Annotated in this window: 81 protein-coding genes; 37 read left to right on the top strand and 44 right to left on the bottom strand. The window is 48.2% G+C overall.

Annotation, left to right across the window (positions count from 1 at the left end; translation table 11 throughout):
* Window positions 1-371 precede the first annotated feature (371 nt).
* Window positions 372-734: a hypothetical protein gene (locus ACYVGO_RS19890; protein WP_142773292.1), complete on the top strand. Its 363-nt coding sequence runs from the start codon at window positions 372-374 to the stop codon at window positions 732-734.
* Window positions 735-940: 206 nt separating this feature from the next.
* On the opposite strand, the gene ACYVGO_RS19885 is transcribed toward ACYVGO_RS19890, so the two are convergent.
* Together ACYVGO_RS19885 and ACYVGO_RS19880 are read right to left on the bottom strand one after the other, a co-directional pair.
* Window positions 941-1324, bottom strand: coding sequence for a hypothetical protein (locus ACYVGO_RS19885; protein ID WP_460970726.1), 384 nt, complete (start codon window positions 1322-1324; stop codon window positions 941-943).
* A 157-nt stretch (window positions 1325-1481) separates the two neighbouring features.
* The gene (locus ACYVGO_RS19880) at window positions 1482-1985 is read right to left on the bottom strand and encodes a DinB family protein (RefSeq protein WP_460970725.1); all 504 of its coding nucleotides are present in this window, start codon (window positions 1983-1985) and stop codon (window positions 1482-1484) included.
* A gap of 121 nt (window positions 1986-2106) precedes the next feature.
* Here ACYVGO_RS19880 and ACYVGO_RS19875 point away from each other — a divergent pair, with 121 nt between their 5' ends.
* The 3 genes from ACYVGO_RS19875 (at window position 2107) to ACYVGO_RS19865 (ending at window position 4151) form a co-directional block, all read left to right on the top strand.
* Window positions 2107-3072 (top strand): NAD(P)H-quinone oxidoreductase, encoded by a 966-nt coding sequence (locus ACYVGO_RS19875; RefSeq protein ID WP_460970724.1) that lies wholly within the window; start codon window positions 2107-2109, stop codon window positions 3070-3072.
* A gap of 14 nt (window positions 3073-3086) precedes the next feature.
* A complete protein-coding gene (locus tag ACYVGO_RS19870) occupies window positions 3087-3824 on the top strand; it encodes a YqjF family protein (protein WP_460970723.1) in 738 nt (245 codons plus the stop codon).
* Window positions 3825-3899: 75 nt separating this feature from the next.
* Entirely contained in the window at window positions 3900-4151 is a 252-nt protein-coding gene (locus ACYVGO_RS19865) for a hypothetical protein (protein ID WP_460970722.1), read from the top strand.
* A gap of 192 nt (window positions 4152-4343) precedes the next feature.
* Here the strand turns inward: ACYVGO_RS19865 and ACYVGO_RS19860 are convergent, their stop codons facing one another.
* Complete coding sequence (locus ACYVGO_RS19860; protein WP_460970721.1) at window positions 4344-6425, bottom strand: CehA/McbA family metallohydrolase domain-containing protein; 2082 nt, start codon at window positions 6423-6425, stop codon at window positions 4344-4346.
* Between the two features lie 329 nt (window positions 6426-6754).
* On the opposite strand from ACYVGO_RS19860, the gene ACYVGO_RS19855 reads away from it, so the two are divergent.
* Window positions 6755-8401, top strand: a complete 1647-nt coding sequence (locus tag ACYVGO_RS19855) for a two-component regulator propeller domain-containing protein (RefSeq protein ID WP_460970720.1) — start codon at window positions 6755-6757, stop codon at window positions 8399-8401.
* A 174-nt stretch (window positions 8402-8575) separates the two neighbouring features.
* On the opposite strand, the gene ACYVGO_RS19850 is transcribed toward ACYVGO_RS19855, so the two are convergent.
* The 9 genes from ACYVGO_RS19850 to ACYVGO_RS19810 all read right to left on the bottom strand — a co-directional run bounded on the left by ACYVGO_RS19850 (window position 8576) and on the right by ACYVGO_RS19810 (window position 17209).
* A complete protein-coding gene (locus ACYVGO_RS19850) occupies window positions 8576-9085 on the bottom strand; it encodes an RICIN domain-containing protein (RefSeq protein ID WP_460970719.1) in 510 nt (169 codons plus the stop codon).
* Between the two features lie 288 nt (window positions 9086-9373).
* Window positions 9374-9802 carry an EVE domain-containing protein gene (locus ACYVGO_RS19845; RefSeq protein WP_460970718.1) on the bottom strand — a complete coding sequence of 143 codons (429 nt, stop codon included), beginning with the start codon at window positions 9800-9802 and terminating at the stop codon, window positions 9374-9376.
* A gap of 19 nt (window positions 9803-9821) precedes the next feature.
* Window positions 9822-10067: a nuclear transport factor 2 family protein gene (locus ACYVGO_RS19840; RefSeq protein WP_460970717.1), complete on the bottom strand. Its 246-nt coding sequence runs from the start codon at window positions 10065-10067 to the stop codon at window positions 9822-9824.
* Window positions 10039-10182, bottom strand: a complete 144-nt coding sequence (locus ACYVGO_RS19835) for a hypothetical protein (RefSeq protein WP_168207812.1) — start codon at window positions 10180-10182, stop codon at window positions 10039-10041. The genes ACYVGO_RS19840 and ACYVGO_RS19835 overlap by 29 nt, the downstream gene beginning before the upstream one ends.
* Before the next feature lie 702 nt (window positions 10183-10884).
* Window positions 10885-11346: a VOC family protein gene (locus ACYVGO_RS19830; RefSeq protein ID WP_460970716.1), complete on the bottom strand. Its 462-nt coding sequence runs from the start codon at window positions 11344-11346 to the stop codon at window positions 10885-10887.
* A 139-nt stretch (window positions 11347-11485) separates the two neighbouring features.
* Window positions 11486-12607: an Ig-like domain-containing domain gene (locus tag ACYVGO_RS19825; RefSeq protein WP_142773305.1), complete on the bottom strand. Its 1122-nt coding sequence runs from the start codon at window positions 12605-12607 to the stop codon at window positions 11486-11488.
* The gene (locus ACYVGO_RS19820) at window positions 12591-13703 is read right to left on the bottom strand and encodes a hypothetical protein (protein WP_142773306.1); all 1113 of its coding nucleotides are present in this window, start codon (window positions 13701-13703) and stop codon (window positions 12591-12593) included. Before ACYVGO_RS19820 ends, ACYVGO_RS19825 begins: the two co-directional genes overlap by 17 nt.
* Before the next feature lie 158 nt (window positions 13704-13861).
* Window positions 13862-14458 (bottom strand): YceI family protein, encoded by a 597-nt coding sequence (locus tag ACYVGO_RS19815; protein ID WP_142773307.1) that lies wholly within the window; start codon window positions 14456-14458, stop codon window positions 13862-13864.
* Between the two features lie 123 nt (window positions 14459-14581).
* Window positions 14582-17209, bottom strand: coding sequence for a TonB-dependent receptor (locus ACYVGO_RS19810; protein ID WP_460970715.1), 2628 nt, complete (start codon window positions 17207-17209; stop codon window positions 14582-14584).
* A 255-nt stretch (window positions 17210-17464) separates the two neighbouring features.
* On the opposite strand from ACYVGO_RS19810, the gene ACYVGO_RS19805 reads away from it, so the two are divergent.
* The 4 genes from ACYVGO_RS19805 to ACYVGO_RS19790 all read left to right on the top strand — a co-directional run bounded on the left by ACYVGO_RS19805 (window position 17465) and on the right by ACYVGO_RS19790 (window position 21438).
* A complete protein-coding gene (locus ACYVGO_RS19805) occupies window positions 17465-18532 on the top strand; it encodes a sensor histidine kinase (protein WP_460970714.1) in 1068 nt (355 codons plus the stop codon).
* Window positions 18529-19293, top strand: a complete 765-nt coding sequence (locus ACYVGO_RS19800) for a LytR/AlgR family response regulator transcription factor (protein WP_460970713.1) — start codon at window positions 18529-18531, stop codon at window positions 19291-19293. Before ACYVGO_RS19805 ends, ACYVGO_RS19800 begins: the two co-directional genes overlap by 4 nt.
* A gap of 232 nt (window positions 19294-19525) precedes the next feature.
* Complete coding sequence (locus ACYVGO_RS19795; protein WP_460970712.1) at window positions 19526-20629, top strand: zinc-binding dehydrogenase; 1104 nt, start codon at window positions 19526-19528, stop codon at window positions 20627-20629.
* Window positions 20629-21438 carry an alpha/beta hydrolase gene (locus ACYVGO_RS19790; RefSeq protein WP_460970711.1) on the top strand — a complete coding sequence of 270 codons (810 nt, stop codon included), beginning with the start codon at window positions 20629-20631 and terminating at the stop codon, window positions 21436-21438. Before ACYVGO_RS19795 ends, ACYVGO_RS19790 begins: the two co-directional genes overlap by 1 nt.
* A gap of 68 nt (window positions 21439-21506) precedes the next feature.
* Here ACYVGO_RS19790 and ACYVGO_RS19785 read toward each other — a convergent pair whose 3' ends face one another.
* Window positions 21507-23270 (bottom strand): gliding motility-associated C-terminal domain-containing protein, encoded by a 1764-nt coding sequence (locus ACYVGO_RS19785; protein WP_460970710.1) that lies wholly within the window; start codon window positions 23268-23270, stop codon window positions 21507-21509.
* 221 nt (window positions 23271-23491) lie between these two features.
* Complete coding sequence (locus ACYVGO_RS19780; RefSeq protein WP_460970709.1) at window positions 23492-24250, bottom strand: DUF5602 domain-containing protein; 759 nt, start codon at window positions 24248-24250, stop codon at window positions 23492-23494.
* Between the two features lie 382 nt (window positions 24251-24632).
* On the opposite strand from ACYVGO_RS19780, the gene ACYVGO_RS19775 reads away from it, so the two are divergent.
* From ACYVGO_RS19775 to ACYVGO_RS19760, 4 genes are all read left to right on the top strand, one after another.
* Window positions 24633-26996, top strand: coding sequence for a TonB-dependent receptor (locus ACYVGO_RS19775; RefSeq protein WP_460970708.1), 2364 nt, complete (start codon window positions 24633-24635; stop codon window positions 26994-26996).
* 12 nt (window positions 26997-27008) lie between these two features.
* Window positions 27009-28205 carry a sialidase family protein gene (locus ACYVGO_RS19770; RefSeq protein WP_460970707.1) on the top strand — a complete coding sequence of 399 codons (1197 nt, stop codon included), beginning with the start codon at window positions 27009-27011 and terminating at the stop codon, window positions 28203-28205.
* A gap of 13 nt (window positions 28206-28218) precedes the next feature.
* Window positions 28219-28962 (top strand): DUF5602 domain-containing protein, encoded by a 744-nt coding sequence (locus ACYVGO_RS19765; protein WP_460970706.1) that lies wholly within the window; start codon window positions 28219-28221, stop codon window positions 28960-28962.
* 305 nt (window positions 28963-29267) lie between these two features.
* Window positions 29268-30602, top strand: coding sequence for a sensor histidine kinase (locus ACYVGO_RS19760; protein WP_460970705.1), 1335 nt, complete (start codon window positions 29268-29270; stop codon window positions 30600-30602).
* Between the two features lie 90 nt (window positions 30603-30692).
* Here the strand turns inward: ACYVGO_RS19760 and ACYVGO_RS19755 are convergent, their stop codons facing one another.
* The 4 genes from ACYVGO_RS19755 to ACYVGO_RS19740 all read right to left on the bottom strand — a co-directional run bounded on the left by ACYVGO_RS19755 (window position 30693) and on the right by ACYVGO_RS19740 (window position 37391).
* A complete protein-coding gene (locus tag ACYVGO_RS19755) occupies window positions 30693-31469 on the bottom strand; it encodes an MBL fold metallo-hydrolase (RefSeq protein WP_460970703.1) in 777 nt (258 codons plus the stop codon).
* Between the two features lie 175 nt (window positions 31470-31644).
* Window positions 31645-34815, bottom strand: a complete 3171-nt coding sequence (locus ACYVGO_RS19750; protein WP_460970702.1) for an efflux RND transporter permease subunit — start codon at window positions 34813-34815, stop codon at window positions 31645-31647.
* Between the two features lie 84 nt (window positions 34816-34899).
* Window positions 34900-36015 carry an efflux RND transporter periplasmic adaptor subunit gene (locus tag ACYVGO_RS19745; protein ID WP_460970701.1) on the bottom strand — a complete coding sequence of 372 codons (1116 nt, stop codon included), beginning with the start codon at window positions 36013-36015 and terminating at the stop codon, window positions 34900-34902.
* A gap of 35 nt (window positions 36016-36050) precedes the next feature.
* The gene (locus tag ACYVGO_RS19740; protein ID WP_460970700.1) at window positions 36051-37391 is read right to left on the bottom strand and encodes a TolC family protein; all 1341 of its coding nucleotides are present in this window, start codon (window positions 37389-37391) and stop codon (window positions 36051-36053) included.
* A gap of 448 nt (window positions 37392-37839) precedes the next feature.
* Here ACYVGO_RS19740 and ACYVGO_RS19735 point away from each other — a divergent pair, with 448 nt between their 5' ends.
* The 7 genes from ACYVGO_RS19735 to ACYVGO_RS19705 all read left to right on the top strand — a co-directional run bounded on the left by ACYVGO_RS19735 (window position 37840) and on the right by ACYVGO_RS19705 (window position 44833).
* The gene (locus ACYVGO_RS19735) at window positions 37840-39582 is read left to right on the top strand and encodes a glutamine--tRNA ligase/YqeY domain fusion protein (RefSeq protein ID WP_460970699.1); all 1743 of its coding nucleotides are present in this window, start codon (window positions 37840-37842) and stop codon (window positions 39580-39582) included.
* Window positions 39583-39677: 95 nt separating this feature from the next.
* Window positions 39678-41375 (top strand): DUF262 domain-containing protein, encoded by a 1698-nt coding sequence (locus tag ACYVGO_RS19730; protein ID WP_460970697.1) that lies wholly within the window; start codon window positions 39678-39680, stop codon window positions 41373-41375.
* A 5-nt stretch (window positions 41376-41380) separates the two neighbouring features.
* A complete protein-coding gene (locus tag ACYVGO_RS19725) occupies window positions 41381-41617 on the top strand; it encodes a hypothetical protein (RefSeq protein ID WP_460970696.1) in 237 nt (78 codons plus the stop codon).
* Window positions 41618-42046: 429 nt separating this feature from the next.
* On the top strand, window positions 42047-42310 hold the full coding sequence (locus ACYVGO_RS19720) for a hypothetical protein (RefSeq protein ID WP_460970695.1): 264 nt from the start codon (window positions 42047-42049) through the stop codon (window positions 42308-42310).
* Between the two features lie 64 nt (window positions 42311-42374).
* Window positions 42375-43400 (top strand): Kelch repeat-containing protein, encoded by a 1026-nt coding sequence (locus tag ACYVGO_RS19715; protein ID WP_460970694.1) that lies wholly within the window; start codon window positions 42375-42377, stop codon window positions 43398-43400.
* Window positions 43401-43559: 159 nt separating this feature from the next.
* Entirely contained in the window at window positions 43560-43841 is a 282-nt protein-coding gene (locus ACYVGO_RS19710; RefSeq protein WP_142773326.1) for a hypothetical protein, read from the top strand.
* Between the two features lie 104 nt (window positions 43842-43945).
* Window positions 43946-44833 carry a dienelactone hydrolase family protein gene (locus ACYVGO_RS19705; RefSeq protein WP_142773327.1) on the top strand — a complete coding sequence of 296 codons (888 nt, stop codon included), beginning with the start codon at window positions 43946-43948 and terminating at the stop codon, window positions 44831-44833.
* An 11-nt stretch (window positions 44834-44844) separates the two neighbouring features.
* On the opposite strand, the gene ACYVGO_RS19700 is transcribed toward ACYVGO_RS19705, so the two are convergent.
* The 3 genes from ACYVGO_RS19700 to ACYVGO_RS19690 all read right to left on the bottom strand — a co-directional run bounded on the left by ACYVGO_RS19700 (window position 44845) and on the right by ACYVGO_RS19690 (window position 48930).
* The gene (locus ACYVGO_RS19700; protein WP_142773328.1) at window positions 44845-45345 is read right to left on the bottom strand and encodes a YybH family protein; all 501 of its coding nucleotides are present in this window, start codon (window positions 45343-45345) and stop codon (window positions 44845-44847) included.
* Window positions 45346-45513: 168 nt separating this feature from the next.
* The gene (locus ACYVGO_RS19695) at window positions 45514-47229 is read right to left on the bottom strand and encodes a M14 family metallopeptidase (RefSeq protein WP_460970693.1); all 1716 of its coding nucleotides are present in this window, start codon (window positions 47227-47229) and stop codon (window positions 45514-45516) included.
* Between the two features lie 123 nt (window positions 47230-47352).
* Window positions 47353-48930 carry an amidase family protein gene (locus tag ACYVGO_RS19690; protein WP_460970692.1) on the bottom strand — a complete coding sequence of 526 codons (1578 nt, stop codon included), beginning with the start codon at window positions 48928-48930 and terminating at the stop codon, window positions 47353-47355.
* A gap of 254 nt (window positions 48931-49184) precedes the next feature.
* On the opposite strand from ACYVGO_RS19690, the gene ACYVGO_RS19685 reads away from it, so the two are divergent.
* The gene (locus ACYVGO_RS19685; protein ID WP_460970691.1) at window positions 49185-50777 is read left to right on the top strand and encodes a serine hydrolase domain-containing protein; all 1593 of its coding nucleotides are present in this window, start codon (window positions 49185-49187) and stop codon (window positions 50775-50777) included.
* A gap of 86 nt (window positions 50778-50863) precedes the next feature.
* On the opposite strand, the gene ACYVGO_RS19680 is transcribed toward ACYVGO_RS19685, so the two are convergent.
* The 3 genes from ACYVGO_RS19680 to ACYVGO_RS19670 are packed head-to-tail and all read right to left on the bottom strand — an operon-like array spanning window position 50864 to window position 54653.
* The gene (locus ACYVGO_RS19680; RefSeq protein WP_460970690.1) at window positions 50864-53110 is read right to left on the bottom strand and encodes a xanthine dehydrogenase family protein molybdopterin-binding subunit; all 2247 of its coding nucleotides are present in this window, start codon (window positions 53108-53110) and stop codon (window positions 50864-50866) included.
* The gene (locus ACYVGO_RS19675; RefSeq protein ID WP_142773333.1) at window positions 53107-54117 is read right to left on the bottom strand and encodes an FAD binding domain-containing protein; all 1011 of its coding nucleotides are present in this window, start codon (window positions 54115-54117) and stop codon (window positions 53107-53109) included. Before ACYVGO_RS19675 ends, ACYVGO_RS19680 begins: the two co-directional genes overlap by 4 nt.
* Complete coding sequence (locus ACYVGO_RS19670) at window positions 54114-54653, bottom strand: (2Fe-2S)-binding protein (protein ID WP_460970689.1); 540 nt, start codon at window positions 54651-54653, stop codon at window positions 54114-54116. The genes ACYVGO_RS19675 and ACYVGO_RS19670 overlap by 4 nt, the downstream gene beginning before the upstream one ends.
* Window positions 54654-54751: 98 nt before the next feature.
* On the opposite strand from ACYVGO_RS19670, the gene ACYVGO_RS19665 reads away from it, so the two are divergent.
* From ACYVGO_RS19665 to ACYVGO_RS19650, 4 genes are all read left to right on the top strand, one after another.
* A complete protein-coding gene (locus ACYVGO_RS19665) occupies window positions 54752-54880 on the top strand; it encodes a hypothetical protein (protein ID WP_460970688.1) in 129 nt (42 codons plus the stop codon).
* A 45-nt stretch (window positions 54881-54925) separates the two neighbouring features.
* Window positions 54926-55804, top strand: a complete 879-nt coding sequence (locus ACYVGO_RS19660; RefSeq protein ID WP_460970687.1) for an SDR family oxidoreductase — start codon at window positions 54926-54928, stop codon at window positions 55802-55804.
* Window positions 55805-55992: 188 nt separating this feature from the next.
* Complete coding sequence (locus ACYVGO_RS19655) at window positions 55993-56499, top strand: hypothetical protein (RefSeq protein WP_460970686.1); 507 nt, start codon at window positions 55993-55995, stop codon at window positions 56497-56499.
* Window positions 56500-56532: 33 nt separating this feature from the next.
* A complete protein-coding gene (locus tag ACYVGO_RS19650) occupies window positions 56533-57456 on the top strand; it encodes a hypothetical protein (RefSeq protein ID WP_460970685.1) in 924 nt (307 codons plus the stop codon).
* Window positions 57457-57542: 86 nt separating this feature from the next.
* Here the strand turns inward: ACYVGO_RS19650 and rhaM are convergent, their stop codons facing one another.
* The 5 genes from rhaM to ACYVGO_RS19625 form a co-directional block, all read right to left on the bottom strand.
* Complete coding sequence (rhaM, locus tag ACYVGO_RS19645; RefSeq protein WP_460970684.1) at window positions 57543-57857, bottom strand: L-rhamnose mutarotase; 315 nt, start codon at window positions 57855-57857, stop codon at window positions 57543-57545.
* Window positions 57858-57950: 93 nt separating this feature from the next.
* Complete coding sequence (locus ACYVGO_RS19640) at window positions 57951-59099, bottom strand: glycoside hydrolase family 88/105 protein (RefSeq protein WP_460970683.1); 1149 nt, start codon at window positions 59097-59099, stop codon at window positions 57951-57953.
* 41 nt (window positions 59100-59140) lie between these two features.
* Entirely contained in the window at window positions 59141-60535 is a 1395-nt protein-coding gene (locus tag ACYVGO_RS19635; protein WP_460970732.1) for an FGGY-family carbohydrate kinase, read from the bottom strand.
* Window positions 60536-60630: 95 nt separating this feature from the next.
* Window positions 60631-61905, bottom strand: a complete 1275-nt coding sequence (locus tag ACYVGO_RS19630; protein WP_142773341.1) for a TIM barrel protein — start codon at window positions 61903-61905, stop codon at window positions 60631-60633.
* A gap of 109 nt (window positions 61906-62014) precedes the next feature.
* A complete protein-coding gene (locus ACYVGO_RS19625; protein ID WP_142773342.1) occupies window positions 62015-64120 on the bottom strand; it encodes a bifunctional aldolase/short-chain dehydrogenase in 2106 nt (701 codons plus the stop codon).
* A gap of 286 nt (window positions 64121-64406) precedes the next feature.
* Here ACYVGO_RS19625 and rhaT point away from each other — a divergent pair, with 286 nt between their 5' ends.
* On the top strand, window positions 64407-65444 hold the full coding sequence (gene rhaT / locus ACYVGO_RS19620; protein WP_142773343.1) for an L-rhamnose/proton symporter RhaT: 1038 nt from the start codon (window positions 64407-64409) through the stop codon (window positions 65442-65444).
* Window positions 65445-65709: 265 nt separating this feature from the next.
* Window positions 65710-66336 carry a carbonic anhydrase gene (locus ACYVGO_RS19615; protein ID WP_460970682.1) on the top strand — a complete coding sequence of 209 codons (627 nt, stop codon included), beginning with the start codon at window positions 65710-65712 and terminating at the stop codon, window positions 66334-66336.
* 75 nt (window positions 66337-66411) lie between these two features.
* On the opposite strand, the gene metF is transcribed toward ACYVGO_RS19615, so the two are convergent.
* From metF to hisG, 14 genes are all read right to left on the bottom strand, one after another.
* A complete protein-coding gene (metF, locus tag ACYVGO_RS19610; protein ID WP_460970681.1) occupies window positions 66412-67371 on the bottom strand; it encodes a methylenetetrahydrofolate reductase [NAD(P)H] in 960 nt (319 codons plus the stop codon).
* Window positions 67372-67559: 188 nt separating this feature from the next.
* On the bottom strand, window positions 67560-68429 hold the full coding sequence (locus ACYVGO_RS19605; RefSeq protein WP_460970680.1) for a phosphatase PAP2 family protein: 870 nt from the start codon (window positions 68427-68429) through the stop codon (window positions 67560-67562).
* Between the two features lie 30 nt (window positions 68430-68459).
* Window positions 68460-71789, bottom strand: coding sequence for a UvrD-helicase domain-containing protein (locus ACYVGO_RS19600; RefSeq protein WP_460970679.1), 3330 nt, complete (start codon window positions 71787-71789; stop codon window positions 68460-68462).
* Between the two features lie 85 nt (window positions 71790-71874).
* A complete protein-coding gene (locus ACYVGO_RS19595; protein WP_210422476.1) occupies window positions 71875-72405 on the bottom strand; it encodes a hypothetical protein in 531 nt (176 codons plus the stop codon).
* A 75-nt stretch (window positions 72406-72480) separates the two neighbouring features.
* Complete coding sequence (gene hisC / locus ACYVGO_RS19590) at window positions 72481-73614, bottom strand: histidinol-phosphate transaminase (protein ID WP_460970678.1); 1134 nt, start codon at window positions 73612-73614, stop codon at window positions 72481-72483.
* Window positions 73614-74069: an RES family NAD+ phosphorylase gene (locus ACYVGO_RS19585; RefSeq protein ID WP_460970677.1), complete on the bottom strand. Its 456-nt coding sequence runs from the start codon at window positions 74067-74069 to the stop codon at window positions 73614-73616. Before ACYVGO_RS19585 ends, hisC begins: the two co-directional genes overlap by 1 nt.
* Complete coding sequence (locus ACYVGO_RS19580) at window positions 74069-74497, bottom strand: antitoxin Xre/MbcA/ParS toxin-binding domain-containing protein (protein ID WP_142773349.1); 429 nt, start codon at window positions 74495-74497, stop codon at window positions 74069-74071. The genes ACYVGO_RS19585 and ACYVGO_RS19580 overlap by 1 nt, the downstream gene beginning before the upstream one ends.
* 80 nt (window positions 74498-74577) lie before the next feature.
* Window positions 74578-75078, bottom strand: coding sequence for a peptide deformylase (locus tag ACYVGO_RS19575; protein WP_460970676.1), 501 nt, complete (start codon window positions 75076-75078; stop codon window positions 74578-74580).
* Window positions 75079-75089: 11 nt separating this feature from the next.
* Window positions 75090-75992 (bottom strand): LolA family protein, encoded by a 903-nt coding sequence (locus tag ACYVGO_RS19570; protein ID WP_460970675.1) that lies wholly within the window; start codon window positions 75990-75992, stop codon window positions 75090-75092.
* Window positions 75989-77173: an aminotransferase class V-fold PLP-dependent enzyme gene (locus ACYVGO_RS19565; protein WP_460970674.1), complete on the bottom strand. Its 1185-nt coding sequence runs from the start codon at window positions 77171-77173 to the stop codon at window positions 75989-75991. The genes ACYVGO_RS19570 and ACYVGO_RS19565 overlap by 4 nt, the downstream gene beginning before the upstream one ends.
* A gap of 12 nt (window positions 77174-77185) precedes the next feature.
* Complete coding sequence (locus tag ACYVGO_RS19560; protein WP_460970673.1) at window positions 77186-77512, bottom strand: PIN domain-containing protein; 327 nt, start codon at window positions 77510-77512, stop codon at window positions 77186-77188.
* A 44-nt stretch (window positions 77513-77556) separates the two neighbouring features.
* Window positions 77557-77796 carry a hypothetical protein gene (locus tag ACYVGO_RS19555; RefSeq protein WP_460970672.1) on the bottom strand — a complete coding sequence of 80 codons (240 nt, stop codon included), beginning with the start codon at window positions 77794-77796 and terminating at the stop codon, window positions 77557-77559.
* Between the two features lie 35 nt (window positions 77797-77831).
* Entirely contained in the window at window positions 77832-79121 is a 1290-nt protein-coding gene (gene hisD / locus ACYVGO_RS19550) for a histidinol dehydrogenase (RefSeq protein WP_460970671.1), read from the bottom strand.
* A gap of 101 nt (window positions 79122-79222) precedes the next feature.
* Window positions 79223-80083 (bottom strand): ATP phosphoribosyltransferase, encoded by an 861-nt coding sequence (gene hisG / locus ACYVGO_RS19545; RefSeq protein WP_460970670.1) that lies wholly within the window; start codon window positions 80081-80083, stop codon window positions 79223-79225.
* A gap of 328 nt (window positions 80084-80411) precedes the next feature.
* Here hisG and ACYVGO_RS19540 point away from each other — a divergent pair, with 328 nt between their 5' ends.
* The 7 genes from ACYVGO_RS19540 (at window position 80412) to ACYVGO_RS19510 (ending at window position 86899) form a co-directional block, all read left to right on the top strand.
* Window positions 80412-81056, top strand: coding sequence for a 7-carboxy-7-deazaguanine synthase QueE (locus ACYVGO_RS19540; RefSeq protein WP_460970669.1), 645 nt, complete (start codon window positions 80412-80414; stop codon window positions 81054-81056).
* Window positions 81011-83005 carry an OmpA family protein gene (locus ACYVGO_RS19535; RefSeq protein WP_460970668.1) on the top strand — a complete coding sequence of 665 codons (1995 nt, stop codon included), beginning with the start codon at window positions 81011-81013 and terminating at the stop codon, window positions 83003-83005. The genes ACYVGO_RS19540 and ACYVGO_RS19535 overlap by 46 nt, the downstream gene beginning before the upstream one ends.
* Before the next feature lie 197 nt (window positions 83006-83202).
* Window positions 83203-84174 carry a thioredoxin-disulfide reductase gene (trxB, locus tag ACYVGO_RS19530; protein ID WP_460970667.1) on the top strand — a complete coding sequence of 324 codons (972 nt, stop codon included), beginning with the start codon at window positions 83203-83205 and terminating at the stop codon, window positions 84172-84174.
* 115 nt (window positions 84175-84289) lie between these two features.
* Complete coding sequence (locus tag ACYVGO_RS19525) at window positions 84290-85357, top strand: peptidoglycan DD-metalloendopeptidase family protein (RefSeq protein WP_142773359.1); 1068 nt, start codon at window positions 84290-84292, stop codon at window positions 85355-85357.
* 68 nt (window positions 85358-85425) lie between these two features.
* Window positions 85426-85743 (top strand): 50S ribosomal protein L21, encoded by a 318-nt coding sequence (gene rplU / locus ACYVGO_RS19520; protein WP_460970666.1) that lies wholly within the window; start codon window positions 85426-85428, stop codon window positions 85741-85743.
* A gap of 79 nt (window positions 85744-85822) precedes the next feature.
* Window positions 85823-86125: a 50S ribosomal protein L27 gene (rpmA, locus tag ACYVGO_RS19515; protein ID WP_460970665.1), complete on the top strand. Its 303-nt coding sequence runs from the start codon at window positions 85823-85825 to the stop codon at window positions 86123-86125.
* A 171-nt stretch (window positions 86126-86296) separates the two neighbouring features.
* Window positions 86297-86899 (top strand): NifU family protein, encoded by a 603-nt coding sequence (locus tag ACYVGO_RS19510; RefSeq protein WP_460970664.1) that lies wholly within the window; start codon window positions 86297-86299, stop codon window positions 86897-86899.
* A gap of 73 nt (window positions 86900-86972) precedes the next feature.
* Here ACYVGO_RS19510 and ACYVGO_RS19505 read toward each other — a convergent pair whose 3' ends face one another.
* The gene (locus tag ACYVGO_RS19505) at window positions 86973-87911 is read right to left on the bottom strand and encodes a hypothetical protein (protein ID WP_460970663.1); all 939 of its coding nucleotides are present in this window, start codon (window positions 87909-87911) and stop codon (window positions 86973-86975) included.
* A gap of 375 nt (window positions 87912-88286) precedes the next feature.
* Between ACYVGO_RS19505 and ACYVGO_RS19500 the strand changes: the two genes are divergently transcribed.
* From ACYVGO_RS19500 to ACYVGO_RS19490, 3 genes are all read left to right on the top strand, one after another.
* Window positions 88287-89711 carry a DUF5723 family protein gene (locus ACYVGO_RS19500; protein ID WP_460970662.1) on the top strand — a complete coding sequence of 475 codons (1425 nt, stop codon included), beginning with the start codon at window positions 88287-88289 and terminating at the stop codon, window positions 89709-89711.
* Between the two features lie 197 nt (window positions 89712-89908).
* On the top strand, window positions 89909-92017 hold the full coding sequence (recG, locus tag ACYVGO_RS19495) for an ATP-dependent DNA helicase RecG (RefSeq protein WP_142773365.1): 2109 nt from the start codon (window positions 89909-89911) through the stop codon (window positions 92015-92017).
* A 164-nt stretch (window positions 92018-92181) separates the two neighbouring features.
* Window positions 92182-95201 (top strand): SusC/RagA family TonB-linked outer membrane protein (locus tag ACYVGO_RS19490; RefSeq protein ID WP_460970661.1); only part of this gene is annotated, 3020 nt, incomplete at its 3' end.

The following is a 95201-nucleotide window of genomic DNA, read 5'->3' as shown; positions in this document are numbered from 1 at the left end:
ATATCGGCTCACTCAGTTATATGCTTAATCCAAGTTGATCCACAACTTTTGACCTTGATCCCAAATCTGACTGTTCTGGCAAATTGATTACCTGTCATTCAGCTTCTCTTACCCGAGTTTATTCCTAAGAGGTTCAACTTGATCTCTATCGATCGACAATCGGCAGGATGGTGGAGTTCGAAATTTTTCCATCTGAGACCATACAGTTTTTCTTTCAATTTAATACTCTCCCCTTATAATACAAACAAAATATATCAATTCACGAAATTGTGACTAACAATAGGCCTCTCTATATCATTTAAGGACTAAACTCTGGAAACAATTAGAGCTACATACAGTTTATAATACAAATAAAACATAAACTCAACACTATGAAAATCGAAGTAGAGAAAGGTCAGGACAAAACACTATTGACAGATGGCCAGCAGCAAGTAACTGTTACGGACATTGAGGAAGGCACCAGTGAATACAAAGGCATTCCATTTTTTGCCGTTCGCTTCGAAAATGATGAGGGGTATATATCCCAGCGTTTTTACCAGTCTCAGGCAGGAATGCCCGCTATTATAGGTTTGTTTGAAATGGCTGGAGTTCCCGTTGAAGCAGGAAAAGAACTGGACACAAAACAACTAATGGGTAAGGAAATGATAATTGAAGTAGGCGAACGATCCTATACCGATCCTGAAAGCCATAATGAACGGACGTTGAAGCAAGCCGTGAATTTTTTAGTAAGCTAACTGGGATTTCGTCAGTGGTTGCTTAACAGGCATCCAAAAAATCAGCGACAAAGCTTTAGTAAATAGGTTTGTATTAAAAACAGGCAGCTCGTCAATTGACGAGCTGCCTGTTTTTAATATAGTTGCTGGTAGCTGAATTTCCTGTTGATTGATAATCGTTAGTTTTTGAAAACGCGCGTCCAATCTAAATTCCAGCTATATGCCTGTTAAGATTCCTGAACCTGCTCCTGAGGCTCATTAACAAGTTGCTCCTCAACAGGCTGCTCAACAATAGGTCGTATGCTAACCGTGTTGGTTCCGCTTATTTTTACCCGATATTCCCAGTCTCTTTGGGCTTTGTTGCCAAAGTATTCTTTAAGCGAAGGATGAGAAAAACTGGCTCCATGCTTCGACGTTTTCTTCCGCTCAATTGGGCAATGAATTCGCTGATCATTTGGAAGGGTTACTACGACAATTTTACCGTGTTCCCCAAAATATGAATCAACACCGGCTGGCACATTTACAATACCTTGTTTGTGACTGGCTAACTGTGCGGTGATCGTAAATGCGGGTTGACTCGGTAGATTACTCGGTGGATTGCCTGTAGACATGAGACTTGCTTATTGTGAAGCACAAAGGTATATAATAATAAAATCAGTAATTTACTATGTTGCCTAGAATTTAGAGTATAGCTTAGCTTAATTTAAGCTGAGTGTACGCTAAATTCTATTTATTTGTTCATAAGTTGACTTTATTGCCTCCTCAGGCTTATTTCTGCCACGCATCCAATAACCGACGGATCATAATAATTTCCCCCACATGATACGCCGTATGATCAGCGGTGAGCATAGCCTCGCGAAGTAAGTTTTGCCCATCCCCATGGGCAAATGGTGTGTACAGGTCGGACTGAGGGTCATTCAATAGGCCAACGAAGGCATCGCGATCCTCCCGAACCTGATCGATTGCCTGTTGCCAGACGGCCTCATTTTCAGGAGCCTCTGCTTTCGTCCAGTACCCTGTTGGCCAGGGAGGGGATTGATGATCCGCATTCCGGGAAAATTCGAGAATATCCCATTGCACCGTTCGGATGTGGTCTACTAGCTGCCAAATACTATACGGAAGCTTGTCTGGCTTTATTCCCCGTAGCTCACCCGGTAACTCGCTTACGGCATTATCGAATGACTGATGGGCATTACTACCGGTTAATAAGCTAATTAGTTGCTGGCGGACGGCTACGTCCTGATCGGCAATAACTTGATTGGGTTGGGCCATGATGATTGACGTCGGTTCTGTTAAAGACTACCTGTAATGATCGCTGATTGTTATGTTTTTTATGATTTTACGAACCGTAACATAAACGATACGTCTTTGTTAATGATCCCAACGATCAATTATGAAAGCAATCATCATTACCCAACCCGGCAACACTGCCGTACTCCAATTTCAGGAACGGCCTGTTCCACAACCCGAACATGGTCAAGTCCTGATTCGGGTACGGGCGGCTGGCGTCAATAGAAGTGATATTCTTCTGAGACAAGGTGGCTATGGCATGAATCCGGCAGGGCAGATTCCAGGTCTTGAAGTAGCGGGAACTGTTGAGGCATGCGGCCCCACTAGCAGCCGCTGGCAGATTGGCGACCAACTTTGCGCGCTCATCAGCGGGGGTGGTTATGCTGAATATGTAGCCGTTGATGAACGCCATTGCCTGCCTATTCCACCAAATCTATCCTTTGTTGAAGCAGCTTCACTCCCTGAAACTGTTCTGACAGTCTGGTCAACGGTTTTTCAGTGGGCGCACCTGACATCGGGAGAAAATTTTCTGGTGCATGGTGGTAGCAGTGGCATTGGTGTTACCGCCATTCAGTTAGCAAAAGCGTTCGGTGCCCATGCCTATGCAACCGCAGGCAGCGATGAAAAATGTACGGCCTGCGAGCAGCTTGGTGCAGTAAAATGTATCAACTATAAACTGGAAGATTTTGAGCAGGCGCTGCAGGAAGTACAATTAAACGTCGTTCTGGATATGATTGGCGGTGATTACACGCCTAAAAACCTCCGCCTACTGGCTACCGACGGACGACTGATGTTTATCAATGCCATGCAGGGTGCCGATAGTCAGATCCACATTCCAACGCTGATGCAGAAGCGTATAACGATCAGCGGCAGTATGCTCAAACCACGAGATGCCAATTTCAAAGCAGCGCTAACGACCGAAGTTGAACAGCAGGTTTGGCCATTGGTAGCAGATGGGCGATTAAAACCGATTGTCTACCGTACCTTTCCCCTTTCAGAAGCCGCACAGGCTCAAGAACTCATGACTGGCAGTGACCATATCGGCAAAATCATCCTTGAAATTCAATAAACAGCTCCCCCATTATGGCCACTACGTTTCTGACTGCTGAATGGCGAAACTTAATCTTTGCGAATTACGCCCTCGACCGTCAGGTGCTTGAACCTCTCCTTCCCTATGGAACCGAGCTGGACGAGTTCAATGGCGTTTACTACGGAAGCCTCGTAGGCTTTTATTTTCAACATGTGAAACTGTTCGGGCGGGTTTCTGTGCCTTTTCATCGGCAATTTGAAGAATTCAATCTCCGATTTTATGTTCGACGAAAATCTCCAACGGGCTGGAAGCGAGGGGTTGTATTCGTTAAAGAGCTCGTTCCAAAACTTGCCATTACGCTGGTGGCGAACACGCTATATGGTGAACCCTACGAAACGCATCCTATGCGCCACCGCTGGGACATTCAGGAGAAAACCCAGCAGATCGACTATGAGTGGAAAGTCGGTTCTGCGTGGAATCATATCCGGGTAAGCGCCGACCGTACCGGCCACCCCCTAACCCCTGAAAGCGAAGAAGCGTTCATCACTGAACACTACTGGGGCTATACGAGACGTGGAGACGGTCGACGTCATGGACCCGGACGTACCTCGGAATACGAAGTTGTTCACCCACCCTGGAACATTTATCCCGTAACGGATTTTAGTGTTCTGTGCGATGTAGAAAAACTTTACGGCGCTAGGTTCGCGCCTTTTTTTGAGCGCCCTCCAGCATCCGTTTTTCTGGCCGACGGATCGGCGGTGAGTATACAATCAGGCTCGGAAATTCGGTGAAAAATGGAGAAAAATACTTGTTTAAACGTAGAAAAATGACTATCTTTCGTATAGATAATCAGACAGTTAAACAACATGACTACTCAACAAACACCTGCTGTAAACCCCTCATTTCCAAGCCCGGAGAATTTCCTGAATGACATTGAAAATTGCCTCAGCCTATACACTCTCAATGTGCTAAAAGACCGGTTGGTTAGTCAATATCGGATCAATCCAACGATCGACACAGAGGCCTATGATTCTATCTGGAAAGCCATGCACCGGAAGTCATGGAAACTTAAAGGCAAGTGGAATAAATACAGCCATCGCTTCCTGTCTGTAGCCTAGCCACTCGGCTAACACATGCGCTCAGGTTCTCGCTTGGCTACGCCGACCAGGCTGGCGTACCAGTGAATTCTATTCCTTCAAGGGCCTCTGGCCCGTTTTTGACGTAATCTGCTTTTCTCCGGCCAGAGGCCGTTAAAACAATAGCCCTTACTCGGCATAGCCAAGCGAGAACATGCGAATGGCCGACTTTCCCTACTTGACAAGCCAGACCTGTTGCGTGAAGCCACCATTGATCGCAGCATCCCACACCTCAACCCGCACCCAGGTTCTATTTTTGAGATTAGTGGTCAACGTGAGTGTCTGCTTGCCAAACGGAAGCGTGCTCATCAGGTCAATACGTTCGCGATAGACCTGGTTGCCATCTCCCGATATGATTTCGGCAAACGTTAACGGGAATGTCCAGTTTACGGTTAACGAAATGGTCGCTTTTCCATCCGCAGAGAGCTTTAGCGTTTCTCCTGCCCCTTTTCCATTGACCGAGAACGTGGGGAGCATGACCTCACCCGTTGTTACGAAGAATTTACCCTGTTTCATCACGTCCAGAATTGGCTGCCAGCCCTGACTGTAGTCTGGCAATTTATCCAACTGGAGATAGTTGACATTCAGGTGGGCGTAGGTTTCATTCTCCGGCTCCATCGAAAAAATGTCGGATTCCGCAATCACGTGCTTTTTTAATCCCCAGTTAGCCATATCGTCCATCAGATCCAGTACGCGCCGACTTAACCGCGGCTCCGACAGATCCGCAGGAATATTTTTCCAGGCAGCTCCAAAAAAGTGGTCGGATTTATAAAAATCTTCGTCTTTGTATTGATCCGGAAATCCAGTCGAACCCTTCGTGCGGGCATGCGCTGTCCAGGCCAAACCATTCTCGGCCTCAAGAAGCTTCAACATGTCGTTTTTATCAGCAATTCGATACACTTTTCCGTAGGTCGGGTCGTCCGTAACGAACGGCATCTCGGGTTTACGGGACATGATCCAGTACACTGGCTTCGGGAAAAAGTCCAGCCAGTGCCCCCCGAAAAAGTTATTCGGCTCTTCGCCCGGAAGTAATAGAAAGTTGTTGTCTGATAGTCGTTTACATTCACTGAACAAAGTTTTTAGTTCCAGCAGGCGTTGATCATCGGGCCCTTTGGGATGGCCGGGGCCATGAAACTCTGCCAGGTGCACAATATTGACGCCCGCGTTCTTGAACACGTTCACGAAGTTTGGCACCTTCGGTACGGGCTTTCCGGCCAGCACCGTGTTCATAACGTGTTCATTATGAAAGTGGCTCGACATAGTTTTGTAGCCAGGCAGCACGGAGTACTTATCGCTATGCGTAAAGCGTTTTACCTCGTCTAGTACTTGGGCTGGTTTATTGGTGCTGAGCAGGCAAAAGAAGTTTAACCGCTGCTGGGTTTTAGGGGGTGCATTCACCCAGGGAACCCAGCGCCTGTCGCCCATCAGGTCCTGCCGAATACCGATGCCAAACGCAGGTACCAAACTCCGGTAGTTAGTACCATACCAGGTAAAATCCAGATTATAGGCTTCATCCAGCGGGTAAAAATATTGATGGGGGGCAGGAAATACCGCCAGACTACCCTGGTTATTGGCCCCGATAATTGTCCGGTATTTCACCGCCTGAGCTTTGTTGGGTTGGTTCAGGTCGGCCGTTACGCTTTGCATCTGGTTATCAGTATCCGACCAGGCAATGTTCGTCCAAACCGGCTGTTTAGTCACCAGACCGGCATCATAGAGAATGGCCGTAGAATCCACCTCTGTGGCCATCACCGCGGCCACATTAAACAGGGGACTTCCATTATAAACCGTAATTTCAAGCGCACCTTTGAAGGTAGCGGCTTCCACCTCCGAGAGTCTGACTACGGTTCGGGAGCCAATGGTTTTGACACTGGCAGTCCGTTTGGACAATTCAACGGCGTACGATTTGTGGGGTAGTTTGTTCGTTTTATCGAAGAAGATATTCCAGCCATTTTGGGAAATTAAATCCCGTTTACCAATCGTCAGCACGAAGGCGGGGTCGAGCGCGCTGGCTATCTCACTAAATTTTCCCTGGTGAGATAGTTGAATGCTACTGAACAAAGGCTTTTCGGCATCAAGATTAAGGATCAATTTAGCCGTCTCTTTTCCATTGGCGGGCCAGCTAACAAGCAGGTTATTTCCCTGAGTGGTTACATTGGTGCCGTTTTTTTTCTGATAACCCGATAAATCCACGGGCACCTGCGCGTAAACGCCTGAGCAAATCAGCACCAGTAAGGCTACTAATTGATTCTTCATAAACCCTCTTCGTTATGAACCTCATAAGTGGGTTGCTCGGAGAATCTAATGCCGTGGAGCTGTAGAAATAGGGTATTAGGAGGTTAGTTGGTTAGTAGGCAACCTATTTATTCAATATGGCCACCTGCTTAGGGGCAAAATCTACCACAGTCAGTAAAATCGGACGGCACAGGCCGCCCTGCGCCAAAGCGGCAACTTTTACGTTTCGTTAACATTCTTTTACTAGCCTGCCAACACATCTCAGCACAAAGACTGGTAGGTTTACGGTCTGCCGTTGCGGCCGTCCGCGACTGCGGTTGACATTCGTTGGTATCAAAAAAGGAAAAAGGATGAACTACTCCCGCGTATATGCATTGTTTTGGATGGTTGTTTTTTGCACTTCCTGTGGACAAAACCAAACAAACTCACCAATAAATACTATCAAGTCCGAAATTAAAGACATCGGGCCTAACATAATGGTTCGCAATATAAAAAAAGGCAGAAATGGCACCATTTTGATTGCTGGCCCGAACAACTCATCATTTGGTGATGTTTTTCGATACGACCCTTCCAGGGCCGGGGAAAAATCGTTTACTAATCTGACAAGTAGACTAGGCCAGCACATATTCTGGGATGTGCTGGAAGATCGACAAGGAAATCTTTGGTTCGCTTCTACTGATTCAGGCGTTTATTATGACAACGGGAAATCCATTCAACATTTCACTACCACGGAAGGACTTGCCAATAATCGAGTTACGTCTGTTTATGAAGATAAAGCCGGCATTATTTGGTTCGGCACTGGAGGTGGAGTAAGCCGTTACGATGGGAAATCGTTTCGAAATTTCACTTCTCCGAACACTCCGCTTTTTTTTAAAGAAGGGCATTGGAATGATGATATTCATACAATCCTTGAAGATAAAACAGGGAAATTGTGGGTTGGCACAAGGGGCGACGCCTTTGTTTATGACGGAAAAAAATTTACCACGTTAACCCATAAAGGTGAACCCTTTCTCGACGTTTGGGCTATACTGGAAGATAGCAAAGGGGCTATTTGGCTCAGCGGTTACAATGGCTTTAAAGGAGGCCATCGACCCGGTGGGCTCTATCGCTATGACGGCAGTACCTTTACTAAGGTATCGGAGAGAGGTGCTTATGCTATAATCCAGGATAAAAAAGGAAACATCTGGACTACGGGTCCTGTAAATCCAGCTAATTGGACGGTCCAGGCACTTTCCCGTTATGATGCAACGTCCTTGTATAGTACTAAGCCCACGGTAACCGAAATAATTTCAGGAAAGGCTTTTCTGGGACTTTTGGAAGCTAATGATGGAAGTATTTGGTTTGGCGATGCGACCGGAGTGTATCGTTATGATGGAAAGACCATCACGGACTTTTATAATAAAGAGGGTCAGAAAAAATATATCATCGATACGAAGCAAAGTGCTATAATCTGGAAAGGTTCCAGGTTACTTGGTGGATGGGAAGGTCCTACGTTAGATAGTGATGGTTCCAGTACAGGAGACGTCGATATAGTAAAAGGAGAATTGTTGATCGAAAACCGTCAGCTGCAGGGTGGTGCAGTTGAAGTCGACATGAATACCATTGAACAAAAGTTTGATGATCAACGTCCACACAATAAATTACCTGCATTTTTTGATGTCAAAAAATTCCCTGTTTCAACCTTTGTCATTACGAAGGTTGAAACAGGGAATGATGGACATACAAAAGTTCCAACTGATGGAAGTATAAGAGTTAATGAAGGAAATATAAAAGTTACAGGGAACCTGACCCTTGAAGGTATTACGAAGGCAGTTACGTTTCCAGCCAAAATGCAATTTAAGGACGGAATGGACGGAACTGTCGAGGTGAATGGTACGCTGATCCTTGATCGAACAGATTGGGGTATCGATTATGGATCAGAAAAGTACTTTTATCAGTCTGGTGATGCAATTTTGGACGACGTTAAACTCTATATGAAAATGGTAGCCAAAAAATAACATCTGAATCCATTAGACTTCAACATGATCAGATCATGTCATTCCGTTGCAAGAGCTTTTGGTTTTTTGAAATTCTTAAAAAATTAAGCAGAAAAAGGGGTTCTGCGTGCAGCCACGCAAATGAGCATACAGACGGTTCCGAAAAGAAAGTAATACCCGGCTGATTTCATTGGCTTAAATTTCAGGATCCTGTGGGTAAATGGTCCATACCTGATTGGCACCAGCTGTTTTCTTCGCCAGAATTACTTTCGCATTCACGGTTCCGGCGTCGGATGGGGTTAAATACAGATCGCTCCCTTTGAGCTTGATTCGATAGGTATCTTTCCCCGTACGAAGAAATTCGTATTCCTGATTTGCCTGCAACGAAACCAACGGTTGTTGTTCTAAACTAATGCCCTCCGTTGGAGTGGCTGCGATGGGTTGCAGCGTTTTGTTCGTGAATAAATTGCGTAGCTGATACGTTTCGCCTTCTACGTGATTAAAATCCCAGGTTACGCATTTCCAGTTAACAGGCGAATAGGAAACAATGGGCGTTCCGTTTGCTTTTCTAGCATCCTGCACCCGAAGCACCAAGCCCGTCTGCGTGTTTTTGATCGCATAGGTTCCGCTAATCACCTGAGCAAAACCCGCTTTAGTCAACACGGTTAAGCCAATGACTATCAACCCAATCAATTTTGTTTTCATCGTTGCATGAGGGAATTAGTTGAACAAAAAACAAAGTAAGCAAGAAGGACGAAACGCTACGGTATCCAGCCCTCAAAAGTCCAGTTCACGATATGAGAATGCCCAGTATTTTAAGGATACTGTCATGAATGTAGCGCGCCCATCAACCTATCTGTTTGCTCAGAAAGTAATATTCTGTCGAGAAAGGTTCCAACAGTCAGTAGCCCACTGTACACCAATCCGATTACGAAAAAAGGAATTATCAGACTAGCAATTTTTAATAGCCGGGGCGGAAATTCCTTGAACTGGCTACTTGTTGAGCATGCCGTTACTGATTAACTCAAAATCATGTTTGTCGATCTCAAAAAAGCCGATACGAAAGGGGTAACCCCATGATTTTTTGTTCGAGATAAAATCAAGTTCATCAATGAGTGGCAAGATCGACACATCACTGGAGGCATGAAACGTTACCTTTCGCCGGAAGGGAGAAAAATTCTCCGAAACGGTTACCTGATAAATGGTGTCGTCGATTAGTTGCCCAATGGCTGTAAACGCCTGACATTTCTGGTCACCTTCCAGCACTTGTTTCGGCGAATAGAAGATCACCCAGTCACCGGGTTTCATTCGTTTCAATGGCGCTTGTTTTCCGTGATTGGCCTGCATAAATCCGCCGGAAACCCCTCGAAGTACGTGGTCTTTTGAGGCTACAACGATCCAGTATTGCGGTGATTGGCTCATAATACGACACGAATTGCGTTTAGTCCAGGGATACGTTGCCTTCGGTGAATTTCAGGTTGTATTTTAATTGGTTCAACCGCCAGCCGTTCGTTGTGCGCTCGACCTTCAAGTCATAGCTGCCGGTAAACGTCCGTGTCTTACCTTTCGTAAAGTGGGTAGCTACTGCATAGCCGTATAGGTCCGCCTGGGTGCCTTTTAGAGTTATCAGATAATGTCCACCCTGGTGGTGTACCTGATCAAGGTGTTGAAACCCTAAACACCTCATTTACTAACCCTTCCCAATTCCGGGAATCGGTGTACATGAACAGACGATTTGCCAGCTCGGCAAGTTGCTGCCTGTCCTGTAGCTCGGTAAAAGCAGTTCCGCGTTCGTTATTCATGAAAAATGACGGTCTGTGTTACTACTATTTACAGAAAACAACCTCTCTAATTTCGAATTTGTTTGCTAAATGGCTATGCCATCACACATAGTGAGCATTCCTCTACAGAATCACTCGTTTCTTCATATTCCTTCTTTCGCCAGCAAGTCGGTGGCTTCCCTGTCCTTATATTCCAGAATTAGTTTCTCCAGTTTCATTTTAACTGGGCAATGACCACTTGATTCTGAGGAAAATAGTTTTACTATTTTTACACTGGAGTATAACAATAGTAAAACTTTACTCTTTTTGCTCTAGCAATTACTGTAATGCCTTTTTACCCTCTTCATTACCAGGCCAGAGCACAATGGATTTCCGGTACATAGCAATGGCTTCCTGTTATTTTCCATCTTTAGCCAGGGCAATGGCATAGCTATCCTAGGTGCATGCTGTCGTCTTTTAATTCATTGAATCGGCGAATCGCACAATCGGGTCCTTTGCTGACCATCCTCTCTCCATATACCCTTGCATCATCACCTATAGCGGATTTGTATCGATATTGCCATAAAAAATGTTGGTTTGCTTTTTGGTCAGGTTTCGGTGCAGAAAGGTAGTTAGGCCAACAATATGCCCGTCAAGAAACATGAACCGGTTGACGAAACAAACGGAAATCGGGCAGAAAACACCTACTAAGGTCTCCTGCCCGATTTAAACATAGTTTGCTTCTTATGCTTCTTCTAATGCCTTGATATCAATTTTCGACATCTTCATCATGGCTTCCATGGCCCGTTTTGCTTTCTTCGGGTCTTTATCACCCAGCAGTCTGCCCAATGCAGAGGGCACAATTTGCCACGACACCCCAAATTTATCTTTCAGCCAGCCACATGGCCCTGGCTCGCCACCTTCAGTAAGCTTCTCCCAAAAGTAGTCTACTTCTTCCTGCGTTTCGCAGTTTACGAAGAGCGAAATACCCTGGGCAAAGGTAAAATGCGGGCCACCATTCAAGGCAAAAAACTCCTGCCCATCGAGTTGAAACGTAACCGACATGACCGTACCTGCGGGTACCGGAGCTCCCTCCCCATATCGGCTCACACGCCCAATAGTTGAATTTTTAAAGATGGAAGTGTACAGGTTTGCTGCCTCTTCGGCCTGGTTGTTGAAAGTCAGGAATGTCGTGATCTTTTGCATGTTGTTTACCGTTTTGATTACTACCGAAGCAAAGGTACAATAGCTCAAAACAACATCAGGTGGGTAAAAACGACATTATCAGGGTCGATTCCGACAAGGGATTTTTGTACTTATTGTTTCTGTGGATTCTGTAGAATCACTATCGAATCTTGAACAGAACCTCAACGAACGGGTCATTCGTCACGGCACGATCTTTCCGCGTTATATCGCGATCAAAGGGGCGGTTGAGGTTATTACCAGCCAGATCTTCCTGTCGCCCTTCAATTCGAAGTCGATACGTTCCAGCCTGCCAGGCCTCATTGGGTTTGAAGGAACTTTGTTTTTCTTCGTTGCCCGGTTGCCATTTACCCGAAACCGGTTTGCCGGATTCGGTCAGGACGTGCAACGTTTCAGTTAGCAGGTTATAATCGAGGGGCTCTCCGAATGCCACTTCCAGTGGGCTTACGCTTCCCGATTGCGGCTGGGATAATGTCCATTTTGCCGGAACGGGAGATAAACTATCGCGCGGCACTGTCACAAATGGTTTTATAGTTTTCTTCATGAGCCTGGCACCCTGCTGATCAGGCCAGGCAGCCGAAACAACCAGTTCATAGTGAACACCTGCCAGTAAAGGTGCGCCTAAACGTTTGTTCGGTTGTAAATCACGTTTGATACGGCCGGGGTCGAGCCAAAGGGTTAGCATCGTCCGATCGGCATTCCAAAGTTCAGGCTGTAGGTTGAGAAAAACACCGGGTAGCGTATCGGTATAATTTCTAACTAAGGAGACGTAGTTCTGCGATTGCCCTTCCCGCATGGGGCGGGAAAAATGCAGGTAAATTTTCAGCAAATTATCCGGCAATGAATCCTGGGTCGGATAGATGGCCAGTAAGGTTGGGGTATCGCCGGGGGCCAGGTCAGGAATGGTCATTTCGCCCAGTTGATTGTCTTTCAACCAGACACCATAGGTGAGCCCACGGGTAAACGGAATCAGCGGTTCAAAAACAATGGATTTACCAATTGATTGATAGTTACCTGCAATGGCAGTCTCTTTACCCGCTAATCGTACCGCCAGAAACTGACCCAGCGAATCGGAAGATACGGACTGGAGTAACTGTTTTGGGATGGAAATACCCGTTGCCCGTTTATCAGTCCACCGGATCGAGATCTCGGCCTTTTTTGAGGGATGACAAGCCCAAACGAGTCCGAACGTAAAAAAAATCAGGCTGTACACGGCGTACAACCTGATTTCGGCATGCCTATTTCTTTTATAGATAACGATCATTAGCGGTCCAAAGATCAAGATTACCGTTTGACCGGCGCTGGAGCAAAATCATCTGATTATCGCCCAGTTTGTCTAATTGAATCACATTGGTTAATGGCAACGATACAAAATTTACGCCAGCCGTAGCAAAGTTTTCCTCAACGGGTGTGGTCAGTGAGCCTTGATACTCTTCAATGTTTTTGTAGCGTACTTTAAAAACCGGGCGGCTTGAGTTAGCCATGATCAGGAAGGATTCGTTTCCTTTTTTCAGCGTGATGATATCCAGCGGTTGGTTACCACTACCCATCTCAGCAACCGTCCGGCCTTTTACATGCTTCCCGGCTTTCAACTCATCCATTGGAAAAAGCACCAGCGGGGTGCAGGTATAGCTGGCCAGCAGGTATTTTTTGCCCTTGATCTCCGTTGTCGTAAAGGTTTTGATAGGCGCCATTGTTTCGTACTTACCATGGGCGGCATGGTAGATTTCGAGCGAAGCCTGATCCTGCACGTTTGTAAACGGAAACGGAATGCTACGGAATGTAGACCCAAACTCCTGGTTCGATAAGCCACTCACCAGTACCTTGCCATCGGCAAAATCCATATCCGAAATTGCCGCAATACGCAGCGATTCGCCCCGTTGGCCTTTAGCATCTTCAGCGGGAACATTCGCTAGTGCCTGCATGGAGAAGGGAACGTTGCTTAGTGAAACCGGGGTTAATTTGTCGCCTTCTACTTTGAGTAATACCGGTGTCCCATCGCTGTGTTGTACAGCACAATACACGCTTTTTGATGTTGGGTTGACAGCAATATCCTGAATCGTGATGTTTTTGGCGTCCGTTCCTAATAAAGCAGCAATCTTCTGATCAATGTTTTTGACATCAACTGGGCTGGGCTTTTCAACAAGGCTGGCATCTTTCGTGTCGATGGCGAATACCGTTGCGCTTTTTCCATCCCCAATAAACAATACCCCATTCGGGCCAAACGAGAGCGCATTGATTGATTTGATAGCGGGTGTTCCCGTCACAAACCCATACTGATTTTTAATCGGGCGAGTGGTTGTTGCCAGCAGCACAAGTCCGGCACAGCCAATGGCCAGTAAGGAATACATTTTCTTCATGCTTGTAAAGGTTAATTTATTGTGAATAAACGGATTAGCGAACGAATATAAACATTATCAACCAGGTTTAAAGGTATTCCTATTGAGTGGTTTTAACGACAAACACCCTGACTTGTTTTCGCTAAGTCAGGGTGTTTGCCCTCAAATCAGGGAAGTAATTATTTCTTTTCGGCCATGGCAGGATCCTGCTTGACGAATTCACCCATTGCCTTGATTTCAACTTCTTCGCTCACAACAGCAGTCGACGAGGAGCCCACTCCAAAATCCGAACGCTTCAGCGTACCGCTAATTTTCAGACCTGCTTTTTCCTGCTTACCCCGAGGGTTTTCCATAGTAACAGGGCCAGTCAGAACCGCAACGAACGTAACAGGTTTGGTTACACCGTGCATGGTCAGGTCACCCGTTACATTGTACTTCTTACCATCGGCTTTCTTGAACGATGTGCTTTTGAACGTCAGGGTTGGAAATTTTGCAGCATCAAAAAAGTCGGGGCTTTTTAAGTGCGTGTCGCGACGATCGTTCTCGGTATTGATGCTGTTAACATCAGCAGTTAACTCAATGACAGCATCCGAAAGATCAGGCTTAGACGATGTAATTTTAGCGTCAAACGTTTTGAAGTTACCGTCTACTTCCGATAACATTAAGTGGGTTACAGAAAACCCTACTTTGGAGTGGGCTTTATCAACTGCCCAGGTTTGCGCAAAGGCGGTCGAAAGGGATAGTAGCGCGGCAACGGTGAATGCGATTGATTTCATGCGTGATTGGAATTGGATTGGTGAAAAATTGAATTTAAGCAAATTTAAATTAAATGTAGCAACACAGAAAATAAACATACGTACTTCATTTGGGTACCCTCTGTATTTACGTTACTAATCTGATTATCTGGGACGTCCGCCTGCTGGCGCTGCCTGTTGTGGCTGAGCATCGCCACCGCCGTCACCTTTTACATCGTCATTACTGACCGACTTCGACTTCCGACGTTGTTCTTCAAACGTCATTTTACCGATACGGTAGGTAAACGTGATTTTCAGGTTTGAATTGTAGAGGTGAGTCACATTCACCTGCGACAGCAGTGGAGAATTCAGCGTGGTTCGCATGGTAACTCCGTTTCCAACGAAGTTCTCAGCCGCCAATCCGATGCTTCCACGCTTGTTGGCAACATCTTTTCTAATCCCCAGTGAGTACATGTAAAAACTACCCTGCGTGCCCTGCAACTGTGGACTTGGCCCCCGGAAGAAGCTAAATACCTGCGCGCTCCAGCCTTTGTTCAATTGCAACTGGCTCATTAATCGACCGCCAAGGCTTATGCCAGAATTATCGATTGTTACTGACTTCCCATCGGCCCCGGCGGTTGTGCCCTGCATATACATGTAGTACGTATCCAGTCCGCCGTTCAGGCTCCATTTTGAGGTCAGGCTCGTATTGAAGAAAACGTTAGCCCCGATGGTACGCTGCACGCCAATGTTCTGAAACGTTGTGATAATGGCCCCTGGCAGATAGCCCAACGACGTATCGGCAGGAATACGAACCTGGGATATAGCATTGTTGGTTAATCGGCCAAATACAGCGGCATTCAGATATGTTTTCTTAATGGTTGAACTCAGGCTTAATTCAACGTTATCGGTCAGTTCTGGACTCAGGGTTGGGTTACCCTTCATGATCATCTGCGGGTTAGCTGCATTTACGTTCGGGTTCAACTGTTGCAGGCCCGGCCGTTGAATCCGTCGGTTATAGGCGGCTTTCAGGGTGCTCCCTTTCAAACTTTTCGATACGTTGATACTCGGCACCAGGTTGCTGTAATTGGGAATATTCAGCGGTACATTTTCATTGGCCGTAGCCGATATGCCCGTGTGCTCATAGCGTGTTCCAACTTTAAACGTGTATTTGCTGGGCGTTACGTAGGTATACGAGATATAACCCGCCCCAATATTCTGACTGTATTTCAGTGAGCCGGATGGGTTCGTTGGATCGATGTTCAACTCGCCCGTGCTACCTCCTACCAGATACTGAAAACGACTGTCCACCTGACGCATGATGGCCTTACCGCCGAACTCCAGCAACTGGTTTTTCCGAATCGGCGTCTGGTAATCTGTCTGGAAGGTTAATTCCTGATTGGTATTGTTGTTCAGGTTTTGCTGACGACCCGTCAACATACCTGTATTATTATTCAGCAAATCAGCGAAAAAGTTATTGGTCAATCCGGTACGGCTGTATTGGGTAGAAATACTCCACTCCTGCTGAGGTTTAAACGTGCGGATGTAATCCAGATTCATATCGACCGAGTTGGACAGATCTTTCCGGTTTACATCGCGGTTGGTCATGCTCTGGAGCACGTCATTCGCAAAGGTGCTGGTGAGCTGACTCTGCTGCTGAATAAAATTACGGGTACCAAACCGGACGTTAGCCGACAAGGACTGGTTTTTTGCCAGATCGTAATCGAAACCAAGCGTATACTGACCGAATACGGGTTTATCGAAAGCCGTACCATTCTGAAGCGTGTGCAGCGATTGCGTACCTACTTTCGTTGTCTGGTCTAATGTAGAGGAAGCCCGGTTATACATAGCCCGGCCAAAACCACCCAGCGTAATACCCAGTTTACCTTGCCGATACGATCCATTCAAACCCAGGTTCGACGCCCGCAAGCCTGCTCCGGCATCTACGTTCAAGGTTAATCCATGCAGGGTATTCTTTTTCGTAACGATGTTAATAATCCCGGCGGCACCTTCGGCATCGTACTTGGCCGATGGGCTCGTAATCACCTCCACCGATTTAATCATGTCGGCAGGGAGTTGTTTCAGCGCATCGGCTACATTAGCAGCTACAATGGTGGAAGGCTTGTTATTGATCAGAACGCGAATATTCTGGCTACCCCGTAAGCTCACGTTGCCATCCAGATCCACCGACAGCATCGGAACCCGTTTTAACACATCAGAGGCATCGCCCCCTTTAGCCGTGATATCTTTATCGGCGTTGAAAACCAACCGGTCAACTTTTTCTTCGATCAGCGCAGCCTGCCCAGTCACAACTACTTCGCCCAGCATACGTACGTCGGCAGGGAGTTTTATCGAACCCAGATTCATGTCGGTGCCTTTGGCAATGGTAAACGACTGAGAGTCGCGGGTTTTATAGCCAATGAAGGAGTACTGAAGCCGATATTCACCAGGAGCCAATTTACTTAGAGAGAAAAGCCCTTTTGCATCGGACGTTGTCCCATCAATAGGCTTATTCGTTTTAACATTCATCAGGGCGATGGTTGCAAATTCAACGGGTTTCCCGGACGTCGAATCGACAAGGATACCTGCTATTTTGCCATTGCCTTTTGGCGTATCTTCGGCAACGCCCGTAAATTCGGCTTTTTTACGTCCGTTATCCTGGCCAAATCCGCCTGGACCACCGGGTCCACCACCTGGAGGGCCGCCACCAAATTGAGCGTATGTTATTTGGATACCTGACAGACCAGTCCAGAATCCAAGGGTGAGTAGTAGAAGTAAGAATTGCTTACGCATTTGTACCTATAATTTCAGATTGATGGGTCAAAACAACAACCGTTCGATCAATCCAGAAAACGCAATAGACTGAAGGGTTGAAAACATCGGCAGATCACCCTTTTTAGCCGATGAATGACTATGGGATTTCGTGCTTTCAATAATCGGGCCATTCGTCGGTTAAACTAAGCCAGCTATCGGCAAAGTCGGGGGAACCAGCGATTGACTGACGCAGAATCAGGTATTTACTGTAAACTTGTAGCTTTCCTACTGATCATGGCTGTCACCCTGTTTTCACGGCGTTACGTTCCACTGCTGATTCATGTACTGGGTTGGATCTTGCTGGGCTACCTGCTTTTTTTCAATCAGTCGCTTAATTCGGAGCTAAAATTTCCGCCCTTATTCTGGATCAGGCAGGTCATCTTTTTTGCTCTGATGGTGGGCGTATTTTACGTAAACTCCCAGCGGCTGGTTCCCAGATTGCTTTTGCAGGGTCAAACCAGCCAATACATATTGACCTTGCTAGGCCTGATTTTACTCGTCCTTATCGTACTAGGAGGTATTGAGTTTGGATTTGATCTACCCACAAAAGTCCATCGGGTATTTCATCCGGATGGTTTTGGAAAACCGAAGTATTACGGTTGGATTCAGCCTACGCTGTTTACCATTTTTCTTGTGTTAGCCATCAGTACCAGCATTGCCATGCTGCTGAAATGGCAGGATGATGCGAATCTCCGAACCGCCCTTGAGCAGGCCAAGACAACCTCCGAGCTCTCGTTTTTAAAGGCTCAGATCAATCCGCACTTTTTCTTCAATACCCTTAATAACATTTACGCGCTCACCCTCATCGACGTTGAAACCGCCCGGGAAGCCCTGCACCGACTCTCCCGGATGATGCGCTATGTGCTCTACGATACTCAGTCTGGTACTACACTGCTAAGCAAGGAACTCTCGTTCGTCAGCGATTACATGCAACTCATGCAGCTCCGGTTAACGGATAAAGTAACCGTAACCCTCGATACACCAAGTCCACTGCATGACCAACCAATTGCCCCCATGCTTCTGCTCCCGTTTGTTGAAAATGCCTTTAAACATGGTGTCAGTGCTCTGCACCCAAGCCGAATTCAAATCGCCATCCAGCAACAGCAGAATACATTAGTACTGGATGTGCATAACACGGTGTTTGTTGAAAAAGCGCCCTCGCTCGAAGCGGGGAATGGCATTGGCCTGACCAACACCCGACGCCGACTCGATCTGCTGTATCCAGGCCAGTACGACCTTCGGATCAATGAGCACACCATGGCTGGCGAATACCACGTGCACTTAACCCTCTCTCTGGCATGACACTCTCCTGCATTGCGGTTGATGATGAACCACTGGCGCTGGGCCTGGTCTGTGCCTTTATCGAGAAAACCCCCTTCCTGAAACTGGCAGGACGGTATAGTAGTGCTGTTGAAGCCTTACAGGGCCTGATGTCAACGCCGGTCGATGTTCTATTTCTCGATATTCAGATGCCTGATCTGACAGGGTTGGAGCTGGCACGTGTACTCGAACGGAGCAACCGGGGTACTAACACGACCCGAATCATCTTTACAACGGCCTTCGATCAATTTGCCCTCGACGGGTTCCGGGTCGATGCGCTGGATTATCTACTAAAACCCTTTAACTACGAGGAGTTTCTGCGGGCGGCCAGTAAAGCCCGGAATTATTTTGAGCTCGTGCATCGCCCCATTGAACAAACCACAGTAGCTATTACCACGTCAACTCCGATTGAGGTTGTCGATGATTACCTGTTCCTGAAGGTTGAGTATCAGCTCGTCCGTATTGCCTACAATGACATTCTGTATATCGAAGGACTTAAAGACTACGTAAAAGTCTACCGACTCAGTGATCCCACAAAACCGCTACTCTCTTTAACGAGCTTAAAAACGCTGGAAGAGAAACTCCCCATCCGGCAGTTCATGCGGGTCCACCGGTCGTTTATTGTCGCCCTTGATCGTATTAACGCCGTTACCCGCAACTCTGTCCAGATTGGATCGGCAGTGATTCCAGTGAGTGACCAGTATAAAGAGGTATTTGGGCAATTCATCAGCCGCTGGCTGTAAGTAGTACCGCTCCGGCGGCCGTCCCGTCCCGGTCGGGTGTGTGTGACGTCAGCTACTTATAGCTGACGCAATAGGTTTCTCAAAACCTATTTTTCGCACCGTCAGGTTTTGAGAAACCTACGGTGTCGGTTATAAGTAACCGACACCACGCAGAACATCGTAAGTCGTAACTCGAAATCCCAATAAGTAGGAAGCAATTTGGCCCTTCTTTCAGGTACTTAAAGCTAGTAATATGCGAGTTGAAGCGGCCATTGCTACCGGTTCCGGAAGTTTTCAAATTGATTTTATCGAAGTTGGTGACCCCCAGGGCGACGAAGTCCTGGTTGAGATTAAAGCTGCGGGTATCTGTCATACCGACTACGATTCTCTCTCCTGGGGAAAACCCATCGTCATGGGGCATGAAGGCGCGGGTGTCGTGCTACGTGTTGGCCCCCTTGTCCGAAAAGTCCAGCCGGGCGATTCCGTTATTCTTAACTGGGCCATTCCCTGCGGCTACTGCTTCCAGTGCCTGGAAGGAAATCAGCATATCTGTGAGGTAAACTCGCCGGTCACGTCGGGAAATAAAGCCAGCGGAGGACATGCCGCACTAGAACGGACAACGTACAACGGTCAACCGATTGAGCGGTCGTTTAGTCTGGGCACTATGTCGGGAGCTACGGTGGTTCGGGAGGCTGCCGTTGTAAAAACGAACGTACCTATTCCGTTTCCATCAGCCGCTATTGTAGGGTGTGGGGTTATGACAGGCGTTGGTTCCGTTGTCAATGCCGCTCAGGTAAAACCAGGTCGTTCCGTAGTGGTAGTCGGTACCGGAGGTGTCGGGTTGAATGTAATTCAGGGAGCCCGAATTTCCGGAGCCGGGATGATCATCGCTGTGGATGTCAACCCTAATCGACTGGAGATGGCCGTCCGCTACGGAGCCACGCATACCATTCTGGCGGATCGGGCAGATAAAGGACTTAGCCAGGCGGTTAGTCAGGTGAAACAGTTAACCGGGGGACGGGGAGCCGATTATGCTTTTGAATGTACAGCCATTCCTGAGCTGGGTGCCGTACCACTGGCCATGGTCCGAAACGCGGGTGTCGCCTGTCAGGTAAGCGGCATTGAACAGGAAATCAGTATCGACATGAACCTGTTTGAATGGGACAAAATCTATATGAACCCCTTGTATGGAAAATGTCGCCCGGAAATTGACATCCCTATTTTGCTAAATCTATACCAGAAAGGCGACTTAATTCTGGACGATCTGGTTACCCGAACCTATTCCCTTCATCAGCTCGACACCGCTTTCGACGATATGCTTAAGGGACGCAATGCCAAAGGCGTACTGGTTTTCTAATGGACACTCCTTTCCGAACCATCGAAATTTCCGATCCGGCTTACGAGCGGGATGGACTTCGGTTGATCACCGTCAAGACACCAAATCTGGCAGGTCGTGGCGATATAACGGTCTGGATACCCGGCCCTGATTTGATTGGCGACGAACCCCTTCCGCTGGTGATTCTGCTGCATGGCGTTTATGGCAGTCACTGGGCCTGGTCACTAAAAGGTGGAGCCCATCGAACAGCCGAACGCTTACTCCAGGAAGGTCGGTTTCGTCCGATGATCCTGGCTATGCCGTCGGATGGACTCTGGGGGGATGGTAGTGGCTATCTGCCCCACAATACCCGAAATTTTGATCGGTGGATTGTCGAGGATGTGTCTGAAGCCGTACGAGCGGCTTTACCAGTTCACCCGCTATTTCCTAACCGCACGTTCATTGCGGGCCTGTCGATGGGTGGTTTCGGGGCTTTACGATTAGCCGCAAAGTATCCTGAACGATTCCAGGGAGCATACGGGCTTTCATCGATTACACACCTCAATCAGCTCTCCCTATTTGTAGAAGAACCCCTCAGCCACTATATACAGGCTGACCCTGTCGATGAATCGGTTCTGGACTTGCTAGTCCGAAATCGGGCGAAGCTGCCACCTATTCAGTTTGATTGCGGCACAGATGATCTGTTGATCGAGTACAACCGCTCCTTACATCATTCATTGACCGAACAGGACATACCCCACCAATATAGAGAACATCCCGGCGGGCACGAATGGCCGTACTGGCAGGAACACCTGGTCGATGCGTTGATATTTTTCACCTCGTTAGGTTAGCCACAGAACGACCCATCGATGCGGCACAGCTAGTTTATCTCAATAGTTTAAACGTCGGTTTGGCCAAATTAACGAACAACGGTTAACGCCCCCGAATGCTTACTAACTTTTCCGGGAGCGGATTCAAACGTAAGCTGATAGCCATATACACCAGAAGGAACCCGCTCCCCCCGATAGGTACCATCCCAGGTCAAGACCTGATCAGTGGTCGAATCAAGTTCACCATGAAAAACAACCTGTCCCCATCGATTATAAATTGTCAGTTGCCGAAGCCGCCCCAGACACGGATTGACCATGGCTCGGAAGATGTCATTCACCCCATCGCCATTAGGCGTAAAACTAGTGGGAATCGCGACTAAACAGGGAATAAACACAACGTTCACACCATCACTGGCTTCACAATCAGAATTAGCCATATTCACCCGAACCTGATAGCGCGTTGTTTGGGTTGGTTTGGCCCAGGTTGTGGCGCAGGTTGGACACGACAAACCGGCCTGGGGCGACCAGCTATAGCTGTACTCGGGTCCAATTGGACCAGTAGCTATTAATTGAACACTATCACCCTGAACCACAACCGTATCGTGCAGGGGAGCAATAGCAACCTGTTGAATGACCAGGTGGGTTATTACCAGGCTATCGCACAGGGGAGCCATTCGGGCAATACGAGTTTGATAGGTACCCGCAGTGGAATATATACTATCCCCAACGACCAGATGGCTTCCCTGACAAAGAGTTACACGTTGAGTAGACTGTGGTGTAGGACGCATACTCACTTCGGTAATGAGAACACTATCGCAGCCTGTTGAATTTTGAAATACATGCCGATATGTGCCTGGGTGGGCATAGATCGAATCGCCTACCGAATACACCTCACCCGCGCATAAGCTCACTTGTTGACTCGTTGGAAGTAGAAGCTCTTCAACTTGATAAGTCTGTCGCATCGCGGTTCGACAACTGGGATTCAGGAACGATCTCGATTCCATATCCACCCAATACGAGTCGTGTAGATGAGGGCTAATTTGGATTGTTGCGGTCGTGTCGCCGGTACTCCAGCGGTATCCATCAAAACCAGTTGGGGCTGTTAAACGCATCAGACTACCTGTACAGGATGATATGGACGTAGCTGTAATGCTCATTGCCAGGCACTGGGCATCGAAATATACATACCCAAAATGCCCCCCCTCGGTACAGTCGTGGGCAGTCACTTCCAATTGGAGCGTTTGCCCCACATAAGCGCGCAGATCCAGTACATTCGTCGTCCAGTTGCGGTAAATAAGCCGCTCGAATTGGTTGTTCTGTTCCTGATAGCTGAAACCGGGCGTTTGCCTGGTGGCTACTGCTTCATAATAGCCACAATTGATTGTATCGCCAGCCAGGGTCCGAATCAGCAAACTAAAGCCGGGCTGCTGATAAACCTGATGATTAGGATTTTGCAGCACTACGGCAAACTGATAACGCAGTAAAGGTTTGTCGACGGGTACGTTGAACGTCGTTCGTATCTGATCTGCATAGCCCCCCGCTTCCAAATCGCCAATGCGAATTGAATGCTGGCTACCCGGCGCTACGACTGGAATCGGCTCTATAACGTTGGGATCATAGCCATCACTCCGACTGGTGATGGTATGCCCATATTGATTAATCCGTTTGTGTAGGCTCCCCGGTTCCAGTTTATAGGGTAAGGGGAAACTATACGGAGACATCTCCCCTGTCAATCGCTCCCATCCCCGAAAAGAGCCTTCCTCAAAGCCTAGATTGCTGCAATCAACTGACTGTCCATAGCCAGGCAGCCCCAAGCATAGGTATCCCAAAGTAAGCCAAAGCAACCTGATCATAACATTGATTTTTCAGAAAACGCCCGATCTAAAAAATCAGTATATCGTATTGATTTATAGGAGTCAACTCAACCAGGCAAGGTCATAACAGGGCTTAATTGGCGTCAGAAGTCATAATTTTCTGCGTCGAGTCCCTGTTGTGCTTTTTAGTTTGAAAGCACAACAGGGACTCGACGCAGATTAAGAAGCTGTTTGCGGTATATAAAGGTCGACTTTCTCCCCTAGAGTTGCTTTGCCATTTTATCCAGCACAATTTCGTACTCTTTGGTATTCATATTGTAACGGATGATGTACTCGCCTGGATAGTAGCCAGTTGGTGCTATTTTCTGTGGCTGCTTGATCGCTAGATGTTGCATGGTCGTTTTCTTGAGGTAATCCACCGTGATCATCGGTTCGTAGAAGATGATCTCACCCTTGTTGCTCCCATACAGGAAGGTGGTCGTAAAGCCTTTACCGGCTAATTCCGGGCTGGTGGCATCAACCCAGTGATTCCCCATCATGGGCACAGGCCCCGCCGTGACGTAATCGGTAGGCAGGTAACCTGCATCCGGTACTTTACTCATTTCGGCCTCCTTACCGGGCGTCATGGTCAATCGTTCCGCATTGGTAATTTTGTAAAAATGAAAATCAAAATGCGGTACCGTATACACTCCATCGGGCTCATGTCCATGCGGCATGTAGGTTACATACGCATGTTTAAAGGGTGTTTTAGCCCCTTCGGTCGGCAACTCCATCACCAGTTCCGCCATATCGGCAGGTAAGCTGTTCAGAGCCGCTTCTGATACCGCGATTCCAACTTCATCGGGGTTACCGCTGGCATCCAATTTCACAAACGTGCGGGCGGTTCCGTTTCCCAGCGTTACCGATTGCCCATAATGAGGATCAGTTGGGTTAGGCGTGTCGTTGTTGTCTTTTTTGCAACTGCTGAGTTGCAGCGTAGCGGCCAGTAAAGGCAACGCTAACAGATAAGATGGTTTCATAAAAAAGAGGATTATAATTGATTATTGGCCCAAAACTAGAGCCAGAGCCAACCGGGCCCAGATGCCGATCAAGCGAAGTGAGAAATCCGTTCATTGAAGCGTCTAAAAGGCGATATGGAACGCAGATGGCGCGGATCGGGCATGTTTTCTCGGATAAAAACGGTTAAAATCTGCTAACCCGCCTGTGAGGCAATCTGCCGTTCATTCCTTTGAGTAGTACGGATTGACGGTTTATGAGCGTGTACGGATAGCTCATATTCTCGATACTACAGTTCATCAGCCCAAATTTCCGGTTCACTCACTTGCCAACTGGCGATTGGCCAGACACCACCCAACTTTGAGCCAGCAAACAACAAATACGAGGCTAAACACGCCAATCGTCATGAAAACAGTTACCACTTTTTTCCTCTTTTTCTGCATCAATACCTTGCTGCGGGCTCAGAGCGTCTCGTTTCAGGGAACCGTTCTTGACGGGCAAACTCAGGAACCCATACCGGGCGCTACGGTTCGGCTCATCGGCACTACGATCGGGTCCATTACCGATGCACAGGGACGGTTTTCAGTAGCGGGTCAGCAGGCAACCGACAGCCTGATCATTAGCAGTATCGGTTATCAGGAACGTCGGGTTGCCTCCTCCGGCAAACTGAGTATTAAGTTAATGCCCCGAATTGAGGACCTTCAACCGGTAGTGGTAACGGCCAGTCGGGAAGCTCAGGCTCGTTCGGAAGCGCCCATGGCTATTAGTCGTCTGTCATCGGGACTTTTGCAGGAAACTAAACCCGTTAATCTCTACGAAGTCATTAACAAAACGCCCGGTGTGGTTATGCCAAACCTCGGCAACGAGCAACACATGATGGGTATCCGCCAGCCCTTCAGCACCAACGCCTATTATTTGTACCTGGAAGATGGGGTGCCAGTACGCCCAATGGGGATTTTCAATCATAACGCCCTGATCGAATTGAACTCCTTTTCGATCAGTTCTGTCGAGGTGGTGAAAGGACCGGTTTCCTCGCTGTATGGTCCCGAGGCCGTTGGGGGTGCCATTAATTTCCTGACGCATCGACCAACTGCCGTACCTGTAGTGCGGGTAGGCGTCATGGGCGATGGCTGGGGATACAGACGCGTTCAGGCGGGGGCGGGTGGCATGCTCACCAACCGACTTGGCCTGTTTGGGGGCGTATCTTTAGCCCGGCAGCGGAATAGCTGGCAGACCCAAAGCGACTTCGATAAAGTGTCGCTCAATGCTCGTGCCGAATACGCGTTCTCCAACCAGACACGCCTGACGGGGACAGTTTCCTACAACCAGTATTATTCGCAAACGGGCGGCAGTGTAGATAGCCTGGCGTATTACAGCCGTCAATACGTGAGCACAACTGATTTCACGTATCGAGATGTTCGGTCGCTCCGGTCGCGGTTGACACTGGAACACCGCTGGGCCGCCCACAGTGAAACATCGGTAACCGCCTTTTATCGGGACAACAGCCTGAAACAGAATCCAAATTACAGTATCCGCTGGAAATCGGGGGCCACCACAGCCACGGGTGAAATCAATGAAAATGCGTTTCATAGCATCGGCCTGATGGCCCAACACAGCCAGCGGTTTGCCTGGATGGACAGCCGATTACTCGTGGGTATAGTATATGATAACTCACCGACGACCTATTACGCGTACCAGACCGAGTTGCAAGCCAGCTTACGGCCCGACAAACGGTCGGTGGAACGGTATGTTCAGGTACGCGAGCTGCCCGATCAGTTCCTGAGCCGGTATGCCGCCACGATTCATAATCTGGCCGCCTATGCGCAGTACGACTTTGCACCGATGCCGAATCTGCGTCTGTCAGCAGGACTCCGCTACGACCGAATGGCATTCGATTACGAGAATTTCCTGGATAAAACGACTGGCACAAAAAACTACAATCAACTAACGCCTAAACTGGGGCTAACCTACGATCTTGGCCACGGTGCAGGCCTGTATGCAAACGTTAGTCGAGGGTTTTCACCACCGGGGTTAACAGCCGTGTTTCGTAAAAACCCGAATACCGCTGCCGGACAGCCCCCCTTCTATTATAACCTTCAGTCAGCCCAGTTTAGCAATCTGGAAGTAGGTGGCTGGGCGTCCTTTCTGAACAAAAAAGTCAACATCGACTGGGCTTTGTATCAGATGAATGGTATCAACGAACTGCTCAGCATTCGTCAGCCAGACAACTCAACCGACTATCAGAGTGCGGGCCGAACCCTCCACCGGGGTCTGGAATACAGCCTGACGTATAAACCCTCCGGTCAGTGGTTTTTCCGCTTCGGTGGCACCAATTCCATCCACCGCTTCGAGGACTTTGCCCTAAGCAACCTGCCATCCGATGTGGTAAAAAATCTGGCTCATTACGATATGCCACAGGCTCCCCGTTGGGTGGCCAATACAGAACTGACCTATAAGCCCCGCTGGGCGAAAGGCGTGCGGATGGCGATGGAGTGGCAGCGGATCGGTCCCTGGTATCAGAACCAGACCAATACGGTTCGGTACAACGATCGGGGAGCGTTTGGTGCGCGGGGTGTCAGCGTACTGAACCTGCGAACGGGCTACGTGTATAAGGCGATGGAAGTCTATGTAAACGTACTGAACCTGACAAATGAACTGTATGCCAACAACGCAACGCGGGGTAATGTCATTACCGACCGCACAACATTCACCCCAGCCGCACCCCGCACGTTTGTGATCGGTCTCCAATACAATTTCACCGGAAACTAATGCCCATCATTCATGAAAACACTACTCTTTTTTAGCGCCCTGTTAATCAATACACTAACTACACTTGCGAATCCGGGCGATTCGCTCCTGAAAATTCCCAACGCATCGTTTCCACGCCTGCAAACGGACCATCAGGGCAATCCGGTACTGACCTGGATCGAGCGGACGAAAACAGGTATCTCGCTCATGCACTGCATATCCACCAATGGAGGGAAAACATTTGGTGCACCAACACGTATCAGCCTGCCCGCTACGACCGCAGCCCACGGCGAAGATGTACCAAAACTTATATTTAAGGGCGATGGCACACAACTGGTGGTGTTCAGCCTGCCGAAGCCCACACCCGATGTACTCCGTGCCGGAAACCTGCTGTACAAAGTGTCAACAGATCAGGGAAAAACCTGGAGCTTAGAACAACCTATACACCGAGATACAACAGCGGGTAAAAGCCACTCCTACGCCGAACTAACCCGCCTGCCAATGGGCGAAATTGGACTGATCTGGCTGGATGAGAAACTACCCGGTCACGAAGGTCGCTCAGTTCGGTTTACCCAGACCCTGGCCACCGGGGGATTCGGGCCGGAAATTGTAGTTGATTCCAACGCCTGTCAATGCTGCCGCCCCGGTATTGTTTCTGATACTCAGGGACGCATTTACCTGACCTACCGCGACTGGTTACCCACTGAAAACGGCCCGGGTGCACGAGATATTAGCTATGTCGTATCGACGGACAATGGTCTGTCTTTTAGTCCGCCCAACGTGCTGGTACATGACGACTGGCAGATCAATGCCTGTCCACATTCGGGGCCACAGTTGTTTGTTCGCGACGAAGTGGTCTATGCCACCTGGTATTCTGGCGCCAGTGAACATGAAGGTATCCGGCTGGCCAGAGTCGATAAGCCACAAGCTACCGAGTTCATTGCCGGAGCCCAACGGACACACCCGCAGGTAACGGGCTGGGCCGACGGGCGATTAGCGATGGTCTTTGAGGAGTTGGTGGGCGAAGCTCCCGATGCGTACCGTCAAACACTGGTGCGGACGTACATGGCCAATGGCGAATCCCGGACAATGGCTCTAACGGCACCCGGTGAGTTAACCTCCTTGCCCGTGCTGCTCCCAACACCTGATGGCCTGCTGGTTGCCTACCAGAGCTGGCAGGGGCAGAGTACCAGTGTTATAGTAAAGCGAGTTCCTTTTTTTCAACCATAAACAATCAAATCCAATGAATCTGTTTGCACTGGCTATTGTAGCCACCGCGACCCTAATGGGGTCCAATGACACGCCTACGGGCGAAAAGAAACCAGCCACTATTCAGTATGGCGAATCGGTAAAAGCCGGAAACGGCACCCTCCGTTCGTTTGTGCGGCTCGACGCCAAGGGCAACCCCGCACAACTGGGCGTGGCTATCTCCGAAGCTACGCTAAAAAGCCTGCCCGCTGAAGATGCGTACTGGGTGCTAACGATGCCCAAAGGAAGCGACAAGGCGCAAATTCAGCATGTATCGTTCAACTGGATGCCCCACGGCCACGAGCCAGATGGTGTGTACAATGTACCGCATTTCGACTGCCACTTTTACTATACATCCAACGAAGATCGGCTTGGCATTGTTGAAAATGATCCTCGTTTTGGTAAAGACCCTGAAGGCGCTTATCTGCCGAAGGGATACGTAAAAGGCCCTGCGCTACCCCAAATGGGTGCCCACTGGATCGACCCGACCAGCCCTGAATTGAACGGCAAACCCTTTACAACAACGTTTATCTATGGCGCACTCGATGGCAAGGTTACCTTCCTGGAACCGATGTTTACGCTTGATTTTCTGAAGAACGTAAAGGACGAACAGCTACTCGTAAAACAAGCCGAAAAGGTGGAAAAAGCAGGCTTCTACCCCGCTGCTTACCGATTTGTATACAATGCTGCGGAGAAACAATATGAGGTAATTCTGGAGGATCTTCAGAACCGCAAGTAAGTTAAAATTGCCTATTACATACAGAGACATGGAGAGCACAGAACCGTAAACTACTGATTTTTAGTATTTAATCCGCACTGGCGGCCCGTTCTGTTTTCTCTGTGGCTCCGCTTCCGCAGTCCGATGTGTTTAATAAAGTAAATTTATTAAACACATCGGATTAATTTTTGCGCCAGTACGCTTCAGTCCCCAGATGTGACGCTTCACTGGGGGCTTTTTCCGTTTTACAAATCTTCTGGTTGGGGTAAACGCCTAAATTTGCCGACTTTTAGGGCATTTTTCTTAACCAATCGAAAGTTATTTTCATGACGTTTGCGACCTGGAATCTGTTGTTTACAGGCATGGTTAGCTCCATTTTGCTACTGAACGTAGTGCAATGGGGCATCTACCGGGAGCGCATTTATGGTCTGTACACCCTATACATGCTGGCCTGGCTGGTTTATTTCAGTCTACGAGTAGACGAGATCAACAAGTATGTATCAGCCAATCTTTGGTATTTTGTTCGGGCTAGTGCCCCCATGCTGGCGTATTTTGTCTATTTCGACTTTGCCGACGCGCTGATTCAGCTCCAGGCCCGGCTACCGGGTCTGTTTCGGCTGTTCCGTCTGGCCAAAGCAGTAATTGTGAGTTACCTGGTGCTCATGGGCGTGTTATGCTTTGGTATAACAGACTGGTATGGAGCGCTCTACGACACAGCCCACACGATCATGCGGTTACTCATGGTTGGGCTGGCAACCTACGGAATTGTACAAATCAGACAGCTAAGAGGGGTAGTGCCACGGTACATCGCGTTGGGGTCAAGTTATTTACTGGCCGGGGGTGTTGTGTCAATGATCATGACAATGGTGCATCGTTCATTAGGGGAACCCTTGTTAGTTATGTTTGCGCCTTTAACGTACCTGGAGTTTGGGATCCTGGCCGAGTTGATCTGCTTTACCCTGGTGCTGGGGTATCGGCAGCGTCGGGGGGCCATTAAGAGTGCTATTGTGGAACAACGGCTTGCCCGGGAACGCGAACGGCACCAACGTGAACAGGTGGAAGCCGAACTGGTTACCGAGAAACTTCAACAACAGATGTCGGCGATGCAGATGATGGCACTTCAGACGCAGTTGAATCCGCACTTTTTATTCAATAGTCTTAATTCGCTTTCCTCACTGATTGCCGATGAGCCGGGGAAAGCGATCCGATTCGTCGACGAAATGTCGAGTGTTTACCGCTACCTGTTGCGCACCAATAATCTGGCGCTAACGACATTACAAACCGAATTAACGTTTATCGACTCCTATTATCACCTACTTAAAACCCGCTACGGAGCGGGAATTGAGTTGATTAAAACGGTTGACGAGTCATCTCTAACGTGCAAGCTCCCTCCTCTTACACTACAATTATTGCTTGAAAACGCGGTAAAGCACAACATCGTCTCTGCCGAGACCCCCCTGGTGATTCGATTCGATACCAGCCCCGACGGCTGGTTGACGGTGAGCAACACACTCCAGCGAAAGACGGTTAACCGGGCAAATTCCACGCAGAAGGGGCTTCTTAATATTCTCTCCAAATACCAGCTATTGGGCCAGCCCACACCTAAAGTAGAGGAAACAGCCGATGCGTTTATCGTATCCTTACCACTGATCGACGATTAGATTGAACGTATTTTTAACCACAGAGGCACAGAGAACACAGAGAAAAATATGTCATAAAAACTCTGTGTTCTCTGTGCCTCTGTGGTTAATCTAATTTTGTCTACTAGAGATCGTGTACACCGGCGTTTCCTGAAAGCGGGAGGCTACAATCAGTTCCGTACTTCCCAAATGCGGCTTAAATAAATCGCTGGCAACCTGCGGGCAATTGTTGTCTTTAGATAAGTGCGACAACAACACATGGCTCATAAAATCAGGCTTGTGCGTTCTGAAAATTTCCAACGCCTGCTGGTTAGATAAGTGTCCCTTACCACCCCGGATTCGCTGTTTAAGAAAATAGGGGTACCGGCCATTGGCCAGCAGGTCATCATCGTAATTGGCTTCCAGAAAAGCCGCATGGCATTGGCTAAAGTGATGGATGAGGTGTTCGCAGGGAGCGCCAATATCAGTAAAGACGCCCACTCGCGTGTTCTGATACGAAATCAGGAAACTATGCGGATCGCTGGCATCATGATGTTTCGGAAAAGCGGTAACACAGAGTTCACCAATCCAGACGGGTTCATACCCTCGCAACGCCCGGAGTGGAAACGTCTTTACAGGAAAGCCACAGTGTTGAAGCGTACCGGGCGTAATGAACACTGGTAACTGATATTTTTTGGCAAGTTGAGGAACACCCCGGATATGGTCTGAATGTTCGTGGGAAATAAAAATAGCCCGTACTTTATCCAGCGATAACCCGAGCCGCTCCATACGCCGTTCCGTTTCCCGGCAGGAGATGCCAGCATCGACTAATACCGCATCCTGATCGTTCCCAACGTAATAACAATTCCCGTTACTGCCCGAATTTAACGAGGTAATAAATAAGTTCATGATGATCTGACAAGCTACGCAATCGCCATACGAAGGTACGGCTTTGTCAGAGATTGACAGGTAGGGTTATTTTTTTTCTTTGACAGGATTAAAATGTAGTGCCGACCGTCCCGGTCGGGCGGGGAACACTTAGCTACACACCCGACCGGGACGGTCGGCACTACAACTATACCGCTTAGGCCTCTTTGGGTTCATCCTTCTTGGCGTTCTCTTTCAACGCTGCCAGACCTTTTTTCCCGTAGGCGAGTCGGGTAATACCGACATATAAAACTGGGACGACGAAAATGGCCAGCGAGGTAGCCGCTATCATTCCACCCAATACCGTACGACCAATCGTAGCACGGGCAACGCCCCCTGCCCCACTCGCCAGTGCCAGCGGAAATACCCCCAGAATGAAGGCTAGGGAAGTCATCAGAATCGGGCGTAGTCGCAGCCGAACCGCTTCAATGGTCGACTCCAGCAAATCCTCGCCTTTATCGACGCGCTCTTTCGCAAACTCCACAATCAGAATAGCGTTTTTGGCAGCCAACCCAATCAGCGTGATTAACCCGATCTGAGCGTACACGTTATTCGTAAGATACGGAAACAGGATAAGCGCAACGATAGCCCCCAGCGCACCGATGGGCACCGACAGCAGTACGGAAAATGGTACGGACCAGCTTTCGTATAAAGCAGCCAGGAACAAAAACACGAACCCAACCGATAGCATGAAAATGTAAATTGAGCTATTACCGGCGTTGATTTCTTCGCGGCTCAGTCCACCGAAATCGTAGGCGTAACCGGCAGGGAGTACCTTGGCGGCTACCTCTCGTAGCGCATCATTGGCCTGACTACTACTATAACCCGGCTTGGCTCCACCATTCAATTCGACGGAACGGAACAGGTTGAAATGCGAAATCAGCGGAGCGTTTTCAATGACCGTCGTTTTAATAACCGCACTAATCGGCACCAACTGGCCACCCTGGTTACGAACGTAATACTGACCCAGATTTGTCACATCCGTTCGGTACATCGTATCTGCCTGCGCTACCACCCGAAACTTACGTCCGTAAATAATGAAGTCGTTGACGTACTGGCTACCGAGGTACGTTTGCATCGTCCGGTACACATTACTCACCGAAATACCCAGTTTCTTGCATTTGTCGCGATCCACATCGACCCGGTACGCGGGGGCTTTGGCGGTGAAGTACGAAAACGCCCGACCAATTTCAGGCCGTTTGTTCGCTTCGGCCAGGAAGTTCTGTACCACACCGTCAAAGGCCTTCACGTCATCATTGGTTTCACGCTGCTGAATCTCAAACGTAAATCCTGAACTCTGTCCTAAACCCGGGATAGCCGGTGGCTGAATAACCTGAGGCCGAGCGTCGTTCAGTGTTGACAGAGCCCGTTGTAGTTTAACCACGAGCGAGTCGGCCTGCATACCCCGCTCAGTGCGTTCCTCCCAGGGTTTTAGCTGAATAAAGACCGTACCGCTGTTCGATTTTGAGGCAAAGGTGATGGCATTCAAACCGCCAAGGGCTGAAAAGTGCGCTACGTAAGGCTGCTTTTTCAGAATATCCATCACCTTGTTGAGCACAACCAAACTCCTTGATGTCGAAGCAGCTTCCGGGATTTCATAGGTCACGATCAGACGTCCTTCGTCTTCCGTCGGGATAAAGCCGGTAGGTTTGGCGCGGAACAGCAGCGCCGTTCCAATATACACCACCACCAGCCCGACAATTACCAAGGGGGTCAGCTTAATCAGCCGCTTCACACCGTTGGAGTAGGCATTCGTAACCCGCTCGAACCATTGATTGAACTTGTAGAAGAACTTATTCAGTCCGGTCGCTTTTTCGTCGATGTGCATTGGCTGCAACAGCAATGTACAAAGCGCAGGTGTAAGCGACAGCGCAACAAAGGCCGAAATCAACACCGAAACGGCAATCGTAATGGCAAACTGCTGGTAGAGTCGCCCGACAATGCCCGGGATAAAGCCTACCGGTACAAACACAGCCGCCAGAATCAGGGCAATGGCAATTACCGGAGCGGATATCTCCCGCATGGCTTCCCGAGTCGCGTCTTTGGGCGTCATACCCTTATCGAGGTTCACTTGCACGGCTTCAACCACCACAATCGCATCATCTACTACAATCCCGATGGCTAGTACAAAGGCAAAGAGTGTCAGCGTGTTAATGGTAAACCCAAGCGGTACGAACAGGGCAAATGTACCCACAATTGAAACCGGGATGGCCAGCAAGGTAATGAGCGTTGCCCGCCAGCTTTGCAGGAACAAAAACACGACCAGCACCACCAGCACGAGGGCTTCGCCCAGGGTTTTCACCACCTCGCCAATCGATACCTGAATTACCGACACTGATTCGAAAGGCACCACATAATTGATATCTTTCGGGAACGTCTTTTTCAGGTTGTCCATGGCCTCATACACACCCTTGGCCGTTGCCAGCGCATTACTGCCCGGCAATTGATACACCAGCAAATAAGCCGCCCGATTGCCATCAACGAAGGAGTTACTGGCATAGGAGAATTTACCCAACTGCACCCGTGCTACATCTTTCAGATAGACCAATGAACCCTTTGCCGGATCGCTCCGTACAATGATATTCCGGAAGTCCTCTTCCTTACTGAGTCGGCTGTTGGTAAATACGCTATACTCAAATGCCTGAGTAGAAGGTTGTGGGGACGCTCCTACCGAGCCACCCGCCACCTGTAGGTTTTGCTCCTGTAAGGCTGCCACTACATCGTCGGAGGTTAGGCCGAGTTGAGCAAGGCGGTCGGGTTTGAGCCAGATCCGCATACTAAAATCATCCGCCCGGCTGAAAATATCCCCTACGCCCGGCACCCGTAACAGGGCATCCCTAATATAAATATTGGCGTAGTTATCCAGGAATGAGACATTATGGGTCTTGTTGGGCGAGTAAATCGCAACCAGCATAAACAGGGATGGGTTTCGTTTCCGAACCACAACCCCCAGGCGGGTAACCTCTTCCGGCAGCTGCGGCTGGGCAATACCCACCCGGTTCTGTACATCCAGAGCGGCAATATTCACATCGGTACCTACCTTGAACGTCACGTTCATGGTCATCCGACCATCGTTGGTGGCGTTGGTTTGCACGTAATCCATACCAGGTGTGCCATTCACCTGTGTTTCAATGGGCGTGGCTACTGTCTGCTCAACCGTCTGTGCATCGGCACCGGTGTAGGTACCTGTCACCTGCACAACGGGCGGGGTGATATCAGGATACTGACTGACAGGGAGACTTAACAAAGCCAGTACCCCGAGTGCCACAATCACAACCGAGGCAACAATGGCGGTAACCGGCCGATTAATGAATATTTCTGCGAACATGTCTTTTTAGGAGTGAGGAGTGAGGAGCGAGGAGTGAGAAGGCTGACGCGTCAGCAACTCCTCACTCCACACTCCACGCTCCTATTACTTTGTTACCTGCACTTTTGCCCCTTCCCGGATTTTCTGCGTGCCTTCGGTTACGATGGTTTCTCCTTCTTTGAGGCCATCTTTCACGATTACTTTATCATTGATACGGGCACCGAGCGTTACTTTCTTCTGGCTGACCTTGCTACTATCGCCCACTACAAACACAAAGTATTCACTCATTTGCTCCGTTACAGCCTGATAGGGAATTAATAGTTGTGGCTCACCCGTATTGTTTTTCACCCGGATATTGGCATTCAGGCCAACTTTGAGTTGTTTGTTGGGATTCGGAAAGGCAACCCGAACCCGAAGGGTACCCGTTTGTGGATCAACGGCCCTATCAACGATGCGTACCGAGCCAGGGTATTTGTATGTACTCCCATCTGGCAGTAACAGGATCAGTGTTGAATCACGGACTACATTCGGCTGGCCCTGTAATTTTAAAAATCGGGGAATCTGTGATTCATCGATCTGTACATCAGCGGCAATCGGGTTATCCGATGAAATCGTGTTGAGTGGTGTTGAACCCGGAGCTACAGCCGCGCCAAGTCGTACCTGCGAAATGCCGATTGTACCATCGAGCGGGGCATAAATGGTTGTGTATTTCAAATTCGTAGCCACCTGCCGAATCGTTGCTTCGGAGGCCTCTACCTGCATTTTAGCCGCTTCCAGCGAAGCATTGGCGTTATCGACCAATTGCTTGGCAACGGCATCCTGTTCGGCCAGGGTATTGTACCGGTTAGCGTCCTTTTGAGCCCGGTTCAGGTTGGCTTTCTGAACATTCAGATTGGCAACTGCCTGATCGTAACTCGCCCGGTATTGCTGGGGATCAATCGTATACAGTTTTTGCCCTTTACTAACATGCTGACCATCCTGAAAAAAGATACCCGTAATATTGCCGGCCACCTGCGGTTGAATCTCCACCTCCAAAAGGGCAGTTACCGTTGCCGGAAACTGATCGTAGTAGGTGGCACTTCCTTTGCTAACTTTCACCGCACTAACAGCCGTGGGCGGTGGAGGAGCCTGTTGTTGCTGGGCATCTTTTTTACCGCCACAAGCGGCAAGTAACAGGGTCAGGATCAATCCCGATATAGCCAGATTTATAGGCTGCTTCATAATTCTAATAGACACGTTTGTCATGCTGACAACACTTAAAACTGAATAACACCCAATGCCCGCTGAACATCTAACTTACTGATCAACACCTGATAAAGTGCATTGAATACATTAAGTCGTGCGGTTCGGAGATCGGCTTCGGCGATGGTTACGTCTAGATAGGTTTTGATGCCGGAGCGATACTGTAGGTTGATAATCCGGTACACATCTTCGGCCAGTTGCTGATTCTCGACCAGCGCCAGATAGTTCGCCAGATTTCCCTTGTAGTTTGCTAAGGCCGTGGCATACTCGGCATCGACCGCACTGGTCAGCGCAGCCAGATCCCAGTTCAGCCGCTGAACCTGCAACTCGGCAATTTTTGTCTGATGAATACGTCGCCCTCCCTGAAAAATAGGTAGCGCAAGCGTTAAGCCAATTACCGAGTTGGGAAATGACGCGCTATAGAGTTGCCCGAAGGCATTGTTCTGATACAATAAATTGTAGTTACCAAAGGCCGATACCGATGGCAGATATGCCCAGCGATTGTAGCGAACATTGGCATCCAGTAAACGCCCCTGTGTTTGCAAAAGCTGATATTCAATCCGATTTTGCGGATTTACTAACGAGAGTGTGTCCAGGGTAACTTCCCTGGCCAATTGTAAGGTATCATAGGTTACCGCCAGTTGACTTGTTGGCGGGTACCCCATAACCTGTTTTAGCACCTGGTATTTTGACCCAACCAGATCCCTATATTGTTTCTGCTGAGCGCGAGAATTATTAAGCGCAATCTTCGCCCGCTGCGGATCGGTTTTATCAACAATTCCACTCTGATACTGATTGGTAGCGTCCTGTAAACTACGTGTCAGGCGAGCGATATCCTGGGTCAGAATATCGACTTGTCGTTGCGTCAGGATTAGGTCATAGAACGCTTTACTGACATTTACGACAACATCGATCTTATTTCGGACCGTGTTCTGAGTAGCCTGTTCCCGGTAGGCGTCGGCAGTTCGGCTGGCCAGTAACACATCCCGGTTAAAAATACTTTGCGTTACCGAAAGTGAGGCCGTCGATGTGTTTTGGGCACCGAGCGAAACGGGACGTTTCTCACCCGTGGTCGCATCAGGAATGAGGGTAACGGGCAGTTTGAGGTAATGGAGCAGATTATAGGAGGCACTTAGTTGGGGGTACCAGGCGGCCAGTGCGCTTTGCACAGTACGTTCGGCAATATCCTGGTCAATAATCGCCTGACGGACTACAGGCTGATGACCCAACGCATACTGAATGCAATCGGAAAGATAAGCTTGTTTCGATAGCGAATCTGTTGTTTTCTGACTTACTGCATCAATCGACAAAAACCACCCAAGCGCGAAAAGAAAGCCAATAAACGTTCTATTCATAAACAGTTAAACCTTGAAAACCGTAGTTGGGAGATTGGCAACGGTCTGTATCTATAACAACTCGCCAGAGTGTCCATTTTGTTCGTTCGTTCCAAAGAAATTAGTGACTGCGCTACCGCTACTTAAGTAATTTCTCGAAACCATGCCCCGTAAAACAACCTGACTTACCGACCTGATAATGAGTCCTTTTCACCACTAGCTAATTACTTTTTACTACTAATGCCACCTGTGTATTAAATTAATCTTAACGCCACCAGCAGGCAAATTTGACAGGTTCACCAATTGGTAAACCGGGCATGGATTGGTGCAGTTTTTAAAAAACCTGCAGGCCACTCAGAACGCCCAGACACCCTACTTTAAATTCCTCGTTTCTGCTTTACCCCTGTTTTGGTTTGTCAAAGCGGGGCAAAGGCCGTAATTTTCGGACTATTTATCAGTACGCAACCACATGACTGAAGCAACCAAAGACTCCGACGAAGGCGTTACCAACGAAAATAGCACCGCTGGTGGCAGCAGTGCTGGTAGCTCCCTCAACTTCATTGAACAAATTGTAGAAGAAGACCTGGCCGTTGGTAAGAACGGTGGACGTATTCACACGCGTTTTCCACCCGAACCTAATGGCTACCTGCATATTGGCCACGCTAAATCCATTTGCCTGAACTTCGGGCTGGCCGATAAGTACGGCGGGCAGACAAACCTTCGGTTTGACGATACAAATCCCGTAACGGAAGATACCGAATACGTTGATTCGATCAAGAACGATGTCCGTTGGCTGGGTTTCGACTGGGAAAACGAGTTTTATGCATCTGACTACTTCGATCAGATTTACCTCTTTGCTGAGAAACTGATTCAGAAGGGATTAGCCTATGTAGACGATTCAACTTCGGAGGAAATTGCTGCTCAGAAAGGTACGCCGACTGAACCGGGACGCATGAGTCAGTACCGCGACCGGAGTGTGGATGAAAACCTCGATCTGTTCCGTCGTATGAAAGCTGGCGACTACCCCGACGGTGCCAAAGTGCTACGCGCAAAAGTCGATATGGCCTCGCCGAACATGCAGTTGCGTGACCCAATCATTTACCGGATCAAACACGCGCATCACCACCGTACGGGCGATACCTGGTGTATTTATCCGATGTATGATTTCGCACATGGTCAGTCCGATGCGATTGAACACATTACCCACTCGCTCTGTACGCTGGAGTTTGAAGTACACCGGCCCTTATACGAGTGGTTTATTGATAAGCTTGATATTTTCCCCTCCCGCCAGATCGAGTTCGCGCGGCTCAACCTGACGTATACGGTCATGAGCAAACGTAAGCTCAAACAACTGGTGGAAGAAGGCCACGTGAGCGGCTGGGATGATCCCCGGATGCCAACCATCGCGGGTATTCGTCGGCGTGGTTATACCCCCGCCAGCATCCGTGAGTTTGCTGACCGCATCGGAATTGCCAAACGCGATAACCTTATCGACGTGGGCTTGCTGGAATTCTGTCTGCGCGAAGAGTTGAATAAGACTACACACCGGGTCATGGCCGTTCTCGATGAAAAGCCTTTGAAACTCGTTTTAACGAATTACGAGGTTGGCCGTGAGGAGATCATGCCTATCGAAAACAACCCCGAAGACGCTACCGCGGGCGAACGCGATGTGCCCTTCAGCCGGGAAGTGTACATCGAGCGGGATGACTTCATGGAAGTCCCGCCGAAGAAATTCTTCCGCCTGTTTCCGGGCGGTATGGTACGGCTGAAAGGTGCGTATATCATCAAGTGCGATGAGGTAATAAAAGACAATGCAGGGGAAATTATCGAACTGCGCTGCTCCTACATTCCCGAAAGCCGGAGCGGTTCTGATACATCGGGCATCAATGTGAAAGGCACGATTCACTGGGTATCGGTACCCCACGCCGTGGAAGCCGATGTTCGTCTGTACGACCGCCTGTTTTCCGTGGAGAACCCAGCGGCCGACGAGCGTGATTTTAAAGAGTTACTGAATCCAAACTCGCTGGCAACCGTACGTGCGTTTGTTGAACCTGCGCTGGTAGAAGCTGCCCGATCGGGAGCCCAATCCAACTTCCAGTTCATGCGCAAAGGCTACTTCATCCTCGATCAGGATTCCACCGCCGACCGTCCCGTATTCAACCGGACCGTTACGCTGAAAGACGGCTGGGCGAAGGAGATGAAGAAGGGGTAAAGATTACTATGAGGTTATAACTCTTGATTAGCTGTGTTTAATTCTTTATAAACACAGCTAATTATTTTTGCACAAAAAATTTTACTCTATTCACAATGGCTGTTAATAATCTATTAGATACTAGCACTGTAAGTTTCAGTGATATCATTGGTAACGGCAAATTATATCTTGTGCCTGCATACCAGAGAGATTATTCGTGGAAAGCAGATCATTGGGAAGACTTGTGGTCCGATATAATCTCAGTAAACGACAATGAATCTGTTCATTATATGGGTTCTATTGTATTACAAAATCAAGGAGACAAAAAGTACACTATTATTGACGGACAACAACGATTAGCTACGTTAAGTATTGTAGTACTAGCCATAATAAGGCTTATTCAAGATTTAATTGATAAAGGTATTGATACAGAATTTAATAAAGAACGAATCATTCTGCTTACAAGCAAGTTTTTAGGAGATAAAGATCCCGCATCGTTATCCTATTCAGCAAAACTTTCTTTGAATGAAAATAATAACAGTTTTTATCAGTTACACTTAATGGCTTTTCGACCACCAATTAATGAAAGAACATTAAGAGACTCAGATAAATTACTTTGGCAAGCCTATAATTTTTTCAGAACTACATTACAGAAGTATTTTGATAAAAATCCGAATGGTGAGGAGATAGCTACGTTTCTCAATAAAAAAGTAGCTGAAAGGCTTATGTTCATTCAGATTGTGGTAGAAAATGAGGTTAGTGCTTACACCGTTTTTGAAACATTAAATTCTAGAGGGGTTGACTTAACAGTCACTGACTTACTCAAAAACTTCCTTTTTTCTGTCTCTACACGAACTGATTTAGTCCATGTAAAGGAAAAGTGGCAACGAATCGTTGACAGTGTTGGACTTGATACATTCCCTGCCTTCCTACGCCATTATTGGATTTCAAAAAATAAATTAATCAGACAGGAGTATCTATTTCGAGCAGTAAAAGAAATAATAAAATCTTCTATTGATGTCATTAACCTTTTAGATGATCTTGAAAAAGATGCGCAACTTTATAACGCATTAACTAATTCATCCGACCCTTTTTGGATTGGAATGCGGGAAGCAAAAAAAAGAATAAAGGAACTTGAGTTATTTAAGGAACGACAAGCATTACCTCTTTTATTATCAGCATATAATAATCTTAGTCAAGAAGAATTTGTTAAGGTTCTTCGTATTGTTAGTATTATCACGTTCAGGTATACCGTTGTTAGTGGTTTGAACACTAACCCTAAAGAACAATATTATAGTCAAACTGCAATAAAAGTTAGCCGTGGTGAAAGCAAGAATGCTTATACAATTGCTCAAGAGTTGCGACCATTATATGTGAGTGATTTGGATTTTAAAAATGACTTTTCAACTTTATCCATAAAAACCAAAGGCAGAAGTAGAAAATTAGCTCGATATGTTTTATTCGAATTAGAGAATAAACTAAGCCAAACAGATATTGACTACGAAGAAAGCCCTGCAACTATCGAACATATTCTCCCAGAAAACCCAAGTCTTGAATGGTCATCTGACTTTCCGCTTTCCACACAGGACAACTTTATTTATCGGATTGGAAATTACACATTACTAGAAGATGATAAAAATCGAGACTGCGGCACAAAAAGTTTTATTGAAAAGAAGGCCATATATCATACAAGCCAATATAGCCTTTCTAGAGAGATAAAGGCTGATGTATGGACTCCTAATACACTTGATAGAAGGCAAACGAAGTTATCAGAAATTGCAACTTCGATTTGGCGCTTATCCCAATTTGATTAATTCCCATGTCCATCATCCGCAAATCAAGCAATATCAACGATATTCCGGCTTATGATAAAGAATACTGGTGGGCTAAAACGCCACAGGAACGCCTGGCGGCTGCGCTAAAACTGATTCGGCGGGCAAAAGCCATCTATTACGCAAATCCCAAAAACCCACCCTTAGGCAATGGAGGACAAGTGCCTAAATCTGATAAGCCTGTTGACCACCAAAAATTGCCGATTATTCAACCGCACGACTAGGGCGATTTAGAAGTTTCGCTGTAAACCCTGGTTTACTTCCTCTTGCGTATATTCCGTGTTGTTTGATAATGTCTTTAGAAAGGACTTCATATTGCCAACTGCTTCCTTTCTTGCATGAGCAGACTCCTGGCCAGGACTACTAGGCGATAGCTTAAGTACCTGGAGAACTATCCGTCGGACGGCCATTACATTCACTTCCCGGTAGCCAAACTAAACGCAAAAAGTATCTTTCTACCGAAGCAATGGCTTCATTAGTCTACTTTCAGTAACACTCCTCATTCACCGGCACATTCGCAGTTTACGTCGGCACATTATGTTAAAATAGCTTAAACACGGCATAAAAGGCCTTTTAGCCTGCAACACCTCGAAAAAAAACCTCGTATCCGGAAGTAGACGATCCACTCAACACGTCAACTTAACCAGATCCGGATGAGAAATCGCGTTTCAACGTTCGACCGACTACTGGGTAGTCAACCAGAGTCCACCAGATGGCTAATGCTTATTGGCCTGCTTATGCCTTTGTCTACCTGCTCGACTGATGCAGACGAGGATATACCTCAACAGCTTGGTTCAACTACCGAGAAACAGGCGCTTATCCGATGGATTTCAACTTACTTACAGGAGGCCTCCACCGAAAACAGTACCAATCAGCCTACGCCCGACAGACGCCCAGATTTACAGATTCATCACTAACATTCAGACTTTTTCTACCACTCTTTTTTTACACCCAATCAAGTAACTCAACCGCTTTAGTCCTATGAATTTTCGTATAGCTTACCTTCCCCAGCCATCAACAGTTTTTCCTACTCAGAAGACAATTAACACGGTTCTCCTGCTAATCTGCCTCAGCTGGACAGCCTTATTGGTCGGATGCTCGACTTCGGACGTTACCACACTAGGCGACTGGCGAACCCGCTCTGATCTCGACGGCGTTAGTCGTAGTGCAGCCGTTGGCTTTGCCATTGGAAACGTAGCCTACATTGGCACGGGCACCACTTCGTCGAACGATCTCTTAAAAGACTTCTGGGCCTATGATCAATCCACTAATGCCTGGAGCCAGGTGGCCAATTTCGGGGGCACTGCCCGTATTTCGGCTGTTGGGTTCGCTCTGGGCAACAAGGGGTACGTTGGCACCGGCGTAGACGCCAATAGCAATCGGTTAAAGGACTTTTGGGAATTTGATCAGGCCGCTAATACATGGAATCAAATTGCCGATTTTGGCGGAACAGCCCGGCGAAACGCGGTGGCCTTCGCGGTTAACAATAAAGGGTATGTCGGCACTGGCTACGATGGAAATTACTTAAAAGATTTCTGGACTTACGACCCCGAAAGTGGTAGCTGGGAGAAGACGACCAGCTTTGGCGGAGGAAAGCGATTGGGAGCCATTAGTTTCATTATCAACAACATTGCCTATGTTGGCACCGGTACAAATGGCGCGGCTCTAACCGACTGGTGGGCCTACGACCCGGCGCAGGACCTATGGATCGAAAAGGGTGATTTCGAGGATGAAGAAACCGTAGCTCGTAGTTACGGAGTTGGTTTTGCAATCGGCTCACGGGGTTATGTGACGGCTGGAGACGGCAGCGCTACGGTTTGGCAATACAATCCTGATGATGATAGCTGGGCTGAATTTGGCGTCTTTGAAGGTGGTACCCGATTGTACGCCCTGGGCTTCGCTATGAATGGGAAAGGATACATCACAACGGGGCTTAGCGGAACGACTACCTTTGATGACCTATGGGAATTTGACCCCACCATCGCACAGGATACAGACACTTACTAACGCTTGACCAAATTTGACGCTCAAGGCCCATTGAATCACTTTTCGTTGATTTTCAACAAAATACAACTAACAGAATCTAGTAGTGTCTAGTTGGATCAAGTACTATACTCAACAATAGCGTTCTTACTTATCAGTATAACTATCTACACAAGTAAAGTTATGGTCGTCAGTCGAGAGGTGAATTTTACGGGGACATGCCCATCCATTACCGAAATAGTCTATCATGTGCGTCAGCGAACAGGTGTCCCGGTTACGTATGTAGCTGATAAGTGGCTATTGGCAAACCCGCTCAATAAAGTCGATATTTTTAGTCTTTATCAGGATGGAGACCACACCATTGTCCTGACCAATGACGAACCCACAACTGATTTAGTAGGAGCCACACTCTATGCCTTATTGGAAATGGGCGGTTCGTATAGTGATCAAGGCTATGCCCTATAGCAACCGGCATACATACTATGAACTCGAGCGTAGAAATGGCAAGTTAGGATCATGTCTACGCTCGAATTCATAGTATATTTACTGGAAAACGAATCCGGACGAACATGAACCGAATCAATAAAGAAGACATTAAACAAGAGGTATTTGACTTGTATGATGATTATGCGCATAACCGGCTCGATCGGCGCGACTTTGTGCAAAAATTATCGACCTATGCCGTTGGCGGCCTTACCGTAGCCTCTTTGATGAGCTTTCTCATGCCTGATTACCAGGGCGCTATCCAGATCAAAGCCGACGATCCACGGTTAAAATCAGACTACGTCAATTATCCTTCACCAAAAGGGGGCGGCACCATCAAAGCCCTGGTGTCGATGCCAGTGGATGCGAAAAAGAAACTTGGCGGTATTGTTGTGGTTCATGAAAATCGTGGATTGAATCCGCACATCGCAGATGTGGCCCGGCGAGCAGCTCTGGCCGGATTTATTACGATTGCGCCGGATGCGTTGACCCCATTGGGTGGCTATCCGGGCAATGACGATGAAGGTCGTGCGCTCCAAAGTAAGCGAGACCGAAATGAAATGTTAGAAGATTTTATTGCGGGCTATGAGTATCTAAAAGGCAACAAAGACTGCAACGGCAAAGTTGGTGTTGTTGGTTTTTGCTTTGGTGGGTGGATTGCCAATATGATGGCTGTGCGGTTACCCGATTTATCGGCAGCCGTTCCGTTCTATGGCGGGCAGCCAGCCGCTGAAGATGTTCCAAAAATAAAAGCTCCGCTCCTCTTGCAGTATGGCGAACTGGACAAAGGAGTTAATGCAGGTTGGCCAGCTTATGAAGCCGCGTTAAAGCAGAACAATAAAGAATACACCGCTTATGTGTATCCCAATGCAAATCACGGCTTTCATAATGATACAACCCCTCGTTATGACAAAGCAGCCGCCGAATTAGCCTGGAAACGTACTATTGACTTTTTCACTGCAAAATTGACCTAGTTTAATCTGGCTCACTTTCCACAAGCGGCACTTCCCGTGCAGGTTAAACTCACAAACAGTTCGGAGCGGATTTTCCAGCCCGCGCCTGTTTTACGCCACATGGCCAGGTAAACACCCGTGATTGTTTGAACGCCATCCGGGCGCTGGAAACGACCAGTCCAATGCCCTTGCTCGGCTGCTAATGGAGCAGTCGAGCTTATTTTTATGCTCTCAGTATCACGAACATACCCCCTAAAATTTGGGTCATTGAACTGAACCGCTACCGAAGCCAGCACCGAATCCCGGCTTGTTACGTGGGAGCCGCTTCCCCGGGTCACCTCAATATCTGGCAGCATCGTTTGCCCAAAGCCCGTCAGATCACGGGCCTGAATTGCCTGGTTCGATTGTGCACGGAGCGAACGTATAGCGGCTACGTCGGGCGATTCGGTAGTCTTCGTCTGAGCCAACAAGTGAAGCGAAAACAACAGGAACCCGATTGGCAATAGCAAAAAACGATTTCGAAAAGGATTCATAGAAATAAGTGAAAGTTTTCTAACAGGGAAGCTATTCAAACTTTTATTGTTTCCATGAAACAAGTGCGATTTGGCGTGTAGTGCCAACCGGGACGGTCGGCATTACACGCGTCTTTCCTTACCATTTTGGAAAGTTTAAACAGCTTTAGGATTGACAAATCCGTTTGCTTACTGCAGCCGGTAAACTGGATACCGGTTGTGCGTTTTTTCGTAATAGGGTGTCTGTCGATAGATGAAGTCTAACTGGGCGTCGGCGTTTTCGGCGAAAGCTTTATCAGATGCTCGTTTATCGTCCAGTTTTTTGCGGAGTGCGGGGTCTTTTTTCAGAAGTTCAGCGGCTGTATCCTCGAAAATATAATCGGAAAAATATTCTTTCTGGTCAAGCGAACTATCGAAGAAGTTCCAGGCGAAAAACGAATCGACACCTTGTGGTTCAAGCGTTTCAACGATATATCGATTGGTGGGTTGATTGGTCAGAACCAGGTAGTCGCCTTTGTAAAACTGAATTGTTTGTGACTCCGACCGCAGCTTAATACCCGAGTGAATATAATGGCCCTCATAAGGTCGTTGCGGGCTTTTGTAATCAGTGACGTAGTAGGCCGATACGGCCATTGAGGTATCTTTAGGCAGTATCTGTAGTATCACTCCATTGCGTTTGAGCAGACCAATCACCTCAGACCAGGCCTGAGGAATAACATATGCTCGTGGCTTATCGACCTGTACATCAACGACAAAGTTATTCCAGTAGGGAATTCGCTTCGTGAACGGTTTCGAGCGATCGTAATACTGTCGTTTCAGGCCCGACACCTCACTAGGTTTGTAGGCCGCTTCGTATCCCAGAAAGGTGATCGAATCGGTTTTACTACGATCCAACTTATAGCTTAACGGGAAGTTCGTCTGTTTACGAACTTCCTCATTGGCTTTCCGGTAATTCGCCAGAATCGTTTGGGCATCCCGTTCACATAATCGCAGAACCGATTCGTCGAAGGCGTAGGAGGCTTTTACCCGAGCCGGGTAGTCTTTCCACATATGCGTCTCCAGGGTGAATCCGAAACAGTTGAATAAGGCGGCATAGCCGGTTGAGTAACGGGGCGAATCGTTATAACCCAGTAAACCACTCTCGGGGGTTTCCGAAAAACTGTTTATATACGGAGCCGGTGGAAAGCCCTGCCCGGTCAGCCGTTTATCGAGTTCAGGCTGGAAGGTTTGCGTCATGTAGCCAGACACAGTTGGGTGGAGTTTGTCTTTCTGCGTGGCGAAATAGGTCAATACATGCTGGTAGTCAGCGCCATCACTGGTGTGATTGTCAATAAACACCTGTGGCTTCAACGATTGATACATCGTCTGAAACGCCTTCGTGTTTTCGGCTTCTGCCTTTATAAAATCGCGGTTCAGATTCAGGTTTCGGGCGTTTCCCCGAAAGCCATAGGATTCGGGTCCATTCTGGTTCACCCGCGACACCCCTCGATTCAAGGCGCCATCGATATTATAGACAGGCACGATGGCCAGTAGCACATTTTTGGGCAATTTATTCGCTTTTAATAAATCCCGCACCATCATCATACAGGCATCAATCCCTTCGGGTTCGCCGGGGTGAATACCGTTGTTAATCAGCAGGGTTACGCGATCAGGCCGAGCCGTGAATTGTTTATCAGCCGCTAACAAAAACACATGAAGTGGTTTTCCGATATCCGTTTTTCCCACCTCAATGAGCTTGGCCTGATCATATTGCCGGTCTACTTGCTGATACCAGCTTATGATCTGGGCGTAGGTAGCCGTCTGATTCGTGTTGCGCTCGTAAGGGGTGAGATCTCCAACTTTAGCCTGGGCATACATAGCTGTTGGTAAGGCAATTAGAAACAACAAAGCGTATATTTTGATCATAAATAGTTCGATTTTTATTTTTAACCGTAAAGGACGCAAAGATGAATCGCAAAGAGCGCAAAGTGTATTCTTCGCGCTCTTTGCGATTCATCTTTGCGTCCTTTGCGGTTAAAAATAAAACAATTAGACATTACTCTTTTTTTTCTTCCTGGGTAAAACGGGTGTACTTGCTGGCGGTATTCGGTGAAGGGTTGCCTGTTCGTAGGCATAGCATAACTTCACCAGTGTTGGCTCACTAAACGGTCGGCCAAAGAATTGTAAACCAGCCGGTAAGTCAGTATATGTAAAACCCATTGGTACGGTAAAGGCCGGGAAGCCCGTTGGGGGTGAAAGTGCGTTGTTGTTCGTTCCCGACGGCGTGTTCAGATCGCCAATGAGCCGGGGTGGGTAACTAAACGTTGGATACACCAGTACATCGACCCCCGTTGAATCCATCGCCCGAAGTAATAGCTGACGAAGCCGGGCACGCAATCCCAGATTTTTGGCCCAGCCTTTATGCGCTTCGGGTGCCAACGTATCAGCATCCGAGTCGAGTAACGTCTTTTCGATACTGGGGTGAAACTGCTTCGATTTGATAATGGACTTCAGGCTTTTATGGGGCGCATTGGGGCCTAAGTTGGCCAGGTATATATTGAAATCCCGCCGTAGTTGTGGAATCGTATCGAATGATTTATTGATGGTATCCAACTCTGGCACCCGAACTGAATCGACAACAATGGCTCCGGCCGCCCGGAGTTCATCCAGCGCCTTGTTGAACAGCGCATACACTTGTGGATCAGCATTCTTTGTCGTGCATAATTGCCGAAATACACCAATCCGGGCTCCTTTCAATCCGTTTTTATCCAGAAACTGCCGGTAAGTCTGCGGGATTTTCCCTTCACTGCGTCGGGTCACCGAATCAGCTTTATCATAGCCCACAATCACATCGAGCACCCGTACAGCGTCTTCCACTGTCCGACAAATAGGCCCACCTGTATCATTTGTCATAGCTAGTGGGGCAATTCCATCGCGACTAACGAGCCCCAACGTTGGCCGAAAACCAACCAGACTTTGATGTGCAGAAGGCCCGCGAATAGAGCTGCCCGTATCGGTTCCCAGGCCAATGGTTCCAAAGTCGGCAGCTACAGCAGCAGCCGTTCCCCCACTCGAACCAGCCGTTGTTCGTTTCGTATCGTAGGGATTACGCGAATAGCCTGGCAAAATAGAACTCACCGAAAAGTTGCCCGACGTAGCAAACTCCGCCAGATTCGATTTGGCAATAATGATTGCACCAGCCTCCCGAATTCGCTGTATAACAAAGGCATCTTTGGGCGGGATTGACTTTTTCATGGCCAGGGTTCCATTCGTGGTGGGCATGTCGAAGGTGTTGTAGTTGTCTTTTACAATCACTGGAATACCATGCAGTGGACCCACGAATTTTCCCGTTGCCTTATACAGGGAATCCAACCGATGAGCTTCGGTAAGTGCTTTGGGATTCACCATGATAATGGCATTCAGGAAAGGCCCCTGTTTGTCATACGCTTCAATCCGGTCGAGGTAAAGCTGCACGAGTTGCGCCGAGCTCAGTTTACCGGCTTGCATGGCCGTGTGCAACTGGTCGATGGTGGCTTCACGCAGTTGTTTCGGCTTGAACGACTGTCCCTTGACAGATACAATCAGGCACAGAAAATTGAGTAAAAGAGGAAGTACAAGTTTCTTCATTGTATACGGTCCGTAAACTATAGCAATTACGTATTGAGTAGAAATGGCAGAATAAAGTATTGATTAGAAAGAAGCTTGCCAATTTTTGAGATAAAAATAAGCTTACAAACAGAACAATCACTATAGACCCCAAAAAGTCCAACTTTTCATCCGTTCCGTTTAAGGAAGTCAAAGTGAGCCTGCTGTTTGACCTTACCCAAACAAATCCCGTACTTGCATAGACTATTTTCTCCTACAAACTCTTACCAACAACAATGAACCTCAATCGCAGAGATTTCCTCCGGCAGCTCGGCTTCGGTGCCGCTGGCCTGGCCATTGCCTCTACCCTGCCCGACACGAGTTGGGCTTTACCAGCCAAAACGGGAAAATTACCCCGTAGTTTACCTGAGGCACAAGGTGTTGCGCCGGGCGGCCTACTTGATTTCGTGAATACGGTGGAGGCTAAAAAGCTCAATATTCACAGCATGATGGTGCTTCGTCATGGCCAGGTCGTGGCGGAGGGCTGGTGGGCACCCTACGAACCCCAATACATTCACACGCTCTATTCGCTAAGCAAAAGTTTTACGTCATCGGCAGTTGGGATGGCTGTTGCCGAGAAGCGATTAACGGTTGAGGATAAAGTTATTTCGTTCTTCCCGAAAGAAGTGCCTGCCAACGTCAGTACAAATCTGGCAGCCATGCGGGTGAAAGATTTATTGACTATGTCGACGGGCCATGATAAGGATACGACCCCTGCCTTGCGGGGAGGTACAGACAACAACTGGATTAAATCATTCCTGGCACAACCTGTCGATCATGAGCCGGGAACATTTTATATGTACAACAGCGGTGCCACGTATATGCTGTCGGCCATTGTGCAGAAGCTAACGGGTCAAACCTTGCTTGAGTATTTAAAACCGCGTTTATTCGGGCCACTGGGTATTGAGGGTATGGATTGGGAAGTTGACCCAAATGGCATCAATACCGGTGGCTGGGGCTTACGGATTCGCACGGAAGATATTGCCAAATTCGGCCAGCTTTACTTACAGAAGGGTATGTGGAACGGGAAACGCCTACTGTCAGAAGCGTGGATTCATGACGCGACCAGCAAGGAAGTTGAGTCGAAGGGCGGCAAAGGTGATGCCAGCGTCAACGACTGGATTCAGGGATATGGGTACCAGTTCTGGCGATGCCGTAACGACGCTTATCGGGCCGATGGTGCGTTCGGACAGTTTTGCGTTGTGCTACCCAAAGAAGATGCCCTGATTGCCATCACTGCCGAATCAGCCAATACACAGGGAATCCTCGATGCTATATGGGATCATATTCTGCCAGCTCTTCGGGGAACGGGCCTACCCGCCGATAAAATAAAACAGGCTGCCTTAACGCAAAAACTGGCAACGCTCACGCTACCACCCAGTGTTTCGCAATCGGCCTCCTCTATACAACCTAAAATAAGCGGGAAGACATATGCCGTTGCGGATAATTCATTGCATGTAAAAGATGTAACTCTGACATTCGGAAAGGATGGCTGCATCTTTAAGCTTCAGGACGACCAGGGCGATCATCAGGTATTGTGCGGCATTGGTCGCTGGCGGGATAGTACAACCACCTTATCCGTAGCCCCACTGTCGCTGACACCCACACCTGTACCCAATGGCCCTAACCGAAAAGTGGCAGGCAGTGGTGGCTGGCAGGACGACACTACCTTTGTCATGACCTGGCGCTTTATCGAAACTGCCCACTACGAAACCGTAACCTGTCGATTTGGTGCCGACGGTGTTCAGGTGGAATTTCAAAATAGCATAAGCATTATTACGAAAGGGAAAGACAAACGCCCTGTACTGGAAGGAAAGGCGGTAGCTTAATTTATTGTCATGGGTAGTCAGGAATGGTCATTTATTGCAAACAAACGGCAACTAAATGACCATTCCTGACTACCCATGACAATAAATTACAATAATTTATCCAGTGTAATTGGCAAATCCCGGACACGCTTACCGGTTGCATGGAAAACGGCGTTGGCAATAGCTGCGGGGACGCCCACCAGGCCAATTTCCCCCAAGCCTTTCACACCCAATGGATTCACAATGTCATCATGTTCTTCTACAAAAATGACATCGAGTTCGTGAATATCGGCGTTAACGGCCACGTGGTATTCAGCCAGCGAGTGGTTCATGATTCGACCCAGGTGGTGGTCCATAATGGTTTCTTCTTCCAGCGCTTTACTGATTCCCCAAACCATGCCGCCCAGAATCTGACTTCGGGCGGTTTTAGGGTTGAGAATACGCCCCCCGGCAATGGCACTCACCAGCCTCGTAACCCGAACTACGCCTAAGTCCTCATCAACTTCCACTTCTGCAAACACCGCCGAATGCGCACTGCGGGCATATTTTCGCTGTTGTAGCATTTTGGGTAACCCCGCCGATGTTTCCCGAACAGCCGCTCCTCCGTTGGAATCAACTACAGCCTGTAGGTGAACCGCTACCGATGGATCATTTTTCAGTTGAATCGAGTTGTCGGCAAACACAACATCCTTACCATCAACTTTAGCAAAGGGCGAACCGGGCATCTTTTTGGCCAGTTTGAACAGCTTTTTCGCTAACTCTTCGCAAACCGTTTTCACGGCTGTTCCAACGGTTGCGGCTGTCCAGGAACCACCCTCAATTGGGGCAGCAGGCATATCACTATCCCCTAACTTAAACAGTACGTCTTCAATTGGTATTCCAAGCGTATCCGCGGCAATTTGCGTCATAATGGTATAGGTACCTGTACCAATATCAGCCGTGGCGCTACTAACCCGAAGTTTACCATTAACCATCAAAACCGCTTCGGCACGGGCAGGCATCTGATTAGCCTCCCAGATACCGGTCGCCATACCCCATCCTACCAGGTTGTGGCCATTGCGCATCGACCGGGGTTCAGGCTTTCGTTTCATCCAGCCAAACCGTTCTGCCCCCTGCCGAAAACACTCCCGAAGCTCTTTACTCGAATACGGTAAATCAGCGTTCATGTCGCGTTCCGTATAGTTTCTCAGGCGAAACTCAACGGGGTCCATTCCCAGTTTATAGGCCAGTTCATCTACAGCACATTCGAGCGCCGACATACCGGTTACGCCACCCGGCGCCCGCATATCGAGAGGTGTGGCCACATCCAGAGGTACCAGTTTGTACTTAAATGTAACATTCTCCGGTGGATACAGCAGTCCCCCCCAACTGGATACAATCTCGGTGTAATCTTCAAACTGCGAGGTTTCCCCAACGGTATCATGATAAAGGGCCGTCATGGTTCCATCGGCCGATGCGCCTAAGGCAACCGTCTGCACCGTGGCTGGTCGATACCCAAACGTAAACATCTGCTGTCGGGTGAGAGTAACCCGCACAGAGCGCTTTAATTCACGAGCAGCCATTACAGCCAGAAATAGCTGATATTGGGGCCGAAGACCTGAGCCAAAGCCTCCACCAACATAGGGAGAAAGTACGCGTAGGTTCTTAAATGGGATATCGAACACCTGCGATACATACAAAACACTGTTTGTTACCCCCTGGGTTTTGTCATAAATAGTATACCGCGCCCCCGCCTTATTTCGGCCTTTTTCATACACGACCGTACTGGCAAACATCTCCATCGGGTTATGGTGCTCCATACTATGCACATATTCACCCATCATTTGCACGGGTGCGGCACTAAAGGCTTCCTCAAAATTACCCCGAGGTTTTGGTGGGGGTGGTTTTAGCATTGAAGCCATACCCAGCGATGGTTTACGTGCCTTATGCCGATTGGCCTGCAAATCAGTTTCGTGTGTGTCTTCCTGATAGTCAACCTCAACCAGCGAGGCCGCATAGCGAGCGAGCTCGAAGGTTTCGGCTACGACTAACGCAATCGGTTGCGCATTATAGCTGATTTTAGCATCTCGTAAGGGTCGAAAGGGTGAGCCGGGTGGGGCATCCTGGTCTTTGTAGTTCATATCGAACCAGGCTAGCTTGGGTCGGTTCTCGTGCGTAAAGACCTGTAGAACGCCATCCAGGCTCAGGGCCTTGGTGGCATCAATTCGCTTAATTTTTCCCTTCGCAATGGCGCTGTTCACCACATAGCCGTAGAGTAGATCCGGGGTCTCAAACTCGGCGGCATACTTGGCCTTACCTGTCACTTTATCCAGTCCGTCAACGCGGCTCAGAGGCTTTCCTATGTATTGAGTCATGATGCTGGTTTCAGTTTAGCTGCCTGTGATAACGCCCGTACAATGGCCCGTTTTGCCAGTTCGATTTTGAATGTATTGTGCCCAAATCCCTGAGCGCCTTCCAGTAATGCATCCGCAACCGACTGAAATTCAGCCTTCGATGGTATTTTTCCGGCCAGGGTAGCTTCAACTTCGGGTCGTCGCCACGGTTTATGCGATACGCCACCGAGTGCAATTCGGGCGTCCTTGATTCGACCGTCTTCCAGTTCCAAAGCCGCAGCTACCGATACCAGGGCAAACGCATAAGAGGTTCGATCACGAAGTTTCAGGTAGCTATAGTTTTTCGAAAATCCGTTGGCAGGCAAGTCGATGGCGGTAATGAGTTCATCGTCCTGAAGCGTATTGTCGATATGGGGCGTATTACCGGGTAGGCGGTGAAATTCGGCAAAGGGAATTGTTCGCTCCCCATACGATCCTGTTACGCGCACCACCGCTTCCAGGGCTGCCAGCGCTACGCACATATCCGATGGATGTGTAGCTATGCAGTGTATCGACCGGTCCGGCGCTTCGGTACCCAGAATCGCGTGAATTCGGTTAAATCCAACGAGTGCCGAACAGCCCGAACCAGGTTCACGCTTATTACAGGGTGTAGCCACATCGTAGAAGTAATAGCAGCGGGTACGTTGCATCAGATTGCCGCCATCGGTTGCCATATTACGCAACTGCGCCGATGCGCCCGCCAGAATGGCCTGCGATAGTAATGGGTATCGCTTAGAGACCTGTTTGTCATATGCCGTATCGGCATTGGTCATCAACGCGCCCAATCGTAATCCACCTCCTTCGGTTTCGGCAATGGTAGCTAAGGGTAGTCGGTTAATGTCTATCAGGCGGGTGGGACGCTCCACATTCTCCTTCATCAGGTCAATCAGGTTGGTACCGCCCGCAATGAATTTGGCGGTATGCTCTGATGCCCGCTCGCTCACCGCGTTGGTCACGCCATCGGCCCGGGTATAGTCAAAATTGGTCATAGTGAATCGGGTTGAGGGTGCATAACCGACTGAATCGCATCAACAATATTGGTATAGGCACCACATCGGCAGATGTTGCCACTCATTAACTCCCGAATATCGTCGGTCGTTTTTGCATGCCCTTCGTTCATGAGTCCAACTGCTGAACAGATCTGTCCTGGAGTACAATAGCCGCATTGAAAAGCATCATGATCAATAAACGCTTGCTGGAGAGGATGAAGTCCCTCCGGCCCAGCCTGTTGAGCTAATCCTTCTATCGTTGTGATCTGATTACCCTCCTGCATGACCGCCAGGGTTAGGCAGGAGTTGATACGTTTGCCATTTACCAGCACCGTACAAGCCCCGCATTGGCCATGATCACAGCCTTTTTTGGTTCCTGTTAGCTGCATGTATTCGCGCAACGCATCCAGTAAGCTCGTCCAGGGTGCTAACTGTGCGGAAATGTCGGAACCATTGACGGTAAGCGTAACGGTCCGGGTAGCTGGCAGCGATGGCGTCTGTTTAGCCATCGGGGGTGATTCAGCAGTAATCGTCATATCGTTTTAGGTTGAGTCTCTTGAATCTCTATAGTCTCCGAACTCCTGTAGTGGCGGGTTGTTCGTGAAACTTAACCAGCGGGAAATAAACTAAGGAAATGGTCATACGCCTGATCGTTCTTATCCATCAATTCACCGCAGTCTTTTTCCGGTTGACTGAATCCAGTCTGGGCGTTATGGCACTGACGAACCAACTTTGCATCATCAATCAGCCCGTTACGTATTGATGACGGGTAGCCTAATAAAACCTTATCAACACAAATACTCCAATCATGAAAACGTTAGTTATTGGCGGAACGGGAACCGTTGGCAGCCAGGTAGTTGAGGAATTGGTACGCCATCAGGTGTCGGTACGAGTGCTGGTGACCTCCGCCGAGAAAGCCGCCCAGTTGCCGGAAGGGGTGGAAGCCGTTATTGGTAATCTGGATCAACCCGGCACCTTACCCAAGGCCTTTACCGGTATCGATGTCGTTTTTCTCTTGAATCGGCAGGGGCACACCGAAGCAGCTCAGGGCCAGTATGCCATTGCGGCAGCCAAACGGGCTGGGGTTCGAAAAGTTGTGTATCAGAGTATTCATAACGTTCGGCAGGGCGCGCACATCCCGCACTTTCAACCCAAGATTACGATTGAAAATGTGCTGATGCAGTCGGGCCTTTCGTATGTATTCATCTGCCCGAATAACTTCTACCAGAATGATTTCTGGTTCACTAATGCCATTTCAACCTATGGTGTGTATCCACAACCCATCGGCGATGTTGGCCTGAATCGGGTTGATGTTCGGGATATTGCTGAAGCGGCGGTCATAGCTATGTTAACCGATGAGTATAACGGGAAACACATCCCATTGGTAGGACCAGAGACATTAACTGGAGAGGCAACGGCTTCTATTCTAAGCGAGCAACTCGATGCTGCTATTTACTATCGGGGGAATGATCTGGATGTTTGGGCTACTGATGCCAGGCGCTCCCTACCTGATTGGATTATTTCTGACTGGACCAAAATGTACCAGTTCTTTCAAGCGCAGGGGCTTGTGGCTTCTGACCAGGATTTGGCCCTCTGTACGAAGGTACTGGGTCACGCACCTCGCAGCTATGCGGATTTTATTGCCGACCATCTTCTGGCTTTTCACCTTCATGTAGAAGTGGCCTAAGTGGCCCTTCTCCAGGGTACGAGTCACTTGATAACTCTTACCCGGCAGTTCACCAATGCAAAGTTCCGGTTGATCGGACACAGCCTGGCGCAGTTGATGACGATGCCCCAACTTTGGCTCACCAATCTGGGGAACAGAACAATTAATAACTAACATTCTCTTTTTCAACCAGTAAACAACTAAACACAATGAACCGATTTCCTACTTTTATGCTAGCCGTTATGGCTACACTTGTACTGGCTACCTCATCCTGTAAGAAAGGTGATGATGGAGTTCAACCCGCAGACAATACGGCAACACCTGCTTTTGTTGGCAAAAATCTGGTCATGACCTCCTTTCAGGTCAATCCGGCGATTGACCTTGATGGTGATGGCAAACTGGACACCGATCTGATGGTTTTCCTGCGGGCCTGTGATAAAGACAACACCCTGGTTTTCGAGAAAAACGGTACGCTGTCGGGTAGTAACGGACAACTCTCCTGCTCCGACAACGAGGCCGATCCATCGGCCGTAAAACCAAGCCACTGGACGTATAACGAGCAGACAAAAACTATTAGCATTGTGAAAGACAGCGATGCAACGGATGTTTCAGAATGGAAAGTACTGGAGGCTTCGGCTACGGGACTGAAAGCGGAAGTATCTATTGCCGATCCCAGCCAGACGTCCAAGACAATCATGACCTGGAAAGCATTGTAATTTTCATCTCGCACCTTCCTCCTTTTCAAACCCATGAAATCGGCTAAACAACGTTTCCTGCTCACACTAGTCGTCATCAGTTGCTGGCTGATTGCCGCCCATACAGGCGATGTAATGTCTGAACTAACGATTCAATCCGGCAAGCTCCGGCAAGACGTTCTGTTAAATTTAAAAGAGCCTAACTGGTTCTTTTTCAACGCAACAGCCTCCATGCGACAAGTGGCACGTCGGTTGCCCGAGTCATCAAGGGGCGCAACCGTTCGGGCTTTAGGCAAGGTTGTTCGGGCTTATATTGAGTCAACAACGTTTAAGAATGAATGGCGTCAGAATGTACGCTCGGTTTATCCATATGACGAGTCGTACACGGATGAAGGTTTAGCTCAAAAGAAACAAGCTAACGATACAGAAAAAGCTGCGCTAAAAACGCAGATGGCCACGTTGGATCAGGCTTTCGCGCAAATGGACCCCGCCATGTTGCAAATGGGTATCCGAACACAATTGGTGCAGGAAGAGCAGCAACTGGCTTCACTATCCGGTAGCGAGCGCACACGCCAGGCACAACATATAGCGGAGTTAAAAAAGATGCTGAACTTACCACCAGCCGAATGTAAGAAACAGTATCTGGCCTCTTTAATCGAACAGTCTCAGAAACAAGTGAGCAAATCCGGTACTGATATTGATCAGGAGGAACTGGCACTGCAACGAAAAAAGAAAGCCGAATTCGACGCCCATGCTGATTTTCACCCCCTTCTGAAAAAACGGCTACAGGATTTTATTGACTTAACGGAAACGGTTGATTTCGAGGCTCGTTTAGTACCCATGGGTTACAAACAGGAGTTTGCGAATCCGATCTACCAACGTAAGCCCGCTGAGTGGAAATTCCTATATCGCTTAGGCAAAGAGCCCGTAACCGAAGCACGGGTGTTTGCAAAGCAGTGGCTAGCAGAATTACATTAAATTCCGTTTTACCAGTTAAATAGAGATACGCCAGATCTCCAAGATCTGGCGTATCTCTATTTAACTGGTAAAACGGAAAGTCACTCCTACTCCATATGAAAAACTCGTTCCAGTGGCACAGCCACCGGCGAATTATCGGGATTTGTATCCATCAAGTCGGCCATGTAAGCCCACCAGCGCTTCATAATGGGCAATCCTGGCAAATTGGCAGTGGTATGAGTATCAAGCCGTTTCTGAACGGCAAATAGTGTTCCGGTTGCCCGATCGAGGAAAATAGAATAGTCGCGAACACCCGCATCAATTAAAGCCGCTGATAATTCCGGCCAGATTTCGTCGTGACGGCGTTGATACTCAGCCTCAACACCCGGCTTTAGTTTCATTGTAAAGGCAATTTCTTGCATGTATTCTAGGTTTTTGGTTTACGGTATTCGGTATCGGTTTACGGAGGTTCGGGTTAGACGTCAGTAAACCGAATACCGTAAACCAAAACTATTCTACCGTTTCAGTTTACACAATTCCGTCCCTGCCAGCAGGAAACAACCGAGGCCATAATCGTCAAAATCAGGCTTGCTGTCGTACGTAACAGGCTGACCATCTTTTGGCTCTTTACCGGTTCCCTGCACATAACCTAAGAAGCCGTTCGGGTGTACAGAATCGGTAGCCATCGCATTCCAGGCTTTAGCCATAATAGGTCGATAGGTTTTTCCATCCAGTAAGCCATGATTGACGCCCCAGGCCATGCCATAAATAAACAGGGCTGTTCCGGTCAGTTCTTTCCCCCCGTAATTAGTGGGGTCATGTAAGCTTACATTCCAGTAGCCATCCGGGCGTTGCAGGGGTGACAACGCCTTCATCATCTCCAGATAGGTTTTTTCGTACTCTTCCCGATGCGGGGCATCTTTCGGAATAATGTCAAGTACCCGAACCAGCGCGGCAACAACCCAGCCATTCCCCCGCGACCAATAGCAATCCTGCCCATTGGGCTCTTTGTAAGGTGGCACAAAATCCTTATCACGCCACCACAAATGGTCTTCTGGATTATAGAGTCCGTTACCCCCATGCCTGGTTTTTGAGTAGTTGTAAATCTGGTACATCTTCTCAAAATAGGTATTTGCTACAGTACGATCTTTCTCCAGAACGCCTAGTTGTGCAAACACCGGCATGGCCATTTGTAAGGCATCGACCCAGTTCCAATCGTCGATTTTATCACTTTTTACCATTGCATCGATTGATGCTTTGATATCGTGAAGGCGCTCTGGTTTCTTATCAATCAGGAATAAGTCAATATAGGTTTGTCCGCAGCACTGGTCATCGGCGTTCCGGGTATTGCTACCGCTTCGAAGGCCCCATTGGTGCTTTTCGCCCCACTCAACGGCGTAATCATAATAGGCTTTCTTTTTATCTATGCCATACAACGCCATCAACCCTTCGTAGTACACCGCTCTTGTCCAGATGTTGCTGGGCCGCGTTTTGTTCGTTACAATCTCCTTTCCAGGATCTGGCCAGGCCTTCATAAAATAGGCATTCGCCAGCGTCATTTTGGCGATGATGTCTTTCCTCTCAGGAAGTTTCTGAGCCTGTACGCTACATGCACCAATGAGGACCAGTACTACAATCCGACTGGTTATTTGTCTGAATGCCATGGTTACTGTTTTATGTAGAGACCAGAGAAGCGTTCACTACATTAATGGACAACTGCATGGGCGGTGTATTTTTTGAGTTCGACACAGTCGCCAGGTAGTGGATGCGGATTCCAGTGTTGGTGTACGGCTAAAGCAGCTCCCAGTGCCGATGCCTGCGCAACGGATGCTGCGTAGACTTCGATAGTTGGAAAAGCAGTGGCCAGTAAATTCATATAGATCGGATTTTTACCAAATCCACCATCCACAAAAATACGTTTGACAGGAGAACCCGCCAGTACCAGATTAGTCGAGATTAGCTGTTGCGAAACAATATCAAGCATCAGCTGGTGATACGCTTCCTCATAAGTGGCGAAATCAGTTAGCTGCCGTTGCCCAAACAAAGATCCCTGCATGGAGAGCATCTGATTTCCTTTTGCATCACGCTCGGTTGTTACCTGACTGGCCTGATGGCGCAATTTCTCGATTATTTCAGGGTCATAAGCCACTTTCGTGAACTGATCTATCGGCGTCTGAAACTGCTCTGCCAGCCGTTTAACCTGTTGCTCGTGCTCATACCCTGCAAACAACCGAGCCGCTTTTACCGGCTGGCCTTTGTAATGCATAAAGTTGAGACAGTCGTACTGAAGTTCTTCCGGTGTCAGCGGCAGGCTATTGAACGGGTTCATACTCACGCACCAGGTCCCGGTCGAAATGAGCACAAAGGGTTCCTGAAACGAAGCCAGGTAGGGAATCAGCGCCGATGAGCTATCATGTAGCCCCACGCCAACCTGAACCGTAGTATCACCAAAAACCGTCAACCGGGCTGAATCAGACGGAACAATGGGCGCCAGATGAATATCAAGTTTTTCATCAGTAACCCATCTGTGATACTGTTGCCGGTCAAAATCCCAGAGCATGGTGTGGCAACCGATGCTGGTCAGTTCAGAAACAGGCCAGTTACTAATCAGATAGCTTACGTATTGAGGCAGATGGAGCGCAAAGGCCAGTTTAGAAAACAAATCCGGCTGCTCGTATTTGAGTCGATACAACTGAAGACCTGAATTCAAACTTCGCAACGGTGGCGATGCAGTTTGCCGGGTCAAGTCGGCTTCTCCCCCGTAGGTATCGTAAAAATTCTGTAGTAAGGAATCCGGGTAGGCTTTCAGATAACTGTATAATTGCCCAAGCGGTTGCCCGGTCTGGTCGATGTAGACCAAACTGGCGCCATAAGTCGAAAAATTCACGGCCTTTACTGAGAACTCCGGCAAGGCAAGTACCTCCGTTAGTGACGCAATTACCCACCTGGTGAGCTTAGTCAGGTCTTCGCATAACTCACCATCCTCGTCGGGTATCTCCGCAAACTGCTCCGATTTCTCCCAAACGATTCGATACTGTTCATCGAAGAGAAACAATTTTTTATTCGTCTTACCGATATCGAAGATGGCAATGACATTCATAAATGATGAATTATGAATGATGAGTGATGAATGATGAACAACAAACGGTCTATGCGAACTCATTCATCATTCATCACTCATCATTCATCATTGATTTACAGTCCCGTTGCTACTGTTTTGGCTCCCCGCTCGCCAATGAGTTGCTGGCGAACGTTTAGTTGCCGATAAAGGCCCAGTGGATTCAAGGCGGCACCAGCCCGCCGACGAGCTTCGGCAACTAAGGGCCGAACATCCGTCCGGAAGGCATCTTGCAGAATTTCCTGAGCACGAACCGGATCGTTGGCTTCACGAGCTTCTTCTAAGGCAGCACGATCAACTAACAACGCCTGCGCATAAGCGAGTTGAATGGCTTCTACCGACTGGAGCAGGTCTTCGAGTGGGTCTTTCACATTGTGGCTGGCATCAATCATCCAGCCAAGGTCTTTGGCATGATTCATAGCCCGAGCGTCCAGCCCATCCACCAGTTCAGTAAAAATCAGGAATAACTGGTAGGGCTTGATGCTACCCGCCGTCAGGTCGTCGTCGCCGTATTTGGAGTCATTAAAATGGAAACCACCCAGTTTGCCCTGGTGCAACAGAATAGCCACAATCTGTTCGATGTTGGCATTGGGTAAATGGTGCCCCAAATCCACTAGCGTAAAGGCCTTTGGCCCGAGTTTGCTGGCGTACAGAAAACTGCTACCCCAATCGCCTACGGTCATCGAATAGAAATTCGGTTCAAATGCTTTGTACTCTACAAATAGCTTCCAGTCGTCGGGCAGGGCCGCGTAAATCTCCTCCAGGCTGGAAAGTGTCCGATCAAAGGCCTTACGGAAATTAAGTTGACCCGGGAAACAGGAACCGTCTGATAACCAGACCGTCAGCGCATCAGACCCCAGGGCTACGCCATGCCGGATTACCTCAATATTATGGTCGATAGCCTGTTGCCGAATAGCCGGATCGGTATGTTGTAAGGAGCCAAACTTATAGCTCAGGTTTTGGTCGGGCTGATCCTGGAATGTGTTGGAGTTCACGGCATCGAAGCGCAGCCCGTGCTTAGCAGCAAGTTGTTTGATCGCTTCTGGATCCGTTGGGATGTCCCAGGGGATGTGCAGTGAAATAGCCCCGCTGGCCCGGTTTAGGGCGTGCAGCAAGCCAACATCCGCAATTTTTTCTTCCAGCGAACGAGGCTCTCCCCCACCCGGGAAACGGCCAAAACGGGTTCCGCCCGTGCCCAGCGCCCAGCTCGGTATGGCAATCTGGAAATCAATCAGTTTCTGAATAATTGGTTCCGCCGTAGCGACCTCCTGCGTCCAGTACGACAATTTCCGTTGGTGACCTTCCAACTGCGACTGGTTATAATCAGCAATATGTTCGGGTTCGAGTTGCATAAGGGTTTAGTTAAATTAATGGATAATGGATAATGAATAATGTACAGTACCTCATCTAGGCCTGTCATTATCCATTATCCATTATCCATTATCCATTATTCATTAAATACTACCGGACAAACGCCATCGCTACGCCACCATCTACATTCAGGACATTGCCGGTGGATTTAGACAACAGGCCATTGGTGAAGGCCAGACAGGCATTGGCGATATCGTCTGGAAGGATGATTTCGTTCAATAGCGTCCGCTTGGCATAGTATGCGGGTAGCTCTGGTACGGTGATACCGTATGCTTTAGCACGGCCTTCGGCCCAGGCACCTGCCCAGATTTTCGAATCAGAAATAACCGCATCGGGATTCACCACATTCACCCGGATATGGTCTTTGCCTAACTCAGCCGCATTCAGGCGACTCAGGTGCAATTGTGCTGCTTTGGCCGAACCATAGCCTGCATTATTGGGACCAGATACCAGCGCATTCTTGCTGACAATATTAAGTACATCGCCACCTAATTTCTGCTTCCGCATCACCTCAACCGCTTTCTGAGTCACTAAAAACTGGCCTTTTACCAATACGTCGTACAGTAGATCCCAATCTTTTTCGGTATGCTCCTCAATGGGTTTGGAGATACTCAAACCCGCACAGTTGACTACAATATCAACGCCACCAAAAGCCAGCGCAGCTGTATCAAACGTAGCGGCAATTGTTTCGCCTTTTGTTACATCTAACTGATCAGCTGCGTAAGCATCTTTACCATATTGCTTCAGGAATTCCTCCTTCGCACCTGCCAGCCGGTCGGCATCGTTGTCGTTGATGACCACAACCGCGCCTTCAGCCAGGAATTTCTTGGCGATAGCCTTTCCGATCCCACCTGCACTACCCGTAATCAGGGCAATTTTACCCGAAAGTGGTTTTGGTTTCGGCATCCTCTGGAGTTTAGCTTCTTCCAACAGCCAATATTCAATATCGAACGCTTCCTGTTCGGGCAGACCAACGTAATCGGATACGGCTTCGGCGCCCTTCATTACGTTAATGGCGTTGGTATAAAATTCTGCAGCTACACGCGCCGTTTGCTTGTCTTTTGCAAAGGTGAACATCCCCACCGCTGGCCACAGTAAAACGACTGGATTTGGATCACGGATGGCCGGACTATTGTCATGTTTGCAACGCTCGTAGTAAGCGGTGTAATCGGCACGGTAATCGGCAAACGCCTTTTCCAGATAGGCAATGCTATCCTCACCAGCCAATTGAGCCGGGTCCAGTACCAGCGGACGAATTTTAGTACGCAGGAAGTGATCAGGGCAGCTGGTACCCAAACGAGCCAGACGTGGCAGGTCACCTGAGTTAACGAATTCCAGCACGCGTGCATCGTCCGTAAAATGACCGATCATCTGGCGATGGCCCGAAGCCAGCCCACGCAATACTGGCATTAAAGCAGCGGCCTGTTTTTTACGAGTATCGGCATCCGTATTTTCAACCACTTGTCCACCAAATACCGGGCGTTTCTTGCCATAATTCTGGTTTAGGTACTCAGACGCCTGCTCAATGACTTCCAGGGTATTGATATACGACTCGTAGGAGGTATCTCCCCAGGTAAACAAACCGTGTCCACCCAAAATAATGCCCCGCAGATTCGGGTTCTTTTGAATCGCTTCTTCCAGTTTCAACCCAAGGTCGAAACCAGGGCGCTGCCAGGGAATCCAGGCCATCTTATCGCCCCATATTTCGTGCATAATTGCTTCCCCATCGCGGCTGGCGGCAATGGCAATCAGTGCATCCGGGTGCAGGTGGTCAATATGTTTAAATGGCAGCAGGCCATGTAAGGGTGTATCAATGGATGGAGCAGCACATTTTGGGTCGAACAGACAGTGATCGAAAAGACCAACCATTTCGTCCTCAAAAGCCAACCCCCGGTAACGGCTTTTCAACGCATGTAAACGTTCTACGTACAGATTTGCGCAGCCTTTTTTAGTGAGTGTACCAATATCGCCCCCAGACCCTTTTACCCACATCACTTCAACAGGATCGCCAGTAAGCGGGTTAGTTTCCATCAACTTAACCGATGTATTTCCTCCGGCATAGTTAGTCAGGCGCAGATCGGCACCAAGCAAATTGGAGCGGTAAATAAACAAAGCCACTTCGTCACCGGCCAGCTCGGCTGCCTTATTCTCATCCCAGAGGTAGCTAACGTAGTTGAACGCTTGCGTTGTATTCATAAATAGTTAAATAAGTAGTATCCGACAGTAATCTTGTTTTGTACAAAGTACGTTAGGCTAATTTTCTCCTGCTTCATGTACTCTCCTGTTATAATCACATTATAATGGCAAAAAACATGAACTGCTTTTTCTAGTCCAGTTGGGCGAATATACAGGAGAGAACAGGTAGGTTTTAGCAACGAACAAGGATAAATTTGAAAATTATGACGAGACTGTCTATAGGGCTCCGCTTGTCCCGCACGAATACATTACTTATACATAATTCATCATTTATAATCAGACAATAGTGGCTGTAATCTGGGGTGTTATATTTCATGCGCTGGGGGGATTTGCCTCTGGCAGTTTTTATTTACCGTACAAGAAAGTAAAAGGCTGGGCCTGGGAAAGCTACTGGCTCATAGGCGGCTTGTTCTCGTGGGTAGCAGCTCCCCTTCTCCTTGGCTCAATCACTGTTCCCAATCTATTTGGTGTGCTGGCTCAATCATCCAGTGAAACCATTTTCTGGACCTATTTCTGGGGTGTTCTTTGGGGCTTTGGGGGGTTAACCTTTGGGCTAGCAATGCGCTATCTGGGTCTATCGCTTGGTATGGCCGTTACGCTGGGGCTTTGTGCCGTTTTTGGAACCCTGGTACCTCCTATCTGGCAAGGTCAGTTTGGGGAGCTTATCGGCACCCTCTCTGGTCAGGTCATTGTGCTGGGCCTGGGGGTTTGTGTATTAGGCATTTCTGTTTGTGGCATTGCCGGAATGATGAAAGAACGAAGCTTAACCGATGCTCAGAAGAAAGCGTCAATTGCGGAGTTCGATATTCGCAAGGGGCTAATGGTTGCTATATTTTCGGGGGTCATGAGTGCGTGTTTCTCGTTTGGCCTGACAGCCGGGCAACCTATTGCTGAACTGGCTGTCAGGAACGGGACCGATCCACTCTATATGAATAATGCAGCGCTGGTCATTATTCTGTTAGGCGGCCTGACGACCAATCTTATCTGGACAATCTACCTGAATATCAAGAACCGCACGTATACCGATTATCGAAATGTTTCGACCCCCATTCTCATGAATGTTTTATTCTGCGCGATGGCTGGGTTTACCTGGTACTTCCAGTTCTTTTTCTATGGCATGGGCGACAGTAAAATGGGAGAATATCGCTTTTCAGGCTGGACTCTCCATATGGCATTTATCATTGCCTTCAGTAGCTTCTGGGGCCTGTATCTGCACGAGTGGAAAGGCGCTAACCCGAAAACCATGCGCACCATTACCTTAGGAATCCTACTGGTTGTGTTCTCAACAGTGGTTGTGGGGGTTGGCAATTATCTGGCTGCATAAGATCACATTAAGCAACGCACAGAAGCCGGTCAAAGCAATAATAAATTTGCTTTGACCGGCTTCTGTGCGTTGGCCTATATGGCTAAATTGCAACTTAACAACCAGCAGATACCGATAGTAGATTAAAAAGTCATTAAATTGCCAACGTTTATCGGTCGAGAAACCCGGTGATCAGTTTTACCAAAATGCACCCATAGTCTATGCATTTATGAAAACCACTTTTTTCGCTTTCGAATCGATTAAAAATTAACACTAAGCCAACAAAATGGATATTACACGAATCTTTAAAAACAATCAAAATTGGGTTCAAAAGAAGCTAGACATAGAACCAACTTACTTTAGTGATCTCTCCAAAGGACAAACTCCAGATATCCTCTATATTGGTTGTTCAGATAGCCGTGTATCAGCCGAGGAGCTTATGGGCGTATCACCCGGTGAAGTGTTTGTGCTTAGAAACATTGCGAATATGGTTCCCAATACGGATCTGGGAGTAATGTCAGTTATCAACTACGCCGTGGTAAACCTTAAAGTAAATCACATCGTGGTGTGCGGTCATTACTATTGTGGTGGCGTCCAGGCAGCTATGAAATCAGCAGACCTGGGCATATTGAATCCATGGCTGAGAAACATCCGTGACGTATATCGTATGCATAGGGATGAATTAAATGCTATTACAGACGAAGAACTACGTTATAAACGATTAGTAGAATTGAATGTCGAAGAACAATGTATAAATGTTCTCAAAACGGCAGAGGTGCAAAAAGCTCAGCTGGATCGAAATCTTACCGTTCATGGATGGGTTTTTGATGTACACTCAGGCAAGTTGATCGACCTGCAAATTGACTTTATAAAACTTTTAGAAAACATCAAGGAAATTTATCGTCTCGATTGAAACAACCCTCAAACTGATTGGGGTCATTAGCAAAAAGCCATCAAATAGTCGTTCTGACTATCCGATGGCTTTTTGCTAGAATATCTCCCTTGCAATTTTAATCACATTATCAGCTTTTCCCATCGTATAGAAGTGCAGCACTGGCGCACCGGCAGCTACAAGTTCACGGCATTGCTGAATGCACCACTCTACGCCTACTTGCCGAGCCTGCTGATCATTCTCGCAGGCTTCAACCGCCTTAACCAGGTCTTCGGGTAATTCCAGATGGAAAAGCTTCGGTAAAATCTGGAGTTGTTTGCGCGTACTAAGGGGTTTCAGTCCCGGAATAATTGGCACGGTAATGCCTTCCTGACGACATCGGTCCACAAAATCCAGATACTTCTTATTGTCGAAAAACATCTGCGTCACGATGTAATCGGCGCCTTTGTCGATTTTCTGTTTGAGGTAATGAAAATCACTGTCGTGGTTAACGGCTTCAAAATGTTTTTCGGGATAAGCCGCTACGCCGATACAGAAGTTACTGGGAGCCATGGGGGTATCTTCTTCATGCAAATACATTCCCCGGTTCATGTTGGCCACCTGTTCCACTAATTCGCTGGCGTATGTATAGCCATTCTCTTTGGCTTTAAAAGTCGTGAACGGTTTGGCCGGATCACCCCTGAGCACCAGGGCGTTATCGATGCCCAAATAATGCAGGTCGATCAGAAAATCTTCAGTTTCTTCGCGGGAGAAGCCACCACAAAGGACATGGGGTACTGGATCAACGCCGAAACGGTGCATAATAGCCGAACAGATCCCTACCGTACCCGGCCGTTTACGCGTTACAATTTTCTGGATAGTGCCGTCGGGCAACGGCCGTTCGATGTATTCTTCACGATGGTAGGTTACGTCAATGAAAGGTGGCTTGAACTCCATCAGCGGCTCGATGTTGTCGAGCAGGTTCTTCAGATTATCCCCTTTGATCGGTGGAATTACTTCAATCGAAAAAATCGGTTTGCCGTTAGCAGCCTTAATGTGGTCGGTAATTTTTGTCATTTGTTAAATACAAGGGAACCGCATCGGCGGACCGGCAGATTTATATGATTTTGTTAATCAGTTATGATTGTTTATATCGTTGCCCCCAGATTTTTTACACTTTACTCTCACCAATCATCCTGAAATTATATTCATCATAAAAATCTGCCGGGGCCGCCCGTGCGGTTCTATCAACTATTGGAGCAACGTTAACGCGAAAACACGGCCAACCGCATGTAAATTCCATTGGAAGAACCTGTACTCCAGGGCTGAATATCCAGTCTACGCCCGAGTTCGCTCTTGTTTTTCACTTCATGCAGTTTTGGAATACCCCAGCCTACTAATGAGCCGAAGGCGGCACCAGCTAGTAAATCAGACGGATAGTGCAGCCCACCCTCATAACGCAACACAGCCGTGGCCGTAGCCAATCCCAGTGAACCTACCCAAACAACAGGCTTTAATTTAGAATGAGGAAAATAATGGCGAAACACTTCGCTCGTGAAAACGGCGGTAGCAAATGCATTGGTCGCATGACCCGAAAAAAACGACTGTCGGGCATCTCGGGTAAGTTTTTCATCCATAGGGGCCGACGGATTATACACAAAGGGTCGGGTACGTTGCGTTATGCCTTTCACGGTTCGTTCAATGCCGTTTGCAATCAGCATTGTTTCAATGAACATCACTCCCACTGTTTTAATATCCTGTCGCATTGACTTTGTTCCAACAGTAAGCAGGCCAGCGAGAGCAAAATTACCGGCCAGCGTAACGTCACTTAGACGGTCGGCCGAGCTAGACCAGCGATAAACTGCTTTCCGATCCAGTGCATTGATATCATCGGGGCTAAGGGCACTAATCTCAGCTTGTGTCAGTGGCTCAATGCTATGACTTAGGGCAACCGAAGCTCCCAAAGACACCGCCCCTACGCCCATCAAAGTAACTTCCCGACTCGTTTTGAGCTGGTAAGGGGACTGGGCAAAGGTTGGTTGAATGACTAGTGAACAATGTAGAATGAATAATGATGAGATAATATGTTTTTTAAATCGGGCTACATCCAGGCTATTCGTGCGTTTTTTCATCATTCTACATTAACCATTATACATTTTTCATTATTAAACTACTCGCACTACTTCGGGTTCATCGGCAAGATACACTAACCTGCCCTCAACTTCAGGATAACCCATTTCCCGATACAAATTGGTAAAGTACCGTAGCGTACTGACCGGATTCGTAGGTAGTGAATTTTCCTTACCGGGCAAAGACTCATATTGCACCAGAACAATGTGGCCATCGGGGTAATGTACTACCCGATGTGGGGCTCCGTGCATTCGTTTGCTACTCAAAATACTCCGATCGGTATCAATCCGAAGGGTGGAGTCAAAAAGAGATGTTAAAGCTGGGTGTAAGACAATTGCCAGTAAAGTCTGCTTCAATAGTTCGCATTCTATCTTACGAATTAGCCCTTCACTTACGAGTTGCCGAAGTACTGCGTCAATCATTTCAGGGCCTTTGATCAGGCTCAAGGCTGCACATAGTTTACGATCCCGTTCTCGGGTGCGTTCAAACGTTGCTACGTCAAACATTCGGTCGGCTAGCCGACGCAGTTGCATATCCTGCCCCCGATTCCCACTGACAACATCGTCCAGGAAAATCTCGTCAAGCGTTTCATCCAGTTGGTGGTGCGGAAACGAATCGGCGCACAGACTGATTTCGTAGCTGGTTCGGCCTTTCTCCCAGGCACAGCCGCAATTACGGGCCACTTCGCTATCACGCAGAAATGCATGCAGCCAGTAGCTTACGTCTTTCTGGTTGCCGATTTTATCGAAATCAGCTGCCTTGGCAATGATATACAGTCGGTCCGTGGGGCGGGTGAAAGCCACATAAAGCAGGTTCATATTTTCGATGAACGTGCGCGTTAGTTCCTCTTCGTATTGGGCCGCTACCGACGCTGGTGCACTGCGCAGTTTGCTAGTCGTGTTCGAGGGGGCAGACAGTAGACGGGTAAGCGGTCCGGTATCGGTTGAATGCGCCAGCGTATCGGTTCGAACGCCGGCCAGGTCGAGCCAGATCGTACTCTCGTTAATCGGCTCCACACGCCAGTTCGCGAATGGGATAATCACAACAGGGAATTCCAGCCCCTTCGATTTGTGAATTGTTTGAATACTTACCGCATTCCGGGCATTCCCTTCCACCGAAATCTTTTGTCGAACACTATCCCAGTACACCAAAAAATCGCTCAGGTGTCCGCTCCGTTTTTGATTGAAGGTTAATACTTCATCCAGGAATCGAAACAGAAACGGATTATGTTCAGCCTGATTAAAAAGTCCGAACTGGGCCGTTAATCGCTCTGCCAGTTCGTAGGGATTCAACTGCCCTAAGGCGTAGGGGTCAAGTGGGTAACCTTCTGCAGCGAGGTATTCATATACATCCGAAATATCATTTTCAGCTACAGTTCGTAGTTTCCCCGTCAGCACATCGTCCGGGAAAATGCCCTGCACCACCCGATGGAACAGATACAACAATTCGTACCGAAGCATGCGTAGATCAGGACGCTGAAGTACACGCATGAGCGTAATGAGCCATTTGACCGGGTCTGAAAACTCCAGCGACAACGAGTCTGCCGACACCAGGGGAATCTGGCGGGCGTTCAATTCATTAGCTAAGGCTTTGGCGTGCGATTTTTTGCGACACAGAATGGCAATATCACCGTATTGGTACCCCTCGGCCAACGACTTTTCCAGATGCGCGATGGTTGTTTCGAGCATTTGGGTGGTTAGGTCTTTACCAAGTTCGTCGTCTTTATCAACAAAGTCTAGTTGTACATGTCCGGCCTTGTTTGCTTTCGGTTGCGCTTTCTGATGAAACTGGCGTTCGGCATCGAATACATCAGCCAATTTTGGGTGCTGATACTCAAATTGGCGAGCGACGAACTCAAAAAAGTCATTATTGAATCGCACAATTGGCTCCGCGCTCCGCCAGTTCGTGTCCAGAATTTCGGGCTCCAGATGTCCGTCGAGCATACCAATTCGCTCGGCCGTCCAGGAACTGGGGTTATGTGCTACTTTCAGACTTTCCAGATCCTGCCGATGTAAGGCCACTATCTGATCCATATCGCCCCCCCGGAACCGGTAAATTGCCTGTTTGCCATCGCCAACCGCGAGGTTAAAATGAGCCGCACCCAGTGAGTTTTCAATAAGCGGTAACAGGTTGGCAAACTGTAGCCGGGAGGTATCCTGAAATTCATCGATCAGGATGTGGTTGTACTTCGTGCCCAGTCGCTCGTACAAAAACGGCACCGGCTCCGACGCAACAATGCCCAGAATTTTCTTATTGAACTCCGAAATATGCACCCGCCCATCTTTTCGAAGCAGGTCATCGAACTCCACCCGCATTTGCTTCAGCAGTGCCAATTTCTGTAAATGTGGTAACAGGCAATCGAACAAATTTACCTGACGACTGCTTTCTGAGCGAATCGTTTCGATCTGATCAAAGCAATTACATAACTCATCTGTAATGCTATCAATGGCCGCTGCTGTTGGTAGTGGCGTTTTAGGCAAATACCAGTCACCCTCAATCTGTTTCCGGTGGGTAGCCGTTGGCTCTTTCTCGAAGTTGATAAGGGCAATGGTCTTAAAATAAGCCGCAATACTGTTCTTCTTACCTTTAAAATCTTCTTCGTCAAGCCCCTTGCTGGTAATCAGCGACCAGGCCCGTTTCCCCTGGTCAATAATGGACGTTTCTACCTGTCGATTATGCTCGAGCAATTGTAGGCGAATAGCCCGCAACGCGCCCGGCGATAATTCCTGGGCAGCATTCACTGCATCATAAAACTGATCGGAGGTGAGGTTTCGGCCAAATTCTTTGAGTAACTCGGGGAGTTGATTCCAGCTTTTTCCTTCTGTGGCCGCGTGGGTATAATACTCGCTCAGAATGGTCGTAATTTCCTCCATTTCCTCCGTACCTGCCTTTTCAATCAGGTTATCGATGGCGAGTTCGAGTACTTCATCGGTTTCCATTTCCACCTCAAACGAGTAGGGAAGGCCAAGCTCGTCGGTAAATGCCATTACCACCCGCTGCGTAAAGGAGTCAATGGTGGTAACGCTGAAATCGGCGTACCGGTGCAGAATGGTTTTGAAAACAGCTGAGGCTTTCTGGCGCAATTTGGCCTTATCTAGCTCAAAGGCATCGCTGTGTAGGGGTGTGCCGAAGAGGTCAACGACTAACTCATCCAGCAGAGGCAATTCTTTCGTCCCGGCAATGTCGGAGAGCCGTTCCAGAATCCGGTTCTTCATTTCGTTGGCAGCTGCGTTGGTAAACGTCACCGCCAGAATATGCCGAAAATAGTCGTCCTTCGCATCTGGCCGTAGCGCCAGTTTCAGGTACTCCTTTGTAAGCGTGTACGTCTTACCCGACCCTGCCGAAGAACTGTAGATTTTAAACATGGGAGGAAAGGGAGAAAGGAGGAGAGGGAGGAAGGAGGAAAAATTCCGTTCCTCCCTCTCCTCCTTTCTCCCTTTCCTCCCTCTTTTAAAAATTATACCGCAACCCCAATCCTGTATTCAAATTCAGGAAGAATGGCGCCTGAAGGAGTTCGACATAAACGCCGGTTTCCAGAAAAAACGAGTAGGGTTTACCAACCGGAAAAAACTCCAGACCAGCAATACCCGAACCTCCTAATGAGAGTGCATTTTCGTATTCACCATTTAAACGAGGTGGGTAATATCGGCGATTATTTATTTGGCCACCAAATCCATAATACGCCCGAATGCTTTCGCTTTTCGTGAGAGCGGTGTGCCACAAATAATGCCCCTGAATGCTTAGCCCGACGCTTTGATAATCGCCAGAGCGGTAGCTTCGTTTGGTGCCGTAAATTCCACCGTAGGTGCCAATATTCAAATCGAAGGCGTGGTTCGTGCCAAAATACTTCCGAACATTCACGCCTGAAGGTTCACCAATACGAAAGCCCACGGCCCAGTTATTGTATTGAGCCAGTGCATCATGGGGCGTCAGTATCCAGCCAGCTAAAACCAGTACTGCTAATAGAAACGATTTTTTCATAGAGTTAGTGATTAGTCTTCTTAGACTACACGGTTCGGTTCTCGTAACAGGTGTATGGCTACTCATACCCAATAATCAGGCATTTGAAACAGGCTCCGGTTTTATAGCTTCCTCACCAGTACCCAGTGGCAAATCATCGACTTCCGATGAACTGTCCATAGCTTGAAGTACCGATAATAGCCGCTCATTTTCAGCCCGTGTGCCCACCGAAATACGCAGACAACCTCCACATAGTTTTACCTTTGAGCGGTCCCGAACAATTACCTGCTGCTCAATCAGGTGTTCAAAAATACCTTTTGCATCATTGAATTGAACAAGCAGAAAGTTCGCATCGGATGGATAAATTACCTGTACCGATGGCAAAGAACGCAGTTTCTCGGCCAAAAACTGACGTTCCGTCAAAATTTGACGAACCATCTCATCCTTTTCAGCTTCGTGGGTAAGGGCATCCAGAGCGAGCGACTGGGTTGGAGCCGAGATATTATATGGCGGTTTGATCTTATTAAGCACCTGGATTAACTCCTCAGAGGCAAAGCACATTCCCAGGCGTAATGCCGCCAAGCCCCAGGCTTTGGAGAAGGTTTGCAAGACAACCAGGTTCGGGTAGCGGTCCAGTTCAGTGGTCCAGGATGGCGTGTCGGCAAAATCGATATAGGCTTCATCCACAATCACTAACGACTGTTGAGCCGCTTTGAGAATCGTGCGCATAGCATCGGCCTGCAGTAGATTCCCCGACGGGTTATTGGGCGAACACAACCAGATCAGTTTTGTATTTGAATTGATTGCCTTTAAAACGGCCTCCGTATCCACCTGAAAATCGGGCGTCAGTGGCACTTTGACCAGCTCCACATCATTCACCGCTGCCGAAACTTCATACATGCCATAGGTTGGCGGCATGATTAATAGATTATCTTGGCCTGGCGTACAGGTGACACGAACGAGTAAATCAATCGGTTCATCGGACCCATTGCCCAGGAAAATCTGCTCAGGTCGAACCCCTTTGATGGGTGCCAGCCGCTGCTTGATAGCCCACTGATGCGGGTCGGGATAGCGATTATAATCGCCCGTGTTTGTTGTTGAACCAATTGGATTTTCGTTCGCATCCAGGAATACACCGACTTTACCCGTATACTCATCGCGAGCGGATGAATAGGGTGTCAGGCTAAGAATGTGGGGGCGGAGGAGGTTATTAAGATTAAATGATTGCATTAGCTTAATTTCTGAAAAAATCGCGAGTCAAATTCAATGGACTCCACGGCAATTAGTTTTACGTCTGTGAACAATTCCTGAGCGGGATTGAGCAGATAATTGTACTCTGCCCGAACGATAACCGAAGGCACACGCAACAGAAGTGACTCATTTGAAGCCAGCCATTGACTACCAAGCTGTTGAGTATAGGCTTCGTCAACTTTCCAATTTTCGGGCAATTGCTGGCTGTTGATAAACGGAATATGATCAGGAACATATAACACCATGACCCGATAATCGGTTGGGGGTTGTGGTTGTCGCAGGTGAACCAGTGTCTCTAAACTGGCTAATGACCAACTACTGGCAGCATAGATCACCGGCCTCCCTGCTTCGTTCCACCTCCCTCCATACACAGCCGCACCATTCCCCGACAGATCGCTGGCGTACTTCTGGCGCGTAACCCGAAATAACTCCATCAGGCAAAAATTCCATGTTCAATCCGACCAATCTCCCGGTCAACGATACCAATGCCTTTATGCGTTTTGAGGAAATCAACAGGCCGCCGATTGCCCAACGCCAAAATCGACCCATGGAGCCAGTCTCGAAAATAGTCTTTCCCCAATGCATCTTCGCCATGTTCAAACAACTCGGCCAGAGCCACAATATGGTCTGAGACACTATCGGAAAGTAGATCCTTATCCTGATATCGTTGCAGGTTACGGGGGGTAACGGGCAGATATTGTACAAGTTCTTTGGGCTCAATGCCCAGCGAATCAGCTAAATAGCGAATTGTGGCTTTAGGGATACCCTGTTCAATCAGATGCATCAAGTCAGCTTCACTACGAATACTTCGTCCAAGTATTTCATGGCCGCCCAGTCGATTGGCGATGGCTATGATTGTCATAATGAGGAATTATTTCCTTAAAAATACAGACATTTTTCCGTTAACCCAAACTGACCCGCTTAGCATACAGCATTAATGAGTCAGGCAGTTGGTGTTGGTCGCCACCGAAACGACTGATCGTCAATGGCACGCATAGTACACAGAACCCCGTTGAGGTGATCGTATTCATGCTGAATTAATTCCGATAAGCCCCAATCGGCAACCTCCCAGGTGTGGTGTTGCCAGTGTTCATCCCGATACGTGAGTGTCAACTGGCAATGTCGCCGGACACGTACCAATAGATTTGGGAAACTCATGCAATCGTCCCAAAGTTCGCTGGTTTCGTCACTGACCACTACCAGTTCAGGATTGATGATAACCTGCGGTTTGGCTACATTAAGGTAAATCAGTCGTTTCATGATACCAAGTTGCGGAGCGGCAATACCCCGTCCAAACTGGTACTTCGCTCTGATTTCCTCCATCACCGTATGCAAATCAGCCACCCAGCCTGCCACCAACGGAAGCTCTGATTCCAGAACAGGCTCGCAGGTTTCGTACAGGCGGGGATCGCCTAAGAGCAGGAGGTCGGCGAGGTGTTTCATTGGTGAGCGATTTATAGCGTCTGTTTCCGATTTCGCGACCGTAAATAGATCAACCACCCAAGACCGACCAGTGCAATCAGTGCGTATACGATATAGCGCAAATTGGGTTTTGGCGATACCTCAACTAATTTGGCAGAGCGGGGAGGCTCAAATGTCAACGCTTCATTAACAATTGGTTTATTGAGGACGGGCTGGTACGTCAGGCTCATTTTTACCAACTGCTTGGTTTTACTGATTGAATTATTTTCATCGATCCGGCGCAACAGGAAGGTATTCTGATCAACCCAGAGAACAGCCTCCTTATTTTTCCAATAAGCCCCAGGAACGCGCCCTGTAAGTCGGTAGCAGGAACTCTTATCCAGTGTATCTGTGCCGATCAATTTCACATCTTTTAACGAGTCGATACCCCAGCCAGCGTCCGTACGTTCAGTGATAAGTAAGAAAGGAACTTTGCGGGATGCGGTACCAGAAACGCCTGTGGCTATACCTAAAGCTGAGCCCAATGAGGCCTCGTGGCTCGTTGAATCCCATAAAGACCACCATACGTGTACATCCCCCCCCAGACTCCAGATAACCATCTTTTCTGGCTTATCATCTGATGATTTAGGCTGGGTTTCATACTGAAAACGGAATCGCCTGCCTTTCCGATCATACGCCATCGTAAAGTCCTGAATCGTCGTGAATTTTGGTTTTGTCTGACCAATTTCGTAAAAATCAGTTTGTACACGCCCCTGATCCTGATACGTGGTTGCTCCAGCGTAAACACGTAGCATCCGGTCAAAAATCTGCTTTCCTGACATATCCTGGCTTTGTCCCGGCACTATCTTCAGAAGAAGAATACAACCGGCCATAAACCATTTTGCCAGGGAGAGCTTGAATTGGCCAGTAACTATTGTAAGTCGCACTGATTTCATTTGAGGCTGTTTTTCAGGGTGTCAACCAACGTATTGATCTCATCTTCGGTATTAAAATAGTGGGGCGAAATACGTAGCGCGGTCGTTTTCATGCCCTTTTGATCAAAATCCAGAATTGCCGCTCCATGTGGACTGAGTGAGGTATTAATATGCTCGGCTTTCAACGCCAGTTTAAGATCGGCAGCCGATTTACGGTCGCTAAACAACGTTATGATGCTGGCCAACCGCTGGCCTTCATCCAATAAACGAACGCCCGGCACCTTGCTTAGTTGACTACGTAACATGCCGCATAGTTCCTCATTTCGTTTTGCAATAGTTTCAATGCCTACGTTCAGGGCATATCGATTGGCTTCGGCGGCTCCTAAAACCAGGGCGTAGGGAAATTCCCAGTTTTCAAAGCGGAGGGCAGTTTTTATCGGTTGAAACGTATCTGCGGATTCCCAGCTAGCCCCATGCAGGTCGATAAACAGGGGGGCCAGATTCGTAGATAAAGCCTTATCGGAAACGTATAGAAATCCCGTCCCGCGCGGTCCCCGCAGGAATTTTCGGCAGGTAGCTGTCAGAAAATCACAGCGAATCTGAGTCACATCAACGGGCAATTGCCCCACCGACTGGCAGGCATCAACCAGATACAATACGTCATTCTCCTGGCAAAGTTGGCCAATGACTTCGACCGGCTGAACCAACCCTGAATTAGTTGGCACATGGGTCACGGCAACCAGTTTCGGGTGTAATGACTTAATCTTCTTCGCCATGTCCTCGACCGAAACGCCATTTCCCGGTTCATCCGCAGCTCGAACAACTTCAACGCCAAACCGCTTTTTCAGGGAAAGGAACGCGATCTGATTGGAGACATAATCGTTGATTGTCGTCAGGATAACATCACCCCGTTTAAACGGAATTGCGGACAAGGTCTGCGCGTAAGCATCTGTTGCACTGGACATTGCCGCAACATTGTCGGCGGTTGTATTCAGCAGTTCAGCGGTAGACGTATAAAAACCTCGAATGGCGTCTTTGCGAGCGTCGGCGGCTTCATATCCACCAATTTCGGCTTCCAGTGCGATGTGATCCGTAATCGCGTCGATAACCGGCTTCGGCATCAGCGATGCTCCGGCATTATTAAAATGAACGACGTGCTGAACACCGGGGGTATCGGCGCGGAGGGAAAGGAGATCAAGCATAAAAATTATAGACTATAAAACCGACGCCAGCGAAATAACCGTCAAGCCATCAACATCGGTAAAATCGGCTACATTATTTGTCAGTACTGGTTGATTATAGATCAGTCCTGTAGCCGCAATAATTGAATCACCAATCGAGCGTTTGCGTTGCTGACGTAGTCGAATGGCGTTGTTAATAATGACGTCGGTGATTGGCAGTAATTTTACACTCTCTAAATAGGCTTCGAACTTACGTTTATCAGTAGGGTCTAATCGACTGAAGCCTAAAACCTCAAGTGTAGAAATTAGTGAGACCTGCACTATCTCCTCATTTACCTGTAGATATCGGGCTAGTGACAAGTACTCTGGCTGAACTGAATAGATAATAATATTACTGTCTAAAATCATTCCTCCCGACCATCAAGTACTCTATCCCAACTACGAATTTCACGTTGCCATTCCGACGCATCGCCGAATGATTTTCCTGCTCCACCCGATTGAATAATTTCCTCTAATACCTCAGATAGCGTTGGCTTTATTGGGGTCATTTTTTTTTCAATTAAATGCCCTCCCAATTTAGGAAGCAGCGAAAGCAATATGGCTACATTCTCTTCTGAATCTATTTCAATCACCAACTGGCTCATAATTTATCTATTTTTTATTCAGCAAGATAACAAAATCAAGCCGGATTTACTTCGGTAAGACTGGCTAGTCGTAGGCTTACCGCTCGCTTATGCGCATCCAATGATTCGGCCTCGGCCATTGCTTCCACCACGGGACCCACGTTCTGTAAACCTTCGGGCGTAATGTGCTGGACCGTAATTTTCTTCACAAAACTATCCAGGGATACACCACTGTACGCCCGTGCGAAACCATTAGTAGGAAGCGTGTGGTTGGTACCCGATGCATAATCGCCAGCGGATTCGGGCGTGTAGTTTCCGAGAAAAATAGAACCTGCGTTGATAATTTGGTCGGCTACTTCTTCCGCGTTTTCAATGCTCAGGATCAAGTGTTCGGCGGCATAGTCGTTTAACAAGTCGATGGCATCAGCTTGGTTATCTAGCAAAATCATCTTACTGTTTTCCAACGCTTTAGTGGCCATTGCTTGCCGGGGAAGTCGACTTAGTTGCGTACTTAACGTCAGGTTAACACTGTTAAGTAGCTTTTTACTGGTTGAAACCAGCAGCACCTGACTATCAGCCCCATGCTCTGCCTGTGATAATAAATCGGCAGCGACAAAGGCGGGTATGGCAGAATTATCAGCATACACCGCTACCTCACTCGGTCCAGCGGGCATATCAATGGCCATGCCTTCTTTTGCGACTAACATCTTGGCGGCTGTCACGTATTGATTGCCCGGACCGAAGATTTTATACACCTTCGGCACCGACTCTGTTCCGTAGGCCATAGCGGCAATGGCTTGTGCTCCACCAATGCGGAATACCTTTGTCACACCAACTAGTTTCGCGGCAAAGTATATAGCGGGGTGATTACTCGGTGTACAAAGCACTACTTCCCGGCAACCCGCCAGTTGCGCTGGAATACCCAACATTAAAACCGTACTAAATAATGGAGCGGTACCGCCTGGAATATAAAGCCCTACCTTTTCGATACCTACGCTTTTTCGCCAGCACAGTACCCCCGGCATCGTTTCGATTTTCTCAACGGGCTGCTTTTGTCCTTCATGAAACAAGCGAATATTCTGATACGCCTGCCGAATAGCCGCTTTTAGCCCATCGCTCAGTTGCGCTTCGGCTTCGTCAAGTTCATCAGGGCTAACTTGCAGTTGACTCTTGCTCAACTCAATCTTATCGAATTTCTCCGCCAGCTCAAGTAGCGCACCATCTCCGCCAGCACGAACCTGCGCTAATATGGGTGCCACCGCAGCCTCGATCTGCTGTGTTGACTGAACAGGACGAGCCAGCAAAGCAGGCCATTCAGCACGGGAAGGAAACGGGATGATGTTCATTTTCTTAGGAGGAGAGAGAGGAAAGGGAAGAAAGGAGGAGAGGGTAAATTAGTAGTTAGTGTTCTTCCTCCCTCTCCTCCCATTTCTCCCCTTCCTCCTTTTTAATAAATCATTTTCTCAATCGGGATAACCAGAATACCTTCGGCACCAGCGGACCGTATGGCTTCAATGTTTTCCCAAAACTCGTTTTCGTTCAGTACCGAATGAACGGAACTCCAGCCTTCGGTAGCCAGGGGAGTTACGGTCGGGCTTTTCATACCCGGCAGGAGTGCTGTTATCTCATCGAGGGCATGATTGGGTGCATTCAGTACAATGTATTTGTTGTTTTTTGCAGCCTGTACCGATTTGATCCGGAACAGGAGTTTATCCACTAACGACTGCTTATCTGCATCCAGTTCAGGGCGTGCAATGAGAATGGCTTCAGAACGAAATATTGTTTCAACTTCCTTCAACCCATTACTCAGTAACGTACTTCCCGAACTGACAATATCGCAAACGGCTTCAGCGAGCCCGATGCTGGGTGCAATTTCAACCGATCCACTAATCTCATGAATCTCGGCCCGAACGCCCTGTTCAGCCAGGTACTTGCCTAATAAATTCGGGTAAGAAGTAGCAATATTTTTACCGTCCAGATGCTGAATTCCCGTCCAGTCAACACCGCGCGGAACAGCAATAGACAGACGGCACTTGGAAAATCCAAGTTTGTGAATCGTTGTTACTGGTCGGCCGGTTTCAACGGCAACATTTTCGCCAACGATACCTAAATCAGCCACGCCATCTTCAACGTAACCAGGAATATCGTCGTCGCGCAGGAATAGGAATTCAGCGGGGAAGTTCGACGAAACGGACTTGAGCTTACCGGTGCCGTAATCGAAGCGGATACCACATTCTTTGAAAAGCTGGTATGAATCTTCGCTTAACCGACCGTTTTTTTGCAGAGCAATGCGTAATACAGAAGACACAGTGAATGTACGATGTACGAGTTACGATGTACGAGTTTAGCGACACACCTTGTAATTCGTTGATTTTCAATTAAAACCAGAAACAGCGATTGACCGATGTGTGGTTTATTAAATTAGGGGGCAAAAATACGCGAAAATGGACAGGTTTCGACGTTTGAACAGGACAACACCTGGTTGCACGGGCTTAGCAGCCGCGATGATGGCGACGATGTCGGAAAGGAGAATGAGTGGCCCGTTGGGAAATCATAGGGCAAAGGTAAGGAAGAAAATGAGAATGAACCAATTCAACAAAAAGTCCTTATCAGCCTGCTCGTTCGTATCTTTGTCTATGCTTTTGGACCACAATCAACAAACATCAATAAAATCGGCAATGGCTACCCTGCCCGTTATGGAAGCGTTTTACACACTTCAGGGCGAAGGGGCACATTCAGGTAGAGCAGCTTACTTTATCCGGCTCGGCGGCTGCGACGTAGGCTGCTTCTGGTGCGATGTCAAAGAATCGTGGGATGCTGATGCACATCCTAAACTAACAATTAATTCCATCGTTGACGGGGCATTACAATATCCCGGACGGATGGCCGTCATTACAGGTGGAGAACCACTCATGCACGACCTTTCTGAGCTAACATCGGCTCTGCAATCAGCAGGTTTTCAGACCAATATAGAAACATCGGGCGTGTGCCAGGCAGTTACGGGTTCGTGGGATTGGATTTGCTTTTCACCAAAGAAATTTAAAGCGCCCAACCCCGACATTTACAATAAAGCGAACGAGCTTAAAGTTATTATCTACAACCAATCTGACTTTGCATTTGCCGAGTCGTTTGTGCCTCATTTACGACCCGATTGCAGGCTCTTTTTGCAAACCGAATGGGGTCGTTCCAATGAAATGCTACCTCGTATCGTTGAGTATGTAAAAGATCACCCGCAATGGCAAATATCGTTGCAGACACACAAATACATGGACATTCCATAAAGGGAGAAAGGGAGGAGAGGAGGAAAGGGACAAAGGAACTTTGTTCTATAGTTCGTCTTTTTCTCCCCCTCCTCCCTTTCTTCCTCTCCTCCCTTTCCTCCTTTTCACAGGATACGAAGGCTAAGGAACTTTACGCCCAATCCATCAAGCTATTTGGCGAACGGAAAGCAGATGAGGCTATTCCATATATGGAGCAGGCCATAAAACAGGATCCAAATTTTACGGATGCCTACCTCAAGCTCGGACAGCTCTACGAATTCACGAAACGATACGATCCCGCTCTGGCCGTCTATCGGAATGCCATAAAACTTCAGCCCGACAGCCCCGCATCGGGATCTGCTTATCAATCGTTGAGCAATACGCTGCTTCGGCTAGGTCGGTACGGCGAAGCCCTCCCCTATCTCGAAAAATACCAGACGATGTTTGCCCCTCAATCGGCACAGGCAAAACGAATTGCCCGCCAGCTTGAAACGGCACGCTTTGCCCAGGAAGCCATACAGCACCCGCAGGCCGTTGACCCCAAACCACTGTCGTCGGTACTGCAAACAACACCCTCTCAGTACTTTCCGGTACTGACTGCCGATGAGCAAACGCTGGTCTTTACCGCCTTAAAACCCGAAGGCGACGAAGACCTGATGACGTCCACTTTCAACGGCGAAACATGGTCTCCTCCTACTTCACTTGCCAGCAACATCAACACACCCGAAAACGAAGGGACAGCCAGCCTCTCGGCCGATGGACGTACGATTGTATTTACGGCATGCCAGGGTCGTAAAGGATTCGGTAGCTGTGATTTGTATGTAAGTCATAAAACAGGTAGCGATTGGTCGACTCCAGAAAATCTAGGACCAGCGATCAATACACGTTATTATGAATCACAACCCGCCCTATCAGCAGATGGGCGCCAGCTTTATTTTGTTTCTGACCGACCAGGCGGAAAAGGTCGGCGCGATATCTGGCGGAGTGATCTTACTACCACTGGGGATTGGAATGAACCTGTCAATCTGGGCGAACCGATTAATACCCCGTTTAACGAAGCATCACCCTTTATTCACCCCAATGGGCAAAGTTTGTTTTTTGCATCAGAGGGCCATATTGGTATGGGTGGTTACGATCTGTTTGTGGCCGACAATTGCGCATCCGGCTGGTCGTCACCAACAAATCTAGGTTATCCGATCAATACGTCGGAAGACCAGGCTTCGTTATTTGTATCAGCAAATGGAACACGAGCCTATTATTCCTACGAAGAACAGAAAGACGGTGTTTCGCAGAAATCACGGCTATACACCTTCGATTTGCCAGAATCGCTACGTGAACGAATTAAACCGGTGAGCTATCTGAAGGGAATTGTAACCGATGCCAAAACGAAAAAGCCGCTAGCGGCCAACCTTGAATTAATTGATCTAAAAACGAATCAGGTCGTTTCAAGGGTCCAGACCGATAGCCAAACGGGTCAATATACCGCCGTGCTGCCAAGTGGGGGTGAGTATGCCCTCTATGTGAGTCAACCTGGGTATCTGTTTAAAAGTCTATCCTTCGATTTTACCCAGAAAACTAAAGGTGATGCCATGTCCCTGACGGTTCCACTGGAACCAGCGTTGGCAGGCACATCGGCCAATGAAACTTTGAACAATCTGTTCTTTGAAACCGGTCGGTACGATCTGGCAGACAAGTCAAAGACCGAACTTGACCATCTATCTACTTTTTTACAGGCCAACCCAACGTTTAAAGTGGAGATTTCAGGGCATACTGACGACAAAGGTGATGCTGCTATTAATCTGGCGCTCTCACAAAAAAGGGCTCAGGCAGTTGTTGCCTATCTGGCCAAAGCAGGAGTTGAAGCCAGTCGTATCAAAGCGGTTGGTTATGGTAAAACCCGCCCCCTTGTTCCAAATACAACAGACGAAAACCGACGGCTCAACCGTCGTATCGACTGGAAATTACTTTGATTTACAGGGCAGGAATTACAAAATACGTGTAGGCTCACAGTAGCCGAGTTCATATTAAATACATCGTACATCGCAATTCATAGTGCGTAAATCATTGCTGTTTGCGGGATTTTTTTCAATTTTGTGTACGTTGTCTCAATACCCTCACTTTTTAGGGAGCGGTATTTTTAGTTACCAGGCAACTCATTCCCACTGCAATGACTTCCGAACACGTTAAGTGCTTAATTATAGGTTCCGGCCCGGCCGGTTATACGGCTGCCATTTATGCCTCACGGGCGAATATGAAACCCGTACTCTATCAGGGAGAACAACCTGGTGGACAACTTACCATCACTACCGAAGTAGATAATTTCCCAGGATATCCCAACGGAGTTCAGGGTCCGCAAATGATGCAGGATCTGGAAGCCCAGGCCCGTCGATTTGGTACCGACATCCGCTATGGGATGATCACAAAAGTTGCGTTCGCTGAGCAGCCCGGTCCGAATAATCCCCACCGGGCTCTTGTCGACGACAAATACGAAATCACCGCCGATTCGGTCATTATTTCGACTGGTGCCTCCGCCAAATGGCTTGGCCTACCTTCCGAAATGCGACTCAATGGTCGGGGGGTATCTGCCTGTGCAGTCTGTGATGGCTTCTTTTTCAGAGGTCAGGATGTGGCCATCGTAGGTGCTGGTGATACAGCTGCCGAAGAAGCCAGCTATCTGGCCAACCTCTGCCGCAAAGTGTATATGCTGGTCCGGCGCGATGAAATGCGGGCGTCGCAGTTTATGCAACAGCGCGTCAAAACAGCCCATAACATCGAAATTTTGTATAACTCAGCAACCGAAGAAGTGTTGGGCGACGAAGATGTGACGGGTGTTCTGGTAAAGAATACCGTAACCGGTGAAGAACGCGTTTTAGACGTGACAGGATTTTTTGTGGCTATTGGTCACAAACCCAATACCGATATTTTCCGGGAATTTCTCGATCTGGATGACAATGGTTATATACTGACCGAGAAAGGAAGCACCCGAACCAATATACCCGGCGTATTTGCCTGCGGAGACGCACAGGATAACATCTACCGTCAGGCGGTTACAGCAGCTGGCACAGGCTGTATGGCAGCCCTCGACGCAGAACGTTATTTAGTCACGCTGGAAATGCAGGGCGAAGAAATTGTTCATTAACAAAAAGTAGTTTACGGTTTACGGTTTACGGTTTATGGTTGGCTGACGCGAGCAAGAGGATGCGTCAGCCAACCATAAACCGTAAACCGTAAACCGTAAACTCATCAACTTATCGATGAGAAGAACCGCTACACAGTGGCTACTGGCCATTGGGTGCTTGTGCATTACCGTAACAGCACAGGCCCAGGAGCGCGGGAGATTTAAAAATAACCTGCGTATCGCGCCCAAAAACGGATCAAGTCCGAATGCCCCGGTCGTTGAACAGCCGCAAAAAGCGGACGACCAGTTTGAACAGGAAACAACTCAACTGCGCTTTAATAATCAGTTTGAGCCGAAAAAAGAATTAAACCCGGTTGTTAGCGAAGACACCAGCCAGCTCGATCAGGGTGAAACCAGTGTAGTTGAAGTCATAGACTCTGTGCTCGTTGGTAATGAATGGGTAAAGATTGCCGATTACTATGCCGTATGGGATTCCCGCACTATTGACCCCTATAATATCAACCCACTCGAATTTGACGAAACGATTGATATCAAGTTATATGATCCCCCTGCTAACCGTTTTTGGTCATCTCCACTGGAGATCGGCAAAATGACCTCTAATTTCGGGTATCGCTGGGGGCGCTGGCATACGGGTACCGACCTTGATCTTGAAACTGGTACGCCAATCTATTCGGCCTTCGATGGTGTTGTTCGAGTAGTGGGTTGGGATGGTAATGGGTACGGACGCTTCGTGCTGGTCCGCCACTATAATGGTCTCGAAACACTCTATGGACACATGTCCAAACAGACCGTGGAGCAGGGGCAACTGGTTAAAGCTGGTGACCAGCTTGGCCTGGGCGGTAGTACCGGCCGCAGTACAGGACCACACTTACACTTTGAGACGCGGTATGAGGGCAACCCATTCAGTCCATTGAATATCTTCTCATTTCCAGAAAACACGATTAACTCCGATCATTTTCTGTTAACAGGTTCTGTATGGGATTACCTGCGGGGTGGTCGTTCATCCTCCTCAGAATCAAGTTCAAGACCGCGGTTAAAACGAACCGTATTACACAAGGTGCGGTCTGGTGAAACGCTCAGTTCTATTGCCGATCGGTACGGCCTATCGTTATCTGCGTTGAAGCGCAAAAACCATATTTCCGGTTCACGACTTCGTCCTGGGCAAAAAATACGTGTACACTAAAGGAGGTGTTGGATTTTAGCAAAAATTTACTACCTTTGCACCCTCATTTCCAATTTCATACACAACACATGTACGCAATCGTAGAGATCGCAGGGCAGCAATTCAAGATCCAAAAGGGTCGCCATATCTATACCCACCGGTTAGAAGGCGATGTGGACGCTGCACTTGCCTCCGACAAGGTGAAGGTTCTCCTTGTTGATAACGAAGGGAGCATTAGCATCGGTGCTCCAACTGTCGCAGGAGCGATGGTATCTGCTAAAATCGTCGAACACCTTAAAGGCGAAAAAGTTATCGTCTTCAAGAAGAAGCGTCGGAAAGGATACAAAAAGAAAAACGGCCACCGTCAGTATTTGACGAAGGTCATGATCGAAGACATAACTCTTTAACATAGTAGTTAGGAGCAAGGAGTGAGAATGGCTTACGCGTCAGCAACTCCCCGCTCCTAACTCCTGACTCCTTAAAAAAATGGCACACAAGAAAGGTGTAGGTAGTTCCAAAAACGGCCGCGATTCGCACAGCAAACGGCTGGGTGTTAAGTTATTCGGCGGTCAATCGGCCATTGCCGGCAATATCATCGTCCGCCAGCGCGGTACAAAACACCATCCTGGCAAAAACGTTGGACTAGGCAAAGATTATACACTATTTGCTCTGGTAGCAGGTACCGTGAAATTCCGTCCAGGTCGCGATAGCCGCTCGTATGTAGATATCATTCCAGCTGGCCAGTCGGCAGTTGAAACTGCTCCTGTAGCTGAAGTAGCTGTAGCCTAGTCAGGCACTTTTAAGCTTATAAGGTTTTAAAATCGCCCAGGCTTAACGAAAAAACCCGTTTAACATTAGTTGAACGGGTTTTTTCGTTAAGAAAAACTAAAAAAACGGCTCGACTGTTACGTCTGTACAACTACTGGTCGATGTGCTGGTAAACTGAAAACGTTCCTGACAATGAATCCAACGCTAAACCGTCCCGTATCTATTTTTACGGAAGGCAGCCCTAACCCGAACTCTATGAAGTTCGTGGTTAATTTTGAACTTGTACCTACTGGGCTTTCATTCGATTATGCTACACCGGGTGATGCCCTTCTTGAAGGGAAAGCATCACCTTTAGCCGTGGCGCTCTTCGGCTTTGAGTTTGTACGTCGTGTCTTTATTTCGGGAAATTTTGTAACCGTCACGAAAGATGATGAGACCGATTGGGACGAGGTTCTGTTTGAGGTCAAACTCTTCCTTAAAGAATATTTCGGTGAGCAGAAGCCTGTTTTCTCGCAGCGGACGATGGATACCAACACCACGAAACTGGATATGGATTCTGAAACCGTACAGAAAATAAAAGCGGTGCTGGATCAGTATATCAAACCCGCCGTTGAATCCGATGGAGGAGCTATTAGTTTCTATTCCTTCGATGAGCCCAGCGGCACCGTAAAAGTTCTTTTACAAGGATCTTGCAGCGGTTGTCCATCATCTACCCTTACCCTCAAAGCAGGCATTGAAAACCTTCTGACTCGTTTGGTGCCTGAAGTTAAATTAGTAGAGGCCGAAGGGGTATAAGCCTATAGAATCACAAGCTGTCAATAGAAAAACGCTATCAGCCTGGGCTGATAGCGTTTTTCTATTGACAGTGTTAGCGTCCAATGGGGGGACATTTAATGCCGCTCCCCGGAAGTACATAGTGAATTGTGATCTGCGTAAGCAGATAGGAGTCATTGCCAGCCAGTCCTCGTCTCACCTCTGTAGGGACTGCATACAGCGTATTCAAGGCTGTAGTCCGATCGCTTCCTGTACGGGCAGCAATGACTTCGTTACGTCGGTCAGCAAACGTAGCCGACAGGGCCTTGGGCAAGTCAGCTGGGTTTGGATAAAGGCCGCCTACATCGTCTAAGTAATCAGTAAACGTATACCGAAAGCTAATTTCTGCGGCTAGGTTCAGGCTTTCGGTGAGTTGCCATCGGATACCGGCTCCGGCGGGTATCGCTACTGTAAGGAGTGAGTACGGTTTGGCATAACCGGGTTGGCCCTGTCCTTCCGTACCCAACGGCTGTAAGGCTACCCAATCGCCAAGTGACCCATCCGCATTAACAGGCATACGCGCTTTTGGATTATGCGCTACCAAGGCTACACCCAGCGTTAGGTAAGGCGTAACCGCAGGTCGCTGATTGGGCTTACGTCCTTCCGACTGGAATTGGTATATCCCACTAAATGCCAGTTCTTTCAGGTCATTACGAAAATGCAGATTCCGTTGAAACTGTATCGGATGCAGATTCGGCTCATCCTTGTTGAACGAGTAATCATCTCCAGCCAATCGTACTACAGTAAAGGATGCTCGAGCGGAAAAATGGGGGCTAAGATGACGAATAAAACTCCCCCCGAGATTCCAGCGGGGCAGGAGCGAAAAACTTTGAAACGTTTGGTTGGGAGGAGACAGATCACCTAAATAAATAGCAGTTCCTCCGCCTAATCCAACTTCAGAATACGGGATAAATTGTGAGTTCCCGCGACGCTGTGCCTGGACATTTGATAGACAAAACAGCACTAGAAAAAGGAGAGTCAATAAAAATTTCATGTACATACAATTCGGTAGGTATCCAAATAACGTAAAATAGCGCCTTATACAGATAAAGTCCGGGAAACTTTGTTGTGAATTAGTCCAACATCAAGTGGACGAAATGGGGTGCCTCGTTCTCGGTGTAGGAACGTAGCCTTCTAGTATGCGCTGGGAATTGGTACAATTGGTGGTTTACTGATATTGTTGGTAGCCCGTTTGCGAGTATTTACCATTATTTCCCCTACGAAACGTACAAGTATCAGCACCACTTACTTAGGGAAACTTATCACCCTAATCTTTACCGATCAATCAAAATAAATCCGTCTCGATCTAACCCTGGCGTCGGAATTGCGTTTCATTTGTAGAACGCTTTTTCATTCATTTATTCACTACATGAAGTATTTGCTCAGTTTAGGGCTGTTTTTGCTCCTAGCAACATCAGGTTTTACCCAAAATCTTCTTGGTATTTCAACCAGCCGGTATGGCGGAACAAACCGATTGTACATAAACCCCGCTTTAGCCGCTGATTCACCGTCCAAACTTTACGTAAACGTATTTACAGGCAATGGACACGTTGATAACAACTACGTACGCTACCAGGCACCGTTTTCATTAATTAGCCTAATAGCTGGGACTGTACCCACTCAGTATAAAAATGCAAGTGGCACTATTAAATTTGAAAAAGAGTACACCCAGGAAACATTGAACGGCAGAACCAAGAACGGGACAATTTGGGGTGAAATCCGTGGGCCTTCACTTTTGATACGAGCGGGTTCAGGTGGCGCATTTGCCATAACAACCCGCTTTAGGGGCGTTGCTCAGGTAGTTGGCGCATCGGAGAACCTACTCTCGGCCGTTCGGGCTAGTTTAAACGATGGGGCCTTATACAGCATTCCTAGTAATGATAATAAATTCAATGCCAATACCAATACGTATGCCGAGTTGGGTCTCACCTATGCGGGAACTGTTATGGAGGGCGATGGGCGAAGACTCCTGCTTGGGGCCACTGCCAAATTTTTATTGGGATATAATGCCCAACAGTTAATTAATCGGGGTTTGAACTACCGAATTATAGAGGATCCGGCCAATGCAAATAGTGCCCTACTGGAAGTCAATAAACTAGACGCAACCTTTGCTTATACAACCTTCCTTCAGAACCGTAGTTTGACCCCCTCAACCCTGTTTAGCACATCAGTACCCGGCCGTGGCTTGGGCTTCGATTTGGGTCTGACGTATATAGACCAGTATGATGCGGAAAGTCCGAAATTACAATTGGGTTTGGCTGTTACCGATATTGGCGGATTAACGTATCAAGGCCAGACATATACGTATACCAATATCGGCGCGAATCCAGTCAACTTCAGAAGTAGCGATTTTAATAACCTCAATGGAACCGGTTCGATCATTGAGGTTATTCAAAACAAATTAAACACCGGTCGAACTCCCGACAGTAATACATTCAGGGCGGGCCTCCCAACCTCCCTTAATCTTACCGCCGATTATCAATTGCCCGGCGGTTTTGGAATAAACCTGACCTACCTGCAGGACGTTCGGGCGGTGCAGGCAGCCTCTATCCATCAACCTTCCCTGCTGGCAGTCACCCCCCGCTATGATGTGCGATGGCTCAGTTTAGCCTTACCCGTTGCCTACCTAAATGGCGGGTTAACTGCTGGGGCGTCAATACGTGTAGGGCCGGGCTGGTTGGGTACAGATAATTTCCTGGGCTTGGTGGGGACCAAGTCCAACGGTATCCAACCCCGCGGGCTGGATATCTATGCTGGCCTCGCCTTTGGAATCGGACGTGTGGATGAAGAGTAATTTAGTGGGGTAAGTGAAGTAGGTGGAGTGAGTGCAGTATGTGAAGTGAGTAAAACGAATTGGCCTTACTCTACTCATTCCACTTACTGTACTCACTCCACCTACTTCACTTACCCCACCCACTCCACATCATTTCCAATAGAAATCCGTATTTTTGGTCAAATCCTGCCAATAAACTGGGGTTTACCGGGTCTGTTATGACCGAACGAGCTACTTTTTTCGACACACCGCTAGTATACCTGAAAGGGTTAGGACCGCAGCGTACGGAACTGCTCAATAAAGAGTTGAACCTGTTTACCTACGGTGACTTAATTCAATACTACCCCTTTCGCTACGATGACCGATCCCGATTTTACACCGTCAGCGAACTGATGGATTCGATGCCTTCTGCTCAGATACGCGGGCGTCTGCGCGACTGGTATCTGGAAGGTGAAGGTTCAAAAAAACGCTTAGTTGCCACGTTTACGGACGGAACCGGCTCGCTGAGTCTCGTCTGGTTTCAGGGCATCACGTACATTGAGAAAATTCTCCGGCGTGACGGCGAATACGTTGCCTACGGCAAACCACAGTCATTTAACGGGCAGTTTAGTATTATCCATCCTGAACTGGAAAATGCGAATACCGCTTCGGAAACCGAGCCCGGCTTTTTCCCGGTATATAACCTGACTGAAAAACTCCGCAAACGACATCTCGACAGTAAAGTCCTTGGCAAGGTGATGCGGATACTGCTGGAACTATCCTGGCAACATATTCACGAAACCCTGCCCGATTCGCTTGTTCAGCAATACCGGCTCATCGGGAAACGGGAGGCTATGTGGAATATTCACCTGCCCCAAAATCAGGCCTGGTTGAAACAGGCCCAACGGCGACTGAAGTTTGAGGAGTTGTTCTATAACCAACTCCGGCTGATCAAGAATAAACTCATTCAGAAAGAGGAGTTTCCGGGTCAGGTATTCCGGGATACATCGCTGATGAAGCACTTTTATAACGAGCTGTTACCCTTTGAATTGACGGGGGCACAACAGCGCGTTATTAAGGAAATTTATGCTGATTTTCTAACCGGCAAGCAGATGAACCGGCTGTTGCAGGGGGATGTGGGAAGTGGCAAAACGATTGTGGCTTTCATTGCCTGTCTGCTGGCTATTGGCAATGGAGCGCAGGCTTGCCTGATGGCCCCTACCGAAATTCTGGCCGATCAGCATTTTAACGGACTAAAGCCGTTCGCCGATGCCATGGGGCTTAATCTCGGCATTTTAACTGGCTCCACGAACAAGAAACGCCGGGTAGTCCTGCATGAAGAACTACAATCGGGGAAGATGCACATTCTGGTGGGCACGCACGCCTTGCTCGAAGATGCCGTACAGTACAAAAACCTTGGGCTTTGTATCATTGATGAGCAGCACCGTTTTGGCGTTGCACAACGGGCCAAACTCTGGCGGAAGAATGAAGTTGTTCCCCCGCATATTCTGGTCATGACCGCTACGCCAATTCCGCGGACGCTGGCCATGACGCTCTATGGTAATCTGGATGTGTCAGTTATTGACGAACTGCCCAAAGGGCGTAAGCCTATTAAAACGGTGCACAAGTATGACAAACACCGTTCTGAGGTATTCGGATTCATGCGCCAGCAGATTGAATTGGGAAGGCAGGTGTACGTAGTGTATCCCCTCATTGAAGAGTCGGAGAAGCTCGATTACAAAGACCTGATGGATGGCTTTGAGAGTATGCAGCGGGCATTTCCTCGTCCAACGTATGAAGTAGGAATGCTCCATGGCAAAATGCTTCCTTACGAAAAAGATGACGAGATGAAGCGGTTTCTAAAAATGGAAACCCAGATTTTGGTGGCTACCACTGTCATTGAAGTAGGCGTAAATGTACCTAATGCCAGCGTAATGGTCATTGAAAGTGCTGAACGCTTTGGTCTGTCTCAACTGCACCAGCTTCGTGGTCGAGTTGGTCGCGGAGCCGAACAGTCGTATTGCGTGATGATGACCGGCTACAAACTCAGCAGCGATACCCGTACTCGACTGGAAACAATGGTACGAACCAACAATGGCTTTGAGATTGCGGATGTGGACCTCCAACTGCGCGGCCCCGGCGACCTGACTGGCACGCAGCAAAGTGGCGTAATGGATTTGATGATAGCCGATTTAGCCAAAGACGGTGCTATTCTGGCAGCGGCCCGCGAGTCTGCCCAGGCAATTCTGACCGAAGACCCAGAGCTTTTGCTGCCCCAGCATGCACCTATCCGAAACCACGTAGATAACCTGAAACAGAGTGAAAATAACTGGGGAAGGATTTCATAAAATATATTATTAACCTCCAAACTTCCTCTAAAATAATATGAATATACCATGTTTTATTTAAAATATTGTTAAAAAACAGTCGATATTGAGTAATATTTGATAAGTAAAAACCCCTGAGTAGTAAGCTTTCCCTGTTGTTACAAACCCCTATACAGGTTAAGCTTATGCAAAAAGAATGTACACACCAGAAGGTCTTCTTTCTACGAGATGACACCTTCCTAACCAATGCGATCCGACCCAGGCGAATCGCGTTCTGTTCTCTCCTCCTGTTCAGTTTATTTTGCTCGATAGGCGCTTTTGCTCAGTCGAAGCTAACGGGCAAAGTGATTGATGCGCAGGGCTTAGCTCTGCCAGGTGTTAGTATTGTGGTGAAAGGAACCACTACCGGTACGGTTACCTCCGCTGATGGTGGTTACACACTGAATCTGGCACGAGGCACCGAAACGCTTGTGTTTTCCTACATCGGCTATGTAAGCCAGGAAATCGCTGTGGCTGGCCGAAGCTCACTTGACGTCACGATGGCTTCCGACGACAAAATGTTGAATGAAGTTGTTGTCGTGGGTTATGGTGAGCAGAAAAAAGAAACCGTAACGGGAGCCGTAGCCACGGTAAAAGGAACCGATCTGATCAAGTCACCAGCCGTAAACCTGAGTAATTCCATTGCGGGCCGGATGCCAGGCGTTATTGCCACAAATTCCAGTGGTCAACCAGGGAATGACGGTGCTGCCATTCGGATTCGTGGGTCAAACACCCTGGGAAATAACGATGCTCTGATCGTTATTGATGGTGTACCCGCCCGGGCCGGGGGTATTGATCGCCTGAATCCGGCTGATATCGAAAGCATGTCGGTTCTGAAAGATGCCTCGGCAGCTATCTATGGTTCGCGGGCGGCCAACGGGGTAATTCTGGTAACGACCAAACGGGGTAAAAGCGGTAAACCGGAGTTGTCATACAGCTTCAATCAGGGCTTTGCTCAACCAACTGTTATTCCCAAGATGGCATCAGCGGCCGAATATGCTCAGTTGAATAACGAGATTAATCTATATAACAACCTGCCTTCGCAGTATTGGAAAGATGCTAATGCAGCATTCAATACTACGGGAAGTTACACCCGGCCCGACAATGGAGCTATTGTTAAAGCCGCTTACTCTCCCGATGATATCAAGAAGTTTCAGGATGGTTCAGACCCCTGGGGACACCCAAATACTGACTGGTTCGGCGCAGCTCTAAAAACCTGGTCGCCCCAAGTGAGGCACACATTGCAATTGGTGGGTGGTTCGGAAAATATCAAATATCTGACCTCCGTCAATTACCAAAACCAGGATGGCTACTACAATAAATCAGCTACAGGTTATAAGCAATACGACTTCCGCCTGAATCTGGATGCCAAAATCAGTAAGTATATTAACCTGGTTACGGGTGTAGTAGGCCGTCAGGAGAATAGGTTCAATCCAACGGTAGACCCAGGGGCTATTTTCCGGATGCTCATGCGGGGCTATCCAAACAAACCCGCTTTCTGGCCAAATGGGCTACCTGCTCCTGATATCGAGAATGGACAACAGCCCGTACTAGTCACGACCGATGCAACAGGTTATAACAGAGACACACGCTATTATGTGCAAAGTAACGCCAGTATCAATATTACGAACCCCTGGATTCCAGGGTTAAAGTTAACTGGTAGCGTAGCGTTAGATAAGTACATCCAGCAGGGTAAAACCTGGCAAACTCCGTGGTTCGTTTATAGCTGGGATTATACCTCCTACGACCCAACCACAAAGGAACCGCTTCTTCAGCGCGTACAGAAAGGACCAGCTCAGGCAACGCTTAACCAGTACACAAACGATCAGTTCAACTCGTTGCTTTCCGGTATTTTGTCTTATGACCGCACTTTTGGGGCAAATCATGCCGTTACGCTGTTGGCCGGTATTACCAAAGAGCAATCTAATTCAAACGGTTTCCGAGGTTTCCGCCAGTACTTTAACTCGACGGCTATTGATCAGTTATTTGCCGGGGGGAGTTCCCAACAGGTTGCCACCAATGATCCAACTCAAACACCAATCTGGCAACGGGCTCGCATGAGTTACTTCGGTCGGGCCGCCTACAATTACAAAGAGAAATATCTGGCCGAATTCCTGTGGCGGTACGATGGGTCGTACATGTTCCCCGCTTCAAGCCGATGGGGTTTCTTCCCCGGTGTAACAGCGGGCTGGCGTATCTCAGAAGAAGATTTCTTCAAGAAAGCCCTACCAGTAGTTAGCTCCCTGAAACTGCGGGCGTCCTGGGGCCAGTTGGGTAACGATCAGGTATATTTCAATAATACCCTGCGCGAATATGATTACTTGCCAACGTATGCCTACGGCGACCGCGTCAACTCGAACTGGGGCTATGTCATAAATAACCAGGTTTCGCAAACGCTCTACGAAAATGGTGTTCCCAACACGTCTCTAACCTGGGAAGTAGCCAACAATTCGGACATTGGTCTGGAAGGCTCTCTGCTCAACGGGAAGGTGTTCTTCGAATTCGACGTGTTTCAGAATAAACGGTCGAATATCCTGTGGCGCAAGAGTGCGTCTATCCCGCAAACAACGGGTGCCACCTTACCCGCTACCAACATCGGTAAGGTTACCAACAAGGGTTATGAATTCCGGGTTGGCTATAATGGACAGGCTGGCGACTTGAAATACAGCGTCAGCGTGAATGGTGGCTACGCCAAGAATGAAATTACGTTCTGGGATGAAACGCCAGGTGCCCCAGAGTGGCAGCGTTCAACGGGTAAACCCATTCCATCTGATGTAAATAACCCCAACAATGCCAATGGTACGCTCCTCTATCAGTACGATGGCATTTTTAGTACACAGGCCGAAATTGATGCCAATAAACTGGATTACAGCGGTGTAGGTGCTAGTCTGTTACGCCCTGGTGATATGAAGCTGAAGGATATCAACGGTGATGGTAAGATCAATGGTGACGATCGTGTACGGGCCGACCGCAACAACCAGCCCCGTTTTCAGGGTGGTTTGAATGCCAGTGTTCGGTACAAAAACTTCGATCTCAGCATCCTCTTACAAGGCTCAACAGGTGCTCAGATCTTCCTCCAAACTGAGTCGGGCACGATTGGTAACTTCCTGAAGTACAGCTACATGCCGTATTGCCCATTTTTGCTGTTGCGACCCGCAGGATCAAT

The organism is Spirosoma migulaei (assembly GCF_054776855.1).
Note: the sequence above shows the minus strand (reverse complement) of the source record. Positions and strands in the feature narration are given on the sequence as shown.

What these genes read in the sequence shown, in the direction of transcription:
- ACYVGO_RS19890 (WP_142773292.1), top strand. Translation starts at nt 372, where the DNA reads ATGAAAATCGAAGTAGAGAAAGGTCAGGACAAAACACTATTGACAGAT.
- ACYVGO_RS19885 (WP_460970726.1), bottom strand. Translation starts at nt 1,324, where the DNA reads ATGTCTACAGGCAATCCACCGAGTAATCTACCGAGTCAACCCGCATTT.
- ACYVGO_RS19880 (WP_460970725.1), bottom strand. Translation starts at nt 1,985, where the DNA reads ATGGCCCAACCCAATCAAGTTATTGCCGATCAGGACGTAGCCGTCCGC.
- ACYVGO_RS19875 (WP_460970724.1), top strand. Translation starts at nt 2,107, where the DNA reads ATGAAAGCAATCATCATTACCCAACCCGGCAACACTGCCGTACTCCAA.
- ACYVGO_RS19870 (WP_460970723.1), top strand. Translation starts at nt 3,087, where the DNA reads ATGGCCACTACGTTTCTGACTGCTGAATGGCGAAACTTAATCTTTGCG.
- ACYVGO_RS19865 (WP_460970722.1), top strand. Translation starts at nt 3,900, where the DNA reads ATGACTACTCAACAAACACCTGCTGTAAACCCCTCATTTCCAAGCCCG.
- ACYVGO_RS19860 (WP_460970721.1), bottom strand. Translation starts at nt 6,425, where the DNA reads ATGAAGAATCAATTAGTAGCCTTACTGGTGCTGATTTGCTCAGGCGTT.
- ACYVGO_RS19855 (WP_460970720.1), top strand. Translation starts at nt 6,755, where the DNA reads ATGAACTACTCCCGCGTATATGCATTGTTTTGGATGGTTGTTTTTTGC.
- ACYVGO_RS19850 (WP_460970719.1), bottom strand. Translation starts at nt 9,085, where the DNA reads ATGAAAACAAAATTGATTGGGTTGATAGTCATTGGCTTAACCGTGTTG.
- ACYVGO_RS19845 (WP_460970718.1), bottom strand. Translation starts at nt 9,802, where the DNA reads ATGAGCCAATCACCGCAATACTGGATCGTTGTAGCCTCAAAAGACCAC.
- ACYVGO_RS19840 (WP_460970717.1), bottom strand. Translation starts at nt 10,067, where the DNA reads ATGAGGTGTTTAGGGTTTCAACACCTTGATCAGGTACACCACCAGGGT.
- ACYVGO_RS19835 (WP_168207812.1), bottom strand. Translation starts at nt 10,182, where the DNA reads ATGAATAACGAACGCGGAACTGCTTTTACCGAGCTACAGGACAGGCAG.
- ACYVGO_RS19830 (WP_460970716.1), bottom strand. Translation starts at nt 11,346, where the DNA reads ATGCAAAAGATCACGACATTCCTGACTTTCAACAACCAGGCCGAAGAG.
- ACYVGO_RS19825 (WP_142773305.1), bottom strand. Translation starts at nt 12,607, where the DNA reads ATGATCGTTATCTATAAAAGAAATAGGCATGCCGAAATCAGGTTGTAC.
- ACYVGO_RS19820 (WP_142773306.1), bottom strand. Translation starts at nt 13,703, where the DNA reads ATGAAGAAAATGTATTCCTTACTGGCCATTGGCTGTGCCGGACTTGTG.
- ACYVGO_RS19815 (WP_142773307.1), bottom strand. Translation starts at nt 14,458, where the DNA reads ATGAAATCAATCGCATTCACCGTTGCCGCGCTACTATCCCTTTCGACC.
- ACYVGO_RS19810 (WP_460970715.1), bottom strand. Translation starts at nt 17,209, where the DNA reads ATGCGTAAGCAATTCTTACTTCTACTACTCACCCTTGGATTCTGGACT.
- ACYVGO_RS19805 (WP_460970714.1), top strand. Translation starts at nt 17,465, where the DNA reads ATGGCTGTCACCCTGTTTTCACGGCGTTACGTTCCACTGCTGATTCAT.
- ACYVGO_RS19800 (WP_460970713.1), top strand. Translation starts at nt 18,529, where the DNA reads ATGACACTCTCCTGCATTGCGGTTGATGATGAACCACTGGCGCTGGGC.
- ACYVGO_RS19795 (WP_460970712.1), top strand. Translation starts at nt 19,526, where the DNA reads ATGCGAGTTGAAGCGGCCATTGCTACCGGTTCCGGAAGTTTTCAAATT.
- ACYVGO_RS19790 (WP_460970711.1), top strand. Translation starts at nt 20,629, where the DNA reads ATGGACACTCCTTTCCGAACCATCGAAATTTCCGATCCGGCTTACGAG.
- ACYVGO_RS19785 (WP_460970710.1), bottom strand. Translation starts at nt 23,270, where the DNA reads ATGATCAGGTTGCTTTGGCTTACTTTGGGATACCTATGCTTGGGGCTG.
- ACYVGO_RS19780 (WP_460970709.1), bottom strand. Translation starts at nt 24,250, where the DNA reads ATGAAACCATCTTATCTGTTAGCGTTGCCTTTACTGGCCGCTACGCTG.
- ACYVGO_RS19775 (WP_460970708.1), top strand. Translation starts at nt 24,633, where the DNA reads ATGAAAACAGTTACCACTTTTTTCCTCTTTTTCTGCATCAATACCTTG.
- ACYVGO_RS19770 (WP_460970707.1), top strand. Translation starts at nt 27,009, where the DNA reads ATGAAAACACTACTCTTTTTTAGCGCCCTGTTAATCAATACACTAACT.
- ACYVGO_RS19765 (WP_460970706.1), top strand. Translation starts at nt 28,219, where the DNA reads ATGAATCTGTTTGCACTGGCTATTGTAGCCACCGCGACCCTAATGGGG.
- ACYVGO_RS19760 (WP_460970705.1), top strand. Translation starts at nt 29,268, where the DNA reads ATGACGTTTGCGACCTGGAATCTGTTGTTTACAGGCATGGTTAGCTCC.
- ACYVGO_RS19755 (WP_460970703.1), bottom strand. Translation starts at nt 31,469, where the DNA reads ATGAACTTATTTATTACCTCGTTAAATTCGGGCAGTAACGGGAATTGT.
- ACYVGO_RS19750 (WP_460970702.1), bottom strand. Translation starts at nt 34,815, where the DNA reads ATGTTCGCAGAAATATTCATTAATCGGCCGGTTACCGCCATTGTTGCC.
- ACYVGO_RS19745 (WP_460970701.1), bottom strand. Translation starts at nt 36,015, where the DNA reads ATGAAGCAGCCTATAAATCTGGCTATATCGGGATTGATCCTGACCCTG.
- ACYVGO_RS19740 (WP_460970700.1), bottom strand. Translation starts at nt 37,391, where the DNA reads ATGAATAGAACGTTTATTGGCTTTCTTTTCGCGCTTGGGTGGTTTTTG.
- ACYVGO_RS19735 (WP_460970699.1), top strand. Translation starts at nt 37,840, where the DNA reads ATGACTGAAGCAACCAAAGACTCCGACGAAGGCGTTACCAACGAAAAT.
- ACYVGO_RS19730 (WP_460970697.1), top strand. Translation starts at nt 39,678, where the DNA reads ATGGCTGTTAATAATCTATTAGATACTAGCACTGTAAGTTTCAGTGAT.
- ACYVGO_RS19725 (WP_460970696.1), top strand. Translation starts at nt 41,381, where the DNA reads ATGTCCATCATCCGCAAATCAAGCAATATCAACGATATTCCGGCTTAT.
- ACYVGO_RS19720 (WP_460970695.1), top strand. Translation starts at nt 42,047, where the DNA reads ATGAGAAATCGCGTTTCAACGTTCGACCGACTACTGGGTAGTCAACCA.
- ACYVGO_RS19715 (WP_460970694.1), top strand. Translation starts at nt 42,375, where the DNA reads ATGAATTTTCGTATAGCTTACCTTCCCCAGCCATCAACAGTTTTTCCT.
- ACYVGO_RS19710 (WP_142773326.1), top strand. Translation starts at nt 43,560, where the DNA reads ATGGTCGTCAGTCGAGAGGTGAATTTTACGGGGACATGCCCATCCATT.
- ACYVGO_RS19705 (WP_142773327.1), top strand. Translation starts at nt 43,946, where the DNA reads ATGAACCGAATCAATAAAGAAGACATTAAACAAGAGGTATTTGACTTG.
- ACYVGO_RS19700 (WP_142773328.1), bottom strand. Translation starts at nt 45,345, where the DNA reads ATGAATCCTTTTCGAAATCGTTTTTTGCTATTGCCAATCGGGTTCCTG.
- ACYVGO_RS19695 (WP_460970693.1), bottom strand. Translation starts at nt 47,229, where the DNA reads ATGATCAAAATATACGCTTTGTTGTTTCTAATTGCCTTACCAACAGCT.
- ACYVGO_RS19690 (WP_460970692.1), bottom strand. Translation starts at nt 48,930, where the DNA reads ATGAAGAAACTTGTACTTCCTCTTTTACTCAATTTTCTGTGCCTGATT.
- ACYVGO_RS19685 (WP_460970691.1), top strand. Translation starts at nt 49,185, where the DNA reads ATGAACCTCAATCGCAGAGATTTCCTCCGGCAGCTCGGCTTCGGTGCC.
- ACYVGO_RS19680 (WP_460970690.1), bottom strand. Translation starts at nt 53,110, where the DNA reads ATGACTCAATACATAGGAAAGCCTCTGAGCCGCGTTGACGGACTGGAT.
- ACYVGO_RS19675 (WP_142773333.1), bottom strand. Translation starts at nt 54,117, where the DNA reads ATGACCAATTTTGACTATACCCGGGCCGATGGCGTGACCAACGCGGTG.
- ACYVGO_RS19670 (WP_460970689.1), bottom strand. Translation starts at nt 54,653, where the DNA reads ATGACGATTACTGCTGAATCACCCCCGATGGCTAAACAGACGCCATCG.
- ACYVGO_RS19665 (WP_460970688.1), top strand. Translation starts at nt 54,752, where the DNA reads ATGGTCATACGCCTGATCGTTCTTATCCATCAATTCACCGCAGTCTTT.
- ACYVGO_RS19660 (WP_460970687.1), top strand. Translation starts at nt 54,926, where the DNA reads ATGAAAACGTTAGTTATTGGCGGAACGGGAACCGTTGGCAGCCAGGTA.
- ACYVGO_RS19655 (WP_460970686.1), top strand. Translation starts at nt 55,993, where the DNA reads ATGAACCGATTTCCTACTTTTATGCTAGCCGTTATGGCTACACTTGTA.
- ACYVGO_RS19650 (WP_460970685.1), top strand. Translation starts at nt 56,533, where the DNA reads ATGAAATCGGCTAAACAACGTTTCCTGCTCACACTAGTCGTCATCAGT.
- rhaM (WP_460970684.1), bottom strand. Translation starts at nt 57,857, where the DNA reads ATGCAAGAAATTGCCTTTACAATGAAACTAAAGCCGGGTGTTGAGGCT.
- ACYVGO_RS19640 (WP_460970683.1), bottom strand. Translation starts at nt 59,099, where the DNA reads ATGGCATTCAGACAAATAACCAGTCGGATTGTAGTACTGGTCCTCATT.
- ACYVGO_RS19635 (WP_460970732.1), bottom strand. Translation starts at nt 60,535, where the DNA reads ATGAATGTCATTGCCATCTTCGATATCGGTAAGACGAATAAAAAATTG.
- ACYVGO_RS19630 (WP_142773341.1), bottom strand. Translation starts at nt 61,905, where the DNA reads ATGCAACTCGAACCCGAACATATTGCTGATTATAACCAGTCGCAGTTG.
- ACYVGO_RS19625 (WP_142773342.1), bottom strand. Translation starts at nt 64,120, where the DNA reads ATGAATACAACGCAAGCGTTCAACTACGTTAGCTACCTCTGGGATGAG.
- ACYVGO_RS19615 (WP_460970682.1), top strand. Translation starts at nt 65,710, where the DNA reads ATGGATATTACACGAATCTTTAAAAACAATCAAAATTGGGTTCAAAAG.
- metF (WP_460970681.1), bottom strand. Translation starts at nt 67,371, where the DNA reads ATGACAAAAATTACCGACCACATTAAGGCTGCTAACGGCAAACCGATT.
- ACYVGO_RS19605 (WP_460970680.1), bottom strand. Translation starts at nt 68,429, where the DNA reads ATGATGAAAAAACGCACGAATAGCCTGGATGTAGCCCGATTTAAAAAA.
- ACYVGO_RS19600 (WP_460970679.1), bottom strand. Translation starts at nt 71,789, where the DNA reads ATGTTTAAAATCTACAGTTCTTCGGCAGGGTCGGGTAAGACGTACACG.
- ACYVGO_RS19595 (WP_210422476.1), bottom strand. Translation starts at nt 72,405, where the DNA reads ATGAAAAAATCGTTTCTATTAGCAGTACTGGTTTTAGCTGGCTGGATA.
- hisC (WP_460970678.1), bottom strand. Translation starts at nt 73,614, where the DNA reads ATGCAATCATTTAATCTTAATAACCTCCTCCGCCCCCACATTCTTAGC.
- ACYVGO_RS19585 (WP_460970677.1), bottom strand. Translation starts at nt 74,069, where the DNA reads ATGGAGTTATTTCGGGTTACGCGCCAGAAGTACGCCAGCGATCTGTCG.
- ACYVGO_RS19580 (WP_142773349.1), bottom strand. Translation starts at nt 74,497, where the DNA reads ATGACAATCATAGCCATCGCCAATCGACTGGGCGGCCATGAAATACTT.
- ACYVGO_RS19575 (WP_460970676.1), bottom strand. Translation starts at nt 75,078, where the DNA reads ATGAAACACCTCGCCGACCTCCTGCTCTTAGGCGATCCCCGCCTGTAC.
- ACYVGO_RS19570 (WP_460970675.1), bottom strand. Translation starts at nt 75,992, where the DNA reads ATGAAATCAGTGCGACTTACAATAGTTACTGGCCAATTCAAGCTCTCC.
- ACYVGO_RS19565 (WP_460970674.1), bottom strand. Translation starts at nt 77,173, where the DNA reads ATGCTTGATCTCCTTTCCCTCCGCGCCGATACCCCCGGTGTTCAGCAC.
- ACYVGO_RS19555 (WP_460970672.1), bottom strand. Translation starts at nt 77,796, where the DNA reads ATGAGCCAGTTGGTGATTGAAATAGATTCAGAAGAGAATGTAGCCATA.
- hisD (WP_460970671.1), bottom strand. Translation starts at nt 79,121, where the DNA reads ATGAACATCATCCCGTTTCCTTCCCGTGCTGAATGGCCTGCTTTGCTG.
- ACYVGO_RS19540 (WP_460970669.1), top strand. Translation starts at nt 80,412, where the DNA reads ATGCTTTTGGACCACAATCAACAAACATCAATAAAATCGGCAATGGCT.
- ACYVGO_RS19535 (WP_460970668.1), top strand. Translation starts at nt 81,011, where the DNA reads ATGGCAAATATCGTTGCAGACACACAAATACATGGACATTCCATAAAG.
- trxB (WP_460970667.1), top strand. Translation starts at nt 83,203, where the DNA reads ATGACTTCCGAACACGTTAAGTGCTTAATTATAGGTTCCGGCCCGGCC.
- ACYVGO_RS19525 (WP_142773359.1), top strand. Translation starts at nt 84,290, where the DNA reads ATGAGAAGAACCGCTACACAGTGGCTACTGGCCATTGGGTGCTTGTGC.
- rplU (WP_460970666.1), top strand. Translation starts at nt 85,426, where the DNA reads ATGTACGCAATCGTAGAGATCGCAGGGCAGCAATTCAAGATCCAAAAG.
- rpmA (WP_460970665.1), top strand. Translation starts at nt 85,823, where the DNA reads ATGGCACACAAGAAAGGTGTAGGTAGTTCCAAAAACGGCCGCGATTCG.
- ACYVGO_RS19510 (WP_460970664.1), top strand. Translation starts at nt 86,297, where the DNA reads ATGAATCCAACGCTAAACCGTCCCGTATCTATTTTTACGGAAGGCAGC.
- ACYVGO_RS19505 (WP_460970663.1), bottom strand. Translation starts at nt 87,911, where the DNA reads ATGAAATTTTTATTGACTCTCCTTTTTCTAGTGCTGTTTTGTCTATCA.
- ACYVGO_RS19500 (WP_460970662.1), top strand. Translation starts at nt 88,287, where the DNA reads ATGAAGTATTTGCTCAGTTTAGGGCTGTTTTTGCTCCTAGCAACATCA.
- recG (WP_142773365.1), top strand. Translation starts at nt 89,909, where the DNA reads ATGACCGAACGAGCTACTTTTTTCGACACACCGCTAGTATACCTGAAA.